We start from the raw sequence: 115,343 nt of genomic DNA, 5'->3' as shown, positions 1-115,343 counted from the left end.
ACGCCGGCGAAGACGGCCATGGCGTGGCCGCGGGGCGGCCGACGGCCCCTCCGGGGGTGGATGGTCTCGTGGCCCAGGGTCCCCCGTGAGAGCCATCCGAATCGTCCCCTCCACGGGGATTCCACGACGGTCGAACGCTCATAGCCTTCACCGCGTCACCACATCCGGTGACGAGGATCAATCGGAGGTCATGAGTGGACGCGGAAGCCGACGCACGCACCGATCGCGAGAGCGGACGCCTCGCTCGTCTCACCCGCCTCGCGCGGTCACCGCTCGGGTGGATGCTGCTCGGCACCATCGGCATCGTCGGAGTGTCGGCGCTCTCCTCGAGCGGACATCCGGTGTCCGCCGTCGTCGGGGCGGCGGCCGCGGTCGCCGTCTACTGGGCGGTCATGCGTCACGTGGCGCGGCGGAGCACGCCGGAGATCGCGCCGAAGAGCGCGGTGCCCTACGCGGCCGTCGGCATCGTCCTCGGTGTCGTGCTCATCGCCGCCTCGATGCTCATGGTGATGACGGAGTTCTCATTCGCCCCGGCGCCCGGCGACGTCACGGCGATCGTCGGGAGCATGGTGGTCATCCAGCTCTGGGCGGCCGTGACCGAGGAGCTGATCTTCCGCGGCCTGCTGTTGCAGGCGCTGGAACGGCTGTGCGGCAGCGGGCCGGCACTGGCGATCACCGCCGCGCTGTTCGGACTCCTGCACCTGCTCAATCCCGGCGCCACGCTGTGGAGCTCGTTCGCCATCGCCGTCGAGGCCGGGGTGCTGCTCGGCGCGGCGTTCCTGTGGCGGCGCAATCTCTGGTTGGTGATCGGCCTGCACTTCGCGTGGAACACCAGCGTGTCGCTGCTCGGCATCCCGGTCTCGGGCCACGAGGCCGCCGGGGTGCTGATCACGCAGCCGACCGGACCGGACCTGCTGACCGGCGGCGCCTTCGGAATCGAGGCGTCGATCGTCCCCATCGTCGTGAGCCTGGTGCTCGCCACGCCCATGCTCATCGCCGCGCGCAGGCGCGGGAACCTGGTGCCGTGGCGCCGCCGCTAGGCTACGCCGGGTGCTCGTCGACACGGCATCATCCGTCCGCGCCATGGCCCGCGGGCACGGCCTCCCGGTTCCGGTACAGGACATCGCGTTGGCGGTGGGCATCACGGCGCTGGCCTTCGTCCCCACGGTGTCGCACCTCGGACCGGAGATCGGGGATCTGCCCCGAGGGCAGGTCGGCACGTTCGGCGCGGTGATCGGGCTGGCGCTGACGCTGGCGCTGTGTCTACCGCTGGCGGTACGGCGGCGGTGGCCGGGCACCTGCGTCCTGACCATCAGCGGTGCGTTCGCGGTCAGTCAGGTGCTCGGCCATCCGGACACGTTCGGCAAGATCGGATTCCTCCTGGCCCTGTACGCCGCCGGAGCGCACCTCGCCCGATTCCGGCTGCGACTGGGTGCGGTGTTGACGGCGGGTTATGTGGTGCTCGCGGTCGTGTTGAGCGAACTGGGATCGCCACAGGGGTTTCTCGACTTCCTGGCTTTCTACCTGTTGACGGGGGTGACCTGGTTGGCCGGGAGCGGAGTGCGCCGGTGGCGCGCCGAAGCGGCGGAACGCGAGCGCCTGGCCGCGGAGGTGGCCACCGCCGCGGAGCGGGCGCGAATCGCTCGTGATCTACACGACGTGGTCACCCATCACGTGACCGCGATGGTCGTCCAGGCCGACGCGGCACAGCTCGTGTTCGACACCGAACCGGCCCGGGCCGAAGGAGGACTGACCGCCATCAGCGAGACCGGACGACGAGCACTGACCGAGCTGCGGTCCCTGCTGGACGTGCTCGAGGCGACCGGCGATCCCACGCCGCCGACCACGACACCGACCATGGGCAGGGTGCGTGACCTGGTCGAGCAGGCCCGGACGTCGGGTCAGCCCGTCGAGCTGACCGAACAGGGCGTCGGACGTCCGCAGTCCGTCGACGTGGAATTGGCCGCCTACCGGGTGGTACAGGAGACGCTCACCAACGCCGTCCGGCACGCGGCAGGCCGACCGACCACGGTCCTGGTCCGACACGGCGACGAACACGTCGAGATCGAGGTCACCACCGCAGGTCCCCCCGACACGCCGGCCACACCGGTCAGACCGGCCAGACCGATCACGCCGTCGGGCGGGCGAGGGCTGATCGGGCTGCGGGAGCGGGTGCGGATGCTCGACGGCCGCCTGGAGGCCGGGCCCCGCTCGGACGGCGGCTTCCGCGTCCATGCCCTGATCCCGTCGGGCGGTGCAGGATGAACGAGTCGATCCGCCTCCTGATCTGCGAGGACCAGGAGTTGGTGCGCACCGGATACGTCACCGTCTTCTCGACCCAGGCCGACATGACGGTGGTCGGCGAGGCCGCGAACGGCCGAGAGGCGGTGGAACTGGCACGGCGAACGCGCCCCGACGTGGTCGTGATGGACGTCCGCATGCCGGTGCTGGACGGCATCGAGGCGACCCGACGGATCGCCGGTCCCGGTGTGGAGGATCCGCCGAAGGTGCTGGTCGTCACCACCTTCAACGTCGACGCGTACGTCTACGACGCCCTTCGTGCAGGTGCCAGCGGGTTCCTGCTCAAGGACACACCGCCGCGCCGACTGATCGACGGCATCCGCACGATCGCCCGCGGCGAGTCCCTGCTGGCGCCCGAGGTCACCCGGAATCTGATCGGCCGCTTCGCCGATCGACTCCGCCCCGCCGACGCCTCGCACCCGGAACGCGACCACGTCGTACGGACCCTCACCCGCCGCGAACTGGAGGTCCTCGAACAGCTCGCCGACGGCCTGTCCAATGCCGAGATCGCCGAGACGCTGACCATCGCCACGGAGACGGTCAAGACCTACGTATCCCGCATCCTCACCAAACTCGACCTGCGGGACCGTGTGCAGGCGGTCGTCCTCGCCTACCGGATCGGTCTGGTGCCCGGCGATGGGAACCCACCGGCCGGGCATCCGGCGGGCTCGCGCACTACGTGACGGGCGCGCCGAGCCAACCCTCGCGTCGTGCGCATCGCCGGGCGGTGTCCAGGACGCTCGCCACGGCAGGCGAAAGATCGTCGACGGGCCACAACACCGACAGATCCGCCGGGATCGCCGGGTCGACGACCTCACGAACGACGAGGCTGGCGTGGGACCGCGCGACGTAGCGGGCATGCGACATGGGGGCCAGGCCGACCTCGCCGCGGGTGGCGAGCCGGGCGAGCATGGCCTTCACCGGCGGATGCTCGAACGCGCGAACCTCGGGTTCGAAGCCCGCTCGATGACACGTGGCGATGATGCCGTCGTAGTACGCCGGGGCCAGGCGGCGTGGGAAGAGCAGCAGCGTCTCGCCGCGGAGGTCTGACACCGGGATCCTCGGGGCCCCTGCGAGCCGATGACGACGGCACAGGACCGCGGAGACCGCGTCCTCACGAAGGATCTCGCCGTCCACCCCGTCGTGGGGCTGCGGCGACAGGGCGAGACCGATGTCCACATCGCCCGCACAGAGTCGGCCGGGAATCTCGGCGCTGTACAACTCCTGAGCGCTGACCGTGATGTCGGGATGCTCTTCGGAGAGGGCGCTCAACAGCGTCTCCAGCGTGTCGAAGCCCGTGACCGGCGTATAGCCCAGCCGGATCGTCGTCGCGACCCCCGACCCGACCCGTCGGGTGAGCCGCACGGCGTGTTCCAACGCGGCCAGCGCCCTCGGCGCCTCCTCGGCCAACGTCCGACCCGCGGCGGTGAGCCGCACCTGCCTGCTCGAACGCACGAACAGCGGCGTCTCGAGGGCCTCCTCCAGCTTCCGGATCTGATGGCTCAGCGACGGCTGGGAGATGTAGAGACGCATCGCCGCGCGACCGAAGTGAAGCTCCTCGGCCACGGCGATGAAGTAGCGCAGGACGCGGGGACTGATATCGATAGACGAAGCCTATCGGGCGGACCACGGACAAGTCTTGGACGTCCGTCCACAACGGCCGTAACGTCGTCGTCGACACGGGAGTACGCCGGAAAGCGCCCCCGTCAAGGCTGGCCGAGCCTGGTCTGACCGATTCTCGCGATCACACGGCCCGGACTCGACCTGCTCGTCTCTTGGGTGGCGCCACCCGAGCAGCACCGACTTTCACGATCGAAGGTCCATCCGTCCACCCAGGAGAAGACATCGTGACGCGCACAGCGAAAACCGGACTCGAAGCGCTGCTCACCCCCGAGGAGAGCGTGCTGGTGCTCATCGATCACCAGCCCTTCCAGTTCGCGAACCTCAACAGCCACGAACCGACCCTGATCGTCAACAACGTGGTCGCGCTGGCCAAGCTCGCGAAGGCACACGGCGTCCCCACCGTGCTGACCACGGTCATCGAAGAGCGCGGCGGCAACATCATCAAGGAGCTTCAGGACGTCTTTCCCGAGCAGCGGCCGATCAACCGCACGCTCATCAACACCTGGCAGGACCGCGAGGTCGTCGACGTCGTGGCGAAGACCGGCCGCAAGAAGCTGATCATCGCCGGGCTGTGGACGGAGATCTGCGTCGCCATGCCCGCGATCCAGGCCTTGGGCGAGGGTTACGACGTCTTCGTCGTCACCGACGCCAGCGGCGGCGTCTCCGCCGAGGCACACGACATGGCGGTGCGTCGCCTGGAACAGGCGGGCGCGGTACCGATCACCTGGATGGTCCTGGCGGGCGAATGGCAGCGCGACTGGGCTGACGAGACGAAGGCGGCCGCGACCATCCCCGTGCTCGCCGAGCACGGCGGCGGCACCGGAATCGCCTTCGCCTGGGAACTGCAACTCCTCGCCACGCCGCCCGGCACCACCGGCGGCGTCAGCGTGTAACGCGATCACTCGTCAAGTCGGAGGCGGCCCCGGCGCGCATGCCCTGCGCCGGGCCGCTTTCCGGCATGGTGAGGAGCGGGGTCGACCAGGATGGGGACCGATGCTCCATGACCCGCCGGCCGCGCTCGCCGGAGGGATGCGGCGTTCGGCGAGGAGCGGCTGACGGAAGATCGGCGGCGTGAACACAAGAAAACCCTCCCGACCTGGACGAACAGTCCAGATCAGGAGGGTTCTAGTGATTGTGGAGCTGAGGGGACTCGAACCCCTGACCCTCACACTGCCAGTCTGATCTTCGCAATGCCGTGACCTGCGACGATGAAGAATCATCAGGTCAGACGGTACTGCAGGGTGCGGTCGGGTGTCCGTTGAACGTCGTTGCGCGTGTACCCGTGCTCCGGTTCTGCTCCAGGAAAATTGGTGTGAACGAGGGTCATCCCTCGATCGTCATGTCCGGCTTCGTCTGGAGTTGCCTCCTCGGCCGGGTTCTATACGCCACGTCTAAAAGCGATGATGAACTGGGGGGCCTCGGTACAATGCCGTCGTGGTTGCGCCACGACGACACCGTCATCCTCGCAGTGTCGAAGGTCGCGGGGCATCGAGCACATCCCTTCGCTGGGCGCCGTGGCTGCGTCAGTCGGCCTGGTTCGTCTAAGCCAGACGGCTGACTTCGTCACTGCTTCCATGAGTAACGCTGGCCGTTTCCTCGTCGGGATCAGCGCGCATGTACACGTACTCGCCGACCCGCAGGCCAAACCGCCGGACGTAGATACCGAAGCCGTGCGTGAATCCCGTCTCGTCGTTGTACACGGCAATACCGCACGCCTCACCTCGCCCGTCGGTCAGCTCGAGCCTGGCCGACGGGGTGCCAGCAGGGAGCCATCGGCGCAGCAGCACTCCTGTCAGCCTGAAGTTGGAAGTCACGGCCAACATGACCCATGGGCGACCGTTCGGCGTCACACCGGCGCGGAAGTCTCGATTCTCCGTCAGTGAGCGTCGCCGCGCCTGCCTCTGGACGACCGCAACCACGTCCGGATCAACTGCCGTACCGCGGACGGTCCACGCGTTTCTGTCCAGTTGCACGAACGCGGGATGGAATGTCAGGTACAGGCCGACCGTGCTGAGATTCATTCCGAAAGCCTCGGCAGTCTCCATCAGGCTCGTGCGATCGAGGACGCCGTTCGGTGACATTCTGATCAGCTCGACGAGAAGCGCTGCCTCGACACCGAGTTCGGCGTTGAGGTCCAGCGGGACAGTCGTGCTGAGCTCATTGTCGTCGACCGAAAACTGGTCGTGCCACTCGCAGAACACCCGCAGTCCGGTGGGGGTCGGGGCCACCAGATCTGCCTGGTCCGCAGTGCGGCCGGAGTTGCGGTAGGCCCAGAAGTTTTCGACCGCCTGCCGTGCGCTGAGAAGGTCGACGGGCTGATGTACGGACAGAAGGGTGCGGAGCGTGTTGACCAAGCGGTTGCGCACTGAGGACCCCCACGTGACGTGGTCGTCATCGAGCCACACAACTGACTCCGACGCCGCCAACAGTGCTCGGACGTCGTCCTCGGTGACGACGACACCGGCGTCGAGTGCCTCGTCACTGACTTGGAGCAACGTGGCGAGGCCCTGCCGTTCGGCAAGCCTGCGAGTTGCCCTGTACACAGCCGTGACGGCATCGGGATCATCGGTGACGACTCCGTCCCTGACGTCCAAGTCGAACGGTCGTCCAGCGAACTCGGCGCACGCGCGCAGGCTGTCGAAGCTGTACCGGGTGGTGGTGATGCCCTTGTGAAACAGCTCGTCGGCCAACGCGGACTCCGTACAGGGCGCCAGCCTCTTCGCAGTCTCCAGCGCGACGTCGAGCTGCGGCCACCACAGATACAGCCCGTGGAGAGCCTCGTGCTTCTTCTGGACCTGGCGGGCGCGTTCGCGGGTTACGCCCATGGTGCGCCCGGTTTCCTCCAAGGTGGCGGGTGGCTGACCGAGCAGTCCGTACCGTGCTGCCAAGCCGTTGATGACGGCAGGTCGGCAGGACCGTCGTTTGCTGTGAATCACCCTGTCCGCCTCGGACAGAATCCTGACGACCGTCGTCTCCAGCGGTTCGGTGTCATCGAGGGTCAGTTCGGCGAGCTTGCTAAGCGCACTTGCCAAGTCAGCTTTCGTGTCTGACCGATCTGGTTCTTGGACGGCATTGGTGTCGCCCGTCATCGGGGATCCGTGTTCCCGGTCGAGGCGAAGCCGTGGTTCAGGGCGGCGTCGTAAATCCTTCTGAGGTTGTCTACCTGCTTGTCAGTCGGCGTCTTTCCCGCGCTCAGCAGTGCTGCGGTACCGGACGCGATGCGCCTGTCAACGGCGGTGAGCTTGCTGTTCTCGCTTGCCCAGCCAGCCAGTTCCGACCAGGGCACGAGCAGCAGGTCCTCAGTACTGATGTTGGACACGACGACACGGGCTGGGTCCTTCGTAGTGAGCTGGGCGATGGTTGCCCCGCTGAGCTTCCACGGTAGGGCGCGCACCTTCTCCCAGCATGCTGGTTTCTTGGCCCATTCGCTGATATTCCCGGGTACTCGATCGAAGAACGACCGGAGCAGTCGGGCCAGCGCCGGGATCTCGCTGCGCAGTTCCTCCGGCAGCTGTTGTGTACGCCAGATGACGTCGAGGTCGAGGCGTCGGCTGGTACGGTTGCTGATCAGCGCAACGGCGTAGGCGACGACCTGCGCCTTGTAGCCCTCCAAGCCGTTCTCGCGGAACGTCCTGGCCACGATCTTGTCGGTGTGCCGGAACAGGATCGCCTTCGCGACAAGATGCTCAAAGTAGCGTCGATCCGGTTTCTGGTCCTGCTCTGGACGTTGCGCGAGCCGTAGCGCGAACTCAGCGAAGCACTTCTGGCCGCCGAGGCTGACGGCGTGTGGAACCTCGTCCCAGGCGAGTTCGAACTTCGCCAGGTCGGTCTTGACGAACTTCTGTGCAGGCGGATGGGTCTCCTTGAACGCCTTCTGCCTGGCTGGCGTGCCCATCCTGGCCACCTCGTCCTGGTACTGGCCACGGGCACGTTCGTAGAACCATCGGGTCTGCTTCTGACTACCGTTCGTGGCTGGCGCCCATACCGAGCGGGAGAGGCGTTCGATGTCGACGTGGAAGGGGTGATTGGTGCTGAAGTCCGCCTCTTGTACCTTGTTCTGGCTGTTGGCATAGCGGGAGATCAGTGGGACGAGCTCGGTGAGCTGGTCTTGCGGAACGACGGTGAGCTTCATCTGGACGTGTATCCCGACCAGCGTCGCCTTGTGTTTGACGGCCGCGTGGTAGAGCGACGCGGTGGTCTGGCCGCCGTTGACGATCTGCAGGTCTTTTAGGCTGGCGATGGCGCTGCCGCCCTCACCCGTCGTGATCACGTCGACGGCGGATGCGGTTGCGGAGATGCCGTTGTTGTAGGCGAGGAACCGGCGGGGCTCATTGAGGATGGTGTCCCGGATGCCCTGGTTGACCTTGCCTCTTGCCTGCAGGAACGACCGCACGTTGAGTTCGAGCAGGCGGGCGGAGTACGTCGCGTAGATCTCCTTCAGCACGGCGCCGGGCACGATGGCCAGCATCGTGTGACATCCCTGTTCGTCGAGGTCGGTGGGAAGGCACGGGACCGGCGCACCGAACCAATCTACGAAATCGATGTGGATGGGTTCCTGCTGTCGACCTGAGGTCACCAGCCGGTGCAGCCGCACCACGTCCCAGACCTGGACCGACGTCGGCACATCACCGAACTCTGGCGTCGTCACGTCCTTCCTGGTGGCGACCGCACCATCGGTGAAGACCCAGAACCGGACGCGGGTGAGTTCCGGCAACGCTCGGCTGATGCTCTGCGCCATGTCGAACACCGGTGAAGCCACCTCAAGCCCGGCGGCACCGTTGCGCGATACCTTCTCCAGGAAGCCCCGCAACCGACGGAGACAGGTCTCGATGTCCGTCTTGCCGACGGGTGCGGGCGGTGCCATCTGCTTGAGCACGACGCCGAACAGGTCGAGCGTCTGGCCATCACCGCTGATGTTGTATCCGGAGATCTCTTCACCGCGGGCTTGGTGGAAACAGGCGTCTCCGCCCTCCAATTCGGCGACATCGGCAAGCTCGATGATCATCTGTTCAAGGAAAACGTCGCGGATGCTCCGCTCCGCGCCCGCCACACCGGCCTCTGCGAGCAGGTCCTGCTGGAGCGAGTCGGCGAACTGGTCGATGTCGGTGTCAGTCATGCCTTCTTTTCCAGGACGATGATCATGTCTTCGTGGCCAATGAGGAACGGGGCAGCGGCAAGCAGGTCGACCGTGTACACGACATCGGACACCCCGACAGGTCGGGTCTGTTCGATGATCCGGGGAAACCCGCCAGTCACCCGGTGGACCGTCCGGCGACGCAGCGCGTATCGCCGGTCCTCGTACAGCCGGCTCTGCGTGTCCAGAAAGCCGGCACGTAACAGCCGCTGTTCCAGCTCACCCGCGACACCGAGGTTGGTCGCCTGGTTACGCACTTGGCGAACGAGTTCGGGAAGAGACACTCCACGTCCACCCTGTCGCGCGTCGAGTACCAGCGTTACCAGGAACAACGCTCCGGGGCCGGCGTCGTCGAGCTGTCGTTCGCTGCTGATCCGTACCCGGTTGACGTCGTGTCCGGTCACGGTCTTGATCTCCACACCGCCTGACTCGAACTGGAAGTCCTGTAGCTGCTGGTCGGGACCGGTCCATGCGTACACCGCATCGGGCCCGAACGTCGGGAGGAACAGGTCGGACAAGGTGTGCAGCTCGCCAAACAGCCCACGCTGCTGCTCGCGTGACAGCCCGTCGGGACTGACGTCGGCGAGCATCCGCTGCCACTCACCCAACCTGTTCACCACCACCGCGCCCGGCTCCGCAGCGACCTGCGCGAGCCTCACGAGCAGGTCGGCCACCAACGCCGTGAAGATGTCCGTGTACGCACCTGCCCGCAGTACGAGGTCCAACGTAGCCCCATGGTCTGGAAGGTTTCCTTGCTCGACTCCCACTCCGGTCGTGACCAGTAGCCCGTTCGTCGCGTTGGCCGGAATGTAGTCGGTGACCACTGAGAAAACCCGCCGTGCGGCCGGATACTCCACACCGACGAAACAGTGGTGTGGACTGTCTGCCAGTACCCGCCGTACCCGCCGACCTGCGGACACTGGACTACTCTGTGTGTCGTGCAGTTCGACCCAGAGCTCCTCAAGATCTGTGGCGGACGGCACCGCGGTCATGGCTGCTCCTCGTCGGAGTCCTGGCTGCCAAACTCCTGGTCCCACCACAGGTTCGTCACCCGATACTTGATGGTCTTCGCGGTCCGGCTTGTCGGAAAACTGAGGGCAAACCCGACGGGTGGCAGGTCGGGATGCATCCAGGTGTCGGGCTTGAGCGGGTACAGCAGAAGCAGTCCGCGACTCGGTGGGCGGACGTCACGGATGGAGAGCCCGCCGGGTACGCTGGGCGCTGTCTTCCTTGTCTTCGGATCCAACTGCCAGGCCTGCTTAGTCATCTCCAGAGCTTGTTTGGCCTCCTCGTCGGAGAGGTCCATCCTCTCGTCGCTCGGGGAGACAAGGCGACGGATCACGTAACGGTCGTTCCCTGCTCGCAGGCCAGCCTTGTACTCGGGGCCGGCGCTCGCGCGTTCCTTCGGCAGGTACAGGGCGCGTTCGACCAAGCCGACCTCGAAATCACCGATCTTGTGTGTCGTTCGGTCGTTACCGGAGACCGACACAAGCCCCACTGTCCAGGTGGTGAGCTCCGGTTCTTTCGTGGTCAACAAAGTCCGGATGTACTCGGCCAATGCTCGCGGCTGAGCCTTGGTCGCCACGTCGGAAGCCTCGTACCCGTCCAGGAAGTCCAGCACATCATGTGCCGGCACGTTGTCCCACCGGACGGTGTCGAGAACGCCCTGGCGGGGTGCTGGAGTGCCCATGGCACTAACCAAGTGCTCAGTCGTAGCGAGGTTGTTGCGGAGCACCTCCCCGTCCGTCTCGAACGTGATCGACTCGCTGATGGTCTGGGAGAACGTGATATCGACGTCGGTGCCGTTGCGCATCTTGGTTCTGGCAGTGATCATCAACCCGTCCGGATGCGCACGTACCCGCAACCCGTACTCCTGCGGTGTCTTCCCGAGTGCGGCCATGTACTCGAATTCACGTAGGAGTTCCTCGTTGGCCAGAGCGATGTCCCGGTACCACCCGGCGAGCTCCTCGGTCGTGTAGAGCCGGCACAGGTCGAGGTAGTCGGGTCGATAGCCGAACCAGCGGCCCATCTGCATCAGCGTGTCGTACATCTTCGACGCGCGCAGATAGTAGCTGACCGTCAGCCCTTCGAGGGTCAGACCGCGGGAGAGCTTGTCCCCACCGACCGCAATCAGGGTGAGCGGCCGTTCGGCCTCGCTGTAGGTCAGGGCGTCCTCGGACTTTCCGTTGAGCACGCGCAGTTCGACGTCGTCGAGCACGCCCGGAAGCGCATCACGGATCTGCGTCCAGTCGACCACTGCACCGACCTCCGACGTCAGGTCCGGATTGCGCAGCAGCGCGTCGGTGGTCGGCACGAAGTCGGTTCGCCACAAGGACTCCAACGCGAGCCACGGGGAATCCCGGCTGGCCGGGTCACCGTGCCACACACGCTGGCGCATCAGATCCAGATGCTCGTGCAGTGCCCGGCGGACCAGTGCCTGGACGTCGGTGAATCGGGTGACGTGTACCAGCATCGAGTTGTGGTCTTCATGGCCACGAACCCGACGTGCAGCCGTAGCGAGCAGGAACGCGTTGACCGCGGTGAGCAGCGATGCTGGCAGTCTGCCCGGGACGGTGTCCTTCTTGTGCTTGTTCGGGAGCCATATCTCGTGGTCGTCGAACGTGCCGATGATCGGCAGACCTGCTTGTCCCTCGATGCCCGAGTTCACATCGCTGTCCAACCCGAACACCGTGTTGACGCCCACGTAGTTGCTCGGTGGCCGGAGATTGATGATGAAGCTGCGCGGGAACAGGTCTTCGCCGTACTTGTCGGTCTTCTCGTCGGCATCGATGAATATGTTTGCGAACGGCGTCGCGGTGTAGGCGAGGTACGCGGACTTCTCGAACGTGCGCAGCAGCTTCCGAATCAGCCCATTGATCTTGGTCGGGTCGTAGTCGTCGATCGGATGCCCGTTCTCGCCGCTCGGCCGGGCCTTGGTGTTGACCGATGCGTTGTCCGCCTCGTCATCGATCACCAGTAACGGAACGTCACGCACAATCTGCTGACCAGTCTCCGGGTCAAGCTCCTGATTCAGGCGAGTCGCCCACAAGTGCAGATTCCGCAACACAGACGCGTTCTTCTTGACAACCAGGATGACCGGGTCGCCACCGCCCGCATTCAGCCAGACCTGCTTGGCGACCTTCACCTGGAAGTCGCCCTTCTCGTCGCTGCTGGTCAACGAGTGGACGTGGAGAAACTTCCCCTTCATCTGCCCGACGCCAACCTTGGCGTTCGTCTGGTCGTAGCTGCGGTTACTCCTGGTGTCGAACCCGAGGAACTCCATGTCCAGCCGGTGCTGGGTCTGACTGCGCAGACTGTTGTGCAGACCCGCCAACACGACGATCAGGCGATAGCCGGCGTCAGCGGCCTTGCAGATGACGCCCGTGTAGTTAGCGGTCTTGCCGGACTGCACTTGGCCGACGACCATGCCACGACGGTCCCATCTGCCAGGCCGGTCCGGCTTCTCGAACGAGCCCAGAATCCGGTCGGTAACCTGGTTGATGCTGCGGATCTGCGCTGGTGCCCAGCCCTTCCGACCCAGATACCGCCGGTACCGGTCCCAGAAGTTCCATTCGATCTCGTCCCTGGCGACGTCGAGCCAGGGAACATGGTCTTCACGACCGTTCAGAACCTGTTCGGTCGGAAGCCAGACGTTGCACCGACTCTCCACATCCCTCCGCAGCTCGCCAACGTCGACGTTGGCCTGCCCCACGGCGCCCAACGCCTTGTCTACCGCCTCTTCAACGTCGCTGGCCGTGACATCGTCCGCGTAGTCGAGCAACGTCAGGGCGATCTCCATCGCCTTGCGGTGGTCCGCGTTCATGCCGTCTCCTGACCGAGTTCGCGTGTGCAGACCTCACGAACGAGGTCGGGAAAATCAGAGAACGGTTCCATTGTCAATAGCTGACCGACAATTTCCTTGTCGGACGTCCCCGTGCGTCTCATCGCTCGGACGACGTCAGCCAGCACTGACAGGACGGCGCCCGACGCGGTCTCCTCGAACGGTGTCGTTTGCCGGCCCGGCCCGTCCGCATGGTTCATGATGATCAGCGGAACCGGAACAGTCTCCTCCAACAGCCTGACCATGGCCTCAACCTCACTGCCCCCCGCAGTCGTGAGCAGCGCGGCCACAAGCGGGTGCTGACGATTGACCTGATAGGCGATCTTTGTCCCGCGCACAACCTGCAGCCATGCTTGGACCACGTCACCATGACCGGCACGCTGAAGTATCTTGCCGCGGTGCCGGTAGACCTTCGCCGACCGCAGCCGAACAACCTCCGCGATCCGCCGCAGCTCGGGCACCAAGGCGCCCGGCGCGCGTGCCACCGACTTGCGAACGTCAATCTGCCAGTCGGAGTCCATGTGATTGGGCAGGTCGAGCCGGATCCGGGCCAGTGAGGTCAGCTCCTCCCGCCGGAACCCGAGTCCGAGCCAGCTTCCGGACACGATCAGCCGCCGGTTCCGATAGACGTAGAACCCCTGCTGGGCAGCCCAGCCACGACGACCACCAGCGACGATGTGTTCCTCAGAAGTCAACCTGCTCACGTGCGGCAGGACGAACGATTTCACGCTGATCAGTTCGCCCCGGTACGGCAGTGACTCGTCCGTGACCACCTGGGTGGTCTCATGGGACTCAAGGAACGGATCCCACGGCGCGATGTTCCGGCCGTTCACCCGGATGGTGATCTTCCCAGGACCCGTGAGGTACCGATGGAAGATCGTTCCGAGATGCCTGGCAACCCGGTCAGCGATGGTGTAGAAGTGCCTCTCTGCCTGCTCGTTCTGCCGGTCCGGCGAGACAACAAGGCGGTCCAACTGTCGCCACAGCACCACCGTTCCCGGCTGGTCACCGTGCAGCTCGTCCCACAGCGCCCGGTCCTCGGATATCAGGGTCGTCAGCAGCTGCCAACCACCGACGCGGACGACGTGGTCAAGATCCCACGTCCGAGCTACCAACGACGAGGTCGCTGTCGCCGACATAACGACCAGCTGACGGCACTGCGAGAACGACGCGGTCTTGAGTCCGAGCCCGAACCGCCCGAGATCGCTCACCGTTCTCGGCGCCGAAGGGCTCGTCGTGCCCGGTCGCATCGCCTCCCGGAGCCTTTCGCCGTCCATCCCGAGACCATCGTCGACGATCGCAATCCACGATTCGTTGCCAGCCCAGCGCAGGCGGACGTCGACCGTTGTGGCCTTGGCCGTGATGCTGTTGTCAACCAGGTCCGCAACTGCGGTCTCGGTGGCGTACCCGAACGCGCGAAGGGACTCCACCAACGACTCTGCGCGAGGTTCGACGACCTCGTAGCCAGTCACGCTTCCGCCCCCAAAGCGTCGCTGTCCACCCCTCCACGAGCACCTGTCGCAGGAGCGGGCGCTCCCGCTTCATCGCTGCAGGTCAGTTGCCTGTTGTCACGAGGCACGGACCAGACGAAGAGGAAGTCCGCGCCGCGGATGCGTGCGGTGGTTCGCACACGATGTTGGAGTGATCTTTGGCAGGCGGCGACACCGATCCTGCGGAGGTGACCACGAACCGGAATCGGCGGCACGACTGTCTGCTCGCGGACTTTGACGTTCAAGTCCGCGTTGAGCTCAGCGGGCACGTCCGACGAGCTCAGCGAGACTATTGGGCTGACTGGATCCGGGTTGGCGATCTCGTAGTCGATGTTGTTCATCTCAACCCGCCCCCCGCCAACGCACCCCCGACCGCGCCAAGCCGGCTCGACCGAACCACCGACGCACATCACAACTCCCCTGGATCAAACCAGTGTAGGTAGGCCATGCAGCTTCGTCTGCACCGTCTGCCCGTGGGAATCTCACTCAGCACACAGAGTGACAAACCAAGCTCAGGGAACCAAGTACAGTGGAATCAAACCGTTATGCTGACTGCGAGCAGCCATGGTCAGGAATCGTCTGACCCCACCGCTATCGTTACCATCGTTCATCGACCCCGGTGACGGACGACGACTCGACACCGGACATCATGGACGTTGTTGATCCAGGACGACGTCTGTGTTCTCCTGGTGCTCGTTGACGCAGGTGTTCGGGAAGGGTTCGGGCAGGTGTCCATCTACGGGGTCAAGCTGCAGCGCAGCGACGATCTACGACTTGTCCGCCATCCTGACGGCTGCACCGAGGACACTTTCGAGCAGTGGTGCGCGCAGAGACTGGCCGCAGGGCAGCGGCTCGCTGTCGACCTGTTCTCCGGTGCCGGCGGACTCAGCCTCGGGCTGGAACGGGCTGGCTGGACGGTCGCGGTTTCGGTCGACAACGAAGAGAAGGCCGTGCAGACGCACCGCCACAACTTCCCCGGCCTAGCGCTGGACTGTGACCTCAGCGAGCCCTCGCAACGTCAGGATCTCGTCGATCTGCTCGCCAAGACGGAGATCGACCTCCTCGCAGGCGGCCCCCCGTGTCAACCATTCAGCCGTGCAGGTCGCAGCAAGATCCGCAGCCTGGTGGTCGCCGGGCACCGCGAGGAACATGACCATCGGCGTGAGCTGTGGCAGGCATTCCTCGACGTAGCGCTGGCTGTGCGCCCTCGGGCTGTCCTGATGGAAAACGTCCCGGACATGGCACTCGGTGACGACTTCGCCGTCGTGCGAGCCATGGTCGACGCACTGGAACGCGGTGGCTACTACACCGAGTTCAGGCTGGTGGACGCGTGGCGGTACGGCGTGCCCCAGCACCGGAAGCGTCTCATTGTTCTTGCGCGACGTGATGTCGAGGACTTCGCCTGGCCAGCTGAGCAGGACAAGCAGCCGACACTGCGTGACGCCATCTATGACCTGCCCGATCTTGGAGACACCACCGGCGGCCGTGAACTGGCTTATAGCAAGCCCCGCAATCCGCCAGCCTTTGTCGAGATGATGCGGGCCGGCGCAAGGAAGGGCGTCGTGTGGGATCACATGACGCGGCCGGTCCGCGAAGACGACCGCAAGATCTTCGGCATGATGGATGCCTCCACTCTGTATGCCAACCTTCCCAAGGACCTGAGGCGCTACTCAGCCGAGACCTTCGACGACAAGTACAAGAAGCTCGACTGGGAATCGGTGAGCCGCTCCATCACCGCACACATCGCCAAGGACGGTTACTGGTACATCCACCCTCAGGAACTGCGGACCCTCACGGTCCGCGAGGCCGCCCGAATCCAGACCTTCCCCGACCACTTCCGCTTCGCAGGTACTCGCAGCGACGCGTTCCGCCAGATCGGTAACGCCGTCCCGCCGTTGCTCGGGCGCGCCGCCGCAACCGCGCTCCGGCCGATTCCAACAGACGAACGTTCCGGCGAGCGACAGTGGGAGGCTTCACGCTGGGTGCAGGCCAGGCAGGCGCTTACCAGCTGGGCCAAGCACCAGCAGTGCGGCGCCAACTGGCATGCACTGCCTGGTGAGAACGTCACGCCGGTCGTAGCCGCAGTCGCAGCGCTTCTGATGAGTCGCTCCAACGCTCCGAAGGGCGCGGACCGAGCCCTAGCAACGATTCGGGGCCGCGTGAAACTGACAAAGGCCGAGCTCGACCGGATGCAGGAAGGGCTCCAGACGCAGGCCGGACGTCAGCTGTTGGAGCGATTCCGGCCACTGCTGCCCAAGCGCAAGGTTTGGACGGACCCCGAAGCCTTGGCCGAGGCGCTGACGATGAAGGCGGCAGAGGAGCGAACCTTCCGACTCCTGGCAGGCGAGGACGTACTCCTTGCCTCCCAGGCGACGCTCAGGGTTGCAGCACGAGTAGCCGGCAGCAAGTCGGACAAGACCAACAGGTTGAGCGACGGCCGTGTCGATCTGGCCAGACTGGTCGGAGCGGGCCCGGATGCACCGCTACGCGCAGCTGCACTCCGCCTGCTTGGCAGCACCGTCTGCAAGACGCCCAGCACCTTGTGTGACGAATGCCCGCTTCGGCAGCAGTGCTCTAGCAGCTCCGGCGGGCGTGCGGTGCAGACCTTGTTCTAGCCGCCCGCGCTTCGGCTGCGCGCAGCCGCCAGTACCCAATCAGCGGCAAACAGCAGCGTCCCTTCGAACTTCACCCCTCAGAACCGAACCATCTGCTGGCCCGTGTTCTCGGCCGCTTGGTTGTTCTGTCGGTCGCGCTCGCGGCTGGTCGCCAGGTTCCGTTCCCACCGCTCCGTGTTCGGCCCGCCGAACTAGGCGCGTGAATGTGCGGAACACCCGTGTCAGAAGCACACGCCAACGAAGACGGCCACCGTGTGTCGACACATCGTGGACCACTACCTGGCAGGCGCCTACCGCAACGGTCTCAAGGCCCAGGTCGTCGCCTATAACCGTGAACTGGCCGTGGCCTACACGGACAAGATCAATGAGCTGCTGGCCGGGTTCGAGGTGTCGCAGGTGCTCGCCGAGGTCCGGGACCACGACCGGATCACCGCCGAGGTGAACATCTCCGTCTCAGACGCCAAGGACGAAGACCGCAGCATGCAGAGCTTCCGGCTCTCCGAGGCCGAGGAGGAGGAACAGAAGCGGCGGTTCCTCACCCCGGACGACCCGCTGTGCTTCCTCGTGGTGACCGCGAAGCTGATGACCGGGTTCGACGCCCCCAACGAAGGTGTCCTCTACCTGGACAAGCCGCTGAAGGCCCATACTCTGTTCCAGACGATCACCCGGACGAACCGCACCTGGGTGTCTCCGAAAGGCTTCGTGAAGAACTCCGGGGTGATCCTGGACTACATCGGCCTGGCCGAGGAGGTCCAACGCGCCGTCGTCGACCCCACCACCGCCGGACCAGGCAAGGGCGGCGGATTCGTCACCGACCTGTCCGAGCTGGTCGCCGAGTTCCGCACCACCTTCGCCCGCACCGAGGACCTCCTCGCCGACGTGGACGACTTGGACCTCACGGTCCACGGATACGAGTCAGTGCGAGCCGTCAACGTCTTCCTGGACGCCAATCCCGGCGCCGCCCAGATCTTCTCCAAGGACTACCGACTCCTGGCCCGCCTGTACCCGCTGATCAACACCGACAAGCGGGTCGCCAAGTATCGGGACGGCTTCGGGCTGTTCGGATCCGTGTACACGACCCTGTTCAAGAAGTCCTCCGACGAGGAACGGAAGGAACGGTTGAGCGAGCTGGGGCCGATGGTCTTGGAGATCATCAATGCCCATGTCCGCTCCTTCTCCGTGGTCGCCTCCCAAGAAGAAGCCCTGGTGCTAGACGCTCAGGGCATCGCCGTCCTCAAGGAGCTGCTGACCCTCGTCCGCCCCACACCGGGCTCCGACGACGGCAAGGACAGGACATCGCCGTCTGCGAAGGAGATCCTGGACCGCATCAAGGCCGCCCTCGACGAGGGTGTCGAACCGGGGTCCGCGAAGTACACCGCCCTCGCGGAGCGGATCAAGCAACTGCGGGACCGGATCATCCAGAACGCCCAGGACGCCCTCGAGTTCCTGTCCGAAGCACTCCGGGTCGCCCGCGCCATCGTGGACGCCGAGAAGCACCCCGACGAGGCCGTCATCGTGCTGGACGACGACCACGTCGGCGTCCTGTCGCGGATCATCCACGACCACGCACCGTCCGGGCTCACGGTCACGGAGAGAAACCTGGCCGAGGAGATCGACCAGATGGTCACCGACACCCTCGCCTGGTCATGGGACAACGCCGACGCACGCAGCCGAGGTGTCCGCCGCGCCACCGCCCAGGTCTTCAAAAAGTACCAGTTGAAGCCGGTAGGAGAACCGTACAATTCCACCGTCGCCTACATCGAAGCCCACTATCTCGTCAACTGACTCAGCTACGAAGTCCAGTCGGCCTGCGCACCGCACTTACGGATGACCGATGGTGCTCGTGAGTACGGGCACCAGCCCCGCAAGTAGTGGACGATAACGGCTACTAATCGCGGAAATCGACTGACCTAGAAAGAATCTTCTACGGTATCGAGTGGATCCTCATCGTTCCACAGCGGAATCTCACGCTCTGCCCACTCGACGAGTGCACTCCCCTTGTGTTGGGTGATAACCAGGGCGAAGCGCGTCCCACATAAGTCGCAATAGCCGCCCAACGCGATGCGCTGTCGTCGTCCGTGGCCGACGGTGGAGCCGATCGGCGCCTCTCCTTTGTTACGGGTCTCTACTCGCCCGGAGATGGCGTTCACAGTAATCTCATTGGCTAACCGGTCCTCTTGCCGCGCGGACACGAAGACATGCTCAACGTGCGTGACATCCGACGAGCAGTGCGGGTAGATCAGCAATGCATTCCCGATGACCCTGCCGTCCATCAGAACATGATCTCTTGAAAGCCCGCTGCTGCCAACAGCAGACGCCTGGAGCGTCAAGACCTGTGTCGGACAGACGCGAAGCCCCACCCCCGAGCGGATCGGTCGAGTGCCTGTGCTTGAAACAACGCGCGCGTGCTGATCGAGTTGCGAAGCACCCAACAGTGGTTCATACCAGGCGTTTGGCACCCGCTCCCACACGGTTGGAGGGCCATGGCCTGGACCGAGAAGATCGGCGCGCACTCCTGGCGGGTGCGGTAGCGCGCCGATGACGGCCGGATCGGCTCGCCGTCCGGCTTCGGGCGCAGGAAAGCAGCCGAGGACTACGCCCCGGAGGCCGAAGCGGACCGCCGACGGGGCACCTGGCTGGACCCGAAGGCGGCCAAGACCACCATGGCCCACTGGGCTGCGTCATGGATCGAGACGCTGGACGTGGAAGGGAGAGATGACCGGCCTCCACCGCACCAACACCCACCTCGACGACGGCTGCATCCTCATCGATCCCGACACCGGATGACTCCACGAGTCCACCCACGGTCTCTGGCTCGGCCCTACCAAGACCCCGGCTTCGGCCCGCGCCATCAGCCTGCCGCCGTTCCTCATCGAACTGCTCCGCCGCCACCTCGACGACCACGACGGCGACCTGGTGTTCACCAGCCCACGCGGTCGTCCACTGCGCCGTAGTGACTTCGACCGCCGCGTGTTCCGGCCCGCGGTCGACGGGAACCTTCGGCTACCCCACCCCGTCGTCCGAACTCACCCAGTCCGTCCCGGCCTGACCTTCCACGGTCTCCGCCACAGTCACAAGACCTGGATGATCGCCGACGGCATCCCCGAGATCGCCCAAGCACGCCGACTCGGCCACCACCTCGACAACCGCATCATCGAGGCCTACAGCCACGTCGCTCCCGAAGTCGAACAACGACTCCTCCGCCACCTCGAACACCGCTGGCACCACGCCCAGGCCGACCGCAGCAGGGAATCAGCGACCCCCACCGCACCCGAACCCGACACCGCCGAACGCCACAACTGAGTGGGGTGCACACCGACCGTCGACGCGATCACGCCGACACCAGGCAGAACACAACGACACGGAGCACGGACGATCTCCGGATGCCCCAGACCGATCACCGATCGAGGAGACCGAGAGATCAATCCTCCAGAAATCCTCCACCCATACTCACTGAACCGATCCGGCAGAAGCAGGCAACTGATCACCGAAGATCGTCAACACAACACAAAGAACCCTCCCGACCTGGACGAACAGCCCAGATCAGGAGGGTTCTAGTGATTGTGGAGCTGAGGGGACTCGAACCCCTGACCCTCACACTGCCAGTGTGATGCGCTACCAGCTGCGCCACAGCCCCGCATCGGCGTCTCGGGCTTCCCCGTGCCGTGCGATGCATACAGTACAACATCCCGACACCCGGATGGAAATCAGGGGGTCCCCCACGATCGATTCCACAGCCACAAGACCCTGACCAGCGCAGACGGGGCGCCCTCCCTCAAGGAGAACGCCCCGTCGTCGTTCGGGTGGGCGCTCGGCGGCGAAGCACGCCGCCGGGTCCGCGGATCGACTGCCGGCGGCGAAGCACGCCGCCGGGCGGGCGGATCAGCTGCCGGTGGCGATCGCGTTCTCGAGCCAGTTCTCGTCGGTGAAGTCGAAGCGCTCCTGGCCGACCGCGATGAGCGGCGTGCCGTGGAAGCGGCCCTCCTCGTTCTGCAGGTGCGGGGTGGCGTCGGCGGTGATCAGCTCGTCGGCGACCGCGGCGGTGTGCTCGCCCTCGCGGACGCAGGTGGCGAAGGCCGGGTCCTCGACACCCAGTTCCTCGCCGAGGGCGATCATCTGGTCGTCGTTCCACACCGTGGAGCCGCTGTTGGGCTGCGCGCCGAAGAGGCTGGCGTGGAAGTCGACGAAGACGTCCTGGTCGGCGGCGCAGAGGGCCGCGTTCGCCGCGCGCATCGAGTAGCCCGGTGCCGCGTTGGACTCATTGAGCATCGGCAGCAGGTGGTAGTTGATCCGCACCGTCCCCTCGGACAGAGCGGTGTCGATCTGCTCGCCGTAGACCTCCTCGAACTGGGCGCACCCAGGGCAGAGGAAGTCCTCGTAGATGTCGACGGTGACGCCCGCGTCCGCCTGGCCGACCAGGACGGATCCACCGTCCCGTTCCACGGGGTGATCGGCCAGTCGCACGACCGGGACCGTGTCGGCCGCCTGCTCCTCCTCCCTGTTCTGGGTGAGCAGAACGCCGCCGATGACGGCCACGGCCACCACCACGATCACGACGACGCCGATCACCACGACGTTCTTGCCGCCGCCCTTGGCCGACTTCATCGCCTTGGCCGCCGCCGCCTGGGTCTGCTGCTGCCGGTACTTTCGAGCACTGCGCTCCGCGCCGCCCACGTCCACGTCCTTCCTGCAAGCTGCTGCGAGATCCGGCCACGCCCACCCTGCGGAGGATCGTCGCGAGCGCAAGCCCCGCGCCGCTCGACCGAGCGCGAGTCGAGACGACCCTTGTCGTCACGACAAGCGTCGACCACGCCCCGTGATGGTCCGGACAGGATCGCGAGCGTACTCAGCCAAACTGAAAGCAAGCTTAAGACGCCACGCCGTCTTCCCCGTTCAGGGCAGAGGCGACCCGAATGGGGTCACCGTGTGTGGTCAGGCGTCGGGCTGGCCCGGCTTGCCGCCGAGGCGCTCGCCGGTGGGCGGCTCGGGGGCGTCGAAGAGCGCGCCCGACTCCGGAGCCAGCTCGGTGGCCTTCCCCGACGCCGCAGGCTCGACTGTCGCCGCCGCGGTGGGCTTGGGCAGCGTCTCCGGCGCGGGCACCCAGAAGATCACGGCAAGCAACGTGATGAGCCCGGTCACCCCGAAGGCGGCGCCATAGGACACGGTGTCGGCCAGCACGCCCGCCACCAGCGGCCCGATGATCGCCCCGACGTCGGCGGCCATCTGGAAGCCGGCGAGCACGGGGCCGCCCTTGCCCCGGTTGCCGATGATGTCGGCCACCACGGCGCTCTGCGGCGGACTGAGCATGCCCGAGCCGACGCCCGCGATCAGCGACGCCGCCAGGAACATCTCCACGGAGCCGGTGAAGCCGAGCCAGATCGTGCCGCCGCCGGAGACGAGGAGACCCGCCAGCGCCAGCGGCTTACGGCCGATGCGGTCGGCGAGCCTCCCCGAGAAGAGCAGCGCGGCGGCGTTGCCCGCGGCGAAGACGGCCAGCGAGAAGCCCGCCATGCTCTCCCCGGTGCGCAGCACCTCGACCACGAACAGCGGGATCAGGGAGATCCGCACGCCGAACACGGCCCAGCCGTTGCCGAAGTTCGAGGCCAGCGCCGCGCGATACGTCTTGTGCCGCAGCGCGTCCCTGATCCGCATCGGCGCGGTCGGCGTCTCCTCGGTCTCGCGGTCGGCCTGCGTGGAGTTGCGCAGGAAGATCAGCGACACGAAGGCCGCCAACAGCACGGTCACCCCGTAGACCAGGAACGGAAGCCGGATCGAGATCTCGACCAGGCCGCCGCCGATCAACGGGCCGGTGATGTTGCCCAACAGGAAGGACGTCGCCCACAGGCCGGACGCCCGACCGCGCATCGCGGGCGGCGAGAGCCGGATGAGCATCGCGACCCCGGACACGGTGAACATGGTCGAGCCGATGCCCGCGAGCGAGCGGAAGAGCAGGAGCTGCCAGTACTCGGCCGCGAAACCGCAGACGGCGGTCGCGACCGCGACGATGACCAGACCCCAGAAGTAGACCCGCCGTTCACCGAGCCGGGTGACCAGCTTGCCACTCGCCGGGGCGAACACCAGCCGCATGAAGGCGAAGGCGCTGATGGTGAGGGAGACCGCCGTGACTCCGACGTCGAAGCTCGCCGCGAAGGTGGGCAGCGCCGGGGCGAGGATGCCGAAGCCCACCGCGATGATGAAGCCGCACGCGACGAGGATCCAGATCTCGAGGGGAAATCGGTCCCGGGTGCCTGGACTCCGGTTCGGCTGGTTGGTCGTCTGCTGATCCGTCCCGGCCGCCGATGGCACCTGTCTCCTCCTTAGTTTTTAGCAGGGCTAAGAATACCGGCGGGCACCCATGATTGGAAATTGATTCATGTACGACCGTGCAGGACCCGGCGCCCGGTTCGTCCCGATGGTCGCCCGTCGGGCGAAACGGCGCCGTTCTCGACCGTCTCCGAAGGCCGGCCCGGAGCACGCAGCCGGCTCGACGGTGACGTACCTCACGTTCCTGCTCCGCGTACCTCCCTCACTCGCGCCGCCGCGACACCGCCGTCATCGGGCGCCCTACCGATGGCCGGTATGGACCGGAGCCGGTCCGCGGCGCCTCCCCCTGCCACGCCTCGACCCGCGCGTCTCGACGCACCACGACCCGTCCCGGCCGCGCCCGCCCGCGGTCCAGCCCGTCGAGGCCGACCCACCGAGACCCTGCCACCCGACGTACTCATCAGGTCGTCACCCGAGAACCCGTCCGCGCTCCTCGGCCGGTTCGCCCAGGTGCTCCTTCCAGGCCCGCCCGAGCCGCCACGCTCCCCGCACTCGCACAGCGCGGTTCGCCGGCCGCCCGCCGCGGAGCGCGGCCTCCCGGACCATGACACTCCGGCCGAACCGTCCCACCCGGCGGCACCCCGATACGCGCCGCTCCCGACCGGCGACACCCACGCGCAGCCCGCATGCACGCCTTCGCCGTGCGGACGACGCCGCCTACCGTGGTCGCCATGAGATCAGGAGGCGGCGCACTCCCCGCCGAGCTGCCCGCGCTGCCCATCCGGGACGTGCTCGACACGGTGACGGGCACGCTCGCCGACCGGGGCGTCGCGGTGCTCAGCGCGCCGCCGGGCACCGGAAAGACCACCCTCGTGCCGCTCGCCCTCGCCGCCGCGGGCCTCCGCGTCCTGGTCGCCGAACCTCGGCGGCTGGCCACGCGGGCCGCCGCCGCGCGGATGGCCGGGCTGTGCGGGGACGCCGTCGGCCAGACGGTCGGCTACGCGGTGCGCGGGGATCGACGCCGCTCCGCCGCTACCCGTGTCGAGGTCGTGACCAGCGGGCTGCTGGTGCGCAGGCTCCAGTCCGATCCGGAGCTGCCCGGCGTCGACGTCGTGCTGCTCGACGAATGCCACGAACGGCATCTGGACGCCGATCTGGCGCTCGCGCTGCTGCTGGACGCCCGCGCGGGCCTGCGTCCTGATCTGCGGCTGCTGGCCGCCTCCGCCACCGTCGACACCGAACGGCTGGCCCGGCTGCTCGACGACGCGCCGGTGGTCCACGCGACGGCACGCACCTTCCCGGTCGAGACGTCCTATGTCCCGCCGGTCCGCCGCGAGCGGGTCGAGAACACCGTGGCCAGGGCGGTCCGCACCGCGCTCGCCGAGAACGACGGCGACGTGCTGGTCTTCCTCCCCGGTGCGGGCGAGATCCGCCGGGTGACCACGCTGCTCGACGGCCTCGGCGACGTGGACGTGCTGCCGCTGCACGGCAGGCTGAGCACCGAGCGGCAGGATCGCGCGCTGCGGGCGGGCACCCGACGCCGGGTCGTGCTGGCCACCGCCGTGGCCGAGTCGAGTCTGACGGTGCCCGGCGTCCGGGTGGTGGTCGACTCCGGGCTGGCGAGGACGTCGCGCACCGACCATCGGCGCGGACTGGCGGGCCTGGTCACCGGCCGTGTGTCGGCCGCCGTCGCCGACCAGCGGGCAGGCCGGGCGGGCAGGCAGGGCCCCGGCCGGGTGTATCGCTGTTGGCCGGAGCACGAGCACTCGACGCTGCCGCGTCATCCCGAACCCGAGATCCGCACGGCCGACCTCACCCGGCTGGCCCTCGAACTCGCCTGCTGGGGCACTCCGGACGGCGCCGCCCTGCGGTGGTGGGACGCGCCGCCCTCGGGCCCGCTGGCGGCGGGCCGCGAGGTGTTGACGGCGATCGGCGCGCTCGACGCCGGCGGGACGGTGACCGCGCGCGGCGGCCGGTTCGCCGAACTCGGCCTGCATCCTCGGTTGGCACGGGCGCTCTGGGACGGCGCGGCACTCGTCGGGGCCGACACCGCCGCGGAGATCGTGGCACTGCTCGACGAGGAGCAGTCGGGCACGCCGGATCTGCTGGAGGCCTGGCGGAACTCGCAGGTCGCGGGGGACGGCTCGGCCCGGCTGCGGCGGGAGACGGCGCGGCTGGCGCGGCTCGCGGCGGGGGCCGTCCGCGCCGATCGAAGTCCGCGCGGCAGCACGGCGGGGGCGACCGAGACGGCGGGCACGGCGGGGCCGACAGCCGTGCCGGGCGCGTCCGCCACGCGGTCGACGACGAACGGACGCGACGTCGCCGCACGCCGTGCCGGCGACGACCACGAGACCGCCCGACACCAGACCGGTCGGCCGTCGGACGTGCGAGGAGGACGCCCGTCCTCGGAGGCGACACGGACGGACTCGCCCTCGGACGCCGGCCGCGCGGGCTCGGCCTCGGGCACCGCGCGGGCCGAGGCCGCCGCGCTCGTCGTGGGGCTGGCCTATCCGGAGCGGCTGGCGCGTCGACGCGGCACGACCGGCGCCACCTACCTGATGGCGGGCGGCACCGCCGTGGAGCTGCCTGCGGGCAGTGCGCTGAGCGGGGCCGCCTGGCTCGCGGTCGCGGTCGCCGACCGCTCCCCCGGACGGCCGCACGCCACCGTCCGGCTCGCCGCCCGCACCGACGCCGAGCTGGCCGCCGCCGCCGCACCCGCCCTGCTGGCGGAGGCCGAGGAGGTCGGCTGGGTGAACGGCGAGGTGCGGGCTCGGCGGGTTCGCCGCCTCGGCGCGATCGTGTTGAGCGAACGCGATCTCGTCGCTCCGGACCCGACGGCGCTGCGTGAGGCGGTGTTCGCAGGCCTGCGGAAGGAGGGCCTGAGTCTCCTACGTTGGAGCCCGGCCGCGGTCGCGCTCCGCGAACGGCTGGCGTTCCTGCACCATGCCGTGGGCGATCCGTGGCCCGCGATGAGTGACGAGGAGCTGTCGGCGAACCTGGACGACTGGCTGGGACCCGACCTGACGCGGGTCCGCCGCCGCGCGGATCTGAGTCGGGTGGACGCGGGCCACGCCCTGCGTCGGATCATCCCGTGGCAGGTCGCGGGCCGGTTGGACGAGCTGGCGCCCGAACGCATCGAGGTGCCGTCCGGTTCCCGGGTCCGCGTCGACTACCGGGGCGAGCGGCCGGTGCTGCCGGTGAAGGTGCAGGAGGCCTTCGGCTGGACGGAGACTCCCCGTGTCGCGGGCGGCCGAGTGCCGGTGCTGCTGCATCTGCTGTCGCCCGCGGGCAGGCCCACGGCCGTCACCGACGACCTGGCGTCGTTCTGGGCCACTGGATATCCGCAGGTCCGTGCCGAGCTGCGCGGGCGATACCCCCGGCATCCCTGGCCGGACGATCCCACCACGGCCGCACCCACCCGCCGCGTGCGGCCACGCTGAGGACCAGCGGGGTCGCCGTGGCGCCCGGCCGCGAGGTCGGCGGCTTCTCCTCCGGTGGGCGCTGCTCCGGTCGCCCCCCCCCGTCACGGTCGGTTCTGTCGCAGTCGGCTCCCGGTCGCCCCCGCCCCGGTCGCACCCGCTCGGCCGGCCCCGCCCCGAGCGGCGTCCTCCCGACCGCGACACGGCGAGGACCGGGTCGGTCGCGGCGGCGCCGAAGCCTTCCGAAGTCGACGGCCCTTGTGGAGTCGACGGCCCGCACGGAGACGACGGCCGGCCCGCATGCCGAGGCGCGAAAACTCACACGACTCGTGCGGCCTCGCGGCAGGCTCACATCGGTGTGGCGGCGGCCCGGAACGGATCGGCGAGAGGACGACGCACCGATCACGCCCCGTACGGGCACGGCCACGGCGTACCGCGGGCGACCGAGCCTGCGGAGACACGTGATCAGCCCTGACCCGGCCCGCCGCGCCTTCCGGCGTCCGGGCACCGCCGCAGGCCCACCCGGCCCCGGGCTCCGTCGCGTCGCCGAACATCCCGGCGCCGTGACGCCTTCACCGTCACCGCGCCCGGGCGAGACGCGAACGGCCGGGACCCCGCGCGGGCCCCGGCCGTCGAATGGTCTCCGACGCGGATCAGCCGATCGAGGTGATCCGGCCCTCACCGCCCACGGGGTACTGCTCGGCGCTGATCACGCCGGCGAGCCCGTCCTGGAGATACTCGTTGAGTGCCTGCTGATAGGTCTTGCCGACCGGGGTGAAGTCGAGGCCACCCAGCGGGTATCCGTCGCCGCCCCGCGCCGAGAAGTCGTTGGAGGCGACGGCGATCGGGTCGCCTTCAAGGACCTCGCCATCCTCGACCAGCACGGTCCCGTCGTCCAGCACGACGTTGCGCACGCGCTCGCCCGGCGTCAGGATCTCACCGGTGTTGGCGTCGATCTCCTGCGCGACGGCGGCCACGTCGTACTCGAAGCGCAGGCCCGCGACCTGGATGAACTGCCCTGCCGCACCGGGGGCTCCGGAGACGCCCCGCTCCAGCAGCTGCCGCAGGGTGTCGCGGGGAACCTCCGGGAGCACGGACACGAAGTTCGCGAACGGCGCGATGTCGTAGGTGTTCAGCTCGCTGATCGCCCCCGCCGGGATGGTGGAGTCGTTGCGGATGCCGCCGCCGTTCTGGATGCCGACCTGCGGGACCGGCACCCCGAACTCCTCGGCCTGTCCGCTCGCGGACCACACCATGGCGTCGGCGAGCAGGTTGCCCAGGTTGGTCTCACGGGTGCGCACGGCGTCGCGGACGCCGTCGAGCGGAACCTCGCTCTGGGCGACGACGGTGTCGGCGAGCCCGGCGATGTACTCCTGGACCGGCTCCTCCACGGTGCGCTGCACGCGGCGGTCCGGTCGGACCGCGTCGTCGCCCACGCCGGAGACTCGGACCGGCTGCGACTTCGCGTCGTCGTAGCCGAGCAGGTTGCCCCGCCGGTCGAAGTGCAGGACCACCCGGCCGATGTACTTGTAGTTGCCGGTGGTGGTCACCACCGGCACGTCGCGACCGTCGCGGTCCTGCGCCACCAGCGGGAAGCCGCGTTCGGCCTGGTCACCGGGGATCAGCTCGACGTCGGGGTCGGCGAGGATCTCGCCGCCGCCCGCGCCGACGACCACGTCCACGCCGGACAGCTCGGGCACCAGGGCCAGCTCGTTGTCGATGTCCTGGAGGTGCGAGATCAGCACGACCTGCTTGACCCCGCGCCGCTCGAAGCCCGCGGCGAGGCCGTTGGCGATGCCCGCGAGGTCGTCCGACACCTCGACGTCGCGGGGGCTGGAGAGCGCGGGGAGATCGGGCGTGGTGAGCCCGATGATCCCGATCGGCTTGCCTGCCTGCCAGGACACGTGGCTGGACACCAGCGTGCCGTCACGGGTGTAGCCGGTGAGCGACGGCTCGCCGGAGACGTCCAGGTTCGAGCCGACGAACTTGGTGCCGCCCCGGAAGCTGCTCATGAAGTCGGCCAGGACCTCGGGGCCGAAGTCGAACTCGTGGTTGCCGATGGCGGTGGCGTCGAAGCGCATCGCCTTGAAGGCCAGGGCGTCGTAGTAGGGAGCGCCCTTGTCGATGCTGGCCGCGAACTCCGGGCCGGGCAGGAAGTTGTCGCCGCCGGAGACGACCAGGGCGCCCCGGTGGAAGGCCGTGCCCGCGTCGGGCCTGCCGATGACGGCCTCCCGCCGGAGCTGGTTCATCAGCGTGGTGGTCCTGGCGACGCCGCCGAAGGCACGCTCCTCGTCGGGGCTGATCGTCCCGTCGCCGTCGATGTCGGCGTCCACGCCGAGGAGCTGGGACTCGCCGTCGTTGGTGAACAGCACGGTGAGGGTGTACGCGGGGCGGTCGCCCCACCAGTCGGCGGCGGCCGGGGCCGCGAGGCCCGCCATCATCAGCGTGGCCAGCGATGCGGTGAGCAGGGCTCTACCGGCGCGCTTGCGAACAGGGCGTAGGGCGTGCACAGCACTCCTTCATGATCTTTTTTCGGCGGCGGCGCGGCGTCGCCCGCCCGGCAGGGCAGGGTGAGGAGCCGGCCGCGAGACACGGTCGTGAAAGAGGTGAGGACGGTGTCCGGTCGAATACTGAACCACGGCGCTCCGGAACTCCAGGAGGACCGGAGGATTCGTTCCGGGCGTCGCACCTGATCACCGGCATCCCCTCGTGTGTTCGGCCGTCGACGCGCGGCGACGGCTGTCGTCCGATGACGGCGGCTCGGTCAGGCCGCGTTCCGACGGCGTCCCAGCAGCCACAGGCCCGCGCCCGCGCTGAGCAGGAGCAGGCCGCCGAGGAGCAGTCCCCTGCCGTCGACGCCGGTGTCGGCCAGCCCGTCGGGCGCCGCGACGTCGCCGTCGTTGTCGGTGCCGCCGTCCGGGCCGGTGGGCGCCGTGGTGTCCGGGATCGCGGGAGTGGATTCGCCGGGGGGCACGGTCGGCCGCGGCGCACTGCTTTCCGTCGGCTCGCCGGGTTCGGTCGGCCCGCCCGGCCCGTCACCGCCGTCGATGCGGAAGAGCGTGGTGGTGCCCGAGACCTCGTTGGCGACGGCCAGCAGCGGCGTGTCCGGCAGCGGGCTGTCCTCTGCCGCGATGAAGGTGAGACCCTCGGCCCCCAAATCGCCCGCCCGTCGCCAGTCCTCGGACTCGGGGTCCACGGAGAAATCGCGATTGTTGACATACCGCACGAACTCCGCCGAGGCGGGCTCGGTGACGTCGTAGACCATCACGCCGCCGATGCGCTCCAGGCCGATGAAGGCGTAGGTGCGGTCGTGGACGGTGCCGACGGTCACGCCCTCCGGCTCGGGTCCCTTGTCGTCGCTGCGGTTGTCGAAGGTGTTCTCGGTGTGGTTGCTGTTGAACATCTCCGGGTATCGCTCGGCGGTGATGCGCTCGAAGTCGGCGCCGGAGTCGAAGACCTGCTCGCCATCGGTCGTCCAGATCGAGAAGGACCGCCCGCCGAAGGAGTACAGCTCCTCGTAGCAGGGCTCGTCGCCCTCGCGCAGCCCGTCGGCGGCGGTGACGTTGAGCCTGCCGAGGTTCTCCTCGGCGACCAGTTCCTCGACGCCGCCGGGAAAGTCCGCGAAGGCGTCCTCGCATAACGGCGCGACCTCGTCCACGAGGTCCGCCACGCGGTACTCCTCGCCGTAGCCCGCCCAGTCGCGGGAGTCGCCCTCGTTGGCCGTGACGAGGTAGGTCGCCCCGTCCGCCTCGTACGCGGCCATGCCGTCGGGCTGGTAGACGCCCTTGATCGGCCAGGATTCGATGGCGATCGCGCCGTCGCGATTGGAGACGTCGAGTTCGGCGCCCGGCAGGGAGTGATCCTTGAAGCCGAGCGGCAGGATGTCGGTGACCTCGGCGGCGGCGATGTCGACGACGGCGACGGCGTTGGCCTCCTGGAGTGCGACGTAGGCGGTGGCGCCCGTCGCGTCGACGGCGACGTACTCCGGTTCGAGGTTCTCCGAGACCCGGCGCTGCGGGTCGGTCGTCGGCCCGAACACGCGGACGTCCGCGGGCAGTTCCCGGCCGCCGTCGGGGTCCCAGGCGCGGAAGTCGGCGGTGCGCACGTCGTCCTGCGTCAGCTCGCCGATCACACCGGCCACGTCGACGACCGACACCGAGCCCTCCGGGTCGACGGAGTAGTCCTCGGCGGGTTCGCCCTCGTTGGCGACGAGCAGGGTGTCGCCGTCGGGGGTGAAGGTGAGCATGTCCGGCAGCGAACCGACCCGTACCGCGTCGCGCGGCTCACCGTCGACGTAGAAGACCACCCAGCCCGCGTCGGTCTTCGGGTCGGCCTCCACCGCGACCGCGACGAGTCCGTCCGCTCGCACGTCGACCGAGTTGACCACGGCACCGTCGCCGACGGCGGACCCGTCCGCGGCCGGGACGCCGACGGTCTCCAGGCTCGACACGAGCGTCGGCGTCGTCGGGTCGGCGATGTCCAGCACGTCGATGCGGGCCGCCGCCGCGTTGACCACGAAGAGCTGCTGCCGTCCCGGGTCATGGGCGACGATCTCGGCGGCGCTGGCGTCGTACACGCCGCTCGCGTGGGTGCCGAGCACCGAAAGGGACAGCGGACCCGGCCCGTGGCCGTCGAGCCGGTCGGGCTGTGCGAGGGCGGGCGGTGCGGCGAGCAGTGCGAGGGTCGTCGCAGCCAGTGCCGTGACGGAGAGACGTCGCATCAGGGGACTCCAGGTTCGATGGGCCCGTCCATCACAGTGCAGCCATATGAGGCTCACGTGGAACACACATGTCCCGACGGTGTGACCTGTCCGTCGCACAGGTGAACAGCGCTGATCAGGGGCTCGCGGGTGACGGCCCGCGCCGGTCCGATCCCGGCGCGCGAACACCCTCGGCCGGTCCGATCCCGGCGCGCGAACACCCATCCGCTCAGCCCGGACACCGCCCGAACACCGGCCGAGTCGGAAGCACTCATGACCCGGCAGGCCCGAGCCCGAGGTGCGGACGACCCGAGCCGATCCATCCGCCCGGCGTCCGACACCCGACCCTCGACGGCCCGGCGGGCCCGGACGGGCCGTGCTCCCGGCGGTCCGCGCAGGCGGGCCGTTCGCGAGCCGGAGCCCGCCGACGCCGCCGGCCGTGTCGACCCGTTCGCGCGACTGACTTCCCGAGAGCGGGAGGTGCTGGATCACGAAGCACACGGCCGGATCGACGGGCTGATCGTCCGCATGATGCCCGTGGCGCGCGGCGCGGTGGAGGAGCACGTCGACGCGGCCGCCTGCAGGCTCGGCCTGGCCGAGGTCGCGGGATACGACCGTCGGTCCTGGCGATGCCGCGGCATCCGGGGCTCATGACGCCGACGAAGGGTCAGCGCTCGCGGTAGCGCTCGATGGTCTGAGTAGTGTCCTCGGCGACGATGATCTGCGTCCGCTCGGGGTCGGCGGGCTCCTCGGTGGCGGGGTCGATGCCCTGGGCCTTGAGTCTGCGGTTCTTCCGGACCCGCAGCACCACGAACACGACGACGGCCACGAGGACGGCGACGACCACGGCGCGGGAGAACACGCCCGCGTACTCGTCGACGATGTGCCAGTTCTCTCCCAGCTGATAACCGGCCACGACGAAGATCGTGTTCCAGATCAGGCTGCCGAGCGTGGTGAAGAGGACGAAGGTCACGATGGACATTCGCTCCACACCCGCGGGTATCGAGATGAAGCTGCGGAAGATCGGGACCATCCGGCCGAAGAACACGGCCTTGACTCCGTGCTTGATGAACCACGCCTCGGTCTTGTCGATGTCGTCCATCTTGACCAGCGGCAGCCTGGCGGCGATGGCCCTGGTGCGTTCCCGGCCGAGCAGCGCGCCGACGTAGTAGAGGACGATCGCGCCGACGACGGAGCCGGCCGTGGTCCAGATGAGCGCGCTCGCCAGGCTCATGTCACCCTGGCTGGCGGTGAATCCCGCCAGCGGCAGGATCACCTCACTGGGCAGCGGCGGGAAGAGGTTCTCCAGGGCGATGGCCAGTCCGGCACCCGGTCCGCCCAAGGTCTCCATCAGGCCGATGGCCCAGCCCGCGAGGCCTCCCGGCGGCTCCGATCCGGACTCCGCCGCCAGGTGAATGAGATTCATGCATGACTCCCTTGACTCATGCTGGAAATGCTCGGAGATCGACCGGCCGAGAAACATGAAAGCCACCATCGTCTTACCGAGACCACACCGCAGCGCCAGCCCTGAGGTTTCCCCAGACTACGCGGACACACCGGGTGATTCGGAGGCCTGTTCGGCTCTGAACACCGATTTCACGTGGCGAGATCGGCGCCGATGTGCGCGGCGGGAGAATGGCGCGAATGCAAGGTCGTATCGCCGAGTCCCGACACGAAAGGGCGCCGAGGAGATGGGCGCGAGACGCCGATCCCGCGGCACACGACGGGCCGCCCCGACTACCGCTCGACGGCGTCCGAGAGCCTGTCGTGGCGCGCGGCGCCCCGTCGCCGACCCGCGCGCCCACGGCAGCGGCCGCCGGCCGGCCGCGCCGACCACCAGGCGCCCGCGGTCAGACGCCCTCCGCCCACCACCATTAATATGCCTATGCGGGTATATTCCCAGCATGGCAACCGCCTTCGAAGTGCTCGCCGAGCCCCGCCGGAGGGAGATCCTGGACATCCTCCGAGCGGGCGAACGCCCGGTGGGCGAGCTCGTCTCCCGCCTCGCTCTCAGTCAGCCCGCCGTCTCCAAGCACCTCAGGGTGCTGCGGGAGGCGGGGCTGGTCGAGGTCCGTCACGATGCGCAGCGTCGCTGGTATCGGCTGTGTCCCGAACCGCTGGCGGAGATCGACAGCTGGCTGGCGCCGTATCGAAGGTTCTGGAGCGAGCGTCTCGACGCACTGGAACGACGACTCGAGGAGATGCCGGACGACCCGCCCACCTCCGGGGCCTGACCCGACGCCGCCCGCGCACGACTCGTCTTCGGCCCGGCCCACCCGAGCAACCGCATGAGCCTGCGGCCGAGCGATCAGAGGAGGAATCCCGATGGACCCGACCGAGCCCACGCTGCACACCGTCGACGGCCGCCCTCAGCTGCGGCTGCGCCGCGAACTGGCCCATCCGCCGGCGAAGGTGTGGCGGGCGATCACCGATCCCGCCGAGCTGGTGCACTGGTTCCCGGCCGCCGTGCGAACCGAGCTGCGGGCAGGCGCGCCGATGCACTTCGTCTTCGACGGTGGCGAACTCGTCGACACCGACGGCGAGATCCTGGAGATCGACCCGCCTAGGGTCTTCGTCTACCGCTGGGGACAGGAGGTGCTGCGCTGGGAGATCGTGCCCGCCGAGCACGGATGCGTCCTGGACTTCAGCCACACCTTCACCGGCCCGGACGCCTGGGGCGACCGGCTCGCCGCCCCGCGCCACGCCGCAGGCTGGATGGACTGCCTGGACGCGCTCGACGACCGGCTCGACGGCCGCCCCACCCCAGCGTCCGGGCCTGCCGACGGCGGGTGGTTCGACCGCTGCGAGCGGTACACCGAGGCGTTCGGCGTCGCCGAAGGCCTCGTCGACGAGACGCCCGAGGGATTCCGGCTGCGCGTCGCACGCGACCTCGTCCAGTCCGCCGAGGAGATCTGGGCCGTGCTCGGTTCCGATGAGGAGACGACTCCACCGGACGCCGCAGCCTCGGCGGGCCGGGCCGAGGACGCCGAGAACCGGGACGCCGACGGCGACGCGACGCCCACGACGGCACCGAGCGGCTCCCCCGCCGTGGGCGCGGCTCCCCCGCTGCGCTTCACCAACGGCTTCGTGCCTGCGGGCCCGGTCGTCGCCGTCGAACCCGCCAGGGTTCTGGAGTACCGCTGGGAACACGATGGAGCGCCTGCGGGGGTGCTCCGCTGGGAGTTCCACGCCCACGACTACGGCTGCGCGATCCAGATCGTGCAGACGGTCCCCGCCGCGCTGGCCGACAGCCGGGCAGACGCGCTGGCGGCCTGGCAGACCCACCTGGAGGTGCTGGCACGGACGCTACACGGCAGGCCGCAATGCTGGCCGTTCGACCGCACCGAGGAGTTGCGGCGCCGGTATGAGGCGCGGCTGAGCTGAGCGGTCGGGCCGGGCGTCTACCGACGGGCGGACGGGCCGGACGCGTTCGGCGAGCGGACGCCGACGGCCTCGATCCGGCCGCCCCCGCGTTCAGCGTCGGAACCGCCGTTCGGCGGCAGCCGGCGTGAGAAACGAACGACCCGCTCGCCCGGCGGGCATCCGCCCGCGCACGCTCGGCGACGGATCCCCGCCGTGCTCGACCGTCACACTCTTCGACCCCGTCTCGTCCTTCTCCTGTCGACCATGAACCGCGAGAAGAGGGAGTCGACGTGACGAGAGAGATCACCGTCGTCGGAGGCGGGCTGGCCGGCCTGGTCGCGGCGATCACCTGTGCGGAGGCGGGCGCCGCCGTCACCCTGCACGAGGCACACGCCCGGCTCGGCGGACGGGCCCGCGCCACCGAGGGACCGTATGTCGCCCACGACGGCGCCCACGTCTTCTACGCCGACGGGCCGCACTGGACGTGGCTGACCGAGCGAGGACTGACCGGCAGGCTCGGCAGGCCGCCCGCGCGGGCTCTCCTGCACGCGGGCTTCCGCTCCGGCGGACGCATCCGCCGCAGCCTGCCCGCAGGCTTCCTCCGGATGGTGCTGCATCGACGGCGGCCCGCGCCGGTCGATCGTGACTTCCACAGCTGGGCGAGCGAGCGTTACGGCGAGCGGGCCGCGCTGGCCGCCGCGAACGCGATCAGCGTGGCCACCTACGACGCGAACACCGGGCGACTCTCGGCGGCCTTCGTCTGGGGTCTGCTGCACCGGGTGTTCGCGCCCGCCCCGCCCGCCGTGCGCTGGGTCGTCGGCGGCTGGCAGGCCGTCGTCGACCGGCTCGCCGAGCGCGCCCGAGCCCTCGGCGTCCGTGTCGAACTCGGCTCCCGCGTCACCGAGATCGGCGCCGCACCGACCATCGTGGCCACGGAACTGGCCTCGGCACGAATCCTGCTCCGCGACGAGTCTCTGCACTGGGAGAGCGGACACTGCGAGATGCTGGACCTCGCGGTGCGCGAAGACCGACGCAGCGATCACTTCCTCGTCTTCGACCTGGATGAGGGCGGCTTCCACGAGTCCTACTCCATGCAGGACCCGACGGTGGCCCCGGCAGGCGAGTCGCTGTTTCAGCTGGACATGCCCGTGCGGTCCGGGGAGTCGAAGGCCGAGGCGCAGCGCAGACTGGGAAGGCTCGCCGATCTCGCCGTGCCGGGATGGCGGGAACGGACGGTCTGGAAGCGCACCGCCACGGCCCGGGGACGATCCGGCGCGCTCGACCTGCCCGGACGCACCTGGCGGGACCGGCCCGCGATCGATCGGGGCGGCGACGTGTTCCTCGCAGGCGACATGGTGGCCGCGCCGGGGATGCGCGGCGAGATCGCGATGAACAGCGCCGTCACCGCCGCGCGGGCGGCGCTGGCGGCCGTGGGGCCGGCCCGCGAAGCCCGCTGAGCCGCCGGGACCGACGTCCGGATCGACGTCGTGACGCGGCGATCCGGACGCCCGGCGGGGCACCCGCGCGATGCCGTCACGCCGGCAGGCGAGCCGTGGGCGGGCTGTGCGAGCAGACGAGCCGTGGAGGAGGCACGCGAACGCTCCGACAGACGGGACGCGCGTCCCAGCGAGCGAGCTCAGCGTGCGGCGAGCCGCAGGACGGTCTCCAACTGAGCCGAGGCGATCTCGACGTCCGCCTCCGGGAACAGCCCGATGCTGCGGACGCCCGCGTCCTCCAACGCCTCGACGTGTGCCACCGCGTCGTCGAACGTGCCCACCGGACCGAGTTCGCGCCACCAGTCCGGCGGCATCGTGACCAGGGCGTCGACGCCGTCCCGCGTGAAGAGATCGTGCAGATCCTGGAAGAAGGGCAGCACGGTGAGCCCGGGAGAGGGATCGGCCAGCTGCGTAGCGAGCCATGGCGCCATCCGCCGATAGGCGGTGGCCCGGTCCGCCTCGACACACAGGAAGGAGAACGCGACGACATGGAAGTCCGCCGGGCTCCCGGCCTGCTCGACGGCCGCCCGGACATAGGACGGGCTCGTGGGCTCGGCGAGCACCACCCCGCCCGCGGCACGCCCCGCGACGGCCAACGACTTCGGACCACGCACCCCGGCCAACAGCGGCGGCGGCGGGACGGGCGGCTGGTCGAGCGCGACCCGATCGAGCCGCACATAGCGGCCGTCGACGGTGACCTCCTCCCCCGCGAGCAGCCGATTCACGGCGCTGAGGACCTCCTCCAGCGCGGTCAGCGGCGAGGCGGGCCGCACGCCCATCTGACGCATCCAGGACTGGACGCCGTGCCCGATGCCGGGCAGCACCCGACCAGGGGCGAGCCCGCAGAGGGTGGCGATCTCCATCGCGGTGATCGCGGGGTTCCGGGCGACCGCGGGCAGGATGCCGATGCCCACCTTCAGTCGTTCGGTGACGGTCAGGGCCGCGGCGGCGAGGCTGACCCCGGCGGTGTAGAAGCAGTCCTCGATCAACCAGAGCTGGTCGGCGCCGCCCTCCTCCAGCCTGCGAGCGAACTCGGTGACCTTCGACGGTGCGAAGGTCCGGTGGAAGCACATTCCGATGTCGGCACGGCGCGTACTCATGATCTCACCCTAGTCGGGCCGGTGAGGCGGCTCGAATTCTCGCGCGATGCCGCCTGCCGTCACATCGTTCCGACGCCGTCCGGAGTCCGGGATACGACTGTCCGATCCGACACCGCGGCCTGGGGCGTGCGACAGGGCCTGGTCCTTCAGCACCACCATCCGATTCGGAGATCACATCAGACGCTCCACATACCGATCCCGAACAGCGGCGACGGCGGCTCCGAACCGACCGTAGAGTTCCATCTCGGAGTCCAGGGCCGCCAATGCCTCACCGATCCTCCGCTGCTCGGGCAACGGCGGCAGCACGACCGGCATCCGACTCAGCAGGCCGGTGCTGATGTTCTTGATCACCGAGCCTGTGGCGTTGCGTTCGAGCCAGGTCGCCGCCTCGGGTCCGCTCAAGTACTGGGTGAGGTAACCCGCGTCGAACAGTCGGGGGCCGGGTTTATGCCGAATCCGCATACATCCCGGCCCGAGCAGCCAGCCCTCCTGCACTGCTCCGACCCGTCCGTAACGGCCGAGATCACCAGTGCGCGTACAGACGATGTCGTCCTCGAGAAGTCGGTACCGAGCCATTGTCTCGGCAGTCTTCTCCGAGACCCGATGTTGATCGGCGACGACGAGACGGCGATGCCGAATGGTGCGGGGGAGCACGACGGGGACGAACCCCGAGCCGTCGGCACCTCGGTTCCGGAGTGTGCCCAGGCCTGCGAGCAGCTCAGCGATATCGCCCAGTCGCACTTCCCGTCGACCGCGGACGACGGCCCCCTGCGGACTCGCTCGATCCAGGACATCGCTGAGTGCGCGTTCCCGCGTTCGTCGGACCGCTCGCGCCTCGGCGTCGAGCCTGCTGAGCAGATCACGCAACCGCTGTGTCTCACCTGCGCGATCTCGAGTTTCCGTGTCCCGCTGTGCGGCCTGCCGCACGCCTCGCCGCCGGGAAATCGGCGTGCCGCCTACGCCAATTGCTGACGGTCGTCAGTCCGACATCGATGCGCTCGGCCAGTTCGGTCGCGGTGATCCGCCGGTCGTCGGACCCGGTCACCTCACCCGAGGTCTCGACTACCGTCATCGCTGCTGCTCACGTCCGCAGAGCACCTCGTCGACCCTGTCCACCACAGCGAGCAACGTAACCATCCTCGGCGAGATGTATCCGAGCACCCGCTTGATCTTCATGTGGTCGGCTCGGAGATCGCGATAAAAGACGGGCTCATGGTGCATGATCCGATTTCGAAGCAGACGGACCGTGGTCAGATTGTCGTGCAAGACCTTCCGCTTGCCCTGATAGTGCGGAAACGCCCTGTGCAGCGCGGGCACCCACAGGGTGCGGTCGTACGACTGGCCCCTGCTGATCAGGGACACCCAGAAGCCGAGAGACAACTCCGCCACGACGGAATCGGTCGGGTGTCGGGGCCTGTCCTTCGAGTGACCTTCTCTTGGGCTGCGGCAAGGATGCGTCGGCCGTCCGCAGTCAGTGGGATGACCGTCCACCAGTCGGACCGACCGGACAACTCACATAATCGATCGTGCAGTGCGTTTCGCAGGGCCACCTCCAGGCAGTGCAACGAGGGGTAGAAGGCCTCCGAGACCCGCACGTTCCACCAGTAGAGGCGAAGGGCCGCCGCCTCGTCTCCACCTGCTGCGGCGAGGTACGGTGCGAACCGCGCCTCGGAGAGGACGACCCGGACCCAGTCCGGGAAATCAGCAGGCATGACTGCTCCTGGGGACGAACGAACGTGGCTTCCGTGGTACCGTCGAGGGGTACGCCCCGGGTACGCCTCTGCTTCGGCATGCCACCCGGGGCACAGTCATCTCTGCCGTGGATCGATCGCACTGCGGCTCATCGCAGCGCGCCGGCTGATCACCCTGAGGTCTCCTTGATCGAAGGGGAGGAGACCGCCTAGGTGGAGTGCAAGTATCGCCGTACGCAAAAGTGTGAACTCCGTGGCCGTCGGGTTCGAGTGTAACGCTGTCGACTTCCCGGCTTCACGATGTCTAGCTGCATCTTCAGTTGCCGTAGCGCGATCCAAACCACCTCTGATCCGCACGCAAGCTCTAGGAAAAATAAAAAGTGTGAAGTATCAGACCGCCGCACCGTGACCCCGCGCCGCACCAGGCACAGTCCGGTACTCCGCAAGCCCGAGGGTCCTTGCAGCCGTCATCGCCACGCCCGAACGAACGCAACCGGGCTGCCACCACTGCTCCGGACCGCAGGCCAACCCGATGTCGGAATTCCGGAAGCCCTCATCACCACAGACGCCGATCCAGGCAGGCGGCAGCCGAGAGTCGACTGACCTTCACGATATGGCCGGTGAGCCCATCGCCCGCGCACGGACGCTCCCTTGAGAGTACGAGTGCCTCATCGCCGAGCCATCCTCGTCGTCGAGCGACACGGGGGCCGGTGTCGAGGGCGGCTCGCCTCTCGATGGACTCGTCCTTCTTCGCCGAGCACTCGAGGCCCGCGGAGCACGGAGGCCGTGCGAACGCAGAAGGCTCGCGCTCATGGAACGAGCGCGAGCCTTCTCCCACATACGTGGAGGTGCCGGGAATCGAACCCGGGTCCTCCGTCGCCTCATCAGGACTTCTCCGTGCGCAGTCCGTCTTGTCTCTACTCGGCTCCACCGGTCTCACGGACAAGCCGGTGTGACGAGCCCAGCCGCTGTAAGTGTCCTACCAGGCCCCGCGGCCAAACCTGGTAGTTGAGCCTCCTAGCTGATGCCGGGGTCCGGGACGGAGGCGTTCCCGGTCCGACAGAGTAATTCCTCGCTCAGGCAGCGAGGGCGTACTCGGCGCGACTCTTGTTGTCGGCGCTTATTGATGTGCGGCGACGCTCAAGGTGGTCTCCCGCCTGCACCTGCACGCTTCTCCTGACTCAACGTCCGAAGTCGAAACCGTTCACCCCCTTGGTGGTTACTGCACACAGCATAACGCCTCGACGGGCAGCGATCATTCCCATTAACAGCAGAACGTCCTGACCAGGAGTTTTCGTCTCCCGTACGGTGCTCGACGGGCGCCGGAGCCGTCCGTCGACGAGCCGACGAGCCAACCCCGCGGGCGGGCGGAGCATCCGAGCCACGCGAATCCGGACACCCAGCGTCAGCGACCTGGTCGCAGTCGTCGACGGTGGGTCACCGAGTGACGACGGACCGGCCGTGGCGGCCGGGAGCCGGCGTGAGCGGGGCTGGCGCGGTCGAGGGCAGGCGCGAGCGGACGCCCACGACCACCACCCGGTCCGGAGGCGACGACGCCTCCGGTCAGCGGCGTCCCCGCTTCAGGGCCCGACCGTAGGCCCTGGCGATCTCCCGGTCGGCGTCCCGCCGGGCGATGTCCTGCCGCTTGTCATGGGCCTTCTTGCCCTTGGCCAGCGCCAGTTCGACCTTCACCTTGCCGTCCTGGAAGTACATCGACAGCGGCACGAGGCTCAGGCCGCTCTCCCTCGTCTTGCCGATGAGCCGCAGGATCTCCCCCTTGTGCAGCAGGAGCTTGCGGGCCCGCCGAGGCTCGTGGTTCGTCCACGTGCCCAGCTCGTACTCGCCGATGTGCAGACCCCGCAGCCAGACCTCGCCGTCGTCGACCGTGGCGAACGCGTCCGCGAGCGAGGCCCGCCCCGCCCGCAGCGACTTCACCTCGGTGCCGACCAGCACCACACCCGCCTCATAGGTGTCCTGGACCTGGAAGTCGTGTCGGGCCTTGCGGTTCGACACGATCACCTTGCGTCCTTGTTCCCTGGCCATGTCGACGACTCTAACCCGCTCGGCAACGGCTTTTGCGGCGACGCCCGAGCATGCGCGGCTCCGTCGTGCGGTGGGTGGAAGTCGGTGACCGCCGAGTCGTGAGAACACTCCTGGGACACGCTGTGAGCTGTGGGAAGACGATCGTACGAACGACTCCGCACCGTGCCGGGCGGCCGCTGCGACTAAGACCGGCCCGCGCGATGCACGCGTCTCGGTGCGGTTCCGCCCCGGCCGAGGTCGGGTGCGACCTGACGACGCCGTCGAGGCTGACTGAACGGGAGACGACCCGCCGCGAGCCGACTAGGTCCGGACGTAGAGCCGCAGCGTGACGTAACCGGTCACGGCCGAGATCACCACCGCGACGCCGAGCAGGATCGGCGAGACGAGCAGCACGTCGGCCATGCCGAGTCTCGGGATGATGCTCGCCTCGATCGGCCCCTGAAGCACTCGGTCGAGGAAGGTGAACTTCGCGACGATCACTCCGCCGATGGCCAGCAGCGAACCGATCACACCGGCGACCACGGCCTCGATCAGGAAGGGCAGCTGTGTGTACCACCGACTCGCGCCGACCAGCCGCATGATGCCCACCTCGGTACGTCGGGTGAACGCCGAGAGCTGGATGGTGTTGGAGATCAGCAGCAGCGCGGCCACGGCCTGGATCAGTGCCACCGCGAACACGGCGTTGCGGACCCCGGCGAGCACCTCGAACAGGCGATCCAGGTAGTCGGCCTGGTTGGCGACCCGGTGCACGCCCGGCTGGCCCGCGAACTCCGCCTCCAGGGCCGGATAGCGCTCCGGGTCCTCGAGCTTGATCTTCAGCGCGGCGGGCAGGGACTCCGGGCGGGTCAGGTCGACCAGTTCCGGCTGGCCCTGGAAGAGCTCCACGAAACGCTCGTAGGCCCGGTCGCGGCTCTCGAAGTCGACCGTCTCGATGCCGTTGGCGGCCTGGACCGACGACCACAGGCTCGCGCAGGGCTCCTGGGTGCAGTCCGAGTCCGTCGCGCTCACGTCCTCGGTCAGATAGATGTAGACCTCGACCCGTTCCTGAAACAGGTCCTCCATCTGGTCGATCATGCGAACGACGAGCAGCCCGCCGCCGAGCAGGCCGAGCGAGATCGCCGTGGTGAGGATCATCGCGACGGTCATCGTGACATTCCGGCGCAAGCCGGTGAGAACCTCGCTGAACACGAAACTGGCGCGCATGGGGGGCTGCGTTCCTCGAATCCGGGGGCGGGGAGGGGGAATAGGGAGGGGGAGCGTCAGAACATCACGCTGATCGGGGGTGTCAGCGCCCGACGCCGTAGACGCCTCGAGAGTCGTCTCGGACGACCTTGCCGAGCTGGAGCTCGACGACCCGCCGTCGCATCGAGTCGACGATCGAGTGATCGTGGGTGGCCATCAGCACCGTCGTGCCGGTGCGATTGATGCGCTCCAACAGCAGCATGATGTCCTGGCTGGTGTCTGGATCCAGGTTTCCGGTCGGCTCGTCGGCCAGCAGCACCAGCGGCCGGTTGACGAAGGCCCGCGCGATCGCCACCCGCTGCTGCTCACCGCCGGACAGCTCGTTGGGCATCCGATCGGCCTTGCCGTCGAGCCCGACGAGCTGAAGAACCTCCGGGACCACCTTGCGCACGGTGTTCGGCGGCTTGCCGATCACCTCCAGTGCGAAGGCGACGTTCTCGGCGACCGTCTTGTTCACGAGCAGCCGGAAGTCCTGGAAGACGCAGCCGATGCGCTGCCGCAGTCGCGGTACTCGACGACGCGGCAGCTTCGTCAGATTCCAGGTGTCCACGTGGATGGAGCCCTTGCTGGGCAGCTCCTCGCGCAGCAGCAGACGGAGGAATGTCGACTTCCCAGAGCCGGACGGCCCGATGAGGAACACGAACTCGCCCTTGTCGACATTGACCGACACATCGTCGAGGGCGGGCCTGGTCGACGTCTTGTACGCCTTGGAGACGTGCTCAAGCCGGATCACGGAGCGCCATCCTACTCCCGGGGTACGGTGGTACCTCGAATCGCCCAGGGCTGTCACCAGGTGTGATGATCACCCTCGCTTCAGCTGCGCAGCGTCGCGAAACCATCACTCGCTCTGCTTACGCCACCGGATTCCGGCCTCGAGGAAGCCGTCGATGTCGCCGTCCAGAACGGCACCGGGGCTGCCGACCTCGTGCTCCGTGCGCAGGTCCTTGACCATCTGGTAGGGGTGCAGCACGTAGGTCCGCATCTGGTTGCCCCAGCTCGACCCGCCGTCGCCCTTGAGCGCGTCGATCTTGGCCTGCTGCTCCCGACGCTGCCGCTCCAGCAGCTTCGCCTGGAGGACTCCCATCGCGGTCGCCCGGTTCTGCAGCTGCGACCGCTCGTTCTGACAGGAGACGACGATCCCGCTGGGGATGTGGGTGATGCGCACGGCGGAGTCGGTGGTGTTGACGCCCTGTCCGCCCGGCCCGGAGGAGCGGTAGACGTCGATCCGCAGTTCCTTCTCGTCGATCTCGACGTGGTCGGACTGCTCGACGGCGGGCACGACCTCGACACCCGCGAACGAGGTCTGGCGACGGCCCTGGTTGTCGAACGGCGAGATGCGCACCAGCCGGTGCGTGCCCTGCTCGACGGACAGCGTGCCGTAGGCGAACGGCGCCGCCACCTTGAAGGTGGTCGACTTGATCCCCGCCTCCTCCGCGTAGGAGGTCTCGAAGACGTCCGTCCGGTAGCCGTGCCGCTCCGCCCAGCGCAGGTACATCCGCATCAGCATCTCGGTGAAGTCCGCGGCGTCCACGCCGCCCGCCTCGGCGCGCACCGTGACCAGCGCGTCGCGCTCGTCGTACTCACCGGAGAGCAGGGTGCGGACCTCGACCGACGCGATGTCCTTGCGGAGCCGTTCGCGCTCGGCGTCGGCCTCGGCGACCGAGCCGGGATCGCCCTCCTCCTCGGCCAGTTCATAGAGCACACCGAGATCGTCGAGGCGACCGCGCAGGCGCTCGACCCGACGCAGTTCCCCCTGACGATGAGCGAGCTGGCTGGTGACGTCCTGGGCGCGTTCGACGTCGTCCCAGAGGCCGGGCAGTGCCGCCTCTTGCTCCAACTCCTCGATGCGAGCCCGCAGGTCTTCCAGGCCCATCACTGCTTCGATGCTGCTGAGGGTGTTGGACAGTTCCTTGAGATCGGCTGCGACATCGGGATTCACGGCTTCGAAGGGTACGCGGCAGGCGGCCCGGTTCGCTCACGTGGGAGGTCTGGCGACCGGGTTCGCCGCCGCTGTCAACCGAGTGGAATGGAGTCCACCATCTTCACCAGCGCCCGACTGTGGCCCACGGCGAAGTCCGCGGCGGCCTTGGCGTACGGATCGCCGTCCGCCGCCTTGGCCGCGGCCTTCGCCGCGTCGAGACGGGCGACGGCCATCGGCCGGGCCCCCTCGACGAGCTTGCGCCGCTGTCGACTGGTGAGACTTCCGGAGTGGGCGAGCCGCAGCACGAGCGGGCTTCGGACGCTGTCCTGCCCGACGTCGGCGTTCAACCACGAACGGAACGCCCTGCGGCCTACGGGGGTGATCACATACTGCTGAGAGGATCGGGGCCCTTGGCGCCCGAGCTTCAGCAGCCCTTCCTCAGCCAACACCGGCAGCTCGCGGTATACCTGGCTGCGGGTGACGCTGAAGAACACGCCGAAGCGCTCACGCGCCGCGGCTACGAGTTCCCCGCCGGTCATCGGTCCCTCGTGCAGCAGACCGAGCAAGGCGGCTGAGGTGGCGTTCAACTCCGACACTCCTTCACGGTGCCACGGGGTCGCGATGCTGTCCACAATGGCCGAAGTCCCCGCTACGCCCCCGGTCACGGGCGCCTATGCCCCGAAAGAGTGAGTCTCGAAGCCATTCCCGGCGAGCCGCCGGCCACTGCCGTCACCATCGCCACACGCGGCCCATCGCGTACCACCGGTCGGGTCAGGCCCGCCGGCGGCTCGAATTACGCCGATCGGGTAGGCCGCCGCCGTGTCCGTCGGCCTGCCGAGTCGATGGGACGGAGGCAGCCGAACCCCACACCCCACGCCGATCGGACGTCACGGAGTCCGCGGTCGGCGCGGTGAGCCGTGGGGCCGGCGGCGGTGAGCCGTGGGGCCGTGGGCCGGTGCCTGCGACGTTCGTCCGGGCGGGAGGCTCGGGCACGGACTCGTCGGTCGTCGCGTGCCGGACCCTGGCTCGCCGGCGGGCGGGGCCGGGCAGGCGGCGAACGTCACCGAGTCCGTCGTCGTCCCCGTGACGACGACGATGCCGACGCCGGATCTCCGATCGAACGGACCATCGAGCGCACGCCGACCCGCCCCGGCCGCGAGGGCCGTCACCGACCCGGCACGGCATCACGCGACCCGCCGCCGAGCCAGGCCGCGCGACCGAGCCACACGGCCCGCCGCGGCCTCAGATCACGCGGCCCGCCGCGGTACGAATCACGCGGCCCGCCGCGGTACGAATCACGCGGCCCGCCGCGGTACGAATCGCGCGGCCCGCCGCGGTACGAATCGCGCGGCCCGCCGCGGTGTCCGACAATCCGCACCGGCGACGAGGAGGAACGATGGCCGACATCGGCTCCGCAACCACGGCTCCCCCGGTCTCGGGCCGCCGCGTCCCCCTCGCCATCGGCACGCTGATGCTCGCGATGCTCCTCGCCGCGCTCGATCAGACGATCGTCGCCACCGCGCTGCCCACCATCGTCGGCGACCTCGGCGGACTGTCACACATCTCCTGGGTCGTCACCGCCTACATCCTGGCCGCGACGGCCTTCACACCGCTGTGGGGCAAGCTCGGCGACCAGTACGGACGCAAGCATCTCTTCCAGATCGCCATCCTGATCTTCCTGGGCGGATCGGCACTGTGCGGACTGGCGCAGGAGATGAGTCACCTGATCGGCGCCCGAGCCGTGCAGGGGCTCGGCGGCGGCGGGCTCATGGTGCTCACACAGGCCAGCGTCGGAGACATCGTGTCCCCCCGTCAACGAGGCAGGTATCAGGGCTTCTTCGGCGCCACCTTCGGGGTCGCCAGCGTCGCGGGGCCGCTACTGGGCGGCTTCGTGGTCGACCACCTGACGTGGCACTGGGTCTTCTACATCAACCTGCCGCTGGGCATCCTGGCGATGATCGTCATCGGGCTCGTGCTTCCGGCAGGGACCACCCGGGAGAAGCACCGGATCGACTACCTGGGCACCGCGCTGCTCGCGGGCATCGCCGTCACACTCGTCCTGGTGACGTCCTGGGGCGGCACGAGGTGGCCGTGGGGCTCGCCCGTGATCATCGGCCTGGCGATCGGCGCGCTCGGGCTCCTCGTGCTCTGGGTGACCACCGAACGTCGGGCGGCCGAGCCGGTGCTCCCGCTCCGCCTGTTCTCCGACCGCGTGTTCTCCGTGGCGGTCGCCATCGCCTTCATCGTGGGCTTCGCGATGTTCGGCGCGCTGACGTATCTGCCGCTGTTCCTCCAGGTCGTCCACGGGGTGAGCCCCACGCTCTCCGGAGTGCATCTGCTGCCGATGGTCGGCGGGCTGTTCGTGACCTCCGTGATCAGCGGGCGACTCATCACCCGGCACGGGCGATACCGACTCTTCCCGATCGTGGGCACCGGCCTGGTCACGATCGCCATGGCCCTGCTCTCGACCATGACCGCCCAGACCTCCACGCTGGTCATGTCCCTCTACTTCTTCCTGCTGGGATTCGGCCTCGGCGGCGTACTACAGGTGCTCGTCATCGCCGTGCAGAACAGCGCCCCCTACCCGGACCTCGGTGCGGTGACGTCGGGGAACACCTTCTTCCGGTCGATCGGCGGCTCCTTCGGGGTCTCGCTGTTCGGCGCCGTGTTCGCCGACAGGCTGGCCGCCGCGTTGGCGGCGGCCGGACATCGGTCCCCGCTGCCGCCGGGCACCGACGCGCAGAGGCTCCAGTCCGACCCCGACGCCGTGCACAGCCTGCCGCCCGACCAGGCGCGCCAGGCGATCGACGCCTACGCCGACGCCATCGCGGACGTGTTCCTGGTCGCCACCCCGGTCGCGGCGGTCGCGTTCCTGCTCACCTGGTTCCTCCGGGAGGTTCCGCTGCGGGAGGCGACCAGCACGGCCGACCTCGGCGAGAGCGTCGGCGCCGCGCCCGCCACGCTCACCTCGCGAGAGCGACTGGATCGGGCACTGGCCCAGCACGCCGACCGTGACCTGCGGCGTGACTACTACCGCCGGCTGGCGACGAACGCGGGCGTGGACCTCCCGCCGGGATCCTGCTGGCTGCTGTGCAGCCTGTATCGCGCCGGGCCGGGCACCGGCACCGAACTGGCGAGACGGGCGAACACCACCGTGGCGGCGGGCAGGCCCTTCGCGCAGCGGCTCATCGACGATCGGCTCACCAGCGTTCACGACGACATCCTGGTCCTGACCGAACAGGGCGCCCAGGTCGCCGAGCGCCTGCTGGAGGCGTGTAGGCAGAGCCTGGAGGACTTCCTGCGCGACTGGTCGCCGCGCCTGCACCCCGAACTCCGCGAGATGCTGGCGATCCGGGCCAGGGAGCTGCTCGGGCACGAGATCGACCGGCCCGCCGACGTGAGCTGATCGCTCCGACGCGAACGGCAGCCGCCTCGGCGCCGCCCGAGGCGACCAGGACGGACCGTCGCCCCGCTCGTCGCACTCCGATCCGGCGGCGGTCGGCTCCGACTCCGGACCGCGCCCGCTGGTCACGAGGCACGGGATCGACGCGCCCCGGGCGGCAGACGCACCCGGATCTCCGACACGGGGTGCGGCTGGCGCCCGTGCCACCCGACGAGACAAGGCCCTGACATGCGAGAAGGCCCCCGGACGAATCCGAGGGCCTTCTCTCCTTGTAGCGGGGACAGGATTCGAACCTGCGACCTCTGGGTTATGAGCCCAGCGAGCTACCGAGCTGCTCCACCCCGCGCTGCAAGGACTACGTTACACGGTGCGGTGCCGATCGCCAAATCGGCACCGCACCGGGGCGGATGCGTCAGTTGCCTCCGCCGGAGGCCAGCTGCTCATAGCGCTCGATCGCCGTCGACAGGTCCTCGTAGGCCTGGCCCAGGTCGGCGAAGTCGCCACTCTGCTGAGCCGCGCGGACCCGCTCCAGGGCGTCGTTCATGTCGGCGACGGCCTCATCGAGATCGGCGGGCACCTCGACGGTGTCGCCGTCCTCGTCGTCGCCGGGCGGCACGCCCTGATCCTGGGTCGGCGGCGTCTCCGTCTCGTCGCCGCCGTTCTGGCCGTCGCCGCCGCCGGGCAGCTCGCCCTCGACGTCCTCACCGGTCGGGTCGGTGGCGCTCTCGCCCGCTCCCGTGCCGAAGACCTGGTCGAGCGCCTCCGAGAGCGTCGCCGCGTAGCCGACGCGCCCCTCGAAGCTGACCAGGACCCTCGCCAACTGCGGGAACGAGGACTCCTGGTTGACGCGCTCGATGTAGACCGGCTCCACGTAGAGGAGACCGCCGCCCACCGGCAGCGTCAGCAGGTTGCCGAACTGGACGTCGGTGGCCTGCTGCCGCAACAGGTTCAACTCGGTACTGACGTCGGACGAGGACACGAACTGCGTCTGCACCTGCTGCGGCCCCTGGGTCTGACTGTCCTCGGGCAGTGTCAGGACCGTGATGTCGCCATAGTTCTCCGGATCGGAGTTCACCGTCATGAAGGCGGAGAGGAACTGCCGGTTCAAGAACACCATGGCGCTGGTGAGCTGGAACGCCGTGTCCCCGGTCTCGTGGTCCTCGGCGAGGATGTAGTACGGCGGCTGCGGCGTGTTGGCGTCGCCGGGGTCGTCGCCGGTCGTCGGGTCCGAGGGCACGTTCCAGAAGCCGACGTTGGAGTAGAACTCGCTCGGGTTGTCGACGTGGTACCGCGAGATCAGGTCCCGCTGCACCTTGAAGAGGTCCTCCGGGTACCGGAAGTGCGCGCGGAGCTCGTCCGAGATCTGGTCCATGGGCTCGATGACGTCGGGGAAGGCGCCGCGCCAGGCGTCGAGGACCGGGTCCTCGTCGTCGACCTCGTAGAGCGTCACCGTGCCGTCGTAGGCGTCGACGGTGGCCTTGACCGAGTTGCGGATGTAGCTGATCTCGCGGTCCGGGGGCCTCGGGACGCCCGGCGCCTGGCTGACGCTGTCGTTGGTCGCCTCGGCCAACGGGGTCCGCTCGGAGTACGGGTAGTTGTCGAGCGTCGTGTAGGCGTCGACGATCCAGGTGATCCGTCCGTCGACCACGGCCGGGTAAGGGTCGCTGTCGACCGTGAGGAACGGCGCGACGTCGGACACCCGGTCGCGGGGGTTCCGGTTGTAGATGATCTTGGACTGCGAACCGATCGCCTCGTTGAACAGGATGTTCCGCTCGGCGTGGTAGGCGGCGAAGACGATCCGGTTGAACCAGTTGCCGATGCTGACGCCGCCCTCGCCGGTGTAGAGGTACCGGCTGTTGTCGGTGTCGTACTCGCGGTGCGTCGACTCGTCCTCGGGGTTCTCGGCGCCGACGATCGCGTAGTCGGTCACCAGCTCCCCGAAGTAGGTCCGGGGCTGGTCCACCGGGATGTCGCCGTTGCCGTCGTTGCTGACGTCGCTGAACGTGAAGTTCGGGTAGCCGCCCTGGCCGCCCGCGTCCGCCAGCGCGGAGTTCACCTCGTTGGCAGGCGCGGCGACGAAGCCGTTGCCGTGGGTGTAGACGAGATGCCGGTTGATCCAGGTGCCCTGGTTCTCGGCGAGCCCCTCGGTGTTCATCTCGCGCAGGGCCACGATGTAGTCCTGCGTCTTGCCGTCGACGGTGTAGCGGTCGACGTCGAGCTGGTCGGGGAAGCCGTAGAAGTTCCGGCGCTGCTGGAGCTGGGTGAACGTGTCGGTGAGCACGCTCGGGTCGAGCAGCCGGACGTTGGGGATCGTCGCGGTGTCCTCACGCAGATCCTCCGACGACAGCTCGCTGGTGCCCTCGTAGTCGACGAAGTTGACCTCGTCGATGCCGTAGGCGGCCCTGGTCGCCGCGATGTTGTTCTCGATCGACGGCGCCTCGGCGACGTTGGCGTTGGGCCGCACGGAGAACTGCTCCAGAGCGGCGGGCCACAGCGCGCCGAGCAGCACGCTGGAGACGACCATCAGCGCCGTCGCGATCGCGGGCCACTGGAGGTTCTTGCGCACCGCGCCGACGAAGAAGGCCGCCGCACAGATGACCGCGATGCACATCAGGATCAGCCGAGCGGGCAGCACCGCGTCGAGGTCGGTCGCGCTCGCACCGGTGAAGTTCTCATTGCGCTGCGAGAACAGCAGGGCGTAGCGGTCGAAGTAGTAGGCCACCGCCTTGAGCAGCACGAAGCTTCCCGCCAGCACGGCCAGCTGCACCTTGGTGGCGTCGGTCAGCTCGCCGCCCCGGCCCGCGAGCCGGATGCCGCCGAAGAGGTAGGCCGCGATGACGGAGCCGACGAAGCCGACCGCGATCGCGATGAAGCCCCAGTTCAGCAGCCACTGGTAGAACGGCAGGTCGAAGGCGTAGAAGCCGATGTCGAGGCCGAACTGCGGATCGACGTCGCCGAACGGCGTGGAGTTCAGGAAGAGCTGCGCCGTCTGCCAGTCGGCCTGGGCCGTGAGGCCGCCGACGATGCCCGCGATCACCGGGAGCCCGATGCCGACGAGCTTGATCCGCGCCACGATCGCGGAGCGATACCTGGCCACCGGATCATCGGGACCAGCGACCGGCGCGAACACCGGACGGTGGCGGTACGCGAGGTACAGACACAGCGCGAGCACGCCGGCCAACAGCACGCCGACGGCGAAGAACAACGCGACGCGGGTGAACAACACCGTGGTGAAGACATCGCGTCTGCCGACTTCGCCGAACCACAGCCAGTCGACGTAGGTACTCAACAGTCGTGAGCCGCTCAACAACAGCAGGAGCAGGATCGCACCGACTATGACGAGGATTCGGCTCCGGCGGGAAAGCTTCGGCATACTGACCGGGCTCCGCATCGCCACAGGGCACGCTCCAGGTTCGGGATCAGTTCCACCGGACGGACCCCAGGGTGATGCGCAGTCCGTCCTGCAATGTCCAACTCTACGACGAGGGTTCGAAGTTCCCGTCACCCCTATGAGAACACGGACCTCACACGACACCGGCTACTGACAAGGACTTTGGCATCGTGGTCAACGAGCCCGCTCCCGACCTGTCCGCCACGCTGCCCGCCGCGGCGCGCGAAGTGGAGGACTTCGTCTCCACCGGCGGCTGGGATCAGCCCACTCAACTCTTCGCCCTGGTGCGCACCGAGGAGCTGCTCTCGCGAGAACCGGGGCTGGCAGACCGGATCGACAGCGCGGCGTCGTTGACTCCCATCGCGCAGGACGAACTGCCCGACGGCGATCTCGGTGACGCGCTGGCCGGCATCGTCTGGCCGGACGGCGTGGACGGATGCGCGCTGGCGCAGGAGATCGTCGTGCTGCCCCCGGAGGCCGAGGCGGAGCTGCCGTCCGGCGAGGAGGACGGTGAGCTGGCGCGGCGCATCGCCGCGGAGCACCCGCATCGCAGGGAGGCGAGGGTCGTCGCCGCCGTGCTGCGCGACGGCACCGCGGCCTGCGTCCTGCGGCTGCGCGGGGAGGCCGCGGGCGAGGGCGACGAGGAGATCATCGAGCACCCCGAGCTGGCACCGAATCTCGTCGACGCGCTGCGGGCGACCTTCCAACCCTGAGGCGCGGCGCCGCGGCCTTCCGTCCGGTCTTCTCAGGACCGGCGATCACGAGGGAAGGCCGGCCGACGGGGCGGAGAGGCGGGCGATCGTCCGCCGACCTGCGGGCGAGCACGCGGACGCCCGGTCCACTGCGGCGGCCGGGCATCCCCGAGACGACTCACGGCGGAGCGTCGGGCGGGTGGCGGGCTGGTCGGCGCCGAGACGATCAGCCGCAGGTGGGAGCGTCGTCGCCGCCGTCGGCGAGGCTCTCCAACGAGTCGACGGCACCCGCCAGCGTCTCGACGCGAACCAGTCGCAGGCCGTCCGGCGCGTGGGGCACCGCCTCGACGCAGTTGTCCGCGGGCACCAGGAAGACGGTCGCGCCCTCCTCGCGGGCGGCCCGCATCTTGAACTGGATGCCGCCGATCGGTCCCACCCTGCCGTCGGAGGTGATCTCGCCGGTCCCGGCGACGGTGGCGCCGCCGGTGAGGTCGCCGTCCTCCAGTTTGTCGACGATCGCGAGCGCGAAGATCAGGCCTGCGGACGGGCCGCCGACCTCGGACAGCTCGATGTCGATGTCGAAGTCGACCTCCGGCTCCGTGACCGGGACGATGCCGAGGAATCCGTGCGACCGACCCTCGTTCGCGCCGAGTGTCACCGTCTCGGTGCGCTCCTCGCCGTCCCTGGAGACCACCACCCGCACCTCGTCGCCGGGCGCGGTCTCCGTCAGCGAGTTCTGCACCTGTCGATCGTCGACCGTCTCGGTGCCGTGCACGGACAGGATGCGGTCGCCCGGCTCCAGGACGCCGTCGCTGGGACCGTCCGCGACGACCTGCCCGACCGAGACGAAGGTGGGGTAGCCCAGGTGACGCAGGGCGGCGCTCTCCGCGCTGGTCTGCGAGGTCTCGAAGGCCTGTCGGTTCTCGTTCTCGACGTCCTCCTGCGTGCGGTCCGGCGGGTAGAACTCCTCCTCCGGCGCGAGCGCGTATCTCCCGCTCCCCCACAGACCCAGCGCACCGAACAGGGACAGCTCGGTGGTGACCGAGACGGTGGTCATGCGCAGCTGACCATCGGGCGGGAAGACCTCCGGCCCCTCGCCGATGGAGATGACCTCCTCGGCGGCCGAGCCCTCCTGGAGGGTCAGCTCACCCAGCGTGTCGTAGGTCGGTCCCGGACCGAGCGCGACGTACGGCACCTTGACGAAGGCACCGAGAAGGCCGAAGACGGCGACCAGCAACGCGCTGACCACAAGGGTCCAGGTTCGGCGGTTCACGCACCAGAGACTACGGAAACGGCCCTGCCTGGCGTGACCGGACTCTCGCGGCGGTGTTCGCCACGGGCTGATGCCGGGACGTCCTCTCCTCGCGTACGCGGACGGCCCGCCGCGTACCGTGGGGGTATGACCGATCTGCCGTTTGGGTTCAATCCGTCGGACGATCCCGAGGGCCGGAGGGACCGCGACAACCCCTCCGAACGCCCTGAGGGGAGTTCCGGCGCGAACCCGTTCGGCTTCTCCGGCGGAATGCCGCCCGGCGGGATGCCGCCCGGGATGCCGCCGGGAGGAATGCCGCCCGGTTTCGACATGAACCAGCTGGGGCAGATGTTCAGCCAGCTCGGGCAGATGTTCAGCCAGGCGTCCCAGGGCGGCGGCGGCCCGGTCAACTACGACCTGGCCAAACAGCTCGCCTTCCAGCATCTCGACTCGCAGGGCAGACGGGAGTCGCCGACGTCGGCGCAGCGCACCGCCGCGAGCGACGCCGTGCGGCTGGCCGAGCTGTGGTTGGACGAGTCCACCACGCTGCCCGTCGGCGCCCGCCTGGTGGAGGTCTGGTCGGCGAAGCAGTGGGTGGAGCAGTCGTTGCCCACCTGGCAGCGGTTGTGTGATCCGGTGGTGCAGCGCATCTCCGCCGCGTGGATCGAGACGCTGCCGGAGGAGGCCAAGCAGGCGGCCGGTCCGCTGCTCAACATGCTCGGTCAGATGGGCGGCATGGCTTACGGCTCGCAGCTCGGCGGCGCACTCGGTCAGCTCGGCGCCGAGGTGCTCAGCGCGACGGAGATCGGGCTGCCGCTGGGCAAGGAGGGCGTGGCGGCGCTGCTGCCCGCCAACATCGAGCGGTTCACCGGTGGGCTGGAACGCCCGGCGCACGAGGTGCTGGTCTTCCTGGCCGCACGCGAGGCCGCGCACCACCGGCTGTTCACCCACGTCTCGTGGCTGCGGCAGGGCCTGTTCGGTGCCGTGGAGGAGTTCTCCCAGGGCATCCGGGTCGACGTCTCAGCCATGGAGGACCTCGCCACCAAGATCGACCCGAGCAACCCGGCCTCGTTGGAGGAGGCGATGCGCTCCGGCCTGCTCGAACCCGAGCGGACGCCTGCCCAGCAGCAGGCCCTGGTCCGGCTGGAGACGCTGCTCGCGCTGGTCGAGGGCTGGATCGACGTCGTGGTCGGCGACGCGGTCGGCGAGCGGCTGCCGGGAGCGGACGCGCTGCGCGAGACGCTGCGGCGTCGGCGGGCCAGCGGGGGGCCTGCGGAGCAGACCTTCGCGACGCTCGTCGGACTCGACCTGCGTCCCCGTCAGCTGCGCGCGGCGGCGACACTCTGGCGAGGCCTGTCCGACCGGCACGGCAAGGAGGCAAGGGACGCGCTCTGGGACCACCCCGATCTGCTGCCGACGGCCGAGGACCTCGCCGAGCCGGTGGAGTTCGTCGAGCGCTTCGGCGCGCAGCGCGGCGAGCTGGACGATCCGCTCGCGGCGTTGGAGGCGGCTCGGCGTCGCAAGGAGGGCCGGCCGGACTCCGCAGGCGCGACGGGCGGGTCCGCCGGGGCGGGAGAGTCGGGTGGCACGACGTCCAGCGACGGTTCCGAGGGCGACCGCCCGCAGCGCGGTCAGGGCACCGACCGCGACGACGACTGACGCCTGCGACGGCTGAGACGGGCGGCCGCTGAGGCGGCCGACGACGTCTCGCGCGCCGCGATCCTCGTCGCGACGGAGTCGCGGAGCGGATCGGGACCGCCTCGACGACCACCGCGAGACGATCACCACCGGCCCGTCTTCCGGAGGGGCCCTGCGGTGTCTGAGTGCGGCGACGCCATGCAGACGACTCGGTGCGGCGGCTCCGGGCGGCACGCTGGCCGAGGGTCGTCGACGGCCCCGGTCACGGCGTGCGCGGATGGCAGGAGCGGTGGTGGCGCACGGCCTCCCTCCTCCGCCGAGGCGGGCGCCGTGTCTCGTGGCAGGCCGCGGATACGAGGGCGACCCAGTCCCGCGCGGTCGTGGCGGAGGTCGGGCCGAGCCTGCGCCGCGCGGGTGCGAACGCCACTGGGGGACCGCCGCCCGGGGCGGTCGGACGGCCGACGACGTCCCCTCTGTGGAGCTCCCGCACCTGGCCGATTCGTCCGGTCCGATCAGGGTGTCCGGACGTCCACGGCGGAACGACTCGCCGGCATCACCCGGGTGGTGACGTGGCGATCGCGACCGATCCGAATACGGCTCGCGTCCGATGAACACCCACCTGATCGTGTAGCGGATCGACGGGTTGAGGTTCGGCGGAATATCGGGTCAGGGCCCCGGTTCGGGCAGTTCGTCATCCCCCGAGATGTCCCAGCCCGCGGCGGCGGCGAGGCCCTCCAGGTAGCCCACGGCCCGTTCGGCGCGCGGATACCGATGCACCAGCGCCCAGAACTCGGGGCCGTGGCCGGGCACCAGCAGATGTGCCAGCTCGTGGACGAGCACGTAGTCCAGCACCCAGCTCGGGACCTCGCGCAGCCGTTCCCCGATGCGGATCGTCTGTTCGCTCGGCGTGCAGGAGGCCCACCGGGTGCGCATCGACGGAACCCAGCGAATCGACGCCGGCTCAGGGCATTCCGGCAGATGACGGCGCATCAGCTCGCGGCAGCGAGCCAGCAGCGCCGTGTCGGAGGCACGGGCGGGCGATCGTCGACGTGTCTCGCTGCGCCGCAGTCTGCCGAGCATCTCGGCGACCCAGTGCTCCTCATCCGCCCGCGACATCCTGGCGGGCAGCAGCACGATGACGCGGTCGCCCTCTCGATAGGCGGTGACCGTGCGGCGACGTCGCATGCTGCGGCGCACCTCGACCTGCGGCTCTCCCACACCGCATACGGTATGCGCCCGGCGTGGCGCCCCCGGCAGGAGCGTGGCAGGGGCCACGCTGCACGCGGATCCGCCGAGGTGACCAAAGGTCATCAAGCCAACCGGCGCCATCCCTTCGAAGGAGACGGCGTGCGCCCGCGAGGGTGAGCGGCGGCGACCAACTGTGACATTCGACCGAATGCTTGTTTGGTCATGCCCCTTGTGACCTGCTCGAACTTGACACGCGATACCCCACATGCACGGATGAGCATCGACGCACAGGTAGCGTGACGCCTGGTTCTCGCCCGACGCCGCACCAGGCGCAGGCACGCGGCGGGCACCGCGTGCACGGGCACAGCGAGCAAGGGAGGCAATCGTGGCCGAGACCTACAACGGCTACTGCGTCAAATGCCGCGCGAAGCGCGACTTCGAGGGCAGGGTCGAGGAGTCCAACAATCGACGCATGGCCAAGGGCATCTGCCCGGTCTGCGGGACGAAGATGACGAGAATCCTCGGGAAGGCCGCCTGACCCGGCCACCGGTCGGGCGGAGCGTCACCCTGCGGGCGCTCCGTCCGACCTCCTGTCTCGGCCCGCCGCGTCGAGACGAGGACCATCGCCTGTGGACGGCCGTTTCCGGCCCGGCCGACCCTCCTGCTAATCGTGTCACCATGAGCACCCTCCGTGTCGATCCACGGCTGCCCGAGCGCCCCCGGCTGGCGCCGGGATTCGACCCGCTGCGGCGTGACGGACGATGTCTCCAGTTCGGCACCGACCCGCGGCACGCGGTGCTGGTCGAGGAGGTCCCGCCCGAGCTGGCCGCCCGGACCACACAGCTGACCGGCGAGTTCACCACCGCACAACTACTCCGACAGTGCGCCGAGGGCGGCGGGCCGCCCGCCGCGCTGCTGGCGTTGCTGGGTCAGCTCGCCGCCGAGGGAGTCTTGGACGATGCGGCGCACCCCCGCGCCGCCGCCTCCCGACGGCACGCCGACGAGGACGCCGCCTGGCGCCGACGCGGCGGCGTCGGGCTCACGAACGGCGGCCTTTCCAGACAGGACAGCTCGGTGGTCGTCATCGGCGACGGTCGGCTGGCCGCCGCCGTCATCGCCCTGCTCGCCGTGTCGGGTGTCGGCTGGGTCCGTCCCCGCACGAATGGTCGGGTCATCCGCGAAGACGTCGGCCGTGACCTGACCGAGGACTCCGTCGGCCGAGATCGGGCCGAGGCCACGCGGGCCATGGTCGAACGACTCGGAACGGGGACTCGGACCACCGCGCGGGGCGGACGGCGCAGGCCCGACCTGGTGCTGTTGGCCGACTCACTGGTGCCCGACCCGGCGGTGGTGGCCGAACTGGTCGCCGACGGCGTCCCGCACCTGCTCGTCACCTCGGCGGAAGGCGGCATGGTCGGACCGCTCGTGGTTCCCGGCAGGTCGAGCTGTCTCGAGTGTGCCGACCGACACCGCTGCCTGGTCGATCCACAGTGGCCCATGCTGGCGGCGCAGCTCGCGGGCCGGACTCAACGCACGGACGCGGCGGGCACCTCGGCCGTCGCGGCGCTGGCCGCGGCACAGAGCCTGACCTTCCTGCACGGTCGGGCGGCCGCCGCCCCGGCGGTGTGGAACGCGGCGGTGGAGATCGACCCGTTCTCCGCCCGGCTGCGCAGGCATCCTCGGCCGCCGCATCCGGACTGTCCCTGCGGTGCGCGAGCCCGCACGGACCGCTGCGGCGGCGTCCGGATCGATCGCTTTCCGAATCAGCCGCCGAGAAGAGCTGCGTTCCCCCCTGCGATCGCGAGAGAATGATGTCGTGAACGACCTCCCACGTCGGACCGTACAGCGCACTGCGAAGCTCGCCAGCCTGCCGCTCAACGCCGCGGGACGTGTCGCGGCGGGCTGGGGACGACGGCTGACCGGCCGTAGTGCCGAGGAAGTCAACGCCGACGTCACGGCGAAGACGGCGGAGCAGGTCTTCGCCGTCCTAGGCCAGCTCAAGGGCGGGGCGATGAAGTTCGGGCAGGCGCTGAGCGTCTTCGAGGCAGCCGTTCCCGACGAGATGGCCGAGCCCTACCGGGAGGCGTTGACCAAGCTGCAGTCCTCGGCGCCGCCGATGCCCGCCAAGAGCGTGCACCGAGTGCTCGCCGAGCAGCTCGGCAGTCGGTGGGCCACCCGCTTCGCCGAGTTCGACGACGAGGCCGCCGCGGCGGCGAGCATCGGGCAGGTGCACCGCGCCACCTGGCACGACGGCCGGCAGGTCGCGGTGAAGGTGCAGTACCCCGGCGCCGACGAGGCCCTGCTCGCCGACCTTCGACAGCTCCAGCGGTTCAGCAGACTGTTCCAGATGCTCGTTCCCGGCACCGAGGTCAAGCCGCTGCTGGCCGAACTTCAGGCTCGGATGGCCGAGGAGCTGGACTACCGAGGCGAGGCCGACAACCAGCGTCGCTTCGCAGCAGGCTTCGACGGCGACGAACATGTGCTGATCCCCCGTGTCATCGCCAGCGCGCCGAAGGTCGTGGTGTCGGAATGGGTGGAGGGCACGCCGTTCGCGTCGATCATCCGCGACGGCAGTCAGGAGGACCGCGACCAGGCAGGCCGCATGCTGTCGCTCTTCCACTTCTCCTCCCCGGCGCGCACCGGCCTCCTGCACGGCGATCCGCATCCCGGCAACTTCATGCTGCGGTCGGACGGCCGCATCTGCGTGCTCGACTTCGGGGCGGTGGCCCGGCTGCCCGACGGTCTGCCCAGGACACTGGGCCGAATGGTGCGGCTGGCACTGGAGCAGCGGCCGGACGACCTGCTGGACCTGCTGCGCGCGGAGAACTTCGTGCAACCGGATCGTGAACTGCGGGCCTCCGACGTGCTGGCCTATCTCGCGCCCTTCGTCGAGCCGCTGACCAGTGAGGTCTTCCACTTCACCCGGCCTTGGCTCCAGAAGCAGGCCGAGCGGGTGAGCGATCTCCAGGGCAGTGACTTCCGCACGGGCCGATCGTTGAACCTCCCCCCGGACTACCTCATCACGCACCGAGTGACCCTCGGCACCACCGGCATCCTCTGCCAGCTGGGTGCCCGGGTGCCTGCCCGTGAGATCGTCACAGCCTGGCAGCCGGGCTTCGCCGAACAGCCCTGAACCGCCTGAACAGCGGCCCGGACAGTCCCCGACGGCGGGTCTGGCCGACGCGGCCACGCCGTGGTCGTCGCAGGCGGCGACGGCGCAGGCAGGCGCCGCCCGCTCGGACGGCCGCCGGACCGACCGACCGCCGAGCCCGCTGAGCACCGAACCCGCCGGACACCGGACCTCCCCCGGCCGAGCGAGCAGCCGCAGCGGCCGACAGCCGGGGCCCGTCGGAGGCGTCGCAGGCGGCCCAGCCGTTCGGGGACCGATCGCCCGTCGCCTGCCCGCTTCGCCGCAACGCCCCCAGGCCCGGCCCTGCCACCCGGCCCCGGCCATGCACGCGGCCTCAACGCTGCCCGAGTACTCAACGCTGCCCGAGTACTCAACGCTGCCCGAGTACTCAACGCTGCCCGAGTACTCAACGCTGCCCGAGTACTCAACGCTGCCCGAGTACTCAGCGCTGCCCGAGTACTCAGCGCTGCACGAGCTGCATGGAGATGTAGTGGTTGATGCCCGTCATCCAGGTGTGCCGGACCTTCTCCCGTCGATACTCGACGAAACCGAGACCGGCGTAGAGACCGAGTGCGGGCGCGTTGACGTCGGAGATGGCCTCCAGCCGGTAGTCGTCGTACTGCGGCAGCGCGAGCAGATGCCGCAGCATCGCCTTGGCCACGCCCCGGCCCTGATACGCCTGGGCGGTGCCGACGAACTCGAGTGACGCGCTGGTCGGGGTCATGTTCGGGACGGAGCCCGTGAACTCACGGGCGAACACGGCCGAACTGATCGAGCCCTTGATCAGCCCGAAGTGCCTGCGCAGCTGTCGCGCGTCCGGACGAACGCAGGACTGCGTGCCGTCGGTGCACGCGGTGATCCCGGCGGGGACGCCGTCGAGCAGCGCGACGTAGAAGAGCTCGGGCACCATCATGTGCTCGAATCCGTCGGCGAGGACCTTCGGGTCCTTGCTGAAATAGGCGAAGTCGCCTCGGAATGCGTCGGCATAGATCTCAGCGATCGTCCGTCGACTGTCGCCGCCCAGTTCACGGGCGGGCATTACCTCGATCATGATCGTCCTGTCGGAGTAGAAGTCTCATCAGTGTCGACGGGCCGGGCACCGCCAGACGGGTGTCCGGCAGCAGCCGCATCGTCGCCAGCCCGCTGAGCGCGGCCAGGTAGCAGCTCGCCAGCTCAGCGGGTCGGCCGCTCCGGAACTCGCCGCGCTCCTGACCCCGGCCGACCAGCGCGATGACGGCGTCGACCAGCAGGGCGTGCGCGGTGCGCAGCCGCTGTAGCTGCGGCGACTCGTCGTGAGTCATGAACGCCTGGTTCATGATCAGGAAGAATTCGGCGAAGGCGCCGTCGCCCGCGAGGTCGGTCAGGAAGGTTCTGGTGAACTCGTCGAGCAGTTCGGCGGGCGACTCGGCCTCACCGAACCGCTCGACGACGCGGTGCAGTCCGGCCGCCGCGTAGTCGACCAGTGCCGCGAACAGCTCCTCCTTCGTCTCGTAGTGCCGGTAGATCAGGCCCGTGCTGATGCCCGCCGCCCGCGCGACGTCTCGCATGCTCGTGGCGGCGAAGCCTCGACGGGCGAAGAGGGTGATCGCCGCGGCCTGCACCTTCGCCAGGCTGGCGGCCCGCAGCGCCTCGTACTGCTCCTTGGTTCTCGGCATCCACACCTCGTCCCATTTTGAATGAACTTCTGTTCACTCTAAACGACGGGCGAGCCGGCCGAACACCGTGCTCCCGAACTCGCGCCGTCTGCCCGGCAACTGCTCGGCACCGGCCGTCGCCGCAGCACCGCCACCGACGCGACCGCCCCCCGGCGCCTCGGCGCTCGGACCGGCGCGGCGGCACGCGGTCGATCACCGCCACCGGACGCCGTGGCCGCCCATGCGTCGCCCGACCCGAGACGACTCGGCCGGCAGGAACACCGACGGCGGTGGGCGGCGCGAACCGGCACGAGCAGCCGGCCCGATCGGACGAGGACACGAGCGACCGGGCAGGTATGAGCAGCCGAGGCACGAACGGCTGGCGCGACGGGAGCGGAGTAAGACCCACGACGCAGGAACAAGGCCCGGCGACGCAGGAACAGGCAGAGCGGAACCGACGCGAGGCCCGGCAACGCGGGAGGCGGGCAGCGCGATGCGAACCGCCGGCACGGCCCACACCAGGACGGCCAGCACCAGTACAGGCGACGTCGAGGTAGGCGGACACGCCGTCGCGGCGGCGAAGGCGTCCACGTGCATCAACTCGTCCGGCGACGTCCAGCGGCGGATCACGACCAGCGCCGCAGCACGGGCACGGGCGGCACGAGCGACGCGGGCGGCACGGGTAGCACGAGCGGCACGGGTAGGGCGACGCGGGCGGCACAGGCCGACGCGAGCACGGGGCTGGGCGAGCGCGAATGACGCGGGCACGGGCAGCGCAAGCACGAACGGGGGCAGCACGGGCACGGGCAGCACGAGCAACGGCGACCGTCCTGCGTGAACTCGGACGGCAGCGGCCTGCAGGCAGGGCACGCCCGACGTCAACACGAGCAGCACCAACAGCACGAACACAGGCGGCACCAACGCGCCGACATCGCCACGAGCGCCACGAGCGCCACGAGCGGCACGAGCGCAGGCAGCATCACCACGGGCAGCACGAAAACGGCCACCGTGCCCACGGGCGGCGACCAGGTCGAGACCGGTGCGGCCGCTCGCGATGCGATCGGGCGGCACACCGTCTGCGAAGGACGGCGCTGCTGACCTGTCCCCCGACGGTCGGACACGGCGGCGACACCCCCGACGGTCGGGGCCGGCGGCGACGTCGGCAGACCGCACTCGCCGCACCCGGCCCGCAGGCCCGGCCCGTCGCCTTCCGCAGCCGGAACCCGGCGAAGACGAACCGGGCGGAACCGGCGATCCGAACTAAGATCACCGGCCCCGCCCGGTCTGATTCAGCCGACTCAGCTCAGGGAGCGGTCGGCCTCAGCGGCTCGTCTCGAGGCGAAGGCCGACAGCCTGCGCCATCGGCCGCGCCTTCGAAATCGAGCCGCTATTCGACATCGATGTATCTCGTCTTCCATCTCCCGCATTCGAGCACGGGTGAGTGCGTCCGGGAGGTGTGTCACGACGTCGACGCCGGAGACGCGCAGCGGACGGAGGGGGAGTCGGCCGTAGTCGATCATGCCGCCGCCCCCTTTCCGGCCACAGCCGCGTTGTCGTTCGCGGCGATGACCGGCCGGTCCGCCTTCCTGGGCCTGCCCCGAGGCCGCTTCTTCGCGATGACGGTTCCCCTCTCGAAGATCTCGCCACCCCAGACTCCCCACGGCTCGCGGCGGGCGAGCGCACCCGCCAGGCACGCGGCCATGATCGGGCAGGTCTCGCAGAGCTGCTTGGCCCGCTGGAGCTCGCCGGGGCTCTCGGCGAACCACAGGTCCGGGTCCTGAACGCGACAGGGCAGCTCGGTCTCGTCGTCGGGAACGGCGACCAACAGCTCGCCCATGCCGACCACGGTGGAGTCGGATTCCCTCGGCTCCGGCAGAACGTCTCGCGCCAGTGACACGGTCGCGGTAGACATGCGTTCTCCTTCTGATCTTCATCGAATTCTCATCGGCCCGCGACAGCCCGAGACGTCCGAAGACGACAAGAAAGCCGCGGATTCCGATAGGAGTCCGCGGCCTGATCGATCAGTCGTACCTGACTAGGTCAGAGACTGCGCTCCTGCGCGGACAGGATGGGTTCGTTCGATGGCGAACGGGCTCATGCCGTTCGGCCGTGCGTACTGCTTGCCAACGCGCGAGGATGCAGCCCACTCGAAGATGGCAAGAGCCACCTGATCGTGAGCGCCACGCACGCTGCCTTCTCCCCAGAACACGGCAGTAACCCCGGGCAGACGGCGGCCGGGGGTCACTGGATTGTTGATCAGCCTCACATCGGCCACCTCCCTCAGGGATCGAAGAACGTCATCAGGCCTTCTTGGCCTGCCTGATGCAGGTTATGGGGCGCGCACAGACGCGCGCAACTCATTTTCCGAGAGTTTTCTCGATGATCTTCAATTCCTCCGCCCAGCCGACAGTCTCGCGGCATCGTCGCAGGTGACGACGCCGGGAACGGGGCGAAGTCCCTCCGAGACCGCGACTGCGGCTCGCACACGACCGGGTGAGCGATGTCGCGATCGCCGGAGCCGTCGGCGATCACCCGTGCCGCCGGCGATCGGCCGCACCACGATCAGGCGATCGCGATCAGCCGAGCGGCGATCAGGCGATCGCGATCACCCGCACCGTGATCAGCCGAGCCGCGATGCGACGACTCAGGGCGAGGCGCCTGCCTCGCGCACCAGGGAGATGACCTCGGTGCCGAAGCGGTCGAGCTTGGTGGCACCGATCCCGGGGATGCGCACCAGCGCGGCGACGTCGGACGGCCGCTGCTCGGCGATGGCCGTCAGCGTCGCGTCGGTGAGCACCACGAAGCCGGGGACGCCCAGTTTCCGCGCCCGATCGCCGCGCCAGGCCCGCAGCCGCTCCAGCAGCTCCTGATCGAGGTCGGCCGGGCAGTGCTCGCACCGGCCGAGCTTGATCGCCATGGTCGCGGTCAGCGCCGACGAGCAGACCCGGCAACGGGGCGCCCCCGCCCGAGCGGCGCCGCGGGTGGTGCTCGCCCTGGCGACGGCCGACGCCGGGTGGTCCTCCGGAGCGAGCCCGTACAGGAAGCGGCTGCGCCGCCGATAGCGCCGCCCGCCCTCGGCCCTGGCCAGCGCCCAGGACAACGCCAGGTGCCTGCGGGCGCGGGTGACGCCGACGTAGAAGAGCCTGCGCTCCTCGTCCACAGCGGCGTCGTCGCCGTCGGCCCGATGGAGAGGCAGGGTGCCCTCGGTCAGCCCGACCAGGAACACCGCGTCCCACTCCAGGCCTTTGGCGGCGTGCAGCGACGCCAGGGTCACGCCCTCCATCGCGGGCGGATGCCGTGCCTCGGCGCGCTGATCCAACTCGACCACGAACCGGGCCAGGTCGGTCTCCGGGGCCACGTTCGCGGTCTCCTCGGCCAACTCCGCCAGGGCACGCAACGACTCCCAGCGTTCCCGCGCGGCACCGCCCTCCGGTGGTCGCTCGCCGAGCCCCAGCCGCGCCAGCACCGCCCGCACCCGCGCGGGCAGCGGTCGGTCCTCGGTCAACGCTCCCTCGGTGCGCAGCGCCGTCACGGCCTGCCGGACCTCCGGCCTGGCGAAGAACCGTTCGCCGCCGCGCACCTGATACGGGACGTCGGCCTCGCTCAACGCCTGCTCGTAGACCTCGGACTGCGCGTTGACCCGGAACAGGATCGCGATCTCGCCCGCCGAGGTGCCCGCCGCGATGAGGTTCTTGACGCCCCTCGCCACCGAGGCCGCCTCCGCCGCCTCGTCGTCATGCTCGGCGAACGACGGCGGCGGGCCGGGCGGCTGCTGACCGATCAGCCGCAGCCGCGACCCGGCGGGCCGGTTCCGCGCCGCCTCGATCACCCGGTTGGCCAGCGACACGATCTCCGGCGTCGAGCGGTAGTCCCGTTCCAGGCGGATCACCGCCGCCTCGGGAAAACGACGCGGGAAGTCCAGCAGCGGGCGCGCCGACGCGCCTGCGAAGGAGTAGATCGTCTGGTTGGCGTCGCCGACCACGGTCAGGTCGTCCCGCTCGCCGAGCCAGGCGTCCAGCACTCGCTGTTGCAGTGGCGTGACGTCCTGGTACTCGTCGACCACGAAGCTGCGATAGCGGTCACGGAACTCCGCCGCGACGTCGCCGTGCTCCTCCATGACGGCCGCCGTGTGCAGCAGGATGTCGTCGAAGTCCAGGACGCGCGCCTCGTTCTTGAGCCGCTCGTAGGCCTGGTAGACGGCGACGATCTGATCGGCGGGGGCGGGGGTGGCCCGCTGTGTCCGCGCGACGGCGGCGGGATAGGACTCCGGTGCGATCAGGGAGGCCTTGCTCCACTCGATCTCGCTCGCCAGGTCGCGCAGCGTCTCGCGATCGGTGCCGGCCCCGGCCCGCCTGGCCGCCTGCGCGATCAGTGGCAGCTTGCCGTCCAACAGCTGCCACGGGTCGTCGCCGATCACCCGCGGCCAGAAGTAGCGCAGCTGACGCAGGGCCGCCGCGTGGAACGTGAGCGCCTGCACCCCCGCCGCGTCCAGCGCCCGCAGCCGCGAACGCATCTCGCCCGCCGCCCGTTTGGTGAAGGTGACCGCCAGCACCTGGCCCGGCGCCACGTGCCCCCGTCGAACGAGGTTCGCGATGCGTCGGGTGATCGTGCGGGTCTTCCCGGTCCCGGCGCCCGCCAGCACGCAGACCGGGCCTCGCGGAGCCAGGACCGCCGCCTGCTGCTCCGGATCGAGTCCCGACGCCGGATCGTCCTGCTGCGCAGCCATCCCGGCATCCTCGCATCGACGGCGGCGAGACGTCGCACGACCTCGTCGGGACGCTCGGCGGCGACCATCCGGCCGCGCGCGACGTGAGCGGAGTCGGATCAGTCCGCCCTGCGCCGGTTCGGCACCCGCTCCCACCAGGTGACGCAGCGCCAGACCCACTCGACGGGGCCGTGGGCGAAGCGGCGCAGCCACCAGCGGCTCGCCACGCACTGCGTCACGAGGATGCTCAAAGCCAGCAGCAGCATGACGTCCCAGCGGGTCGAGCCCGGCAGTCCCAGCGGCCCCGCCGCGAGCAGGACGATCGCGGTGGCCGACAGGTAGTTCGTCAACGCCATCCGCCCCAGCGGCGCGCAGACCGCCGACAGGCCGGGTCCGAGCGGCGTCCGCAGCAGCAGGAGCAGGCCGGTCACGTACACCACGGCCAGCGCGATGCCCGCGACTCCCGAGGAGACGTTGAAGCCGCTGTGCACCAGTTCGTCCGCCTGGATCGGCAGCGCGACGGCCGCGACGATCGCCGCGCCCAGGCACAGCGCCGCCGTCGCCCGACCGCGCTCCGCCAGGGTGTGCACGATGCCGTAGCGCGCCGTGGCCAGGCCGAGCAGGAAGAGTCCTGGGACGAGCACGATGCCGCCGCCGAAGAGTCCCAGGGGGAGCAGCGTGCCCACCAGCCCGCCCAACAGGATCAGCGGTCTGGGCAGCAGGCTCGCGGGTATCAGCACCACCGCGCCCACGATCGCGTAGCTCAGCAACGCCTCTCCGGGCTGAAAGAGCTGGTGTACGAGCCCGAGGACGGCCAACACCGCGAGCCGGCGCAGCATCGGGACGAGACGACGAGACGCGCCGACTCGGCGAGACGCGCCGTCCAGGAAGAGCGAGAAGCCGAGCCCGAAGAGGAAGGCGAAGATCGGCATGAAGCGTTGATGGGCGGTCAGCTCCAAGACCGCCGGAATCGTCAGCGGCTCGCCGTCGACCATCCTCGGCATCAGGGTGAGCTGCGGGATGTTGGTGACGAGGATGCCGCACAGCGCCAGCCCGCGGACGGCGTCGACGGCGGAGACTCGATCGGTGTGGGCGGCGGTGTCAGCAGTGGTCCGGGCGGCGGTGTCGGCGGCGGTCCCGGCCTGGGTGTGGGCGGCGGTCCGGGGTACGGGGGGACCGGCGGCGATCGGGGCGTCAGGCACGACGGCGACGCTAGGCCCGGCATGCGTCCGGCCGCCTCGGCCGAAAGTCGCAAACCCGCGCTACTCGCACCGATCGTCGCCCGGGGGCTCACCGGACACGGCGTCCAGTCGCCGGGCTCGGGTTCGGCGGCGAGGCGCCCTGCCCCTCGCCACCGAAGGCGGCACCGGACCCGGTCGCGGTCCTGCGGCACCTATCTGCTCGGGACGCCGGAGGTCGTGAACGGCGCCCGCGGACGGACCACCTCCCCGACGACCCGGAGCAGGCCCCGGACGAGCCGGCTGCGACCGCCGTTCGCCACGATCGGGACCTCGCCGTACCCGGACCGCCCCGTGTCCGCCGCCGCACGGGCGAGGACCGTGCGAGGTCAGGCCGCCCAGGCCTCCAGCATCCGATGGGCGATGGACGCGGGCCCGGGCAGAGCGAAGCCGTGGGCGGCCCCGCCGTCGGCCAGTGCGTCCCGGACCTGCTGCCTCGACACCCAGTGCGCCGCCTCGATCTCCCCGTCGGCGGGAATCAACGGCTCGGCGGGATCGGCTACGGCGTGGAAGCCGACCATCAACGACCGGGGAAACGGCCAGGGCTGACTGCCCAGATACCGGATGTCGGTGACCGGCACGCCGATCTCCTCGGCGACCTCCCTGGCCACGCAGGACTCCAGCGACTCGCCCATCTCGACGAAGCCGGCGAGCACCGAATACCGGCCGGGCGGCCACGTCGGCTGTCGGGCCAGCACCACCTGGTCGGCACCGTCGTGCACCAGGCAGATCACCGCGGGGTCGGTCCTCGGATAGTGCTCCTGTCCGCAGCCGTCGCAGTGCCGCGTCCACCCCGCCCGCACCGCCCGGGTCCTGGTCCCGCAGAACGGGCAGAAGCTGGACTGGTCGTGCCAGGACAGCAGGCCGACGGCGGTGGTGAACAGGCCCGCGTCGGTGTCGGTCAGCAGCGCCCCCGCCTGCCGAAGATCCTGCCACTCCGGGCCGCCGTCCTCGGCGGTCACGCGTCGCGCCCAGTAGCCGACCTCGTCCTCGGCACCGAGCAGGACCGCGCCCTCCGGTCGGGGCTCGGCGTGCGGCGTCGCCGAGGTGAGCACGGTGCCCGAGGGACTCACCGACGCCCGACCCGCCGGATCGACGTCGATCAGCCTGCCGCGGGCCCACAGCCGGTCCAGCGCGGCCTCGTCGCCGCGCACCGGCTCCCGTCGATCCACCGTCGATCGGGAGAGCGCGGGCGGGCCGAGCAGCGCCAACTGCTCGACCACGCCCGCACTGACGAACTGATCTGCCTCACGGTTCACGGGAGCGCGACGCCTCCCAGCGCCCGCAGCGGCCCCGCCAGCGTCTCCGCGTCCCCGACCACGACGCCGGTGAACGCGGTCGGCGTGAAGAACTCGCGCGCCGCCTCCCCCACCTGCTCCGGGGTGACCGTGCGAAGTCGGTCCGGATGCTCCTGCAGCCAGTCCAGCGGCACGCCGATCGAGGCCAGCCCCGACAGGGTCCCGGCCAGGCCGCCCTGCGACGCGGTGGAGATCAACAACGACCCGATCAGGTACTCCCGCGCCGAGTCGAGCTCCTCCTTCGACGGCGGCACCACCCCGATCCTGCCCAGCTCGTACCGCATCTCCAGCACGGCCGCCGCCGTCACCTCGCTGGCCGTGTCGGCGTCGACGTCGAGGACGGCACCCTGCGGCGTGTACTCGAACGAGGAGTGGGCGCTGTAGGTGTAGCCCTTGTCCTCCCGGATGTTCTCGACGAGCCGGGAGGAGAAGTAGCCGCCGAACACGACGTTGGCCAGTTGTAGCGCCGGAAAACGCGGATCGAGCCGCGTGACGGCCTGTGCCGACAGCCGGATCTGCGACTGCACCGCGCCCGGCCGGTCCACCAGCAGCAGGTCGCCGCCGTCGACCAGCGGCAGCCGGGGAAGCACCGAGGCGCCGCGCTCGCTGTGCCAGCCTGCCAGCGCGCGCGACACCGTGTCGGCGATCCGATCGAGGTCGATGTCGCCGACCAGGACGAGCGTCGCGCCGCGCGGTACGACGGCGGCCCCGTGCAGCAGCCGGACCTCGGCGGGCTCCACCGCGAGGACGTCGACGGCACGCGGCATCTCCCGGGTGTACGGGTGGTCGCCGAAGCGACGCCGCTGCAGCGCCTCCCTGGCGATCACCCTCGGCTGGGAACGCGCGACGTTGATCCGCTCGGCGAGCCGATCGCGTTCGCCCAGCACCTCGGCCTCGCGGTAGGCCGCGCTGGTGAGCGCGTCGCTGACGACGTCGAGGAAGGTGTCCAGGCCGCTGGACAGCGTCGACCCCGACACGCGCAGTCGTTCCGGGTCGACGACGGTGCGCAGGTCGGCGCCGACGCCCGCCAGGTCGGTGTCCATCAGGACGCGGTCCCGCCGTTCGGTGCCGGTCAGCATCGTCGTCGCCAGCAGCTCCGCGACGGCCGAGTGCTGCTCGGACTCGCCCGCGAACGGGATGCTCATCCGCATCTCGACCATGGGCACCGAGGACTGCCGGACCGCGATGAGACGCAGCCCGTTCTCCAGGACGGCATCCAGCCGCACGGGCGGATCGTCGAGCCTGGCGACGCCCAGCTCGGGAAGCGGACGGGGGCCCGTCTCGGTGCGGCCGATCTGCTCGGCGGTGCGGTGCGTGGTGGTGTTCACAGGGCGTCTCCAGCGGAAGCGGCGGGCTCGACGGTCAGCACGGCGCGGGCGTCCGGGCGCAGCGCCTTGGCGGCGGCGGCGACGTGGTCGACGGTGACGCGGCCGATCAGCTCGGGCAGCTCGGCACTCAGCTCCGCCCGCCCGTGCAGCAGCTCGAAGGCGCCGTAGCTCAGCGTCCGCGAGATGAGCCGATCGTGCTCACCGTGCAGCGCCGCGGTCCAGCGGGCGGTCACCCTCGCCAGCTCGTCGACGTGCGGGCCCTCCGAGGCCAGGATCTCCAACTCGTCGTCGAAGGCGGCAAGCACCCTGGCCTGCTCCACATCCGAGGAGTGGATGATCGTCGCGACGAAGGCGTCCGGGTCCCGTACGTCCAGCGGCTGGAACAGACCGCAGCCCGCGCCGACCTCGATGGCCAGCGCCTCCCCGTGCACCAGTCGGTGCGGCAGCCGGGAGGAGTCGCCGTCGGAGAGGACCTGCGACAGCACCACGTAGGCGAGGTAGGCGTCGAGATCGCTGACCGGGTCCGGGACTCGATAGCCGAGCGCGATGCCCGGCAGCGGCGCGTGCGCGTCGACGTGAGTACCCCGCAGCTCGGTGGTGGGCAGCGGCTCGGCGAAGGAGGGCCGGACGGGCCTCGGCCGGGCGGGCACGTCGCCGAAGTGGCGGTGCACCAGTTCGGTCGTCTTGTCGACGTCCAGGTGCCCCGCCACCGTGAGGACGGCGTTGCTCGGCGCGTAGTAGGTGTCGAAGAACGCCGCGCAGTCGTCGACCGACGCCTGTTCGAGGTCGGTGAAGTCGCCGTAGCCGTTGTGCGCGTTCGGGAAGGTGTCGAAGAGCACCGGCGGCAGCAGGATCCACGGGAAGCCGCCGTAGGGGCGGTTGAGGACGTTGAGCCGGATCTCCTCCTTCACCACGTCCACCTGATTGCGCAGGTTCTCCTCGGTCAGCTTCGGGGCGCGCATCCGATCGGCCTCGAGGAACAGGGCGCGTTCCAACGCGGCGGAGGGGAGCATCTCGAAGTAGTCGGTGTAGTCCTGGTGGGTGGATCCGTTGAAGGTCCCGCCGGAGCCCTGCACATGCCGGAAGTGCGCCAACTTCCCCAGACTCTCGCTGCCCTGGAACATCAGATGCTCGAACAGGTGCGCGAAGCCGGTGCGGCCCTCCGGTTCGGAGCGGAACCCGACGTCGTAGTGGACGCTCACCGCGACGACGGGCGCCGTGTCATCCGGCGCGAGGACCACCCGCAGGCCGTTGGGCAGGGTGAATCTGTGGAGCTGGTGGTCGACCATTCCGGCAGCCTAGCGACGTGCACGCGCGACCTCGTGGAGTGCTGCCGCGACTCTCGGCCGCCAGGTCCGTCGACACCGCCGGACGGACGAATCAGCGCAGCGAGCGGAGATGGCCCGCCTCGGCGAGCACACCGTCCAGTTCCGCCAGGAAACTCGGGAAGTGGACGGCGAATCGACGCAGATCCGGGCTGGCGGAGGAGGCGCCGCCCAGGTCCTCCCCGTACCAGTAGAGGCCCGGCGTCCCGTCCGCCGCGCCGTCGATCTCGGCGAACTCGCCGAGCCAGCGTCGGGTCTCGCCGAGGACGACCGCGTACGGCAGCGAGCGGGAGAACACCATCTCCCGGTCCTCGGCGGGGATGTCGGTGCACGAGGCCGTGTCGAGATAGTCGCGCAGGCCGCGGACCTGGGCGACGAGTCTGCTGCCCCGCAGGGTCCTGGCGGGCAGTCGCCGCGAGTCCAGGGCGACCACGAGACCGAACACGATGAGCCCGAGTCCGACCAGGGCCGAGCCGCCGAGCACGGCGAGCAGGACGGTGAGCACCGCGCCGAGCGCGGCGACGCCGAGACCTGCCCACCACCAGCGGTTCCTCGCCTGGTCGGGGCGGACCGAGAACCAGCGGCGTTCGACGACGTCGGAGTACAGCGCGTCCTGCACGGCCGCCAGGTCGAGCGTGTCGGCGCCTGCCAGTTCGGACACCAGGACCTCTTCACGGCGGTCCGGCCCGGTGTCCGGGCCGAGTAAGCACGTGTAGACGGCGCGTTCATAGTCGTGCAGGGACTCGTCCGGCGGGTTGCGTCGGACGATGCGCCAGTCGAGCACGTCCTGATCGACGTGCAGCTCCTCGATCCACAGGTAGTTGCGGACGGCCAGGTCGACGATGGTGGAGGTGACGTCCACCACGTCGACGTGTTCGTCGACCACCGTGCCGACCTGACCGGGCAGCACGCCGTCCGGAGAGGCGAAGGCCACCGAACCGTCCGACTCGGTCAGCAGCACGTCCACCGGCCCGATCTCGGCCCGCAGCGCCGCCCGGTCCTGTCGTCTGCGGCGCGCGGGCACGGCCAGGGCCGCGAGCAGCAGGACGAACAGGACGCCGAGGATCACCCCGGTCGTGGGAGTGAGCGAGAAGGCCCTGGCGATGCTGAAGTTCTCGTCGTATCGCGCGGTGGCGGGCACGGCGTCCGCGGACAGCCCGACGCTGACCACGAGCCGGTCGTCGGCGTCGAGCCCGGTCTGCTGCGCGGTGGCGAGCTGCCCTGCGTCGATCTGCGAGACGGTGCAGGTGGTGTTCGAGGACGGCGCGCCCGCGAGACAGGTGATGGACTGCGGGGCCGAGGGTGACACGAAGGACACGCGGACCGAGTCGAGGTCGGCGTTCCAGTCGCCGGTGACCTGCCAGCGGAACTCCTGGCTCGCGGCGAGGTCGGCGACGGCGCCGTCGACCCGGTAGCGCAGGGTGCTGGTCCCCGAGTCCGCCGTGACGACGAACGCGCGCTCGGTGACCTCGGCCTCGACCGGACCGTCGGTCTCGACGTCGCGCACCGCGTAGACCCGGTCCACGTCCACCCCGGCGAGTTCCCGCAGCGGGGACTCGCGTCGGATCGCCTCGGTGCCCGCGACGGTGATCTGCTCCTCGACGCTGAGCGTCCCGTCCGGTTCCAGTCGCAGCTCGACCACGATCGACGAGCCGTCGGCCGTCGGTTGATCCGCCTCCTGGGCCGCGGCGGGAACGCCTGCCGCGAAGAGGGTGACGGCGGTCATGAGGGCGAGCGGGCCCCGGACAGAGAACACGGCTGCGGAGGATAGCGGAGTCGTCTTATGCTCGGGGACGATGAGCGCCGGGGCGCGCATCCGCAGCACGATCTGGACGAACACCGGTGAACCGCACGGGAGGCGGTCCACCTGGGACTCCGGGTCGCACGGTGCACGGGCCGTCGAAGACGGACGGCCGGGCCGGTCGGCGGTTCGCCTCCTCGGCCGGGTGTTGAGGGGGAGACGCAGTACCGATGTCGGAGTTCAGGCCGCCACACAACGACGGGACCACACCAGGCGGCGAGGGTTCACGGCATCACCCGCCGCCCCGACCGGTGGCGCCGCCGCCCGCCGCACGTCCCGTCGGCCCCGACGGCGGCGCGAGTCGACGCGGTCCGGCGCCGGTCCCGCATCCGACGACGCCGCCAGGACAGGCATCGCACGGCGGTCCGACATGGCGCGGTGGAACGACATCGCGGCCCGGTGCGGGCGGCCGGGACGGCATGGAGACGCCGAGGCACGCGCAGCGACCGGCCGACCCGACGAGCAGGCGAATCGACGGCCGCCCGACGGGCGTCCCGCCGTTTCACCACGGGAATCGAGGCGGATCCTCACCGGAGGCCCGCCTGTCCGGCATGGCAGGCCCGAGCAGGCGGCCGCTGCCGCCGCCACGCAGCCGCGCCGAAGAGCCCGTCACCGCGCCGTACCCGATCCCCCGCACCGCGCCGCCCCGACAGACCGGGCACCAGCGGGCCGCCGAGGGCATCGCGGGCCCCACGCCGGAACGGTCCCGCCCGCCGGGGCTGCTGACCACGCTCGGCCTCGGCGTCGCGGGCCTCGCGTTGGTCGGCGTCATCGGCGGGGTCGCCAACGCGGCTCTGGACGCCTCGCGGCAGACCGCGGCCCCCACTCGGACGGCACCGACGACAGCGGCGCCGCCGCCCGCCCCGCAGGACGCCTCCCCGCCGCGAGCACCGGAGACTCCGGACCAGACCGAGGTCGAGACCGAGGAGCCGCAGCAGCCCTACGACGAGCCGGTGACCGCCCCGCAGCCGGTCTATCTGCTCGGCGATCATCCGATCAACGCCGACGGGCTGTACGCCTCCGACACCACCGCCTGCACGCTCGCCCCGTTCTCTCCGGACCCGGCGGGACAGGACGCCCTGTATCAGTCGGCGCTGCCGTGCATGGTGGACGCCTGGCGCTACGCGCTGGAGTCGAACAATCTGCCGTCCGGTCCGCCGGAGCTGATCACCGTCTCCGGCCCGGTGGAGACGCCGTGCGGCACGGCGCATTCCTCCTATTACTGCAGCGGCAACCACACGCTGTACATGTCCGCCTCGGTGCATGCCGAGCAGGAACAGCTCGGGGATCACCCCGGCCCGTATCTGAGTGTGCTCTTCCACGAGTACGGGCACCACGTCCAGGGATCGGCGGGCATCATGCAGGCCGCCTGGGACGAGCGCTACGCGGTCGGTCCGAACAGCCCGGAGGGGCTGGAGATCTCTCGCAGGCTGGAGCTTCAGGCGACCTGTTACGGCGGCATGCTGCTGGCGGCGACCACCCGCACGGGCGTCGTCGACCTCGAGACGATGTCGATCGCGCTGAACGACGCCCGGAATCGGGGCGACTGGCCGGATCGGGGTGCTCCGCCGGATCACGGCGCCCCGGAGATCAACGGCGGCTGGATGGAACAGGGCTACTACAACAACAACACTCAGCAGTGCAACACCTGGCTCGCCAGCCCCGCCGACGTCCGGTGAGCCGCCCGCGTCGTCGCCGGTGGCCGCGCGGCGCCACGGCTCAGGGCTTCTCCTGGTTCCGTTCGGGCGGGGCGGACTCGTCCAGCACCGGCAGGCGGCCGGTCGACGAGGAGTCGGGGGCGTAGAGGTCGGACACGCCGAGATCGGGCAGCGCGGAGCCGTAGCCCGCGGAGTCGTGATCCAGGGAGTCGTATCCGGGAGAGTCCTGGCTCTGGGGGGCATCACCGGTGGAGCCGTGCTCGGCGGGCCGGTGGATCGTGGCGTCGTAGCCGGCGGCTTCATAGCCGGTGGCGTCGTAACCGGCGACGTCGGACCCGACGGGGTGGAACGCGGTCGAGTCGTACGCGGGTCGCTGGAACGCGGTCGAGTCGTAGGCATAGGCGGCGTGAAGCGTGGAGTCGACCGGCCCGGAGCCCGCGGGATCGGCCGCACTCTGGCCGGGCACCGAGGAATCCAGGGCCGAGGAATCCGGCACCGGGACGTCGGCCCGCGTCGAGTCCGACCCGACGGCGCCGCCGGGCACGGCGTCCGCCGAGCCCACGCCCGAGGACGCGGCACCCGAGGACGCCGGGTTGGCGGCAGACACGCGGGCCGCCCGTCTGCGGGGTCGTCCGATCACGATCGCCAACGCCGCGCCCGCCAGCCCGGCGATGGTCAGCAGCACGGCCGTCATCCGCTCGCCGGGGTCCGGACCGCCCGTCGCGGTCCCGGCCAGCCATACCTCCGGTTCGGCGTCCGACTCCGGATCGGCCTCGATCACCTCGACGTCGAGCCGTGCGCCCTCGGTGTGCCCGCAGGCCGCCAGATCCGCCTCCAGGAACCGCGCGTCCATCTGAACCTCGACGCGGTCTCGCGCCCCCGCGACGCCGCAGTCCGCCGAACGGATCACGACGGCGGTCGCGGTCCGCACCTCCTCGGTGGAGACACCCTGAAACGGGAGCAGTCGTCCCGTCGCCACGAGAACGCCGATGCCGAGCACGGCGAGGACCATGATCGTCAGCACCGATTTGCCAGGTCCCTGTCGAACGGCCACGGCGAAGATCGTGGCAGACGCGCGAGTCGGGCCGTGCGGCGGAGGGCGCACCGCGCAGGGTCGATCACACAGGGCGCCCGATCACTTCGCGAACTCCGCCGGGCGAGCGGTCCGCGACTCGGACGAACGGGGCGATACGTCCCGCCGCCGAGCGGCCGGCGATCCTGCGGACGGCCCGATGCCGACGCGCGTGCAGCGCCGGGCGGCTCGTCACGGGGCCGGGGTCATCGCGCCGCGCACCGGGTGCCGCCGGACCGGAATCGCCCGCCCCGCCGAGCGGAGACCACCGTCCCGCCGGAGACCACCGCCGCCGGGAACCGAGCGCACACGACGTCGAGACCGCCCCCTTCGCCGGGTCCGCCGCTCGCGGCTCAGTCGCCGACGCCGTCCGGCGGCGTCACCTTGCGCACGTAGATCAGTCGGTCGCCGAGTTCGAGGGCGTCGGCCTGCGGCGCGTCGATCCGGTACAGGGTGCCGCGTCGGAGCACACCGAGGACGATGTCGGCCAGGTGGCGCGGGGAGCCGCCGACCTCGGTCGGGTCGACGGGGCGCTCTCCCATCGCCAGCCCCTCGTCGGTGGTGAGCAGGTCCTCGAAGATCTCGACCACCGAGGGCGTCGTGGTGGCCATGCCGAGCAGCCTGCCCGCGGTCTCGCTGGAGACGACGACCGAGTCGGCGCCGGACTGACGCAGCAGGTGGACGTTCTCCGCCTCACGGACCGCGGCGACGATGGTGGCCTTCGGCGCCAGCTCCCGCGCCGTCAACGTGACCAGCACAGCCGTGTCGTCACGATTGGTGGCCACCACGACGGCCTTGGCCCGCTGCACGCCCGCGACCCGCAGCACGTCCGAGCGGGTGCCCGAGCCGCGCACGGTCACCAGCCCCAGCGCGGCGGCGGCGTCGAGCATCGTCTGATCGGAGTCGACCACCACCAGGTTCGAGGGGTCCACGTCGTCGCCGAGCAGCGATCTGATCGCCGATCGGCCCTTCGTCCCGTAGCCGATGACGACTACGTGGTCACGCACCTTCGACCTCCAACGTTGGATCTTCAAGGCCTGTCGGGACCGCTCGGTGAGCACTTCCAGGGTGGTGCCGACCAGGACGATCAGGAAGAGCACCCGGAGCGGCGTGATCACCAGGATGTTGACCAGTCGGGCCGAGTCCGAGACCGGGGTGATGTCGCCGTATCCGGTGGTCGACAACGAGACGGTCGCATAGTAGAAGGCATCCAGCAGCGACACCGAGTCGTCGGCGTTGTCGCTGTAACCCTCGCGATCGAGGTAGACGATGATCACCGTCGCCAGCAGCGCCAGCAGCGCGCCGATGACGCGCTGGACGATGGCCTGCACCGGGCCCACGCCCGCGCTGGGGATGTGGACGACGCCCACCAGGGTGTGGTGGGGCCTGAGATCGAAGCCCCGTTCGATGTCGGCTCTGCGCAGTCGCATCAGACCGTCCTCCGGACGATCGCCCCGCCGCTCGTCACCACCGCCACCGCCACCCGTCACCGGTCGAGAAGAGGGCACGTCGGCTTGCGGCCCGCACAGCGCCGAGCGTAAACGGCATGGCCGAACCCCGTCGAGCCGAACGGTGAAGACACGGAATGTCGGAACGATGCGACTCGGTCAAGATTGGGCCGCGCCGGCGTCCATCGGCCTTCCGAGGGGATTAGGATACGTCCGTGCCGTCACTCCAGCAGGCAGCTCAGGCGCTCGGTTGGCACGGTCATGTCGTCGCCGATGTCACCGTGCTCGGCCAGCAGGTGTCCGCGGTCGTGGGATTACGCTCCGACGTTCATCGCTGGCGTGTGGAGAACGGCTGGCCGCCGGAGCCGAATCCCTCGTGGTTCCGTTCCTGGTTCGAGCCCAGCTACTACGATCAGATTCCGGTGCCCGCCGTCGACCTGATCGGCGTGCTGGTCACCGAGTCGAAGGCGGGGCGGGCGCTGCGCTCCTGCGGCACGCTGATGACCCTCGCACCGTGCGCGGTGGTTCTTCCCGCAGCTCAGACCAGTGATCCGTGGCCGCTCGCCGAGCTGGACTACTACGGCATCGGCGTCGTGGCCACCGACATCGACCGCGAGGCCGTGGTGTCGATCCGGCCCGAGGACCGCTCGTCGGAGTTCGGCGGCTCGCTGTTCGGCCGCTGGCTGCTGGAACTGCTCTATCACCGCGTCGTCACCGAGGTGCTGGCCGCCCCGAGGTGATCGGCGACGCGGCAGGCGAGAGTCCGGTGGACTCACCGAACCGGAGGACTCCGGGTGAACGGAAGTCAGGCCGCGGGTGAATGGCGGCGTAGGACGACGGCACGAGAATTGTTCGAACCGGGCGCCGCGATCACTCGAGGAGAACGCCCGCACCGCCGATAGGATCGACAGCGCGGGCGTCGCACACCACGATGTTCGACTCAGGCGGGCACCAATTCGTACTCCTGCCAGTTCAGTGCCTCGGCATTCCATTCCATACCCCGGCCGTCCTGGAGGGCCCGGAGCGCGTGAAGGGTGTGCGGCCACCGACGGACGACGTCGACGATGGCGATCGCCACCATCTCGTCGGCCTGCCGCTGCTGTTCGCCCGGCCCGAGGACGATCGTGTTGCCGTTCTCGCCCCGGAGGTCGGTGAGCGGCGACTGCCCGGAGAGAACGGACTTCTCGACCAGCACCGGCCGGTTCGGCGGCACGTCGTCCGGCCAAGCCTGGCGATCGATGTCGGCGGCCTGCGGTTCACCGCACTGGCCGCAGGTGCACCCGCCGCCCACCGCCCAGCCGTGCTGGCTCCAGTGCCAGACGGCAGTCGTTCCGGTGCGGAGATCACTGAGGCCCGCGACGTGCGGCCATGCGTCCACGACTCCGCCCAGGGTGGTGGCCCGGGTGGGGCCGTCCGTGTCGCCGGGACCGAAGAAGGCCCATCCGCCGTCCTCGTTCCGAGCCACCCGGACCAGCGGCGCGCGCAGCGCCACGACATCTTCTGCGACCTGAACCTCCGTCGTGGGCGACGTGGCCAGCTTCCAGTACAAGTTCTCGGACATCGTCCGAGATCGTTTCTGAGCCACCGAGGCCGCAACAAGCTCATCCACTCGATCAGGGGTCACTCGCATCGGGGATCTTCCGCAGCAGTGCCCGGAGGCCCTCCGCGTCCAGCAGATCGGCGGGCCGCACGGTCCGGTCGGCCCGCACGTAGTGGAAGGCGGCGCGCACCTGAACCAGCGGCGTGTTGGACAACGCCGCCCAGGCCAGCCGGTAGGCCGCCAGTTGCACGGCCAGCGCGGGCAGCCGGTCGGCGGCGGGCGGCGACCCGGTCTTCCAGTCGACCACCGTCCAGCCGCCGTCGGGGTCGGCGAACACGGCGTCCATCCGGCCGCGCAGGGCCACGCCCTCGATCTCGGTCTCGAAGGAGACCTCCACCGCGTGCGGCGTCCGATCCGCCCAGGCGCTTCGCAGGAAGGCATCCTGAAGCGCCGCGGGCGCGGCGACCAGCTCGTCCAGGTCGTCGTCGGCCGCCCCGGGCAGGTCGTCGACGTCGAGCAGTCGGGTGACGGAGAACCGCCGCTCCAGCCAGGCGTGGAAGGCGGTGCCCCGGCGGGCGGCGTGGCTCGGCGGCCTCGGCAACGGCCTGCGCAGCCTGCGGGCGAGACCCTCCGGGTCGGCGGCCAGCTCCACCAGCCTGCTCACCGAGAGCTGCGGCGGCAGCAGTACCTGATCGGTCGCGTTCGCCGCTGCGGCGCGCTCGGCGAGCAGCACCGAGACGTCCCGCTGCCATCCCTCGGGATCGTCCTCGTCGAGCGCGGGATCGGTCGGGTCGACGACGCCGGGCGCGGCAGGCACGCCGTGCACGGTCGGAATGGCGGGCTCGGCAGGCGCCGCCGAGCCTGCCGCCTCCTCGATCCGAGCACGGTCCACCGAAACGGTCTGGCGCGCCTGCGCGGTCCGACCGCGTCGATCGGCGCGATCCTCGCCGGGAGGACCGGAGTCGAGCAGTTCCCGCAGCCGCGCGTGCACCAGCTCCGCGCCCGCCGCGACGTCCGCGCGCCGCGCGCCCAACGGGTCCTTCGGCCACTGCGCCGAGTTGACCGTCGCGGCCAGCGGATTCTCCGTGTCCGGTTCCGGCGGCGCGGCCCAGTGGTCGACGTCCCCCACTTCGGGGCGGGCCGTGATCACCTCCTTGACCTGCTTCAGGAAGTCCGACGGCCCGCGCGGACTCCTCCCGGTCTCGCCCCACCAGTGTCCCGAGACGAGAAGGGTGCGCTCCGACCTGGTCAACGCCACGTAACAGAGCCTGCGCTCCTCCAGCAGCCGCCGCTGTTCGAAGTCCTCGGAATGCCGGGCGAGCGACTCGATGACGACCTTGCGATCGGCGCCCGCGGGTATCCGCAAGGCGGGCAGGTCGGCGGCGTCGCCACGCAGTTCGGCCGGGAGCTGGACCACCGAGCCGAGCCAGTCCGCCGAGCGGCGTCCGCCGGGGAAGACCTTCTCGACCACGTGCGGCACGGCGACGATCTCCCACTCCAGCCCCTTGGCGGCATGCATGGTCAACACCTGCACGCGGTCCTCGGCGACCTCCACCTCGCCGGGCTCCAAGCCGTCCTCGGCCCGCTCCGCCACCCGGAGATAGTCCAGCAGGGCGGGCAGTCCCGCGATGGGGCTGGCGGCGGCGAAGTCGGCGACCACGTCGGCGAAGGCGTCCAGATGGGCGCGGCCCACGCCGCCCGGGCGGGCGAGGCTCTCCACCGAGAGCAGCAGAGTCCGCTCGACGTCGGCGACCAGCTCGGGCAGCGGCTGATCGAGTCGCCGTCGCAGCACGGCCAGCTCCCTGGCCAGCCGTTGGATGCGGCGGAAGCCCGCGGGCGAATAGTCGGCGGCCGGACCGGGGTCCTCCAGGGCGTCGATCAGCCCGGCCTGTTCGGCGTGCTCGCCGGGCAGCGCGTCCACCGGGGAACCGCTCGGCTCCCGCCGGTCGCCCCGATCGGCGAGGCTGCCCGCCCTGGCCCACAACGCGGCCAGGTCGGCGACGCCCAGCCGCCAGCGGGCCCCGGTGAGCAGCCGGGCCGCCGCCGTCCCCGCCAACGGATCGACCAGCATCCGCAGGGCGCTGACCAGGTCACGCACCTCCGGTTCGTCCAGCAGACCGCCGAGCCCCACCACCTCGACCGGCAGTCCCTCGGCACGCAGCGCCTCCGCCAACTCGGCCATGTCCGCGCGGCGCCGCACCAGGACGGCGGCGGTGGGCGGGCTGCCGGTCTCCGCGACCGTCTGTCGCCACCGGGCCGCGACGGCCGAGGCCAGCCAGGCGCGTTCGCCACGGACGTCGGGCAGCAGCGCGCAGTGCACGTCGCCCGGTTCGGCCCCGGGCTTGGGCCGCAGCTCCTCGACCTCCAGCCCCGCGGCCCGCAGCGGGGCGGACACCGCGTTGGCCAAGGTCAGCACCTCGGGCGGATTACGGAAGCTGGTCAGCAGCCCGTAGCCGCGCGCGGGCGCCTGCTCGCCGTCCGCGTCCAGGCGTGGGAAGTCGGTGCGGAACCGGGGCAGATTCGCCGCGCTGGCCCCCCGCCAGCCGTAGATGGCCTGCGCCGGGTCGCCCACGGCCGTCACCGGCAGCCGGTCGCCGTCCCCGAAGAGCGCCCGCAGCAGCACACGCTGGGCGTGGCCGGTGTCCTGGTACTCGTCCAACAGCACCGCGCCGAACCGCGCCCGCTCGCTCGCCGCGACCTCCGGATGCTCGTCGGCCAGTCGGGCCGCCGCCGACATCTGGTCCGCGAAGTCGAGCACGCCCTCCCGGCGTTTCCGCGCCGTGTAGTCGGCCAGCAACGGCAGCAGCGCCACCCGCAGGCGCTGCACCGCCACCTTGTCGCGGAGTTCCTGCGGCAGTGCCATCCGCTGGCGGGCGGCCCGAGGAGCCTCCTCCACGAGCCGACAGAACTCGGCGGCGTGGGCACGCAGCTGCTCCGGCGTGACCAGGTGCTCGGCCAGCTCCCCGGCGAGACCCAGCAGGTAGCCGGTGATGGTGGACGGGACCTTGTCCGTGTCGATGTCCTCGGTCCACGTGGACACCACCCGATGCGCGAGCTGCCAGGCCGCGGTCTCGCTGAGCAGCCGCGCGCCCGGCTCGGCGGGGAGGCGGAGTCCGTGCTCGGCGACCAGCCTGCCCGCATAGGCGTGATAGGTCAGGACGGTCGGCTCGCCGGCGAGCACCGCCGAGGTCCGACCGCCGCCGGGATCGAGCCGATCGAGCAGTCCCGAGCCCACCAGCCGCCGCAGCCGGGCCCGGACCCGGTCGGCGAGCTGGCGGGCAGCCTTCCGCGTGAAGGTCAGGCCGAGGACTCGCTCCGGGGACACCAGGCCGTTGGCGACCAGCCAGACGACCCGCGCCGCCATCGTCTCGGTCTTGCCCGCCCCCGCGCCGGCGATCACCAGCGCGGGCTCGCCGGGGGCGGCGATCACCCTGGCCTGTTCCTCGGTCGGCACCGGCAGTCCGAGCGCCTCCGCCACCTCGGCGGGCGTGACCGTGCCCCGATCGCCGCTCACTCGCTCACCTGCCGTCCGGAGGGGTGCAGCGCGCAGCTCGTGCGGACCGGACAGCGTGTGCAGTCCGCGTTCTCCGTCGCGGCGTAGCTCGGGCCGCGGCTGGACTCCGCCGCCTCGGCGAGCGTCAACCGCCACCGGGCGACGCCCTCGGCGTCCAGCGGCGGCTGGACCCGTTCGGTGGCCGCCCCGGTCCGGCCGTCCGGCTTGGCGACGTACAGCAGTCGTGCCCCGCCCGGCTCGACGTCCGCCCCGAGATCGCGGAACGCGCCGAGGGACGCGGCGAGCTGGTAGACCGCGAGCTGCGGATGCTCCTCGGCGTCCTTCGCCGAGACCGCGCCCCGGCTCGTCTTGACGTCGATCACCACCGGCCTGCCCTGCGCGTCGGAGTCGAGTCGGTCGACCCGCCCGCGAATCCGCAGCCAGAGCCCCTCGGGGTCGGCGGGCAGCGAGACGTCCATGTCGTGCTCGACCGCGAGCTGAGACAGCTCGGAGCGGCTGGTGGTGAACCAGCCGAGGAAGGAGTCGAGCATCGCCTCGATCCGCCGCCGCTCGCGGCGGGAGAACCATGGCGCGCCCGCGTCCACCGCCGCCCACGCCTCGTCGAGGCCGCGCCGCAGGCTCTCCCGGTCGGCCCCCTCCCCCGCGGCCTGCACCAGGGCGTGCACCAGGGTGCCGGTGATCGAGGCCAGCTCGGCCTGGTCCTGGCCGCCGTGGCGTTCGACGACCCAGCGGGTCGGGCACCTGGTGAGCACGTCCACGGTGGACGGCGACACCCGGATCTGATCGCCGTCGACCCACAGCGGTGCGTCCGTGGAGGCGTCCGCCAGCCCGTACCAGGAACGCGGATCGCTGCCGGGGACGCGCTCGGCGGCGAGCCGGGCCAGCGCCCGCGCGGCTCGCTCGCGGCGGTCGGGCTCGGTCAGCGGATCGCAGACCACCCGGCGCAGTTCGCCGACGAGTTCGGGCAGCGACAGCCCCCGAGGAGGCCGGTACAGCGGGCGGGCCTCCGTCTCCGAGTCCGTGGTGACGTCGTCCAGTTCGTCGAGGAAGCGGGACGGCTGCTCGTCCTCGCCACGCACCGCGCTGACCAGCAGGGTATGGCGGGCTCGGCTGGCGGCCACCACGAGCAGTCGCCGTTCCTCGGCCAGCAGCGGGGCCGTGGCCGAGACGGTCTCGTACGGCATCCCCGTCAGGACGTCGATCAGCCGTTCCACCCCGAGCAGCGAGCCGCGCAGTCGCAGATCCGGCCAGCTGCCTTCCTGCACCCCGGGAACGGCCACCACGGTCCACTCTCGACCGGCGGCGGCGTGGGCGGTCAGCACGGCCACCGACTCACCCTGCGGCGCGCGGGGCGCGAGCGAGTCGCCGGGAATCCGCTGCACCCTCAGGCGCTCGACGAATCCCCCGACGCTGAGCCCCGGCCTGCGCTCGACATGGCGGGCCGCGGCGTCGAAGAGCGCCAGGACGGCGTCGAGGTCGCGGTCGGCCTGCGCGGCGGCCGGGCCCCGGCGCTCCGTCTGGCTCAGCCAGTGCCGTTCGAGATCGCTCGCCTGCCAGACCCGCCAGAGCACCTCCTCCACACCGCTGCCCTCGGCGATGGCGGTCCTCGCCTCGGACAGCAGCGTGGCCACCGCCTGTACCGGGGCGGCGGCCTCCGCGTTCATCCCGGCGAGGCGATCGGGTTCGTTCAACACCTCCACGAGCAGGTCGCCGCTGCCCTTCTCGACGCCGGCGGCCAGCGCCAGCCTGCGCAGTTCCCGTCGGATCCGCCGCTGGGCGAGGGCGTCGGCGCCGCCGAGCGGCGAACCGAGCAGCATCGCGGCGATGTCGGGATTCAGCTCCGACGGCTGATCGGCGCAGCGCAGCAGTTCCAGCAGCGGCCGGACCGCGGGCTGCTCCGCCAGGGGCACCTCGTCCAGCGGCACGGTCATCGGTACGCCCGCCGCGAGCAGCGCCCGGCGCAGCACGGGAAGCGAGCGGGCGGCGGAGCGCACGATGACCGCCATCTCCGACCACGGGACGCCGTGGAGCAGCCGGGCCCGGCGCAGCTGATCGGCCACCCAGGCGGCCTCCTGCGCGGCGGAGGCCAGCAGCCGGACCTGCACGACCCCGTCGGGCGCCAAGGGCAGACGCGGACCCGTCGGATCGGCCTCCTCGGACACCCGGCCGAAGACCGCCGTCTCCAGGTCGGGCGGCGGGGCCGTGCCGACGTCGTCGGGCGGCGGCTCGCCGTCGAACGGATCCGGCGGCAGGTCCTCCTCGAAGGGGTCGGGCGGCGGCTCGTCCTCGAAGGGATCCGGTGGCAGCGCGTCGTCGACGAACTCCGGCGCGAGCTCGTCCGGCGCGGCGGGGGCACGCAGCTCCCGCTGCGGCCCCGCGCCGGGCAGCCGCGCGGTCAGCCGTCGCACGGCGCCTCGGACGGCGGGCGACATGCGGTGATCGACGGTGAGCACGACCGTGCGGTCTCCGTCGGGGTCGGCGTCGAGCAGGCAGCGCGGGTCCGCACCCCGGAAGGAGAACACCGACTGATCGGGGTCGCCCGCCAGGATCAGCTCCTTCGCCTGGTCGCCGAGCAGGCGGATCAGCCGAAACTGCTGTGGATCGAGATGCTGGGCGTCGTCGACGATCAGATGGCGGACCCTGGCGTGCTCGGCGGCCAGCAGGTCGTCCTCGGTCTCCAGGGTCAGCAGGGCCTGTGCGACCAGCTCGGCGGCGTCCAGCGCGGGCCCGGAATCGTGGTCGGCGCCCGGATCGGTCGCGCCCAGCTGGGCGATCTCCTCGTAGACCTGGCCGAATCGCCCGGCGGCCGTCCATTCCGGCCGGCCGTGCCGTTCCCCGAGGGTGATGAGGTCTTCCGGACCGAGTCCCCGTTCGGCGGTGCGCAGCAGCAGATCCCGCAGCTCGGCCGCGAAGTCGGGCAGCAGCAGCGCCGGGCGCAGGGCGGCAGGCCAGCCCGGCGCGCCGTCCGCCACGTCTCCCCGCAGCAGTTCGCGGATCATGGCGTCCTGATCGGGTACGGGCAGCAGCCTCGGCTGTGGCAGGCCCGCGAGATCGGAGTAGGCGCGCAGCACGGCGAAGGCATAGGAGTGCAGGGTGCGGACCATCGGCTCCCGAGCCGTCCTGGGCAGTCCGCGCTCCGGGTCGGGCGCGGTCAGCAGGGTGGCGATCCGGCTGCGCAGGGCTTGGGCCGCCGGCCGCCCCGCAGTGAGCACGAGCACCGACTCGGGGTCGACGCCGCCGCGAATCCGGTCGGCCACCGTCTCCGCGATCAAGGTGGTCTTCCCGGTGCCGGGCCCGCCGAGCACGCGCAGCAGGCCGCCGGGGTGATCGAGCACCCGACGACCCAGGGCATCCCAGCCGGTCTGCCGCCGGGACGTCCACCGGCGCCGTACCAGTGACGGCGAACTCCGTTCCACTCTGAGGATGCAACCATGCGCGGCGGACATCATCGCGCGCGGCATGGCGCGTGTCGTGATCTCGGGCTCGCCACGCGGTGCCGCGGCGACCGCGAGCCACGGCGCGGCGTCCGTCGACACACGACACCCGGGTGCCGACGTCCCGCGGCTTCAGCCGCCGTCAGTCGGGCGGCACGGGTCCCCGTCGGCCGCGCCTGCGGCGCCTCACCACAGCCCCTGGTCCTTGGTGGGCGCCGAGGCGAGGCCCTCCGTCCAGCGGTATCGGGCGAGGTCGACCCGGCCGTCCTCGGCGAGCACGCCCTCCGCCCGCAGCAGTTCCAGCTGACGATGGGCCAGGTGAGAGGCCACGGTGCCGTTCGCGCGCAGCACCCGATGCCAGGGGAGGTCCGCGCCGTCCTCCGCGAGCACCGTTCCCACGAACCGGGGGGACGGGGCACCTGCGATGGCGCCCACTTCCCCGTAGGCGAGCACCCGCCCGACGGGAATGCTCGCGACCACCTCTCGGATCCGTTCCGCCCATTCCTCAGAACTCATCGGCACTCTCCGATCACCGTCTGTCCGTCCGGTTCGCCCCCCGTGCGGGCCTGCCGCGGCACGCGGGTGCCGCCGGATCGGCTCGACCTGGTCCGCGGCACCGCCGAAGTCGCTCCTGCTCACACGGAGGTCGTGCTCATCGTGGCGGGCGGCGGCCCGCGCACCGCACGCGGACCCCGTATCGAGCGGCGCGGCTCCCGAGGGACGCCGGGTCAGTCCCGGCGGCCGACGCCCGCGAAGGACAACGCCGCGGCCGGGGCGCGGGCGGCAGGGCCGGTGTGCTCCGGCAGCCACTCCGGCACCGCGACCACCCCCGGCGGCAGCAGGGTGAGACCGTCGAACATCGCCCGGATCTCGTCGGGGTCTCGCAGGGTGATGCCTGCTCCGTCCATCACGAACGCGCCGCTGGTCTTCACCGGGCTCGTCGTCGCGGCGTGGGTGATCACCAGGTGGCTGCCCTCGGCCAGCGCGGCACGCAGCGGATCGAGGATCGCGTCGACGTCACCGGGCACGAAGTGCAGGACGCCGCTGAGGATGACGCCGACGGGCCGGTCGAAGTCGAGCCGCGCCCGAACGGTCGGGTCGGCGAGGATGCGCCCCGGTTCTCGGACGTCGCCGAGGATCGCGCTCGCCCGGTCGCTGCCCGCGAGCAGTTCCAGGCTGTGGGCGACGGCGAGCGGGTCGATGTCGACGTACACGACGGCGGCGTCGGGGGCGCTCTGCAGGGCGATCTCGTGGACGTTGCCCGCGGTGGGGATGCCGGAGCCGATGTCGAGGAACTGTCGGACCCCCGCCGCGGCGAGACGACGCACGACGCGACGCAGGAAGTGCCGGTTCTCCCGGACGGCACCGGCCAGCCAGGGGTTGACCCGCAGGAGCCGCTCGGCCTCCCGTCGGTCGATCTCGAAGTTGTGGGCGCCGCCGAGGAAGTAGTCGTAGACGCGGGCGGGGTTGGGCTGGGTGAGGTCGAGCCCGGTGAGGTCCATCCCCGGCTTCTTCATCACGCACCCGCCAGTCTGGTGTCCGTTGAGGGTCGCAAAGTCCCGGCGATCCTAAGGGCGAGAAAAGCGATCTGAAAATTTCGATATGTGAGAGTTACCGGGCCGCACCGCCGCGCGGCCGGTGTCCGGCCGAAGGCAGGCAGGCACGCCGAACCCGCCGTCGAGCTGACCAGCGCAGGCTTGGCGGTCGGTCTCCGGCACGATGACCGACCGCCGCTCCGCCCGCTGTCTCCCCACCGCAGCCCGGTTCACCGGGCCGATCTCCCGGCCGTCGACGCCGCCGGGTCGAACTCCGTGGGGCAGACGCCGACGGAACGTCTCCGCGGAGCCGACGCCGCTCGGCCGGCGCGGGCAGGGCCGCCGCCTGGGACGTCCGCCCACCGGAGCCGCCGATGCCGGAGCGACGACGCCGTGGCCCTCGGCAGCGGGCCACCTCGCGCGGAGATGCCATCCTGAACCGGTGACCGAAGAACAGCCGTTGGCCGGCCTCCGGATCGGGGTGACCGCGCAACGGCGGGCTGCCGAACTCGTCGGGCTGCTCGAACGCAAGGGCGCCGAGGTCCGCTCCGGACCGGCGATCCACACCGTGGAGCTGGACGACGACCCGCTGCTCGCCGAGTCGACGACGCAGGTGCTCGCGGCGCCCGTGGACGTCGTCGTGGCCGTCACCGGTGTGGGCTTCCGCGGCTGGATCGACCACGCCGCACACCGGGGGCTCGCCGAGCGCCTGCTCGATCGACTTCGTCCGGCGACGCTGCTGGCGCGCGGACCCAAGGCCAGGGGCGCGATGCGCGGCGTCGGACTACCCGATCCGTGGACGGCGCCGAACGAGACCGTCGCCGAGGTCGCCGAACGCCTGCGGACGATCGGGGTGAACGGTCGCCGAGTCGTGGTCCAGATCCACGGCGAGCCCATGCCGGAACTGCTAGACAAGCTGCGTGACCAGGGCGCGACGGTGCTGCCGGTCGCCGTCTACCGCTGGAGCGACCCCGTCGATCCAGGCCCGTTGGACGCGCTGATCAACGCCGCGACGACGGGCGTGCTGGACGCCGTGACCTTCACCAGTGCCCCCGCCGCGGCGAACCTGCTGTCACGGGCGGTCCGCATCGGACAGGAGTCGGCGTTTCACCGGGCGGTGCACGACGGGCTGGTCCTCGCCTGCGTCGGCCCGGTCACGGCGGCTCCGCTGACCGAGGCGGGGCTGCCCGTCCTTCTGCCGGACCGCGCGCGCACCGGCGCGCTGGTGCGCACGATCGTCGACCAGCTGCCGCGTCGCCGAGCCGCCCGGCGACTCTGACCGAGGCACCGTCGATCCGCGGCACGCGCGGCGCCGTCGAGGCCGGAGGACGGAGACGGGGAGCCGTCCGTCTCACGCCGGCGCACACCCACGACACGCCGGGCCCACCGGACGCTCCCGCCCGGACGCGGTCGTGGGACGTCACCGGCCGAACGCCGCCGACCATCCGAGGGGCCCGGCCCGCGCCGTCGCCGACCGGATGCGCGATCCGCGTCCATGGTCGACGGTCGTCCCACGACGCCCGGACGCCCTGACGTTCGCCGTGACGTCGACGACGTCACGGCGGGCAGCCCGAGATGATCTTCGTGTCGAAAGTCCGGCACGCCCCGCCTCAGGCCTTCGCACGGGCCGTCAGGTCGGCTGCTCGCGGCTCACAACACCTCGAGGATGAACTGCGCCGCCCGCTCCAGCCCGGCCAGCGACTCCGGGGTGGAACGGGGGTGCAGCGCGTTGACCGCCAACCGGAACAGCAGCGCGTGCAATAACGCCTGCGGCCACTCCGGCAGATGGGCCCACCGGTGGATCAGACCGGGATCGGCGCCGCCCCAGGCGAGCCCGTCGACGACCACGACCGCCGCCGCCCACTCCACCGGCCGCCAGTACGGCGTGAAGTCGAGCACGGCCGGCGGCCCGTCGCCCGCGAACAGCACGTTGCCGAAGAGATCGCCGTGCACCACCTGCGGCCGCAGTCCGGTGTGCCTGCGCGAGGTCACCAGGACCTCGAACAGCCGTCCGCCGCGATCGAGGTCCAGCAGCGGCTCCTCCTCGCCCCAGGCCATGCGGTCGGCCACGGCGAAGACGTCTCGGCGCTCGTCGACGAAGCGCGGCCTCGGCAGCCGCGCCGTCGCCCGGTGCAGACGCAGCGAGACCGCGATCACCTCGTCGTGCCGGGCCTCCGGCGCGCCCGACAGCACGCGGGTGGCGGTCCAACCGGACACCACCCAGCGGCCGTCGGTGGAGCGCAACGGCCTGGCGAGCCGGATGTTCTCCGGCTGCAGGCCGTCCAGCGTCTTGGCCACCCAGGCGGCCTCCGCCGTGTTGGCCACCGGCTTGAGGATGATCTCGCCGCACTGCCACACACCCGAGGAGTCCAGCGGTTCCGGCTCCTCGTCACGTGCACCGAACGCCGCTCGAACATGAGTCGGCGGGTGGTCCGGTCTTCTCATCACAAAGGGGGACGCTACCGGGCTCGGGTCGAGGCGTATCGCGTCCGTCGGCGAACACGTCGACGATCACCGAGCACCGGCAGCCGATCAGTAGGTGGGCAGACTCGGATCGACGTCGCGCGCCCAGCCGAGCACACCGCCGCCGACGTGGACCGCGTCGGCGAAGCCCGCGCGGTGCAACGCGGCCAGCGCCTCCGCCGAACGCACCCCGGACTTGCAGTGCAGCACGACCGGCCGGTCCTGCGGCAGTTCGGCCAGCGCGTCACCGGACAGGATGCGGTCCTTCGGGATCAACACCGAGCCGGGGATGCGCACGATCTCGAACTCGTGCGGCTCCCGGACGTCGACGAGCGTGAAGTCGGCGCCCTCGTCGAACCGCGCCTTGAGCTCCTTCGGCGTGATGGTGTGCCGTGCGGCGGCCTGCTGCGCGTCGTCGGAGACCACCCCGCAGAAGACGTCGTAGTCGATCAGCTCGGTGATCGGCTCGGCCGCCGGGTCCTTGCGGATCTTGATCGTGCGGTAGCTCATGTCGAGGGCGTCGTAGACCATCAGCCTGCCCACGAGCGGCTCGCCGATGCCCACGATCAGCTTGACGGCCTCGTTGACCATGATCGAGCCGATCGAGGCGCACAGCACGCCCAGGACGCCGCCCTCGGCGCAGGACGGCACCATGCCGGGCGGCGGGGGCTCGGGATAGAGGTCGCGATACTGCGGGCCGTGCTCGGCCCAGAACACGCTCGCCTGACCCTCGAAGCGGAAGATCGACCCCCACACGTAGGGCTTGCCCAGCAGCACGGCCGCGTCGTTGACCAGGTATCGGGTGGCGAAGTTGTCGGTGCCGTCCAAGATCAGGTCGTAGTCGCGGAAGATGTCCAGCGCGTTGGACGAGTCCAGCCGAACCTTGTGCAGGTTGACCTGCACGTACGGGTTGATCTCGGCGATGGAGTCCTTCGCCGACTCCGCCTTGGGCCGTCCCAGGTCGGACTGCCCGTGAATCACCTGCCGGTGCAGGTTGGACTCGTCGACGTCGTCGAAGTCGACGATGCCCAGCGTCCCGACGCCCGCGGCGGCGAGGTAGAGCAGCGCCGGGCTGCCCAGCCCGCCCGCGCCGACCACGAGCACCTTGGCGTTCTTCAGCCGCTTCTGCCCGGTCACCCCCACGTCGGGGATGATCAGGTGCCTGCTGTAGCGGGCGACCTCTTCCTTGGTCAGCTCCTCCGCGGGTTCGACCAGCGGGGGTAGTGACGGCCCTGGCATCAGCGGTCCTCCTCGGATCGGCACACACGCCTTCTGCTGCTTATACAACGCGGCGGGCGACCGTCGACATTCCGCTCCCAGCATCTAGGACGGCATCGGCGGGCAGGCGCGGCAGGACGTGCGCCCGAAACGCGCCACCGGCCGCGCCCGGCCCGCACGCGGCACGGCGCTCGTGACTCGATCCTCAGTCCCCCTGGGAAGACCGTGCCCGCGCCGAGAAGCCCGTGCCCGCCCGGAAGGACAGCGCTCGCGCCGCGAGGGCGGCGCTCACACCGCGAGAGGCGCCGCGCCCGGCACGGAACCACCGACGCGCCTCCCGCGGCGGTCTAGGGCCGATCCGAGGGATCGACCGACCGGCGTCAGGGAGTCGGCCAGCCGTTCGGCTCGCAGACCTTGCCGTCGGCGACGTAGGCCTGCGGCGAAAGCTGATGGAGGACGTCGTTGGACAGGCTCCAGCTCTGCTGCATCATGATCGGCGCCGGGCCGCCGTCCACGTCGCAGGGCAGGTGCTGAGCGTGCCCGAGCGCATGGCCCACCTCGTGGTTGATCAGGTACTGCCGGTACCGCGTGGTCTCGCCCTGGAAGTCCCGAGCGCCCCGCACCCACCGCGCGGCATTGAGGTAGACGTGCTCCTCGATCCGACAGGACGCCTCGTACTCGACCGCGCCCGCGCACCTCTCCTGCGCCAGCGACTGCGAGACCAGCATCACCCGGAAGTCCGGGATCACCCCGGACGACTCGTCGACCCGACGGATGCCGACCGGGTCCATCCCCGGGTACTGGTTGCCGACCCAGCTCCGCTCGTCGGACAGGGTCTCCTGCACCATGGTCGAGAAGCCGTCCTCGTCGACGGGGACGTCCAGGCCCGTCTCGACCTCGACCGTGTAGTCATAGGTGTTCCCGGCCGGCGAGCCCAGCAGCTCCGTCGTGCCCGGCAGCACCTTGAACGTTCCGCTGCCGACCGTGGGGAACGGACCGCCGCCCGGCAGCTCCGCGGCGATGATGGAGGGGTCGAACCGGGCACCGGGGACCTCCTCGTCGATCTCGGGTCCGCGCGGTGCGGCCTGACCGGCCTCGCCCGAGTCGTCCGCCGCCGCCGAGTCGCCCCGGCCCGCGCTACCGATGGCCACCGGGTCGTCCGCCGATCCCGCCGGATCCCGCGCGACGTCGAGCACGATGAAGAGCGAGAGCACCAACAGCAGGGGAAGCGCGTAGAGCCGCCAGCCGTAGACGGCGAGCAGACCCTGTCCGGTGCGCCGAGATCCGTCGGCCCCGCGCTCGTCGTGTTCGGCTCGGCCGTGCCGGTCCTGTTCGGCGTCCTCGGCCCGCGCCGACCGCCCGGCCGGGCTCCAGTCCGCCGTGAGCGGCTCGGCTGCCGTTCGACGCCTGCCAGGCTGATCGCGACGTCCGGCGGGCCGTCGATGAGTCGAGGTCACGTCTTCCTCTCTCTCGTCGAGCGTGCACGGTCCCCCGACCCTGACGACACGCTGCCACACTGCCCTAGTTCGCGTCGATCACCGGATACGGCCAGGCGTTCGGCCTGCACACCGCGCCGCCGTCGGGCACGGGCTCCTCGATGCCGCCCGCCCGGCCCAACAGGCTCAGTTCCTCGTCGGCGAGGCTGATCGACTGGTCCATCATCACCCTGGCCAGTTCACCGTCGGTGCCACAGGCGACGTGGCGCAGGCCCAGGTGGTGGCCGACCTCGTGGTTCACCATGTAGTGCCGGAAGTCGGCCAGGTTCGACTCGTAAGAGTGTGCACCGCGTGTCCAGCGCGCCGCGTTCAGGTAGGCCCGATGGGCGTCGCCCTCGGCCACCAGGCAGGAGACCTCGAAGGGCAGGACGTCGCCGCAGGCCGCCGCGGCCGTCTGTTGCGAGACCAGCGTGATGCGCAGGTCGGGGGCCGCGCCGGAGTCGTCCACCCGTCGCATCGTGATCTCGCCCTGGCCCGGCCAGCTGCGCGGATCGGCGAGGGTCTGGTCGACCATCGAGGAGAAGACGTCCTCGTCCGCGGCCACGTCGAGTCCGTCCTCGATCTCGACCGTGTAGGTGTGCAGGTCGCCTGCCTCGCCGACGACGTCGGTCGTGCCGGCCAGCAGCCGGAACTCGCCCGATCCGCTCGTCGCGAAGGCGTCGCCCTCGGGCAGTTCGGCGTTCGCGATGTCCACGTCCACCGGTTCCACGGGGGTCGGCTCCTCCTCGGACCCCGTCGTCGGACCGCCCGCACCGCCGGGCTCGCTCGTCGCCGGGTCACCGCCGTCGGCGACGGCGGCGGAGTCGGCGGGCGTGCGCAGGACGTCGAGCACGACGACCACCGTCACGATCATGAGCAGCGGAACCGCGTACAACCGCCACCCGAGACGACGATGGATCGACCGCAGTCCGCGTGTGTCGTCCTCGGCCTCGGCCGAAGTCGGCTCGTCGGCGAGCACCGGCTGCCAGGAGGCGGCCAGCGGTTCGAGTTCGGCGGAGCCGCCGACGGCATCCGGGTCGTCGGCCGTGTCCGGGGACGGGGCGCCGCGCCGTCGCGGTCCGGTGGAGTCCTGGGCGGTCGGCCTGCCGAGGGGGTCGGCGTCGCGACGTGTTCCCTTCGAGGTCGGCGGCACCGAATCAGACTGCCATACCTCCGGAACGCCCCCACTCATCGCCGCCGAGGACGGGCGTGTCGGTTCGGGGATCCAGCAGCATCCGGGTCCGGTCCTCACTCTGCAGCTTCTCGGGCAGCCAAGGCTCGGCGACCATCCCCAGCACGGCCTTCGCCACCAGTTCCGGCTGCTCCATCTGGGCGACATGCCCGGTATAGGGCAGCATCAGCAGCCGCCCGTGCGGGAGCGCCGTCGCGGTGCGGACCGCCTTGCGGGCGCTCATGAGCCGGTCCTCTGTGCCCCAGATCACCAGCGTGGGCGCCGACACCTTCGGCAGCACTCTCCACAGCGACCGGTCCCCGCGCGCCAGCCAGAACCTGATCATCGCCATCGTCGTGCGACCGAGGGCGGGCCCGGCCCAGGAGGTGCGGCTCAGTCTCGCCATCTCGGCGGCGAACTCCTCGATGCGGTGCCGCGGCACCAGGTCGGGGCGGGCGAAGCACACCCGCATCATCTGCTCGGCTCGGGCCAGCGGGGTCATCGCGGCGAGCGCCCGGCGAACCGGCTTCCCGATCACGGGGAGATAGGCCAACGGGAAGCGAGGATCGGACAGTCGGTCCGGGCTCGGCCGCAGATCCGGGACCGCAGGGGAGATCAAGGTCAGCGTGGCCACCAGGTCGGGCCGGGTGGCCGCGACGATCGCCGCGACCAGCCCGCCGAAGGAGTTCCCCAGCAGGTGGACCGGCCCCGCTCCCCGGCTCTCCAGCAGCCGGATCACCATCCGGACGTGGGCGTCCGGGGTGTAGAGGAATCCGTCCGGCGGTGCGGAGCGGCCGAAGCCGGGCAGGTCGACCGAGATGCCCTTCAGCCTGACGCGCAGCAACCCGGCCAGATCGGTCCAGTTCGATGCCGACCCCGCGAGTCCGTGCAGGTAGACGGCGGTCGGCGCGTCCGGCGTCTCGGCGGGGGTCTCCCTGATGTGCAGCCGCGTGCCCGCCACCTCCAGCGTGCGCCCTGGCCACGGGAGCCGGGTCAGATCCAACGGCGGCAGCTCCACGTCCGACAGCGGCACCCAGGTCAGGTCCGGTCGATGCGGCGCCCGCCTGGCCGTCCACCTCGGCAGCCGGAATCCAGGCCGCGCCGTGGACCGCGGACCCGAGCGGCCCGGCGCTCCCGAGTCCGGGGCAGCCGGGTCCGTCGCTGTCGGCCCCGAGGCAGCCGGGTCCGGGGCGGGGAGGTCGCCCGGTGACGGCCGCTCGCACTCCGGAATCGGGTCCTGCCGGGGTCGCGGCGGCGGGGACTGCGGCTGTGGAGACGTCACGTCCTCAGGATGCGTGAGGACGGCCGCCCGGTCATCCCGAACCCGTGCGGACCACTCGGACCACGTGCGCGCTACGCGCGGGGAGCTACCGGCGAGTACGGTTCGTGGGGCTCCATCGGTCGGTGAATGACAGCCCCGTGTCACCACCGGCCTGGGCACGACCACCCGGTCGAGTCAGTCAGACTGCACTGCCGGGGGAAGAACTTGTCGGGAGGCACAGAGATGACCGAGACGGCGCCGGAGACGGAACACACCGCCCGCGGAGTGCGGCTGCCGCGCACGGCACGGCGCGCGCAGCTCCTCAGCGCCGCCCAGCACGTGTTCGTCGCGAACGGGTACCACGCCGCCGCCATGGACGAGATCGCCGAGCGCGCAGGCGTCAGCAAGCCCGTCCTCTACCAGCACTTCCCCGGCAAGCTCGACCTGTATCTGGCCCTGTTGGAGACCCAGGCCGACGAGCTGGTGCGCAGACTCGACGCGGCCATCGAGTCGACTCCGGACAACAAGCTGCGGGTGCACGCGGCGGTGGCGGCCTACTTCGACTTCGTCAACGGCGAGGGACACGCCTATCGGCTGGTGTTCGAGTCGGACCTGCGTGGCGAGCCCGCCGTGGAGCAGGCCATCGAGAACGCGACGTCGCAGTGCGTCGAGACGATCACCCGTGCGGTGACCGCGGACGCCGGGCTCGACGAAGAGCGCGCCAGGCTGCTCGCGGTAGGCCTCGCCGGCCTCAGCCAGGTGACGGCCCGATACTGGCTGAACGACGGTCGCGCGCTGCCCCAGGACGACGCGGTCGCGCTGATCGCGAGCCTCGCCTGGCGGGGTATCGGCGGCTTCCCGCTGCAGTCCGGCTGAGCCGGGTCGGGCAGGCTCCACGAGCGGCCCGCGCCCACGCCGTCGTGTCCCGGTCCCGCCGTTCGACAGCGGTCGCGAGCCGACAGGCAGCGGAGCGGACGCCCTTGACCTGGGTGCGGGGAGATTCTGGGACGCATGGGGGTGCTGGGGCACACCGGGGTTCTGGGGCGCATCGGGCGGCCCCGACCGAGGCCGTCCCGCGAAGCGACATAGCAGCGGATCCGCCGCCCGCCGGGGGCCGTCACTCCACGCAGGGCCGGGTGCGGCCCGGGCCGGTGAGGACCGCGCGGCATCGTGGAAGCCTGCCGTCGCGGCCGTCACCTGCCTGCTCAGCCGTTGACGGCGAAGCCGACCCGTCGTGCTTCGCTCGGGCCGATCTCGATGTAGGCGATCCGCTCCGTCGGGACCACGTAGCGCCTGCCCTTGTCGTCCACCAGGGTGAGCAGACCCTGCTTGTCACCCAGTGCATCGGTGATGAGCGTCTCCACCTCATCCGGCGACTGCGAGCTGGTGAGGACGAGCTCACGAGAGCTGTCCGCGACGCCGATCTTTACCTCCACGCCGACCTCCGGTCGTCGAACTGCACGGTTTCCCGGCCAGGCTAGTCGAGCCCGACACGGGCACGGCGCAGCCCCGACTCCCACCGAGCGTCGGCGGAGCCGGTCACCCCGCCGTCCACCCGTCTCGCGTGGCGTCGGCACTGCCGGCGCACCCGCCCCGATCCGCCCCGCGCCTGCACCATGCTTCGAGAGCCGGTGCCCGCCGGGCGGGCGACACGCCGCTCGGCGCGACCTTCGACGAACGCCGACTCGAACACATCAGCCCCACGCGGCGCCGGAGTCCCTCGATGCCCGTCGAGACTCCCCATGACCCGCCGCGCCGCCTGCCCGGCGAGTCCGCGCCGGTTCGACTCAGCCCAGCCCCAGGGCCGCCATCCGCTTCGTATGACTGTTCTGCAACCTGCGCAGCAGCGCGCCGATGCCCGCCAGGTCACCGCTGCCGCGAATGATCAGCTCCGTGAGGCCGTCCCGCTCCGCGGCCACGTACTGCGCCTGGGTGACGGCCTCCCCGAGCAGCCGCCTGCCCCACAGGGTGAGCCGGTCCCGCACGGTCCGGTCCGCCGCACACGCCGCCTGGACCTCCCGCTCGGCGAAGGCCGAGTGCCCGGTGTCGGCCAGCACCTCCTGCACCAGTTCCTTGAGCGGCGAGTCGAGCAGGTTGCCGATCTCCCGGTAGAAGTCGGCGGCCAACCCGTCGCCGACATAGGCCTTGACCAGCGACTCCAGCCAGGTCTTCGGGGCGGTGGAGGCATGGAAGCGATCGATCGGCTCGATGAACGGCCGCATGGCGACCGGCAGCGAGTGCCCTCGGCCCGCGAGGTAGTCGTCGAGGGTCCGGTAGTGGGCGATCTCGGCCGCGGCCATGCTCGCCAGGGCCGCACGACCTTCCAGCGTCGGCGCGATCCTGGAGTCCTCCGCGAGTCGGTCGAAGGCGGACAGCTCGCCGTACGCGATGACCCCGAGCAGGTCGATGGCGCCTTCGGGAATGGCCTCGCCCGGTGAGCTTCCGGGCGCCGCCTGTTGATCAGCCTCGGTCATGCCTAGCACCCTAGCCATCGGAGGGCTTGCGTCACACCTGCGAGACCCGAGCGCGGCTGATGCTTCATCGGCATGGGATGTCCAGGTAGGCTGGGTTGCGATGCAGAGGCAGTTCGCCGCGCCACGGGTCGGCTCATCGGATGGGTCGGGCGCCGTGAGAGCGGCAGCGAGCGGCTCCGCAGGAACAAGCGGTGACGGTCAACCGTCACGCGAAAGGGCGCGCGCACTGTCGTCTCGGCCCTCCCGCGCCCGGCACACGAGAATCTCGAACGTGCCGACGACGGTCGAGCGGCTTCACCAGGGCCGTGCGCGCTGGTATGAGAGAGGCGATCCCCCTGACCACTCGCACAGAGAACGAGCACCCGGACATCGACGAGAACGATGACACCGACCTGAGAAGCCTGGAGCACAGCCAGACCGGGGTCCCCGACGAGGACCCGTCCCACCCGTTGCAGCCCGCGGCCGAGACGCCCGCTCAGGCGGCCACCTTCGCGGAGCTGGGGGTCCATCCGGACATCGTCCGCGCCCTCGCCGAGGCAGGCATCGAACGGGCGTTCGCCATCCAGGAGCTGACGCTGCCCCTCGCGCTACAGGGCGAGGACGTCATCGGGCAGGCCCGCACCGGCACCGGCAAGACGCTGGGCTTCGGCATCCCGCTGCTCCAGCGCGCCGTGCTGCCCGGCGACGGGACGCCGCAGGCGCTGGTGGTCGTGCCGACCCGTGAGCTGTGCCTCCAGGTGACGCGCGACATCAACGACGCGGGCCGACACCTCGGCATCCGCACCCTCGCGGTCTACGGCGGCAGGCCCTACGAGCCGCAGATCCAGGCGCTGCGCTCGGGAGTCGACATCGTGATCGGCACGCCGGGCAGGCTGCTCGACCTCGCCGAACAGCGGCACCTGGTCCTCGGCAAGATTCGCAACCTCGTCCTCGACGAGGCCGACGAGATGCTCGACCTGGGCTTCCTTCCGGACATCGAACGCATCCTGCGCATGGTGCCGGACGAGCGGCAGACGATGCTCTTCTCCGCCACCATGCCGGGCCCGATCATCACCCTGGCCAGGACCTTCCTCACTCAGCCGACCCACATCAGGGCCGAGGAGGTCGACGCGGGCGCGATCCACGAGCGCACCAGGCAGTTCGTCTACCGGGCACACGCCCTGGACAAGGTGGAACTGCTCGCCCGCGTCATGCAGGCGGCCGACCGAGGCCTCAGCATGATCTTCACGCGTACCAAGCGGACGGCACAGAAGATCTCCGACGAGCTGAGCGAACGGGGCTTCGCCGCCGCCGCCGTGCACGGCGACCTGGGACAGGGCGCCAGGGAGCAGGCGTTGCGCGCCTTCCGCGCGGGCAAGGTCGACATCCTGGTCGCCACCGACGTCGCCGCCCGAGGCATCGACGTCACGGGCGTCACCCACGTCATCAACTACCAGTGCCCCGACGACGAGAAGACCTATGTGCACCGGATCGGTCGCACCGGACGGGCGGGGCGCGAGGGCGTCGCGGTCACGCTGGTGGACTGGGACGAGGAGTCGCGCTGGAAGCTCATCGACGACGCGCTGAAGCTGGGCATCCCCGAGCCCGTCGAGACGTACTCGACCTCCGAACACCTCTACAGCGACATCAACATCCCGGAGTCCGTCAGCGGCAGGCTGCCGCTGGGCAAGCGGACCAGGGAGGGCCTGGAGGCCGAGCCGGTGGAGGATCTCAGCCCCGGTGAGCGGCGCAACAGGAAGCGCGGCGGGCGTAAGACCGGCCGCGGCGCGGACGAGGGCTCCACGACGTCGAGCGGCCGTTCCTCGGAGGCGTCGACCGGTGACGAGGAGGAGATTCCTCGCAGCGCCCCCCGGCGAAGCCGGACCCGGCGACGCACCCGTGGCGGTGTCTCGGTGGACGCGACGCCCGAGCACGGCGCCGAGACCAGGTCGCCGGACAACTCGGGACCGGAGTCCACCTCTCCCGAACGCTCCCGCAGGCGCAGGCGGCGCCGTCGCGGCAGCGGTCAGACCGAGGGCGCGGCCGACACCGGAGCCGAGGCCGCGGCGGAGCGACCGGCAGACTGACGACACGTCGAACGCGGGGCGATGAGGGTCCTCGCGGCGAGCGGACAGCCGGAGCGGGGAGATGGTTCGACCAGAACGACGCACGAAGGTCGACGTGCTGGTCGTCGTGCTCATCGTCGTCGTGGCCCTCGGCGTGGGGGCCGTGTCGTGGTACACGGGCGATCTGCGGGCGACCACGCTGCGGACCGCCGGCGAGTCCGCCGAGGTGCCCGCGCCGCCCACCCGCCTGCCGCCGTCGCTCGCGGAGGTGTGGAGCGCACCGAGTCCTGCCACCGATCGACCCTCGGTGGCGGGGCCCTCGGTCGTCGTCGGTGCGGACGGCACCGTGCGCGGGCTCGACCCGTTCAGCGGCGAGGGCCGCTGGAGTTACGAACGCGACCTGCCGCTGTGCACGGTGGGAGCCCAGTGGGACCGCGCCGTCGCGGTCTATGCGAAGTCGCGGAACTGCAGCGAGGTCACCTCGCTGGACGGCGACACCGGGGAGCGTGGCCCGCAGCGCAACACCGACGCCGAGCAGGACACCACGCTGCTCGGCGACGGCACCTATCTGACCGCGACCGGCAGGCGCCTCACCGAGGTGTGGGGGTCCAACCTCGTGCGCACCCTCCAGTACGGCCGTGTTCCCGCGCTGGTCAACCCCGACAGGCAGCCGAGGGTCGACTGTGAGCACCGTGCCTTCGCCGCGGGCGACGCCCGGCTCGCCGTCATCGAGCGCTGCGCCGAGGACCCGGCCGAAAGGCTCACGGTCCTGAAGGCCCGGCCGGAGGACGACGATCGGCCGGAGGAGGACTTCAGCGTGCCGCTCGACGAGCCCGACACGACGGTGATCGCGACCTCCGACGCCTTCACCGTCATCGCCGCCCCGTCACCGCCCACCCTGATCGTCTACGACTCGCACGGCATCAGGGTCGAGCACTCGCCGCTGCCCTTCACCGAAGACGAGTTCGACACGGCCGCCCGGCCGGTCCCGCTCACGACGATCACCGAGGAGCACGTCTTCTGGTACGCGGCGGGCACGACCACGGCCTTGTCCGCCGACGACGGGCGGCTGCTCTGGACGACGGCGGACACCCTGGGATCGGGCACGCTGTTCGCGGGCACCCTGCTCGTCCCCGTCCCCGGCGCGCTGGCCGTGCTGGACCCGAGCACCGGCGAACGGCTCGGTGAGCTGCCGGTGGATCGCGGCGATCACGATGGTCCGATCACCATGGACTCGATCGGGCCGGTTCTGCTCGAGCAGCGCGGCGACACCCTCGTGGCGCTGCGCTGACCGGGGCCGAGCCCGTCCGGTGCGAGGCCGATCCGTCGTCGACGTCGAGACGGCCCGCGCCACAGGTACTCGGCGGAGTCCTCGCGGGCTGCTCATGGGTTCCTCTCGGACTCATCGCGGGTTCCTCACGGCCTTCCCGCCGATCCCTCCCGAGAAGCCTGTCTGCCGATCGCGGCTTCGATGGGGCACACTCGAAGGTGTGACCGTCCTTCCCGCCTCCCAGATCTCCCCGCACCACGCCGAGCACGTCAGGCTGCCAGGCGGCAGCAGCGAACTGGCCGCCCTTCGCGCCCGTCTCGCCGGCGGCCGGAACCCGGACGCCACCGTCGTGCTGCTCCCCGGTTACACGGGTTCCAAGGAGGACTTCGCTCCGATACTGGATCCGCTGGCCGAGGCAGGCTTCGAAGCCGTGGCCGTGGATCTGCCCGGCCAGTTCGAGTCGCCGGGTCTGCCCGAGCGCGCCGATCACCGACCGCGGCCGCTCGGTGAGGTGGTCGCCAAGCTCGTCGCGGAACTGCGCACCGACGGGCGCCCGTTGATCCTGCTGGGACACTCCTACGGCGGTGTGGTGGCGCGAGAGGCCGTCGTGGCGGGTGCCCCGGTCGACGGGCTGGTGCTGCTCTGCTCCGGGCCGGGGGCGCTGCCACCGGGGCCGAGGCGGCAGACGTTGGACCTGGGCGAGCCCGTGTTGATCGAACACGGGATCGAGGGTGCCCAGCGGCTGCGTGAGGCGCAGGACACCGCCTCGCCCGCGAGCCGGGAACAGCCTGCCGAGCTGCGGGCGTTCCTGCGGCGGCGATTCCTGGCCTCCGCGCCCGAGTGTCTGCTGGGCATGGCAGACGGGCTCCGCTACGAACCGGACCGCGTCGCGGAGCTGCGGGCGGCCGTTCACGCGGCCGGGCTCCCCGTCCTGGTGTCGTGCGGCGTCAGCGACGACGCCTGGTCAATCGACAGCCAACGCGACATGGCCCGACGGCTCGACGCCGAGTTCGTCCTGATCGACTCGGCGAGCCACAGCCCGAACACGGAGAACCCGGCCGGGCTCGTCACGGCGCTGGTGCCCGTCTGGCGACGCTGGCTCGGCTCGGACTGACCACCGTCGGACATCGGTCGGCGGACTCGTCCGCCGCCGCGTGCCCGCGGGCGGCGAGCCGGGGCACCGAGCACCGGGCCGAGTGACCCGCGCCGGCGCCGCGGCCCGTCCTGAAGACCGCCGGGCCCCCTCAGCAGGCGAGCGGGCCCCTGGTCACTGCCACCACCAGAACCACAGCACGACGCCCGCCATGACCATGATCGCCAGCGGTCCCCACCAGCGCACCGCCGTCCGTCGCCGGTCGGAGGACCGTTGCAGCGGCACGGCGCCGATCGCGGCGAGCGAGTGGGCGACGACCGCCGCCATGCCCGGTCCCGGATAGCCGGCTCTCGACGCCACCAGCTGCGCGACGATCAGGAACAGCGCCAGGATCACGAGCCCCGCGGTGATCGAGCCGCTCACTCCACGCAGCAGCCTGCCTGCCGTGCTCGCCTGTTCGGTCATCTCCACCGTCTTCGACGCCGAGGTCATCGCCATGTCCACCCGTTCACGGCCGGAGCAGTGCCCACGAGTCCAGCTCCGGTGCGGCGGCGCGGCCGTCCGGGCAGGAGCTGCGAAACTCGCACGAGGAGCAGCGCGGCCCTGGCCGGGTCGGGAACAACCGGTCGGCGTCACCACCCTCGTCGAGCCGTTCCGAGGCGGACCGCAGCTGCTCCGCCGCCGACGACGCCCGGTCGATCTGCTCGTCCATCGAGGACTCGTCGTGCTCCCAGGCCTGCACCGAGCCGCTGGGCAGATGGTGCAGCTCCACTCGCCGACACGGCCTGCGCAGCGTCCGTCGCACCGCGAGCGCGTACAGCGCCAACGCCTGCGAGTCCCTGGCATCGTCCACGGTGACGCCGTGTCTGCCGGTCTTGTAGTCGACCACGACGAGCTCCCCGCCGCGCGCGTCGATGCGGTCGACCCGGCCCTCGGCCACGATCGTGCCCACCGGCGCGGAGACCCAGCGTTCCACCCCGACGGGCTCCCCATCGGGGTGGGTCTCGGCGACGTAGTCGGCCACCCAGTTCTCGGCTCGCTCGCGGTAGTCGGCGGCCTGTGCCGCGTCGCGGAAGCCGTCGCTCCTCCACTGCCGCCGTATCTCCGCGGCCGCGGTCGCGGGGGTACGGCGACGAGCAGGCAGGGCGAAGATCGTCCGCAGGGCGTTGTGCACGACCGCACCGAGCGTGCTGTGCGCCCAGGCGCCGCCTCTGGCGGGTGACGGGCGGTCCAGATAGGTCAGCCGGTAGCGACGGGGGCAGTCCGCCCAGCGAGCCAGCCTGGCCGGTGTGACCCGCACCAGTCTGCTCGGCATTCCCTCCAGGCCCAACTGCACGCGGACACCGTAGCCGGCATCGCGTGTCCGACCGTCGGCGGGACCGTCACCGTCCGGGGCCGACTCGCACCTCGGCGCCGCTGGTCCCGGCGATCAGCGCCTCGAACTGTTCCGGGTCGGTGGTCTCCTCGCCGAGGCTGAGGGTCTTGTTGGTCCCGTGGTAGTCGCTGGATCCGGTGATCAGCAGACCCAGCTCGGCGGCGAGACCGCGCAGTTCTCGCCGAGTGGGCAGATCATGATCCGGGTGATCCACCTCGATGCCGGTGAGGCCGGCTTCGGCCAGCTCACCGATGGTCTGCGCGTCGACCACCGGGCCGCGGCTCCTGGCGAAGGGATGGGCCAGGACCGTCGCTCCGCCCGCCCGCCGGATCATCTCCACCGCCTGCCGCACGGGGGTGTCGGTGCGCGCCAGGTGAAACCGGCCCCCGGTGCCGAGGAACCGCTGGAACGCCTCGTCGACGCTGTCGACCACGCCCGCCCGCATCAGCGCCCTGGCGAGATGCGGCCTGCCCGCGGGAGCGTCGGGCGGCAGTCCGGCGAAGAGGCCGGGCACGTCGATGGGGTGGCCCTGCTCGACCATCCGCTCCGCCATCAGCCGAAGCCGGGTTCTGCGCTCCAAGCGCAGCCGAGCCTGCTCCTCGACGATCTCGGATGCGGTCGGGTCGAACAGGTAGGCGAGGAGGTGGACGGTGATCGGGCGGCCCGCCTCGTCGGCCGCGGAGCAGGAGAGTTCGGCGCCGGGAACGAGCCGCAGGCCTGCGGGCAGCGCGGCGGCGGCCCGGTCCCAGCCCGCCGTCGTGTCGTGGTCGGTCAGGGCCACGACGTCGAGCCCCGCGAGACCCGCCAGGCGGACCAGTTCCTCCGGAGCATCGCTGCCGTCCGATGCCGTCGAGTGGGTATGCAGATCGATGCGCACCAGGACAGTCTCGTTCAGCGGGATTCGCCGGGATGGACGACGTCCCGATCCGAGATGGTCACCGCCGGGCGCCGACTCGCCGCCGACCCAATGCGGCTCGCCGCGCCTTCATCATCGAGAAGCGTTCGGCCTGCGCCTTCTTGTCCCCGAAGACCAGCTCGGAGATCGCGTCGTTGATCTCCTCGGGGTTGGGGCAGTACTCGACCTTGTTCAGGGCCTGGATCTGACCGGCCGACTCGATGACCAGGGTGCCGTAGCCGAAGAAGCGGCCCATGAGGGTGCGGCGGAAGGTCAGGTCGGTGACCTTCGTGACCGGCATCATCGCCACGTTGGTCTCGAAGACGCCCGTGGTCAGCATGAACCGCTTGTCGGTGACGACGATCCGCTCCACCCACCACTCGATGACGTAGTAGGAGAAGCGGAGGACCACCAGGAGCCCGGCGTACCAGAGGATGTTCTGGATGAGGGCGGAGCCGGGCGGCATCAGGCTGGAGATCAGCATCAGCCCGACGAGCAGCGCCGTGGCCTCGAAGATGTCCCAGAGCATGCTCGCCCAGTGCCTGCGCACTCTGATGACACGTCGCTCGCTCTCAAGCAGGTACTCGTCTGGATCTCTGGGTGCAAGCACAGGGCCACGACTCCTCGCTCCAGGTCTGCACCGGCCCCGGAAGCCGGTGCACCGACCTGCTCAGAACAGATTCTGAACGAACGTGATGATCGCCTCGGCTGCGCCCTGGAGCGTGGCGAGGATTCCTTGGACCATGTTGGCGGACTCGTTCGGCTGTGTGATCAGGAGAAAGAGGAGCAACGCGATCCCAGCGAACATGAGGATCTTCTTGAGGTTCACGACGACCATCCCCGTCTGCTAGCTGCACCACTGCAGGCGCCCTGCTGATCCGTTGTACCGCACTCTGCCGCCCGCCGGCAGACATGTCCCGCGCTTGGGTCGGGATTTCGCACACCAGCCTGAACCTGATTACGCTCCGTGCCAATGGGCGATCCGGGTGAACTATACGGACGATCTGTCACTCGAGTGATCCACCGCCGGTCAGCGACCGTCGCAGAGATCACGCCCTGCGCCGCGCTCACCCGAACAGTCGATCACCTGATGGTCGCACTAAGTGATCTTGCTCGGGACCCGTCATCCCGGCGCGATGCCAGGTGAGACGGCCGTTCCGGCACTCCGCCGGGCGGCGTCCACACCGGCCGGGCTCGCCGCCGAGGCATCGACGGAGTGAATCTCGCCCATTCGTCCACATTGTCCGCTTCGGCGGCGAAAAGCGCAGGTGAGAGCACTGCGAAGGCCGTCGATACATGCTCGATGCGATCTTCGCCACATCGCGTCGACCGCGTGTCGACCCACCCTCCCGGGCAAGAACACTCACCGCAGCCATCCCTGGGCTGAATTGATTAAACGACCTGCGACAGACTGACGATCAGAACGCAGATTGACTACATAGAGTCAGATAAGTCCCCAATCCATCCGCCGACCGTGTGCATCCGTACGCGCAAGGACGGTCGCTTCGGGCACGCGATCCCGCCAGCGCACCACGGCGAGCAGGTGATCGACGCCGGGCGCCTGCGCGTCGACCGGCGTCAACGACGGCGAGATCGCTCGAAGCGTGGCGAAGTCGGGCTCGACGCCGACCCACCAGAGTGGACGCGAGGCCCCGAGATCGGCGAGCCGCCCGGCGTAGTCCGCCCGCCGCGCCGCCGACTCGCCTGCGAGATCGCGACCCTGGATGATCACCAGCGGTACCTCGCGCGGCACCCGGGCGGCGGCATCGGCCAATCCCTCTACCGGGTCTCCGATCACCAGTTCAGGGGGCGATTGACGCTGTATGGATACGGCGAGTTCCAGACGCCGCAACCGATCGGGTTGATCGGCCCAGACACAGGCCTCCATCCAGGCGACGTCATCGGGATCGGCCAGGTCCATCGTGACCCGATCGAGGGCCACCCGAGCCGCCACGGCGAGCTTCGCGGGCAGTGCGGGCAGCGACACCCCGTCGGCCGTCCGCAGGGCGGTGCTCAACACCAGCGACGTCTTCTTCGGTCCCGCCGCCACCTCCCCGACGCCCGCTCCCTGGTACCGGTAGCCGTAGCGATGCGGGTTGAGCAGCAGCCCCGAGCCCGCACCCGCCTCGAGCAGTCCCAGGGGGGCGCGGGCCTGCTTGGCGATCAGCGACAGGGCCGGATAGATCAGCACCGCGCGCCCGACCTCCTCGTCGCACACCGTGCGCGTCGTGATGAGCCTGCGCGCCCGCTCCGATCGTTCGAGCAGGAAGTCCCGGAACAGGCCCCATGTCTGCTGATCGACGCCGAAGGTCCCGCCGAGCGTGGGGTAGTAGTTCGACAGCGTCAGCCACGGCTCGGCCTGGATCAGGCGATGCGCCGCCGCGAGCAGCAGCTGCGGGACCGCGTACCCGGGTGCGGCCGCCGCCAGGAGACTGGAGACCTCGGGATCGGCGGCCGCGTGAGCGGCCAGGTGCCGGTAGAGCGGCGAGGCGGCGGTCTCCTCCGACTCGGCGAAGTCCTGGAGCCTGCGCCGGACCAGTTCCAGTTCCGTACCGTGCATACGTCTCCTTTGACGGGCCCGAGCGACGGGCGGCGGACGAGCTGTCGGCGAGACGAGATCGAGGCGGGGCCGATCACACCCACCGGGCCCGCCCAGTCTGCCCCGCACCGGAGTAGGCTTGATCGGCGACCAAGACGGCCATCCCGTCGCAGACGACGGCCGAGCGCGAGGAGGTGGGTTCGTGAGCAGCGCCGATAGTCCGTTGCCCGGCAGTACACCCGCGTCCCTGCCCTCGACGACTCGCAGGCAGCGCTGACTTCCCGGTCACCGGCAGGGGCGCCTCTCGTTCCATCGCTCGATCCGAGCAGTTGAGAAGGCTCCTCCCCCGCCACCGGAGGTCATCATGGCAGTTCTCCCCGCATTCGGCCTGCGTGGCCGCGGCACGCGCACCGCGGCACGTCCGCCGCACGCCCCCGAGTCCACCGGCATGAACTCGGTGGTCGACTGCGCCGTCTACGTGGACGGTCGTCGACTTCCCGGTCGGTGGACGCACGCCGAGGCCGTCGACGAGGTCCGCAGCAGGCGGGCGGGTTTCGTCTGGATCGGGTTACACGAGCCGACCGAGGACGACATCAAGGGCGTCGCCGAGACCTTCGACCTGCACGAGCTGGCCGTGGAGGACGCCGTCCACGCCCACCAGCGCCCCAAGCTGGAACGTTACGACGACACGCTGTTCATGGTGCTCAAGACGGTGCGCTACCTGCCAGAGCGGACCGCCGAGCAGACGGGCGAGGTGGTGGCGGGCGGCGAGATGATGGTCTTCCTGGGCCGTGACTTCGTGGTCACCGTCCGGCACGGCAGTCATTCGAGCCTGGCCGGGATGCGGCGCAGACTCGAAGCCGATCCCGAGCACCTCGCCTCGGGGCCCGCCGTCGTGCTGCACGCGATCGCGGACCACGTCGTAGACGGCTACCTCGCCGTCGGTGCCGTCCTGGAGTCCGCCGTCGACGAGATGGAGGCGACGGTCTTCGCCCCCGGTACCACGGTCGACGCCGAACAGATCTACCTGCTCAAGCGCGAGGTCATGGAGCTTCGTCGGGCGGTGAAGCCCCTGGGCACACCGCTGCGCAGACTGGCCGACGGCTACACCCCGCTGGTGCCGGAGGAGGTCCGCTCCTACTTCCGCGATGTCGAGGACCACCTGACGAAGGTGTCCGAACAGGTCGCGGGCTTCGACGAACTGCTCACCACGCTGGTGGACGCGGCGCTGGCCAAGATCACGCTCCGCCAGAGCAGCGACATGCGCAAGATCACGTCCTGGGCGGCGATCATCTCGGTGCCGACCATGATCGCGGGCATCTACGGCATGAACTTCGACTACATGCCGGAGCTGCACTTCCAGTACAGCTATCCGGTCGTCCTGCTCGTCATCCTCGCCAGCTGCCTCACCCTGTACCGCACCTTCCGCCGCAACGGCTGGCTGTAGACCGCCGCCCGAGAACCGCCGAACACGAGAGAGAGGACGGTGACACGGTGATCCGTCTCATCGGGAACCTGCGCTTCTGGGCCCTGACCGGCATCCTGCTCTGGATCGCCGCGGTGACCGTGCTGATCGCGATCGACGGGGTGCCGAACTGAGGTCGACCGGCCCCCGTCCCTCGCGCCCATCCGATCCGCCGACGCCGACCGCCGCTTCCGCGAGTCTCACACCCGGCGAACGGCCCGCCTGACGCGGACTCGAACGACCGGCCACGCGGTGGAGGACCTCCCGTGCACGGCTCGGCGATCGACCGGCCGTTCCGACGAGCGACCGCCCGAACTCCGGCGGCCCGCGAGTCCTGCCACCCGATCAGTCCGCCCAGGTGAACGGGATGCCGTGGCCCGCGCCCGTGCCGAGTCGGGTCGACAGTCCCGACGGCCAGAGCCGCAGCAGCAGATCGAAGCGGAACGGCGTGGGCGCCCCCGGCGACGTGCGGCGGGACTCGTAGACCAGCAGCGCCAGCGGAGCACGGTCGGTGGCCCGGTCTGCCGCCGCGGCCAGGATCTCCCGGCCGCGCGCCCGGTCTCGCGCCGAGACGTACTGCCACACGACCGAATGCCACACCACGGTGAGGACGTCGGCGGGCAGCTCGGCGAGTCGGTCGGCGAGCCAGTCCGGTCCGGCGGCCCGGTCCACGGTGACCGGCTCCTCGACGGCCAGTCGCATCGCGGCGCGCAGCCGCGCCCAGCGATCGAGGTCGTCCGGCCAGACGAAGGAGGACAGCTGCAGCCTGCCCTCCTCGGTGCGCGGGTCGCAGGGATGCAGATCGCAGCCCGCGCGCTCGACGATGCGCAGTGCCGCGTTCAGATCCGCCCTCGGCCTGCCCGTCCAGGCCGGATCGAGCCGCAACGGGCTGGCGGCGTCGCCGACGACGGCGCCGTCGAGTTCGAGGGCCACCCGGTCCGGACGAAGGTTCAATCCGCCGCTCGCCCCGATCTCCAGCAGGCGGATCGGCAGGGGGGTCGATCGGCCGACCCGGCGGGCGGCCTCCTGTGCGGCGACGTGGAGGCCGCCGAGACAGGGCGCCATCCGGCCGGGTTCGTTGGTCTGCACCGCCGTGGCCGCGGCGCGCTCACGGATTCGGTCGGCATCCGCGAGGATCGCGGCCCGGGCGGCGGGCCAGAACGTCGCCGGGTCCAGCCGTCCGCCCGTCGTCGGATAGTGGCGTGCCAGCCTCGGCGCCCGACCGGACAACACCAGGTGATGCACCGCCGCGGCGAACCGGAGGCCGGGGACGCTGCCCGCGCCGCCCAGTTCCAGGCCGCGCACCACCGACGTCATCGGCCCGTCCTGGAAGAGATCGTCGGCGACGGAGTCGAGCAGCAGGCTGGTGAGCGGGCTGGCGCGCAGGCAGCCGACCGCGGCGGCACGGAACTGCTCGACCAGCATGACCATCACCCTAGCCGTACCAGGGTGTCACGCTCCGCATCCGGCGGTGTTCGGCGTGGAAGTCCCGGCTGTCGCGGCTCAACGTTCCACCCGCCGCCCGGCGTGTGAGGGAGGACCGGAACAGGAAGGCAGGCATGTGACGTTCGACGACTTCGTCGCCACCCGACTTCGCGAGCTGCTGCGCTATGCGACGGTGCTGTCCTGCGATCCGCATCTCGCGGAGGACATCGTCCAGGAAGTGCTGATCCGCGCGCAGAGTCGCTGGCGACGGATCGAGGCACTGGGCTCCCCGCAGCACTATGTGCGTCGGATGGTGACCAACGAGTTCCTCTCCTGGCGCCGCAGGCGGGCCGCGCGAGACGTGAGCGTCCCGCCGGACTCACTCGGCGTGCTGGCCGGGGCGGACCGCGATCAGATCACGGCGTTCGACGAGCGAGACGCGATGCTGGCCCGGATCGCGCGGCTGCCGCCGAGGCAGCGGGCCGCCCTGGTGCTCCGCTACTACGAGGGCCTGGCCCATGCGGAGATCGCGGCGATCATGCGGTGTTCGGAGGGCACGGCACGCAGCCATCTCTCCCGGGCTCTGGCCGCACTGCGCATCGAGACGGCATCGGAGGCACCCGTGGCCACACGGGTCGGAGGGGAACGGTGACAGACATGGGCACCTCGCACACGGAGAACCTGATCGAGGCGGCTTTGGAGCGGCAGGCGGCGGCGGCGCCCGCCTCGGAGCCGGTGGCCGCGCGGCTGCCCGTCCTGCGCCTGCGGCGCCGGCGCAGGATGACCGGGCTCGCCGCCGTGGCGGTGGTCGGAGCGCTTGCCGTGCCCACCTCCGTGCGCGCCTTCTCGACGTCCGCCGAGCCCGCGTCGCCCTCGGGGCCGATCGTGGAGTCCACCGTCGCCGAGCCGCCGGGCCCGCCGTCGACGCCCCTGCGCTACACGGTGACCTGGCTGCCGGACGACTTCGTCGAGGTCTTCCGGTCCGCGGACGTCGAGGGCGAGTACCCGCAGACCCGCATCTGGGCTCCGCTGGACGCGATCGAGCGGCAGGCCCCGAACGAGTTGACCGAGAACGTGGTGGTGTTCACGGCACACGATCCGGACGAGATCGACTGGGACACCGTGGCCGAGGACCTCGCCGCGAGCACCGACCCGACCGTCGACGGCTCCCCCGCGATGTTGTTCCCTCGCGACATCGATCATCGTCTGACGTGGATGCCCGACGACTCGACGGTGTTGACGGTGCGGGTGGGCAACGTGCTCGGCTCCGACACCGGCGAACTGGCATACCAGGTGGCGGAGTCCGTCCGCCCGGATGGAGAGTCGCCGGTGCGGGGAGCACTGGAGGCGGGTTGGCTGCCGCCGAGCATGGCGGTCGCCCACAGCGGCGTGATGCGGGTCGGCGACGGGTGGGGCGCGGTCCTCACCGTCGGCCCGCGGGACGCCGACGTCGCCGTGTCGGGTCCTCGGCTGCACGCCCAGGTCGGCGAGGCCCCGTCCCGACTGCCGGAGCACGGCCCGGGCACGCCGGTCCAGGTGGGCGACCGCGAGGGCACGTTCTGGCCTGCCCGTGACACGGGCGAGGGGCCGCTGTCCGCCGTGGTGCAGGTGGAACTCGCCGACGGGCGTTGGCTGGAGACGACACTCCAGGATCACGAGCCCACCGAGCTCGGCCAGGAGATCGGCGGGCAGGAGAGCATGGTGCGCTTCGCCGAGGGGCTGATCGTCCTCGAGGAGCCCGCCGGCGGCTGGTTCGGCGACTGATCGGCACGACCCCGCCCGTGCGACGCCCGTAGGCTCGGCTCATGGTCCGGGTGCTGGCGGTGGCCGACGAGGTGGTGGAACGGTTCTGGTCCACCGACCTCCGCGGGCTGGGCGCGGAGTTGATCCTGGGCGCTGGTGATCTGCCGTTCGACTACCTGGCCTACCTGGGCGATCGGCTGGAGGTGCCGTGCGTCTTCGTGCCGGGCAATCACGATCGGGACCTCACCGGATACCGGCGACGACGCGGACTGTGGCTGCGCGCCGGAATGCCCGTCGTCTGGCCCGGCCCACCGGGGGCGGTCAACGCCGACGGCCGGGTGGTGGACGTCGCCGGACTGCGGATCGCGGGCCTCGGCGGCTCGATCCGCTATCGGCCGGGCCCCAACCAGTGGACCGAACGAGAACAGGCGAGCCGGGGCAGACGACTGTCCCGGCTCGCCGCTCTGCGGCGCCTTCGCGACGGCGGGGGCGTGGACGTCCTGCTCACGCACGCGCCGCCCCGCGACTGCGGTGACCGGGAGGACCCGCCGCATCGGGGATTCCGCAGTCTGCACACCACGGTTCGACGGCTGCGTCCCCGGCTGCTGGTGCACGGCCACATCCATCCCTTCGGCGAGCCGGTTCCGGATCGGGAACTGCACGGCACCCGAGTGGTCAACGCGGTCGGCTGTCGCATCCTCGACGTGCCGGGCGGGTCCCGGCCTCGTGGCAAGGAGTCCCCCGATGCGCCGTGACACCGGCTTCCCTCGCGCGGACGCGGAGTACGACTTCCTGCGTTCCCGACGCAGACAGGTGCTCGCGCGCCTTGCCGTGTGGCTGCGTCGCGAACCGGACGACGTCAACGTGATGCTGCCGTTCGACGAGGTGCTGGCCGCCCTGGGACAGCGGGGACAGCGCAGGCTCGGCCTGCGGGTACTGCGGCTGGACTCCATCGTGGGCAGCGTGGACCGGACGCGGGACTTCGATCGCCGTTTCCGCCCCACGTCCGCTCGGGTGCGCGAGCGGTGGGAGCGACTGGCTCTGGCCCGGCGACGCGGCGAGTCCGTGCCGCCGATCGACGTCTACCGGATCGGCGATCTGCACTTCGTCAAGGACGGTCATCACCGGGTGTCGGTGGCGCTGGCACAGGGGCTCGACACCATCGACGCCTATGTCACCGAGGTCGTCACGATGCTGAACGCGGGCGACATCCGATTTCGGGGCGACCTGACGGTGAAGAACGACCGTCGGCTGTTCCTCGAACGAGTCCCGCTCCAAGGAGAGGCCAGGGCCTCGATCAGCCTGCCCGACGCCTGGCGGTACACGGAGTTGAGCGAGTCCGTCGAAGCATGGGGCTTCCGGTTGATGCAGGACGAGGGACGGTTCCTCGACCGTCCGACGGTGGCGATGCGCTGGTACGCCGAGGAGTTCACGCCCGTCCTGGCGATGCTCCGCCAGGCTGATCTGATCGGTGACCGCACCGACGCCGAGGCCTATCTCGCGGTGGGCGAGGAGCGCTACCGGCTGATGCGAACCCATCGCTGGGACGACGACGTGATCGCGGCGGTGCATCGGAGCACCGCCCCACGCAGGACCGGGCGACGCCGCAAGGAGACGGGCTCGCTCGGGGACGGCTCCTGATCGAGCGGCTTCGGCGCCGGGGACGACACGGACCAGCCCGCCGGAACGCGACCAGCCGAAACGGGCCGATTCCGAACGCGGCAGACCAGAGGACGGACGCGGCGGGACCCACCGGGCGGGACGAACCGCGACGGGATCGGGCCGGGGGACGCCGGACCGAACCACCGCGCACCTCGGCAGGCGTCGCCCGACCACCGGACCCGGTCGTCGGACGACGCCCCACCGCCGTCGACACGGCGTGGACCGATCGCGGCCGGTCAGATCTCGCGGGTGAGATTGCGCCCGTCGGCCGGGTCGAACAACTGAATCTTGTCCGCGTCGAACCAGACCTCGTGCGCCGCGCCCTCCCTGGCCGTCGAGGCCGAGGACAGCCGGGTCACGAGGTGGCCCTCCGAGGCGGGGACGTCCGAGGTGCCCGCGTCGGCGGCCAGTTCGTCCAGCTCCGCCGAGCTCGCCCGCTCCTCGACCGCCAGGTAGACATACTTGTCCGAGCCCATCGACTCGACCACGTCGACCTCGGCGGTGAACAGCCCGCCCGCGGCCCGCACGGACTCGTCGACCAGCGCCGCGTCCTCGAAGTGCTCCGGGCGGACGCCCAGGATCACCTCGCGCGGCGCCTTCGACGCCGTCAGCAGCCGCCGCGTGCGGTCGGTGAGACGCACCGAGCCCAACGGCGTACGCAAGGTGTCGTCGGCGATCTCGCCCGCCAGGAAGTTCATCGCGGGCGAGCCGATGAACCCGGCCACGAACAGGTTCGCCGGGTGGTCGTAGAGGAACTGCGGCGACCCGATCTGCTGCACGAGGCCGCCGCGCATCACCACGACACGATCGCCCAGGGTCATGGCCTCGGTCTGGTCGTGGGTGACGTAGACCATCGTGGTGCCCAGCTTCTTCTGCAGCTTGGACACCGACGTCCGCATCTGCACGCGCAGCTTGGCGTCCAGGTTGGACAGCGGTTCGTCCATCAGGAACGCCTTGGGGCTGCGGACGATGGCCCGCCCCATCGCGACCCGCTGCCGCTGCCCACCGGAGAGGTTCGCAGGCTTGCGGTCGAGATGCGCGGTGAGGTCCAGCGTCTTGGCCGCCTCGGCGACCTTGCTGTTCACGGTCGCGTCGTCGACCTTGGCCAGCCGCAGCGGGAAGGCCATGTTCTCCCGCACGGTCATATGCGGATAAAGCGCGTAGGACTGGAACACCATCGCGATGTCCCGGTCCTTGGGGGCGCGGTCGTTGACCCGCTCGCCGCCGATGCGCAGTTCACCCGCGCTGATGTCCTCCAGCCCGGCGATCATGTTCAGCGTGGTGGACTTCCCGCAGCCGGACGGGCCGACCAGGATCACGAACTCGCCGTCGGCGATCTCGATGTCCACATCCTTCACCGCGACCGCGCCGTCGGGATACTGCTTGGTCACCTTGTCCAGGACGATCTCAGCCACTGGTCACCTCATCCCTTCACAGCGCCGGAGGTCAGCCCGGCGACGATGCGGCGTTGGAAGAACAACACGAACAGAATGATCGGGACGGTGATCACCACGGCGGCCGCGGAGATCGACCCGGTCGGGTCCTCGAACTGCGAGTCCCCGGTGAAGAACGACAACGCCACCGGCACCGTCCGCGACGCCTCCGTCGAGGTCAGCGTCAACGCGAACAGGAAGTCGTTCCAGCAGAAGATGAACACCAGGATGGCGGTGGTGAACACACCCGGCGCCGCGAGCGGGGCGATGACCCGCCGGAAGGCCTGCGCGGGCGTGGCACCGTCCATCTTCGCCGCCTTCTCCAGCTCCCACGGGATCTCCCGGAAGAAGGCCGACAGCGTGTAGATCGCCAGCGGCAGCGAGAACGTGATGTACGGCAGGATCAGGCCCAGCCAGGTGTCGAACAGTCCGAGGGCACGCTCGATCTCGAACAGCGGCGACACCAGGGAGATCTGCGGGAACATCGCGATGAGCAGCGACACCCCCACGAGCAGTCGTTTACCGGGGAAGTTCAGCCTGGCGATGGCGTAGGCGGCCATCGTGCCGAGCACCACGGCGATCAGCGTCGCGATGAGCGCGATGCCGATCGAGTTGCCGAGGGCGCGGAGGAACTGCCCGGTGCTGAAGATCGAGGCGTAGTTCTCCAGCGTCCACTCACGCGGGATGAAGTTGCCGTCGGTGATCGTTCCGGGCGTCTTGAACGAGAGCGAGGCGATCCACAGCACCGGCACCAGGGCGTACACCACGACGACGGTGTTGATCAGCGTCCAGCCGAGCTTGCGGTTCCTGGTGGCGGTCGCGCCGAAGGCGGCCATCAGCGCCTCCCCTCGTTGTCGCTGCCCGGCGCCGAGGTGCCGAACAGCTTGATGAAGATGAACGCGATGATCGCCACCGAGATGAAGATCAGCACGGACATCGTGGAGCCGATGCCGAGGTTCAGCCCCTTGATCAGGTTCGTCTGCGCCAGCATCGACACCGAGGAGGTGTCCTGCGCTCCCGAGGTGAGCACGTAGATGTTGTCGAAGACGCGGAAGGCGTCCAGGGTGCGGAACAGCAGGGCGACCAGGATCGCGGGCTTCATCACCGGGACGATGACCTTGGTGAAGCGCTGCCAGCCGCCCGCGCCGTCGATGGCCGCCGCCTTGAGCAGGTCGTTCGGCACCAGCGCCAGGCCCGCCATCAACAGCAGCGCCATGAACGGCGTGGTCTTCCACACCTCGGCCAGGACGATGACGCCCAACGCGCTGGCCTGCTCGGTCAGCGGAGCGCCGTCGCCGAAGAGGTTCGCCAGATAACCCGTGTCCGGCGTCCAGGCGTACCGCCAGGAGAAGGCCGCGACGACGGTGACGATGCCGTACGGGATCAGCGCCGAGGTGCGCACCAGTCCGCGCCCGACGATGGTCCGGTGCATCACCAGCGCCAGCGCCATGCCCAGGACCAGCTCGATCGCCACCGACACCAGCGTGATCAGCACGGTGACGCCGAAGGCGCTCCACCAGTAGCCGTTGGTCAGCACGGTGACGTAGTTCTCGAACCAGATGAACTCGCGCTCATCGGGGAACTTGAGGTCGAAGCGCTGGAGGGACAGCCACACCGAGTAGATGATCGGCCAGGCGGTCACGAGCACCATGACCAGCGCGGCGGGGGCGCAGAGCAGCCAGCCCAGCCTCCGCTCGGCCCGGCGGCCCTCCGACAGCGGCGCCCTGCGACGCCGGGACGTCGCGGCCCCGGTCGACGCGGCCCCGTCGGCGGCCGTCGATTCGGATGTGCCGGTCGTCTCGCTCACGGCAGGACCCCCTTCGACTCCAGGGCGTCCTGAACGGACTGCCGCAGTTCCTCGGCGGTGGCC

Annotated in this window: 89 protein-coding genes, 2 tRNA genes and 1 other RNA gene (1 of these 92 cut by a window edge); 31 read left to right on the top strand and 61 right to left on the bottom strand. The window is 70.3% G+C overall.

Going from position 1 to position 115,343, the window contains the following annotated elements; translation table 11 throughout:
- Nucleotides 1–281 precede the first annotated feature (281 nt).
- The 3 genes from AHOG_RS04940 to AHOG_RS04930 are packed head-to-tail and all read left to right on the top strand — an operon-like array spanning nt 282 to nt 2,984.
- Nucleotides 282–1,040 (top strand): CPBP family intramembrane glutamic endopeptidase, encoded by a 759-nt coding sequence (locus AHOG_RS04940; RefSeq protein WP_221438724.1) that lies wholly within the window; start codon nt 282–284, stop codon nt 1,038–1,040.
- A 10-nt stretch (nt 1,041–1,050) separates the two neighbouring features.
- A complete protein-coding gene (locus AHOG_RS04935; RefSeq protein WP_245856566.1) occupies nt 1,051–2,265 on the top strand; it encodes a sensor histidine kinase in 1,215 nt (404 codons plus the stop codon).
- A complete protein-coding gene (locus AHOG_RS04930; protein ID WP_093940283.1) occupies nt 2,262–2,984 on the top strand; it encodes a response regulator in 723 nt (240 codons plus the stop codon). Before AHOG_RS04935 ends, AHOG_RS04930 begins: the two co-directional genes overlap by 4 nt.
- Here the strand turns inward: AHOG_RS04930 and AHOG_RS29770 are convergent.
- A complete protein-coding gene (locus tag AHOG_RS29770) occupies nt 2,977–3,885 on the bottom strand; it encodes a LysR substrate-binding domain-containing protein (protein ID WP_260404267.1) in 909 nt (302 codons plus the stop codon). The genes AHOG_RS04930 and AHOG_RS29770 overlap by 8 nt on opposite strands.
- Before the next feature lie 263 nt (nt 3,886–4,148).
- Here AHOG_RS29770 and AHOG_RS04920 point away from each other — a divergent pair, with 263 nt between their 5' ends.
- On the top strand, nt 4,149–4,817 hold the full coding sequence (locus AHOG_RS04920) for a hydrolase (protein ID WP_093940281.1): 669 nt from the start codon (nt 4,149–4,151) through the stop codon (nt 4,815–4,817).
- 648 nt (nt 4,818–5,465) lie between these two features.
- Here the strand turns inward: AHOG_RS04920 and AHOG_RS30435 are convergent.
- The 6 genes from AHOG_RS30435 to AHOG_RS28290 are packed head-to-tail and all read right to left on the bottom strand — an operon-like array spanning nt 5,466 to nt 14,730.
- Nucleotides 5,466–7,013 (bottom strand): hypothetical protein, encoded by a 1,548-nt coding sequence (locus AHOG_RS30435; protein WP_093940280.1) that lies wholly within the window; start codon nt 7,011–7,013, stop codon nt 5,466–5,468.
- Nucleotides 7,010–9,040, bottom strand: a complete 2,031-nt coding sequence (locus AHOG_RS04910) for an AIPR family protein (RefSeq protein WP_093940279.1) — start codon at nt 9,038–9,040, stop codon at nt 7,010–7,012. Before AHOG_RS04910 ends, AHOG_RS30435 begins: the two co-directional genes overlap by 4 nt.
- Nucleotides 9,037–10,050 carry a PD-(D/E)XK motif protein gene (locus AHOG_RS04905; protein WP_093940278.1) on the bottom strand — a complete coding sequence of 338 codons (1,014 nt, stop codon included), beginning with the start codon at nt 10,048–10,050 and terminating at the stop codon, nt 9,037–9,039. The genes AHOG_RS04910 and AHOG_RS04905 overlap by 4 nt, the downstream gene beginning before the upstream one ends.
- On the bottom strand, nt 10,047–12,881 hold the full coding sequence (locus AHOG_RS04900; protein WP_093940277.1) for a Z1 domain-containing protein: 2,835 nt from the start codon (nt 12,879–12,881) through the stop codon (nt 10,047–10,049). Before AHOG_RS04900 ends, AHOG_RS04905 begins: the two co-directional genes overlap by 4 nt.
- Nucleotides 12,878–14,371, bottom strand: a complete 1,494-nt coding sequence (locus AHOG_RS04895; protein WP_093940276.1) for an ATP-binding protein — start codon at nt 14,369–14,371, stop codon at nt 12,878–12,880. The genes AHOG_RS04900 and AHOG_RS04895 overlap by 4 nt, the downstream gene beginning before the upstream one ends.
- Complete coding sequence (locus AHOG_RS28290; protein WP_157736640.1) at nt 14,368–14,730, bottom strand: hypothetical protein; 363 nt, start codon at nt 14,728–14,730, stop codon at nt 14,368–14,370. The genes AHOG_RS04895 and AHOG_RS28290 overlap by 4 nt, the downstream gene beginning before the upstream one ends.
- 318 nt (nt 14,731–15,048) lie before the next feature.
- On the opposite strand from AHOG_RS28290, the gene AHOG_RS04890 reads away from it, so the two are divergent.
- Nucleotides 15,049–17,004: a DNA cytosine methyltransferase gene (locus tag AHOG_RS04890; protein WP_211290526.1), complete on the top strand. Its 1,956-nt coding sequence runs from the start codon at nt 15,049–15,051 to the stop codon at nt 17,002–17,004.
- Between the two features lie 252 nt (nt 17,005–17,256).
- Nucleotides 17,257–18,789, top strand: a complete 1,533-nt coding sequence (locus AHOG_RS04885) for a type I restriction enzyme subunit R domain-containing protein (protein ID WP_211290525.1) — start codon at nt 17,257–17,259, stop codon at nt 18,787–18,789.
- A gap of 125 nt (nt 18,790–18,914) precedes the next feature.
- On the opposite strand, the gene AHOG_RS28285 is transcribed toward AHOG_RS04885, so the two are convergent.
- The gene (locus AHOG_RS28285) at nt 18,915–19,277 is read right to left on the bottom strand and encodes a hypothetical protein (RefSeq protein WP_157736639.1); all 363 of its coding nucleotides are present in this window, start codon (nt 19,275–19,277) and stop codon (nt 18,915–18,917) included.
- A 577-nt stretch (nt 19,278–19,854) separates the two neighbouring features.
- Between AHOG_RS28285 and AHOG_RS04880 the strand changes: the two genes are divergently transcribed.
- The gene (locus AHOG_RS04880; RefSeq protein ID WP_093940275.1) at nt 19,855–20,307 is read left to right on the top strand and encodes a tyrosine-type recombinase/integrase; all 453 of its coding nucleotides are present in this window, start codon (nt 19,855–19,857) and stop codon (nt 20,305–20,307) included.
- Nucleotides 20,308–20,568: 261 nt separating this feature from the next.
- On the opposite strand, the gene AHOG_RS04875 is transcribed toward AHOG_RS04880, so the two are convergent.
- The 3 genes from AHOG_RS04875 to AHOG_RS04865 form a co-directional block, all read right to left on the bottom strand.
- Nucleotides 20,569–20,641: transfer RNA gene (locus AHOG_RS04875), tRNA-Ala, on the bottom strand.
- A 245-nt stretch (nt 20,642–20,886) separates the two neighbouring features.
- Nucleotides 20,887–21,678 (bottom strand): DsbA family protein, encoded by a 792-nt coding sequence (locus AHOG_RS04870; protein WP_157736638.1) that lies wholly within the window; start codon nt 21,676–21,678, stop codon nt 20,887–20,889.
- A gap of 258 nt (nt 21,679–21,936) precedes the next feature.
- Nucleotides 21,937–23,310 carry an MFS transporter gene (locus AHOG_RS04865; protein WP_093940273.1) on the bottom strand — a complete coding sequence of 458 codons (1,374 nt, stop codon included), beginning with the start codon at nt 23,308–23,310 and terminating at the stop codon, nt 21,937–21,939.
- Between the two features lie 689 nt (nt 23,311–23,999).
- Between AHOG_RS04865 and AHOG_RS29765 the strand changes: the two genes are divergently transcribed.
- The gene (locus tag AHOG_RS29765) at nt 24,000–26,708 is read left to right on the top strand and encodes an ATP-dependent RNA helicase (protein WP_093944171.1); all 2,709 of its coding nucleotides are present in this window, start codon (nt 24,000–24,002) and stop codon (nt 26,706–26,708) included.
- Nucleotides 26,709–27,340: 632 nt separating this feature from the next.
- Here the strand turns inward: AHOG_RS29765 and AHOG_RS04855 are convergent.
- On the bottom strand, nt 27,341–29,197 hold the full coding sequence (locus tag AHOG_RS04855) for a bifunctional metallophosphatase/5'-nucleotidase (protein ID WP_311770180.1): 1,857 nt from the start codon (nt 29,195–29,197) through the stop codon (nt 27,341–27,343).
- A 254-nt stretch (nt 29,198–29,451) separates the two neighbouring features.
- Entirely contained in the window at nt 29,452–31,407 is a 1,956-nt protein-coding gene (locus tag AHOG_RS04850; protein WP_184451000.1) for a choice-of-anchor I family protein, read from the bottom strand.
- A 459-nt stretch (nt 31,408–31,866) separates the two neighbouring features.
- Between AHOG_RS04850 and AHOG_RS28280 the strand changes: the two genes are divergently transcribed.
- Nucleotides 31,867–32,040 (top strand): hypothetical protein, encoded by a 174-nt coding sequence (locus tag AHOG_RS28280; protein ID WP_157736637.1) that lies wholly within the window; start codon nt 31,867–31,869, stop codon nt 32,038–32,040.
- Nucleotides 32,041–32,053: 13 nt separating this feature from the next.
- On the opposite strand, the gene AHOG_RS04840 is transcribed toward AHOG_RS28280, so the two are convergent.
- Nucleotides 32,054–32,812, bottom strand: coding sequence for a DedA family protein (locus AHOG_RS04840; RefSeq protein WP_093940270.1), 759 nt, complete (start codon nt 32,810–32,812; stop codon nt 32,054–32,056).
- Between the two features lie 478 nt (nt 32,813–33,290).
- Here AHOG_RS04840 and AHOG_RS04835 point away from each other — a divergent pair, with 478 nt between their 5' ends.
- The 3 genes from AHOG_RS04835 (at nt 33,291) to AHOG_RS04825 (ending at nt 36,206) form a co-directional block, all read left to right on the top strand.
- Nucleotides 33,291–33,620 carry an ArsR/SmtB family transcription factor gene (locus tag AHOG_RS04835; RefSeq protein WP_093940269.1) on the top strand — a complete coding sequence of 110 codons (330 nt, stop codon included), beginning with the start codon at nt 33,291–33,293 and terminating at the stop codon, nt 33,618–33,620.
- A gap of 91 nt (nt 33,621–33,711) precedes the next feature.
- Nucleotides 33,712–34,770, top strand: a complete 1,059-nt coding sequence (locus AHOG_RS04830; protein WP_093940268.1) for an SRPBCC family protein — start codon at nt 33,712–33,714, stop codon at nt 34,768–34,770.
- A 269-nt stretch (nt 34,771–35,039) separates the two neighbouring features.
- On the top strand, nt 35,040–36,206 hold the full coding sequence (locus tag AHOG_RS04825) for an FAD-dependent oxidoreductase (protein WP_093940267.1): 1,167 nt from the start codon (nt 35,040–35,042) through the stop codon (nt 36,204–36,206).
- A gap of 179 nt (nt 36,207–36,385) precedes the next feature.
- On the opposite strand, the gene AHOG_RS04820 is transcribed toward AHOG_RS04825, so the two are convergent.
- Together AHOG_RS04820 and AHOG_RS04815 are read right to left on the bottom strand one after the other, a co-directional pair.
- Nucleotides 36,386–37,345 carry an LLM class flavin-dependent oxidoreductase gene (locus AHOG_RS04820; RefSeq protein WP_211290524.1) on the bottom strand — a complete coding sequence of 320 codons (960 nt, stop codon included), beginning with the start codon at nt 37,343–37,345 and terminating at the stop codon, nt 36,386–36,388.
- 171 nt (nt 37,346–37,516) lie between these two features.
- On the bottom strand, nt 37,517–38,050 hold the full coding sequence (locus AHOG_RS04815) for a restriction endonuclease subunit S (RefSeq protein WP_245856841.1): 534 nt from the start codon (nt 38,048–38,050) through the stop codon (nt 37,517–37,519).
- Here AHOG_RS04815 and AHOG_RS29760 point away from each other — a divergent pair.
- Nucleotides 37,949–38,317 (top strand): hypothetical protein, encoded by a 369-nt coding sequence (locus tag AHOG_RS29760; RefSeq protein ID WP_245857126.1) that lies wholly within the window; start codon nt 37,949–37,951, stop codon nt 38,315–38,317. The two genes, AHOG_RS04815 and AHOG_RS29760, sit on opposite strands and share 102 nt — an antisense overlap.
- Before the next feature lie 96 nt (nt 38,318–38,413).
- On the opposite strand, the gene AHOG_RS29755 is transcribed toward AHOG_RS29760, so the two are convergent.
- The 7 genes from AHOG_RS29755 to AHOG_RS04780 form a co-directional block, all read right to left on the bottom strand.
- The gene (locus tag AHOG_RS29755) at nt 38,414–38,734 is read right to left on the bottom strand and encodes a hypothetical protein (protein WP_245856565.1); all 321 of its coding nucleotides are present in this window, start codon (nt 38,732–38,734) and stop codon (nt 38,414–38,416) included.
- Between the two features lie 1,142 nt (nt 38,735–39,876).
- Nucleotides 39,877–40,248, bottom strand: a transfer-messenger RNA (tmRNA) gene (gene ssrA / locus AHOG_RS04805).
- 351 nt (nt 40,249–40,599) lie between these two features.
- Nucleotides 40,600–41,079 carry an SsrA-binding protein SmpB gene (smpB, locus tag AHOG_RS04800; protein WP_093940264.1) on the bottom strand — a complete coding sequence of 160 codons (480 nt, stop codon included), beginning with the start codon at nt 41,077–41,079 and terminating at the stop codon, nt 40,600–40,602.
- 300 nt (nt 41,080–41,379) lie between these two features.
- A complete protein-coding gene (gene ftsX, locus AHOG_RS04795; protein ID WP_093940263.1) occupies nt 41,380–42,282 on the bottom strand; it encodes a permease-like cell division protein FtsX in 903 nt (300 codons plus the stop codon).
- Between the two features lie 82 nt (nt 42,283–42,364).
- Entirely contained in the window at nt 42,365–43,054 is a 690-nt protein-coding gene (gene ftsE, locus AHOG_RS04790; protein WP_093940262.1) for a cell division ATP-binding protein FtsE, read from the bottom strand.
- A 105-nt stretch (nt 43,055–43,159) separates the two neighbouring features.
- Entirely contained in the window at nt 43,160–44,260 is a 1,101-nt protein-coding gene (gene prfB / locus AHOG_RS04785; protein WP_093940261.1) for a peptide chain release factor 2, read from the bottom strand.
- 74 nt (nt 44,261–44,334) lie between these two features.
- Nucleotides 44,335–44,838: a PadR family transcriptional regulator gene (locus AHOG_RS04780; protein WP_093940260.1), complete on the bottom strand. Its 504-nt coding sequence runs from the start codon at nt 44,836–44,838 to the stop codon at nt 44,335–44,337.
- Nucleotides 44,839–45,638: 800 nt separating this feature from the next.
- Here AHOG_RS04780 and AHOG_RS04775 point away from each other — a divergent pair.
- Nucleotides 45,639–47,648 carry an MDR family MFS transporter gene (locus AHOG_RS04775; RefSeq protein ID WP_093940259.1) on the top strand — a complete coding sequence of 670 codons (2,010 nt, stop codon included), beginning with the start codon at nt 45,639–45,641 and terminating at the stop codon, nt 47,646–47,648.
- A 269-nt stretch (nt 47,649–47,917) separates the two neighbouring features.
- Here the strand turns inward: AHOG_RS04775 and AHOG_RS04770 are convergent.
- Both AHOG_RS04770 and AHOG_RS04765 read right to left on the bottom strand, forming a co-directional pair.
- Nucleotides 47,918–47,991 (bottom strand) — tRNA-Met (locus tag AHOG_RS04770).
- Between the two features lie 66 nt (nt 47,992–48,057).
- Nucleotides 48,058–51,018 carry a UPF0182 family membrane protein gene (locus tag AHOG_RS04765; protein ID WP_245856564.1) on the bottom strand — a complete coding sequence of 987 codons (2,961 nt, stop codon included), beginning with the start codon at nt 51,016–51,018 and terminating at the stop codon, nt 48,058–48,060.
- Between the two features lie 188 nt (nt 51,019–51,206).
- Between AHOG_RS04765 and AHOG_RS04760 the strand changes: the two genes are divergently transcribed.
- Entirely contained in the window at nt 51,207–51,749 is a 543-nt protein-coding gene (locus AHOG_RS04760; RefSeq protein ID WP_093940258.1) for a PPA1309 family protein, read from the top strand.
- Nucleotides 51,750–51,954: 205 nt separating this feature from the next.
- On the opposite strand, the gene AHOG_RS04755 is transcribed toward AHOG_RS04760, so the two are convergent.
- Nucleotides 51,955–53,001, bottom strand: coding sequence for a YlbL family protein (locus AHOG_RS04755; protein WP_184450998.1), 1,047 nt, complete (start codon nt 52,999–53,001; stop codon nt 51,955–51,957).
- 126 nt (nt 53,002–53,127) lie between these two features.
- Here AHOG_RS04755 and AHOG_RS04750 point away from each other — a divergent pair, with 126 nt between their 5' ends.
- Nucleotides 53,128–54,639 (top strand): zinc-dependent metalloprotease, encoded by a 1,512-nt coding sequence (locus tag AHOG_RS04750; RefSeq protein ID WP_093940257.1) that lies wholly within the window; start codon nt 53,128–53,130, stop codon nt 54,637–54,639.
- Between the two features lie 645 nt (nt 54,640–55,284).
- Here AHOG_RS04750 and AHOG_RS04745 read toward each other — a convergent pair.
- Nucleotides 55,285–55,836, bottom strand: a complete 552-nt coding sequence (locus tag AHOG_RS04745) for a M48 metallopeptidase family protein (protein WP_093940256.1) — start codon at nt 55,834–55,836, stop codon at nt 55,285–55,287.
- 355 nt (nt 55,837–56,191) lie between these two features.
- Between AHOG_RS04745 and AHOG_RS28995 the strand changes: the two genes are divergently transcribed.
- The 3 genes from AHOG_RS28995 to AHOG_RS04735 all read left to right on the top strand — a co-directional run bounded on the left by AHOG_RS28995 (nt 56,192) and on the right by AHOG_RS04735 (nt 58,939).
- Complete coding sequence (locus AHOG_RS28995; RefSeq protein ID WP_169725808.1) at nt 56,192–56,344, top strand: DUF5679 domain-containing protein; 153 nt, start codon at nt 56,192–56,194, stop codon at nt 56,342–56,344.
- Between the two features lie 140 nt (nt 56,345–56,484).
- Entirely contained in the window at nt 56,485–57,618 is a 1,134-nt protein-coding gene (locus tag AHOG_RS04740) for a hypothetical protein (protein WP_093940255.1), read from the top strand.
- 4 nt (nt 57,619–57,622) lie between these two features.
- Entirely contained in the window at nt 57,623–58,939 is a 1,317-nt protein-coding gene (locus AHOG_RS04735) for an ABC1 kinase family protein (RefSeq protein ID WP_093940254.1), read from the top strand.
- Between the two features lie 457 nt (nt 58,940–59,396).
- On the opposite strand, the gene AHOG_RS04730 is transcribed toward AHOG_RS04735, so the two are convergent.
- The 9 genes from AHOG_RS04730 to AHOG_RS04685 all read right to left on the bottom strand — a co-directional run bounded on the left by AHOG_RS04730 (nt 59,397) and on the right by AHOG_RS04685 (nt 72,220).
- Nucleotides 59,397–59,987, bottom strand: coding sequence for a GNAT family N-acetyltransferase (locus AHOG_RS04730; protein ID WP_093940253.1), 591 nt, complete (start codon nt 59,985–59,987; stop codon nt 59,397–59,399).
- Nucleotides 59,962–60,591 carry a TetR/AcrR family transcriptional regulator gene (locus tag AHOG_RS04725; RefSeq protein ID WP_211290523.1) on the bottom strand — a complete coding sequence of 210 codons (630 nt, stop codon included), beginning with the start codon at nt 60,589–60,591 and terminating at the stop codon, nt 59,962–59,964. Before AHOG_RS04725 ends, AHOG_RS04730 begins: the two co-directional genes overlap by 26 nt.
- A 1,495-nt stretch (nt 60,592–62,086) precedes the next feature.
- On the bottom strand, nt 62,087–62,482 hold the full coding sequence (locus AHOG_RS04715) for a WhiB family transcriptional regulator (RefSeq protein WP_093940251.1): 396 nt from the start codon (nt 62,480–62,482) through the stop codon (nt 62,087–62,089).
- 732 nt (nt 62,483–63,214) lie between these two features.
- Complete coding sequence (locus AHOG_RS04710; RefSeq protein WP_093940250.1) at nt 63,215–65,296, bottom strand: ATP-dependent DNA helicase UvrD2; 2,082 nt, start codon at nt 65,294–65,296, stop codon at nt 63,215–63,217.
- 98 nt (nt 65,297–65,394) lie between these two features.
- Nucleotides 65,395–66,477, bottom strand: a complete 1,083-nt coding sequence (locus tag AHOG_RS04705) for a DUF418 domain-containing protein (RefSeq protein WP_245856563.1) — start codon at nt 66,475–66,477, stop codon at nt 65,395–65,397.
- 365 nt (nt 66,478–66,842) lie between these two features.
- On the bottom strand, nt 66,843–67,685 hold the full coding sequence (nudC, locus tag AHOG_RS04700; protein ID WP_093944166.1) for an NAD(+) diphosphatase: 843 nt from the start codon (nt 67,683–67,685) through the stop codon (nt 66,843–66,845).
- Between the two features lie 83 nt (nt 67,686–67,768).
- Entirely contained in the window at nt 67,769–69,139 is a 1,371-nt protein-coding gene (locus tag AHOG_RS04695; RefSeq protein ID WP_093940249.1) for a M16 family metallopeptidase, read from the bottom strand.
- Entirely contained in the window at nt 69,136–70,428 is a 1,293-nt protein-coding gene (locus AHOG_RS04690; protein WP_093940248.1) for a M16 family metallopeptidase, read from the bottom strand. Before AHOG_RS04690 ends, AHOG_RS04695 begins: the two co-directional genes overlap by 4 nt.
- 91 nt (nt 70,429–70,519) lie before the next feature.
- Nucleotides 70,520–72,220, bottom strand: a complete 1,701-nt coding sequence (locus AHOG_RS04685) for a DUF2207 family protein (RefSeq protein WP_157736635.1) — start codon at nt 72,218–72,220, stop codon at nt 70,520–70,522.
- A gap of 596 nt (nt 72,221–72,816) precedes the next feature.
- Here AHOG_RS04685 and AHOG_RS04680 point away from each other — a divergent pair.
- Nucleotides 72,817–73,944 (top strand): neutral zinc metallopeptidase, encoded by a 1,128-nt coding sequence (locus AHOG_RS04680; protein WP_157736634.1) that lies wholly within the window; start codon nt 72,817–72,819, stop codon nt 73,942–73,944.
- A 40-nt stretch (nt 73,945–73,984) separates the two neighbouring features.
- Here AHOG_RS04680 and AHOG_RS04675 read toward each other — a convergent pair whose 3' ends face one another.
- Both AHOG_RS04675 and AHOG_RS04670 read right to left on the bottom strand, forming a co-directional pair.
- Nucleotides 73,985–74,977 carry a hypothetical protein gene (locus AHOG_RS04675; RefSeq protein WP_157736633.1) on the bottom strand — a complete coding sequence of 331 codons (993 nt, stop codon included), beginning with the start codon at nt 74,975–74,977 and terminating at the stop codon, nt 73,985–73,987.
- Between the two features lie 371 nt (nt 74,978–75,348).
- Nucleotides 75,349–76,425: a potassium channel family protein gene (locus AHOG_RS04670; RefSeq protein WP_093944165.1), complete on the bottom strand. Its 1,077-nt coding sequence runs from the start codon at nt 76,423–76,425 to the stop codon at nt 75,349–75,351.
- Between the two features lie 233 nt (nt 76,426–76,658).
- On the opposite strand from AHOG_RS04670, the gene AHOG_RS04665 reads away from it, so the two are divergent.
- Complete coding sequence (locus tag AHOG_RS04665; protein ID WP_093940244.1) at nt 76,659–77,183, top strand: hypothetical protein; 525 nt, start codon at nt 76,659–76,661, stop codon at nt 77,181–77,183.
- 200 nt (nt 77,184–77,383) lie between these two features.
- Here AHOG_RS04665 and AHOG_RS04660 read toward each other — a convergent pair whose 3' ends face one another.
- From AHOG_RS04660 to AHOG_RS04640, 5 genes are all read right to left on the bottom strand, one after another.
- Nucleotides 77,384–78,004, bottom strand: coding sequence for a hypothetical protein (locus tag AHOG_RS04660; protein ID WP_093940243.1), 621 nt, complete (start codon nt 78,002–78,004; stop codon nt 77,384–77,386).
- 52 nt (nt 78,005–78,056) lie between these two features.
- The gene (locus tag AHOG_RS04655) at nt 78,057–81,497 is read right to left on the bottom strand and encodes an ATP-dependent helicase (RefSeq protein ID WP_093944164.1); all 3,441 of its coding nucleotides are present in this window, start codon (nt 81,495–81,497) and stop codon (nt 78,057–78,059) included.
- Entirely contained in the window at nt 81,494–84,913 is a 3,420-nt protein-coding gene (locus tag AHOG_RS04650) for an ATP-dependent helicase (protein WP_376700070.1), read from the bottom strand. The genes AHOG_RS04655 and AHOG_RS04650 overlap by 4 nt, the downstream gene beginning before the upstream one ends.
- A gap of 204 nt (nt 84,914–85,117) precedes the next feature.
- Complete coding sequence (locus AHOG_RS04645) at nt 85,118–85,447, bottom strand: MGMT family protein (protein ID WP_093944162.1); 330 nt, start codon at nt 85,445–85,447, stop codon at nt 85,118–85,120.
- Nucleotides 85,448–85,659: 212 nt separating this feature from the next.
- On the bottom strand, nt 85,660–86,448 hold the full coding sequence (locus tag AHOG_RS04640; protein WP_211290611.1) for an SAM-dependent methyltransferase: 789 nt from the start codon (nt 86,446–86,448) through the stop codon (nt 85,660–85,662).
- 460 nt (nt 86,449–86,908) lie between these two features.
- On the opposite strand from AHOG_RS04640, the gene AHOG_RS04635 reads away from it, so the two are divergent.
- A complete protein-coding gene (locus tag AHOG_RS04635; protein ID WP_245856562.1) occupies nt 86,909–87,745 on the top strand; it encodes a uroporphyrinogen-III synthase in 837 nt (278 codons plus the stop codon).
- 371 nt (nt 87,746–88,116) lie between these two features.
- On the opposite strand, the gene AHOG_RS04630 is transcribed toward AHOG_RS04635, so the two are convergent.
- The 5 genes from AHOG_RS04630 to AHOG_RS04610 form a co-directional block, all read right to left on the bottom strand.
- Nucleotides 88,117–88,911: a TIGR02569 family protein gene (locus AHOG_RS04630; protein WP_093940240.1), complete on the bottom strand. Its 795-nt coding sequence runs from the start codon at nt 88,909–88,911 to the stop codon at nt 88,117–88,119.
- Nucleotides 88,912–88,998: 87 nt separating this feature from the next.
- Nucleotides 88,999–90,168: an adenylyltransferase/sulfurtransferase MoeZ gene (gene moeZ / locus AHOG_RS04625; protein WP_093940239.1), complete on the bottom strand. Its 1,170-nt coding sequence runs from the start codon at nt 90,166–90,168 to the stop codon at nt 88,999–89,001.
- Nucleotides 90,169–90,527: 359 nt separating this feature from the next.
- Nucleotides 90,528–91,604: a DUF3152 domain-containing protein gene (locus tag AHOG_RS04620; RefSeq protein WP_157736632.1), complete on the bottom strand. Its 1,077-nt coding sequence runs from the start codon at nt 91,602–91,604 to the stop codon at nt 90,528–90,530.
- A gap of 64 nt (nt 91,605–91,668) precedes the next feature.
- Complete coding sequence (locus AHOG_RS04615) at nt 91,669–92,775, bottom strand: DUF3152 domain-containing protein (RefSeq protein ID WP_093940237.1); 1,107 nt, start codon at nt 92,773–92,775, stop codon at nt 91,669–91,671.
- Between the two features lie 4 nt (nt 92,776–92,779).
- Nucleotides 92,780–93,826: an alpha/beta fold hydrolase gene (locus AHOG_RS04610; protein WP_245856561.1), complete on the bottom strand. Its 1,047-nt coding sequence runs from the start codon at nt 93,824–93,826 to the stop codon at nt 92,780–92,782.
- Between the two features lie 471 nt (nt 93,827–94,297).
- Between AHOG_RS04610 and AHOG_RS04605 the strand changes: the two genes are divergently transcribed.
- Nucleotides 94,298–94,930, top strand: coding sequence for a TetR/AcrR family transcriptional regulator (locus AHOG_RS04605; protein ID WP_093940236.1), 633 nt, complete (start codon nt 94,298–94,300; stop codon nt 94,928–94,930).
- Nucleotides 94,931–95,259: 329 nt separating this feature from the next.
- Here the strand turns inward: AHOG_RS04605 and AHOG_RS04600 are convergent, their stop codons facing one another.
- Together AHOG_RS04600 and AHOG_RS04590 are read right to left on the bottom strand one after the other, a co-directional pair.
- On the bottom strand, nt 95,260–95,490 hold the full coding sequence (locus tag AHOG_RS04600; RefSeq protein WP_093940235.1) for a DUF3107 domain-containing protein: 231 nt from the start codon (nt 95,488–95,490) through the stop codon (nt 95,260–95,262).
- A 351-nt stretch (nt 95,491–95,841) separates the two neighbouring features.
- On the bottom strand, nt 95,842–96,528 hold the full coding sequence (locus tag AHOG_RS04590) for a ferritin-like fold-containing protein (protein ID WP_093940233.1): 687 nt from the start codon (nt 96,526–96,528) through the stop codon (nt 95,842–95,844).
- 317 nt (nt 96,529–96,845) lie between these two features.
- On the opposite strand from AHOG_RS04590, the gene AHOG_RS04585 reads away from it, so the two are divergent.
- The 3 genes from AHOG_RS04585 (at nt 96,846) to AHOG_RS04575 (ending at nt 100,957) form a co-directional block, all read left to right on the top strand.
- Entirely contained in the window at nt 96,846–98,594 is a 1,749-nt protein-coding gene (locus AHOG_RS04585) for a DEAD/DEAH box helicase (RefSeq protein WP_093940232.1), read from the top strand.
- 61 nt (nt 98,595–98,655) lie between these two features.
- Complete coding sequence (locus AHOG_RS04580; RefSeq protein ID WP_093940231.1) at nt 98,656–99,864, top strand: Rv3212 family protein; 1,209 nt, start codon at nt 98,656–98,658, stop codon at nt 99,862–99,864.
- Nucleotides 99,865–100,063: 199 nt separating this feature from the next.
- Complete coding sequence (locus AHOG_RS04575; RefSeq protein ID WP_245856560.1) at nt 100,064–100,957, top strand: alpha/beta fold hydrolase; 894 nt, start codon at nt 100,064–100,066, stop codon at nt 100,955–100,957.
- A 153-nt stretch (nt 100,958–101,110) separates the two neighbouring features.
- On the opposite strand, the gene AHOG_RS04570 is transcribed toward AHOG_RS04575, so the two are convergent.
- From AHOG_RS04570 to AHOG_RS04550, 6 genes are all read right to left on the bottom strand, one after another.
- On the bottom strand, nt 101,111–101,428 hold the full coding sequence (locus AHOG_RS04570; protein WP_157736631.1) for a hypothetical protein: 318 nt from the start codon (nt 101,426–101,428) through the stop codon (nt 101,111–101,113).
- Between the two features lie 16 nt (nt 101,429–101,444).
- Entirely contained in the window at nt 101,445–102,251 is an 807-nt protein-coding gene (locus tag AHOG_RS04565) for a RecB family exonuclease (RefSeq protein ID WP_093944159.1), read from the bottom strand.
- A 67-nt stretch (nt 102,252–102,318) separates the two neighbouring features.
- Entirely contained in the window at nt 102,319–103,188 is an 870-nt protein-coding gene (locus tag AHOG_RS04560) for a PHP domain-containing protein (RefSeq protein ID WP_169725807.1), read from the bottom strand.
- 58 nt (nt 103,189–103,246) lie between these two features.
- Complete coding sequence (locus tag AHOG_RS04555) at nt 103,247–103,816, bottom strand: PH domain-containing protein (RefSeq protein WP_093940228.1); 570 nt, start codon at nt 103,814–103,816, stop codon at nt 103,247–103,249.
- A 60-nt stretch (nt 103,817–103,876) separates the two neighbouring features.
- The gene (locus tag AHOG_RS28275) at nt 103,877–104,014 is read right to left on the bottom strand and encodes a hypothetical protein (protein WP_211290730.1); all 138 of its coding nucleotides are present in this window, start codon (nt 104,012–104,014) and stop codon (nt 103,877–103,879) included.
- Nucleotides 104,015–104,650: 636 nt separating this feature from the next.
- Entirely contained in the window at nt 104,651–105,766 is a 1,116-nt protein-coding gene (locus tag AHOG_RS04550) for a DUF2332 domain-containing protein (RefSeq protein ID WP_093940227.1), read from the bottom strand.
- A 343-nt stretch (nt 105,767–106,109) separates the two neighbouring features.
- Here AHOG_RS04550 and AHOG_RS04545 point away from each other — a divergent pair, with 343 nt between their 5' ends.
- Nucleotides 106,110–107,192 carry a magnesium and cobalt transport protein CorA gene (locus tag AHOG_RS04545; RefSeq protein ID WP_093940226.1) on the top strand — a complete coding sequence of 361 codons (1,083 nt, stop codon included), beginning with the start codon at nt 106,110–106,112 and terminating at the stop codon, nt 107,190–107,192.
- 363 nt (nt 107,193–107,555) lie between these two features.
- On the opposite strand, the gene AHOG_RS04540 is transcribed toward AHOG_RS04545, so the two are convergent.
- Nucleotides 107,556–108,635 carry a DUF2332 domain-containing protein gene (locus tag AHOG_RS04540; RefSeq protein WP_093940225.1) on the bottom strand — a complete coding sequence of 360 codons (1,080 nt, stop codon included), beginning with the start codon at nt 108,633–108,635 and terminating at the stop codon, nt 107,556–107,558.
- Between the two features lie 136 nt (nt 108,636–108,771).
- Between AHOG_RS04540 and AHOG_RS04535 the strand changes: the two genes are divergently transcribed.
- From AHOG_RS04535 to AHOG_RS04520, 4 genes are read left to right on the top strand one after another with little or no spacing between them, the layout of a single operon-like run.
- Nucleotides 108,772–109,287 (top strand): SigE family RNA polymerase sigma factor, encoded by a 516-nt coding sequence (locus AHOG_RS04535; RefSeq protein WP_245856559.1) that lies wholly within the window; start codon nt 108,772–108,774, stop codon nt 109,285–109,287.
- Between the two features lie 5 nt (nt 109,288–109,292).
- Complete coding sequence (locus AHOG_RS04530) at nt 109,293–110,399, top strand: hypothetical protein (protein ID WP_093940224.1); 1,107 nt, start codon at nt 109,293–109,295, stop codon at nt 110,397–110,399.
- Between the two features lie 41 nt (nt 110,400–110,440).
- On the top strand, nt 110,441–111,133 hold the full coding sequence (locus tag AHOG_RS04525; protein WP_093940223.1) for a metallophosphoesterase family protein: 693 nt from the start codon (nt 110,441–110,443) through the stop codon (nt 111,131–111,133).
- Complete coding sequence (locus tag AHOG_RS04520) at nt 111,123–112,019, top strand: chromosome partitioning protein ParB (protein ID WP_093940222.1); 897 nt, start codon at nt 111,123–111,125, stop codon at nt 112,017–112,019. The genes AHOG_RS04525 and AHOG_RS04520 overlap by 11 nt, the downstream gene beginning before the upstream one ends.
- A 257-nt stretch (nt 112,020–112,276) precedes the next feature.
- Here AHOG_RS04520 and AHOG_RS04515 read toward each other — a convergent pair whose 3' ends face one another.
- From AHOG_RS04515 to AHOG_RS04500, 4 genes are all read right to left on the bottom strand, one after another.
- On the bottom strand, nt 112,277–113,455 hold the full coding sequence (locus AHOG_RS04515) for an ABC transporter ATP-binding protein (protein ID WP_093940221.1): 1,179 nt from the start codon (nt 113,453–113,455) through the stop codon (nt 112,277–112,279).
- Nucleotides 113,456–113,463: 8 nt separating this feature from the next.
- On the bottom strand, nt 113,464–114,309 hold the full coding sequence (locus tag AHOG_RS04510; protein WP_093940220.1) for a carbohydrate ABC transporter permease: 846 nt from the start codon (nt 114,307–114,309) through the stop codon (nt 113,464–113,466).
- The gene (locus tag AHOG_RS04505; protein ID WP_245856835.1) at nt 114,309–115,190 is read right to left on the bottom strand and encodes a carbohydrate ABC transporter permease; all 882 of its coding nucleotides are present in this window, start codon (nt 115,188–115,190) and stop codon (nt 114,309–114,311) included. Before AHOG_RS04505 ends, AHOG_RS04510 begins: the two co-directional genes overlap by 1 nt.
- An 86-nt stretch (nt 115,191–115,276) precedes the next feature.
- Nucleotides 115,277–115,343: the 3' end of an ABC transporter substrate-binding protein gene (locus AHOG_RS04500; RefSeq protein ID WP_093940218.1), read on the bottom strand. It continues 1,217 nt past the right edge of the window; 67 of the gene's 1,284 nt are visible here — the last part of the coding sequence; its start codon lies off the right edge, out of view; it ends in the stop codon at nt 115,277–115,279.

Source organism: Actinoalloteichus hoggarensis, assembly GCF_002234535.1.
Taxonomy (GTDB): Bacteria; Actinomycetota; Actinomycetes; order Mycobacteriales; family Pseudonocardiaceae; genus Actinoalloteichus_A; species Actinoalloteichus_A hoggarensis.
Note: the sequence above shows the minus strand (reverse complement) of the source record. Positions and strands in the feature narration are given on the sequence as shown.

What these genes read in the sequence shown, in the direction of transcription:
- AHOG_RS30435 (WP_093940280.1), bottom strand. Translation starts at nt 7,013, where the DNA reads ATGACGGGCGACACCAATGCCGTCCAAGAACCAGATCGGTCAGACACG.
- AHOG_RS04710 (WP_093940250.1), bottom strand. Translation starts at nt 65,296, where the DNA reads ATGGCTGCGCAGCAGGACGATCCGGCGTCGGGACTCGATCCGGAGCAG.
- AHOG_RS04580 (WP_093940231.1), top strand. Translation starts at nt 98,656, where the DNA reads ATGGTTCGACCAGAACGACGCACGAAGGTCGACGTGCTGGTCGTCGTG.
- AHOG_RS04725 (WP_211290523.1), bottom strand. Translation starts at nt 60,591, where the DNA reads ATGCCGAGAACCAAGGAGCAGTACGAGGCGCTGCGGGCCGCCAGCCTG.
- AHOG_RS04740 (WP_093940255.1), top strand. Translation starts at nt 56,485, where the DNA reads ATGAGCACCCTCCGTGTCGATCCACGGCTGCCCGAGCGCCCCCGGCTG.
- AHOG_RS04835 (WP_093940269.1), top strand. Translation starts at nt 33,291, where the DNA reads ATGGCAACCGCCTTCGAAGTGCTCGCCGAGCCCCGCCGGAGGGAGATC.
- AHOG_RS04715 (WP_093940251.1), bottom strand. Translation starts at nt 62,482, where the DNA reads ATGTCTACCGCGACCGTGTCACTGGCGCGAGACGTTCTGCCGGAGCCG.
- AHOG_RS28275 (WP_211290730.1), bottom strand. Translation starts at nt 104,014, where the DNA reads ATGTTCGCTGGGATCGCGTTGCTCCTCTTTCTCCTGATCACACAGCCG.
- AHOG_RS04680 (WP_157736634.1), top strand. Translation starts at nt 72,817, where the DNA reads ATGGCAGGCCCGAGCAGGCGGCCGCTGCCGCCGCCACGCAGCCGCGCC.
- moeZ (WP_093940239.1), bottom strand. Translation starts at nt 90,168, where the DNA reads ATGCCAGGGCCGTCACTACCCCCGCTGGTCGAACCCGCGGAGGAGCTG.
- AHOG_RS04640 (WP_211290611.1), bottom strand. Translation starts at nt 86,448, where the DNA reads ATGAAGAAGCCGGGGATGGACCTCACCGGGCTCGACCTCACCCAGCCC.
- AHOG_RS04900 (WP_093940277.1), bottom strand. Translation starts at nt 12,881, where the DNA reads ATGAACGCGGACCACCGCAAGGCGATGGAGATCGCCCTGACGTTGCTC.
- AHOG_RS04530 (WP_093940224.1), top strand. Translation starts at nt 109,293, where the DNA reads ATGGGCACCTCGCACACGGAGAACCTGATCGAGGCGGCTTTGGAGCGG.
- AHOG_RS04905 (WP_093940278.1), bottom strand. Translation starts at nt 10,050, where the DNA reads ATGACCGCGGTGCCGTCCGCCACAGATCTTGAGGAGCTCTGGGTCGAA.
- AHOG_RS04690 (WP_093940248.1), bottom strand. Translation starts at nt 70,428, where the DNA reads ATGGTCGACCACCAGCTCCACAGATTCACCCTGCCCAACGGCCTGCGG.
- AHOG_RS04645 (WP_093944162.1), bottom strand. Translation starts at nt 85,447, where the DNA reads ATGAGTTCTGAGGAATGGGCGGAACGGATCCGAGAGGTGGTCGCGAGC.
- AHOG_RS04550 (WP_093940227.1), bottom strand. Translation starts at nt 105,766, where the DNA reads ATGCACGGTACGGAACTGGAACTGGTCCGGCGCAGGCTCCAGGACTTC.
- AHOG_RS04605 (WP_093940236.1), top strand. Translation starts at nt 94,298, where the DNA reads ATGACCGAGACGGCGCCGGAGACGGAACACACCGCCCGCGGAGTGCGG.
- AHOG_RS04750 (WP_093940257.1), top strand. Translation starts at nt 53,128, where the DNA reads ATGACCGATCTGCCGTTTGGGTTCAATCCGTCGGACGATCCCGAGGGC.
- AHOG_RS04545 (WP_093940226.1), top strand. Translation starts at nt 106,110, where the DNA reads ATGGCAGTTCTCCCCGCATTCGGCCTGCGTGGCCGCGGCACGCGCACC.
- AHOG_RS04520 (WP_093940222.1), top strand. Translation starts at nt 111,123, where the DNA reads ATGCGCCGTGACACCGGCTTCCCTCGCGCGGACGCGGAGTACGACTTC.
- AHOG_RS04565 (WP_093944159.1), bottom strand. Translation starts at nt 102,251, where the DNA reads ATGCCGAGCAGACTGGTGCGGGTCACACCGGCCAGGCTGGCTCGCTGG.
- AHOG_RS29760 (WP_245857126.1), top strand. Translation starts at nt 37,949, where the DNA reads ATGTTGATCGGCGACGACGAGACGGCGATGCCGAATGGTGCGGGGGAG.
- AHOG_RS04630 (WP_093940240.1), bottom strand. Translation starts at nt 88,911, where the DNA reads ATGAGAAGACCGGACCACCCGCCGACTCATGTTCGAGCGGCGTTCGGT.
- AHOG_RS28290 (WP_157736640.1), bottom strand. Translation starts at nt 14,730, where the DNA reads ATGAACAACATCGACTACGAGATCGCCAACCCGGATCCAGTCAGCCCA.
- AHOG_RS04525 (WP_093940223.1), top strand. Translation starts at nt 110,441, where the DNA reads ATGGTCCGGGTGCTGGCGGTGGCCGACGAGGTGGTGGAACGGTTCTGG.
- AHOG_RS04930 (WP_093940283.1), top strand. Translation starts at nt 2,262, where the DNA reads ATGAACGAGTCGATCCGCCTCCTGATCTGCGAGGACCAGGAGTTGGTG.
- AHOG_RS04540 (WP_093940225.1), bottom strand. Translation starts at nt 108,635, where the DNA reads ATGCTGGTCGAGCAGTTCCGTGCCGCCGCGGTCGGCTGCCTGCGCGCC.
- AHOG_RS04585 (WP_093940232.1), top strand. Translation starts at nt 96,846, where the DNA reads ATGAGAGAGGCGATCCCCCTGACCACTCGCACAGAGAACGAGCACCCG.
- AHOG_RS04830 (WP_093940268.1), top strand. Translation starts at nt 33,712, where the DNA reads ATGGACCCGACCGAGCCCACGCTGCACACCGTCGACGGCCGCCCTCAG.
- ftsX (WP_093940263.1), bottom strand. Translation starts at nt 42,282, where the DNA reads ATGCGCGCCAGTTTCGTGTTCAGCGAGGTTCTCACCGGCTTGCGCCGG.
- AHOG_RS04510 (WP_093940220.1), bottom strand. Translation starts at nt 114,309, where the DNA reads ATGGCCGCCTTCGGCGCGACCGCCACCAGGAACCGCAAGCTCGGCTGG.
- AHOG_RS04590 (WP_093940233.1), bottom strand. Translation starts at nt 96,528, where the DNA reads ATGACCGAGGCTGATCAACAGGCGGCGCCCGGAAGCTCACCGGGCGAG.
- AHOG_RS04940 (WP_221438724.1), top strand. Translation starts at nt 282, where the DNA reads ATGCTGCTCGGCACCATCGGCATCGTCGGAGTGTCGGCGCTCTCCTCG.
- AHOG_RS04570 (WP_157736631.1), bottom strand. Translation starts at nt 101,428, where the DNA reads ATGACCTCGGCGTCGAAGACGGTGGAGATGACCGAACAGGCGAGCACG.
- smpB (WP_093940264.1), bottom strand. Translation starts at nt 41,079, where the DNA reads ATGGCCAGGGAACAAGGACGCAAGGTGATCGTGTCGAACCGCAAGGCC.
- AHOG_RS29765 (WP_093944171.1), top strand. Translation starts at nt 24,000, where the DNA reads ATGAGATCAGGAGGCGGCGCACTCCCCGCCGAGCTGCCCGCGCTGCCC.
- AHOG_RS04660 (WP_093940243.1), bottom strand. Translation starts at nt 78,004, where the DNA reads ATGTCCGAGAACTTGTACTGGAAGCTGGCCACGTCGCCCACGACGGAG.
- AHOG_RS04820 (WP_211290524.1), bottom strand. Translation starts at nt 37,345, where the DNA reads ATGAGTACGCGCCGTGCCGACATCGGAATGTGCTTCCACCGGACCTTC.
- AHOG_RS04765 (WP_245856564.1), bottom strand. Translation starts at nt 51,018, where the DNA reads ATGCCGAAGCTTTCCCGCCGGAGCCGAATCCTCGTCATAGTCGGTGCG.
- AHOG_RS04670 (WP_093944165.1), bottom strand. Translation starts at nt 76,425, where the DNA reads ATGCGACTGCGCAGAGCCGACATCGAACGGGGCTTCGATCTCAGGCCC.
- AHOG_RS04730 (WP_093940253.1), bottom strand. Translation starts at nt 59,987, where the DNA reads ATGATCGAGGTAATGCCCGCCCGTGAACTGGGCGGCGACAGTCGACGG.
- AHOG_RS04775 (WP_093940259.1), top strand. Translation starts at nt 45,639, where the DNA reads ATGGCCGACATCGGCTCCGCAACCACGGCTCCCCCGGTCTCGGGCCGC.
- AHOG_RS28285 (WP_157736639.1), bottom strand. Translation starts at nt 19,277, where the DNA reads ATGGACGGCAGGGTCATCGGGAATGCATTGCTGATCTACCCGCACTGC.
- AHOG_RS04910 (WP_093940279.1), bottom strand. Translation starts at nt 9,040, where the DNA reads ATGACTGACACCGACATCGACCAGTTCGCCGACTCGCTCCAGCAGGAC.
- AHOG_RS04840 (WP_093940270.1), bottom strand. Translation starts at nt 32,812, where the DNA reads ATGAATCTCATTCACCTGGCGGCGGAGTCCGGATCGGAGCCGCCGGGA.
- AHOG_RS04850 (WP_184451000.1), bottom strand. Translation starts at nt 31,407, where the DNA reads ATGCGACGTCTCTCCGTCACGGCACTGGCTGCGACGACCCTCGCACTG.